Here is a 115,343-nt window from a genome sequence, read left to right as displayed (position 1 = left end):
ATAATTCAATAATTGTCTCTTTGATCTCCTCCATAGTTTCACAGGTAATACTTTTGTTTAAAAAATATAGAACATTCAAAATTTTTTGAATGTTTTAAATAATTAAAAGAATATTATATAAAGATTTCTATTATAAACATTAATATAAAAACTATAACACTTACAGAAAATACAAAATATATAAACTGTTAGAGGTTAGAATAGTTATAATACTCATTTAACCTTTCCTTCAACCTCTCCACACATCCATCGTACTTTATCATGTACTTACCAAGTTTTATACTCTCCTCCACAAGTTCCCTATTTAACTTATTCATCTCTCCAAGGGGAAAATCTGTATATATAATAACATCGGAGGATCTGATTTCCTCTAATGCCCTCTCATAACTCCTCTGGGATATAGGATTATAAGGCTCCTCCTCCACTATCTCCAGTCCCATAGTTTCAGCAACTGTATAGTCTATATCGTTTTTATGGAGTACTCCAACAGCCACCTTGTATCCATTTTTAACGAGGAACCTCATTACATTGGCACCTGTGCCCCCTCCACATATTAGAAATACCTTACAGTTCCTCCTCCCAGAGGATTTCAACTCGAAGTATCCCAACACCTCACTGTAGTTTGCACTCTTCAAATCGTAAAGATTATTTACAACCTCCCTCTTCATGACATCCTCTGGACATCCATAGGCGATAATTCTACCATCTTTAATAAGAGCCATCTTATCTGCTATCCTAAGGGCCAACTCTATATCATGTAGTGTAACCACTATCGCCAAGTTGTTCTCTATTGCAAGTTTTCTAAGTAGTATAGTTAGTTCTATCTTATGTTTTGCATCTAGAAAACTTGTAGGTTCATCTAATATGAGTACCTTAGGTTCCTGGGCGAGGGCTCTCGCTATCATTATCTTTTGCCTCTCTCCATCACTCATCTCAAAGAAGTTCTTACTTAACAGATGTGTTGCATTTACAGATTTCGCTGCGTACTCTATTACCTCCCTATCCCTCTCACTTAATCTTCCAAATATATCTGTATAGGGATGTCTACCTATAGCAACGATATCGTACCCAGTTAGATTACCTGGATTAACCCTCTCGGTTAGTACTACAGACATCTCCCTTGCAATTTCCTTGGGAGATAACCTGTGAATATTTCTACCGTTTAAATAGACAACTCCTCCCTTAGGTTCTAAATATGTGGCTATGGTCTTTAGAAGTGTAGATTTTCCCGCTCCATTAGGTCCTATTATACAGAGTATCTCCCTCTCCTTTATCTCTAAGTTTATGCCTTCTACTACAATGTAGTTACCATATCCAACAGAGAGGTTTTCAGTTTTTAGCATTTTATCCCTGTAATAGAATTGTTATTCAAATAATAAAAATAATGATTATAATAATATTTATAAAAATTAAGAAAAAATCTTTCTCCCATTTTATAAATATTAAAATAAAAATAATAAATTTAATATTCTCAGTACTTAGGTGATACCTTGGTATTTAAAGCCTATGATATAAGGGGCATATTTAGGGAACAACTAGATGAGAACTTTGCATACTCCTTAGGTAGAGTTCTAGGAGAGGGATACAAGAATATACTTGTCGCCAACGATGTAAGGATAGGTTCAAAGGAACTCCTGAAACCATTTATATTTGGTATAATGGAATCTGGAGGTAAGGTATCCTACGGAGGTACCATATCTACGCCCCTTATGTACTTCGGCACAAGGAATAGATATGACTTAGGAGTAATTATAACTGCCTCTCACAACCCTCCAGAGTATACAGGTTTTAAAATGTGTGATAGGAATGCACTCCCTATATCTCCAGTAGAGGAGATAAAGCCAATATTTAAAAAGGAGAAATTAGAAGATTCCCAAAGGAGGGAAGTTGAGGAGATAGATTTAGAGGAGTTAAAGGTTGATGTCTCATCGGAGTATAAGAGATTCTTTTTAAAGAGGTGTAATTCCTACGATATAAAGGTGGCAGTTGATTTTGCCAACGGCAGTACCTCCATTGTAGAGAAGGAGATACTGGAGGAGTTGTTGAAGGACCATATATTTATAAACGACTACCCAGATGGAACCTTTCCGGCACATCAACCTGATACCTTGAAGATCTCCTGTCTAAGGGATATTATAAAAACTGTAAGGGATAACAACTGTGATATTGGGATAATCTTCGATGGAGATGGGGACAGAATAGGTATAGTTGATGAGAGAGGTGATGTTCTCCAGGGGGATATGATCACTGCCATAATATCCAGGGAGATACTGAGGGAAAAGGAGGGGGTAAAGATAATATACGATCTAAGGTGTAGTAAGGTTGTTCCCGAGGTAATAGAGAGATACGGAGGAATTCCTGTAAAGAGTAGGGTGGGACACTACTTTATAAAGAAACTTATGCAGGAGATAGATGGGGAGTTTGCAGGGGAACTTTCAAATCACTTCTACTTCAAGGAGATAGGATACTTCGAAGGTCCCTTAATCGCCTTAAACTACATACTGTCCACTATGGAGGAGAGAGGGGAACCTCTCTCAAAGATATGGAGGGAGTATAAGAAGTACTACCACAGTGGCGAGATAAACTTCAAGGTAAAGGATCAGAGAAGGATACTGGAGGGACTGAAGGAGATATATAAGAACTGTGAAATAGAGGAATTAGATGGACTCTCTGTGTACTGTAAAGGTTGGTGGTTCAACATAAGGCCCTCCAACACTGAACCTCTCCTAAGGTTGAACTTGGAGGGAGATACTGAGGAGATCATGAAGGAGAAGGTAGAGGAGATTAAAGAGATTGTAAATAAGTTAGATGGAGGTTTGTAATTAAAAATTTTTATTTTTGGTTTTCACTATATTGAAATAACACGTCTAAAATCTCTATAAATGTTAAAATTGTTAAAAGGAGTAAATATTTGCCGGTTAAAAGATAATAATTTGTTATAACAGAATCTTTTACACTCTTTTGTTTTTTTTAATTTTTTACTATTTAAGTTCCCTATCAAAAATCTTAATAAAAAATAAGAATAAACCTCAGTTCCCATCAAGATTGTAATTAGAAGAATAATAAAAATAATAACCATAATAAAAATAATGGAGATAAAAAAGTAAATATAATAATTTCATCTAACTTTCTTTATTAACTTTTGATTAGAAAAGTTTTTAATTTTATATAATTATTTTTTATTTTTATTTAATTCTTTTAAACTATCATTCTGATTTTAATTATTCTTTTTATTATTTTTATTAGTTTAATGATACTTGATTATAGCATCCCTTAAAAAATAGATCAACCCCTACTAAAAACCCTATAACTTCCTAAATGTTTTATATATGCCACATGCCTCTTTAACGCCTCTATAAGATCCTCCTCATTGTCAGGAGTTATGTAGTCGATGTAGAATATATAGTTGCCCAACTCCTCCTTTGAGGGCCTTGACTCTATCCTCGTTAAATTGACCTTAAAATCGTTGAATACCTTTAATATCTCGTATAGAGCACCTGGCCTATCCTCTATCAGTTTTACTATAACTGTAGATTTTTTCGTCTCATCTCCCTTTAACTCCAACTTTGATCCTTTTCTTCCAATAAGTATAAACCTTGTGGTGTTGTTTCTGTAATCCTGTATTCCCTCCTCAAGGACCTTTAAATTGTAGAGTTTAGCAGCCTCCTTTGAGGCAATTGCTCCAACCTCTTCACTTCCTAGAGATCTAACCAACTTAACAGCCTTGGCGGTACTGGATACTGGCACAACTTCCCAACCATGCTTTTTTATATACTTTCTACACTGGGCAAGTGCCTGGGGATGGGAGTATACTCTCTTTATCTTTTCTTTGTTATATCCCACTAGACAGTGATTAATATTTATATCCAACTCTCCATATATTCTGATCTTGTCGTAGAACTCCAATAGTAGATCCTGGGTAAGAGATACAGATCCTTCTATGGAGTTCTCAGATGGTACAACACCATAAGCGTCATTTTCACTGTTTTCTAACGCCTGAAAAACATCGTATATAGAGTTGCAACATACTATAGTATTTTTTCCCAGGATTTTAGAGAATATTTTAGCAGCCATTTCAGAGTAACTTCCTTTAGGACCTAAACAGTAGATCATATTTTTTCACCATAATAAAAGAAAGGTATTTATTGGATTGTCAGTAATAATAAAGTAATCCTATAAAAATGGTAAACTTACTTCTAATTATATATAAAAGTTAAAAGTAAAAATTATTATTAAAAAAATAATAATTAATTAAAAATAAAAAATATGAAATGCTCAATTCTAGGAAAATTGTTTTTATCAGATTTTTACTATATGCAGTCTCTAAACAAAGTATTTATAAACTATTGTAATAGATAAAATATCAGTAATATTATTTCCAGTGAGGTTATATCATGAGTACTAAAGATAAAAAGGAGTTAAAAATCCTCTGTCCCATATGTGGTGGGGAGGAGTGTATAAACAAATCTACTGTAAATCTATATCTAAGTACAGTTGAATCTTTTTTTAGGTATAAGAAGGACAACAGCGATAGATCCTGTGAAAGGTATCCAACAGTTGGCGATATTGGAGAATGTGTGAAAACCTCCAAGAGGATATGGCTGTGTCCTAACTGTAAAAAACCCTTTGAGGCAAACTACAAATCTGGGGAAACTACAATTCAATGTCCCAACTGTAACAGTACCCTCAGTATCCCAGCATCCCATAGGACTCTATGTTAGTACTTATCAACTAGTTTGGCCTCTTTGACTATATAAACTCCAGATCTTCCATCCCAGAGGATCTCGTAATCTACTACAACTATCTTCTTTTTAAAGTAAGGTGCATCGAAGACAAAGGTCTCAGCCTCTCCACCCTCAAAGGCTTTATTTATCCCATACCTCTCCATAACTTCTATTAACTTTTGGAGATTGTTCTCATCGATAGTTTTTCCAAGATACTCCTTCCCTAACCCGTATGCAGACACACTGACGATCTTAAACTGGAAGAACTTGACAGCATCTCTAAGTATCAACTCCTGGTCCTTGTGCCAGAGTGGAGCGAAGGACCTTATACCTAACTCCTCACATATGTGGTCTATCCTCCTCCTCTGGTATTCACTTGCAATCGCCCCACTAACCACTCCATCAATATCCAACTTCTCTAAGGCTCTCTTTAGATCCAGTACCTCTTTCTCCTTCTCTCCCTTAGTATATACCCTTACAAGGGGGATACCTGTACTCTGGGAGACTAACTCTGTTAACTCTACATTGGGAACATGGAACATATAACTCTCTCTGTTTTCAGGTACTACATTTACTAAGTACTTAACGTCCCAGCCTTGATGTAGCGCCCACCACAGGGCATATGCAGAATCCTTTCCTCCAGAGTAGAGTGCAGCCACCTTCAACGTTTTCACCTTTAATAGAGAATTTTTACAATATTTGGATAAACAATTATCGAAATGATCTTAATAAAGTAATAAATGATTATTATAGATATTAAAACCTTAATTTTCATTAAAGTAATGATTTAAATAATAAAAATTATAATTAAAACCCTACTTCCCATCAAAAGAATAGTTTAAAAAATAATAAAAATAATTATAAAAAATAATAAGATAAAAAAATAAAGAAAATGTTTAAAATAAAAACTTCTATAACCCAGATATAACATTTTTAAAAAGAAGATTGGAGGAGAATGATCCTCTGAATACCTTCTAATTAGTGGATATCAGAATATGATTTTCTATCTTACCTAAAGGTTCGGAAAGATCTTTAAAAGAATAGGTTTTATATTGATTATTTTCATTATGATTTATAATTATATTGATTATCTTTTATTATTTTTTAATTACTCCTTGGTGGGAACTAAGGTTATAATTAAAATATAATACTTTTAACAAAATTAATAATAGCAACCTGCTAAGAAGGATCTACTCCACTTCCATAGTGTCTTAGAGCGTCCTAGGAGGTGATTATTTATCTCTTATTTTGATTTTAATATCTTCTTTTTATATTTTTATTATAATTAACTTTTTTATTATAATTATTGCTATTCTTATCAGGATTTTTTGATGGGAATTAGAGTTAAATATTAAAATAATATTAAAAACAAAGTTAAAAAATAAATAAAATCATAAAAATAAAAAATATCATTGTTATTTAAAGGAAGTTATATGAAAAAGTAATCCAGATTATTATTATTTATTAATCTCTTCAAGATACTCTTAAATACTAAATAGAGTAGGAAAGACTCGATACACTGTATATTTCTTATTAATAACAAAAAATTCCGAGGGTAAAGATGCCTAAGGTTAAAGAGATAATGAATAGAGATTTTATAACACTGTCTCCCGATATGGTGGGAGGGGAGGCTATTGAGTTGATGTATAGAAAGAACAAAACCTACGCTCCAGTAGTTGAAGATGGGAAACTTGAGGGATGGGTTAGAGCCCTGGATCTAATGGTGGGATGTAAACATTCAAAGGTGGAGGATCTCATGCTCTATATCGATGAGATAAAGGTGTTAGAGGAGGATGAAGAGATCTTTGAGGATTTAATAGAGGAGATGATAAAGAAGGAGGTTGTAGGCTATCCTGTGGTTAATGAAAATAGGGAGGTAGTAGGTACACTCTCAGTTTTTGATCTTTTGAAGTATTTCAGATCCCTTAAGTAATTAAAATGGAGTATTATAAACCCTAGTTCCCACCAACGTGATAATATAAAAAATAATAATAAAATAAAAAATAAGAATAAAAACTAAAAATTAAAAAGTAATCCTACTTGTTTTTCAGTGTGTCCAAAAAAGGTTATATTTTTACATCTATCAGAATTTTATTCCTTTTATATTATTCCTCTTAAAACTTTTATTATTTTTATCATAATAATAATTATTATATATTTTTAATCACTATCTTAATGGGAATTGGGGTAGTATTATAAACTTTATAATAGAACCTCTGTTAACGAGGGAATTATTAGTTTTTTCTCCAGACGTCCAGGTTATTTAGATCTTATTTTTTTATTTTTTATTTTCATTAATTTAGTAAAAGATATTATACAAAATTAATCCTTTAAGAAAACTATAAAAACTATCCCAACTAAAATATTTAACATAAATTAAAAAAATGATCCCTATGGATAATTTAGAGATATTCTACAAACTTTTAAGGGAGTACTACAGTAAGAAATTTAGGGAGTATATCACTCCAAAGGAAATGAATATAGTAGATAACAACTGTGAATACTTAGGCATTCCTAAGATACTTCTAATGGAAAATGCTGGAAAATCTGTTGCAGAGGGGGTTTCAAAGTATCTAAGGAGGGACTCTAAAAATAGAGTATACGTATTCTGTGGTCTTGGGAATAATGGGGGAGATGGGTTTGCAGCAGTCCGTCATCTAACAGATTACTGTAGTTTTGAGGATACTTTAACAGTTGTACTCCTTGGGAGAGAGGAGTTTATAAAAACCTACGAGGCAGGGGAGAACTTTAAGATACTGAAAAATATAGTTCAGTTAGATTTTAGACTTGATATTAGAGAGGCGCCATGTATAGAAGGGATATTGGAAGTAATAGGAGAGATTGAGAATAACAGAGAGGATAATATAATCGTTATAGACGCCCTCCTTGGAACTGGCATTAAGGGGGAACTTAGGGAGCCCTTTAAAACCTTAGTAGATAGCCTAAATAGATTAAGATGTAAAGGGAATGTTAAAATAGTATCTGTAGATGTTGAGACTAAGGGATTAAAAGGAGATTTAATAGTAACCTTCCACAGGAACAAGATGGAGAATGACGTTAATAAAACGGTAATTAAAAAGATCGGCATTCCTACAGTAGCCCACTATGTGGTAGGTTGGGGAGATATGTACGCCCTCTCTAAGAGGGATCCTAATTCCCATAAAGGTGAGAATGGGAAGGTCTTAGTAGTAGGAGGTTCTAAGAGGTACTTTGGTGCACCGATACTCTCTGCATTGGCATCCTCAAAGATCGTAGATCTAACAACAGTAGTTTCAGTTAAACCTACCATAGAGGCTCTGAGGAATTATCCTCATCTTATAGGTTATGAGGTTGAGGGAGATTATTTAGGTGGAGATTGTATAGATGAGGTTGTGGAACTCTCCAGAGGTTATGATGTAGTAATTCTGGGAAGTGGTTTAGGGACAAATGATGATACTAAAGAGTTTGTAAATGGATATCTGAATGAGATCGGAGATAAGAAGGTAGTGATAGATGCAGACGCTATAAAGGTTATAGACTACAGGGATTTTGAGTTTAAGGAGAACTTTATATTTACTCCTCACAGGAGGGAGTTTGAGTATATGGGAATAGATCTTGAAGATCCTACTTCGTTGGAGGATATAAAATCCACCATACTCTTAAAGGGTAGATACGACATAGTTTTTAACAGTGAAAAGATAAAGATAAACAAAACTGGTAATGTAGGGATGACTGTAGGAGGTACTGGAGATGTACTCTGTGGTATAGTGGGTGCTCTCTTCTCTAAGAATGATGGGTTTATCTCTGCATGTTGTGGAGTTTATATAAATGGATATGCAGGGGATATGCTGTTAAGTGAAAAGGGATACTACTACACACCTATGGATCTCATAGAGTGTATTCCCAAGGTACTAAGTATGTTTAAATAGGAGGGATACGATGGAGAAGGAGTATTCAAAGGGAGATCTACATATCCACACCAAATATTCAGGTATAATGAAGTATATGGGGTTGAAGTTTCCAGACTCTGTAGAGGAACCTAGGAACGTTATGAAGTACGCCAAGAAAAAGGGTCTCAGTGTTATAGCAGTTACAGATCACAATACAATAAGGGGAGGGCTGGAGACTCAGAAACTTGAGAGGGAGTTTGGGGTAGAGGTTGTTGTTGGAAGCGAGATAATGACTAAGGATGGGGAAGTTATAGGATTGTACTTAAATGAGGAGATTCCTAAGGGACTCTCTGCAGAGGAGACTATAGAGTTGATCCATGAACAGGGAGGTTTAGCAATAGCACCTCATCCCTACAGTCCTATCTGTCATGCCCTGGGAGATAAGATATTTCAGTTGGATCTAGACGGTGTAGAGGTATTTAACGCCTACCACAGAGACGGCATAATTAACAACATAGCCCTTGAAAAGGTTATGGAAAACTACCACAAGAAACCTGTTGCCTTCATAGGAAATAGTGATGCACATTTGGCAAAGATGGTAGGTAATGGACGTACCTACTTCGAGGGAACCTCTAAGGACGACCTCTATAAAGCAATTGTAAATAGAAAAACTACCTACGGCGGTAGTCCTACACCTCTCTGGGATATAATACTCTGGAGTTATAAGATAGTCTACGAATCTGAGAAGAAACTTCTTAAATCTCTGTTCTTTAGGAATGAGTTAGATATACCGTTTTATAAGAAGATCCTTGCAATGTTCAGTGGATTGCTGTATATCGGTACTCCTCTACCTTTTATCTCAGGGATCCTTGGTAACTACTACCTCAAGAGGAAGGCTAAGAGCAAGTTAAAGGAGGTGCATATTTAAATTTTTGATAGGAAATGTCATAAATCATGGACATATAAAAATAATAATAATTATAAAAAATTTAATTAAAAATCAGAAAATAGAAAAAATTTAACGTTAGTTCTTACCAAGTAGTGATTAAAAGAACTATGAAAAAATGAAAAATAATAATAATTGTTAAATAAAAACATGATTAAAATAATCAGTATAAAATCTATATAAAAACTCTTAAATATCCTTAGGATCTTCTGAACCCTTAGATAATATTATGAGATCTTATTCTGAATTCATGTATTAGAAGATATATGGGATCATTCTCCTCCAATCTTATTTTTAAAATTTCTGTATCCGGAATTAATAGAAGTTTTTATTTTTAATTTTTTCTTATTTTTTATCTTATTATTTTTATAATTCTTATTATTTTTTTAAACTATCCTTTTGATGGGAAGTAGGGTAGTTATTATTGTTTTATTTTTATAATTATTGTTATTCTTATTAGAATTTTTTGATGGGAATTAGGGTAGAAAAAATTTAAATTATTTGAATAGTTGGACAAATATAAGATTTGTTAATTTTTTCTATAAGGATTTTTTACTCTTAAATTATTTTTTTATTATTTTTAATTTTATTACTATCATTTTTCTAATCCATCCAATTATAAGTTGAAAGTATTGATGAACTTAACTAACCCTTTATCCTACTATCCTCTTCGTTGTATATTATCTCCTTCTCTGTAATGATCCCGGTGATCAACTCAAAGGGAGTTATATCAAATGCGTAGTTGTAGGCTCCCATACCTTCAGGTGCTATCCTCACTCCATCTATATAGAGTACCTCCCTCTCATCCCTCTCCTCGATTATCACATCCTCTATAGAACTCTTAGAGTCAAAGGTTGATGTTGGAGAGGCTACATAGAAGGGTATGTTATGATATTTGGCAAGTATAGCCAGGGAATAGGTACCTATCTTATTGAAAACTGTATAATCCCTTAAAACTCTATCTGCTCCAACTATAACCTTATCTATCATCCCTCTTTTCATCAAAAAACCTGCTGTATTATCAGTTATTATCTTCGCTGGGATTCCCTCATACTTTAATTCGAAACTTGTCAACTTTGCTCCCTGTAATCTTGGCCTCGTTTCATCAACTATAACCTTTATATTTTTTCCTCTATAGTGTGCAAACCTTATAACACTTAGGGCAGTTCCATAGGCAGAGGTTGCAAGGGCTCCAGCGTTACAGTGGGTTAGTACAGTATCTCCATCCTCAATAACCCTCTCCCCTATTTCACCTATCCTCCTACATACCTTTTTATCCTCTTCATGGATAAGTTTCGCCTCATCAAGGATGGATCTGTTGCTATTGTAAGCCTTCATACACCTATCCAAAGCCCAGAATAGATTTACAGCAGTAGGTCTCGTGTTTTTTAACCTATGATACGCTTTTTCAATATCCTCTCCCTTTATCTCTGCAAGTGCCATCCCGTAGGCTGCACTTATCCCTATTGCAGGGGCGCCCCTTACAACCATATCCTCGATGGCAAAGGCAACGTCCTCGTAGTTATTACATATGAAGTACTCCAACTTATGGGGCAGTTTTCTCTGATCTATGAGGATAAGTTGACTGTTTTTATCATCCCATATTATAGGTTTTAGAGTATCTTTTTCCATATTATCCCTTTTAAATGTTAATGATAAGACATGGATGGATCTTTTTCTAATTTAGGATAAAATATGTGTGTATAGATTTCGTTAAGTAGTGTTGTTACTTAATATTATAAAATTATATTTAACAGATAAAAACTATTCATATCACGTAAAAATTATAAAAATTAAAAATAAATAAATTTAAAAATTGTTAGATATATAATAAAGAATAAATTTCGTCGTCGTTCTTGAGATATTCTAAAATACCAGTAAAATATGTAAAATCTGTAGTCTTTTCTAGTTAAGAATCTATAGTACTTTTCAGAAGAATATGATACTATCCTTATTCTAAGTTATATTATATACTATTAGGATCTACTTAACTACTCTTATTATTTTTTCATCACAATGGTGAAAATTATGCTTTTGAAGAATCTGATACCTTATAAAAGAGCCAGAGACATAGTATTTAAAATGCTGGAAAAATTAATCGAAAAAAGGACCAAATTAACTCCTATATACGAAGTTTATAACAAAATATCCTCGGAAGATATAGCGTCTCCTGAAGATCTACCTATGTTCAACAGATCTGCCATGGATGGTTACGGAGTAATAGCAGAGGATACCTTTGGAGCCTCTGAAATAAATCCTGTAATACTAGATCTTCTAGAGGATTCCAATACACCTGTTAGAAATGGTCAATGTGTTAAGTTATCCACTGGGATGGCAACACCTGAGGGCGTAAATGCAGTGGTAATGAAAGAGTACTGTATAGAAGGAGATGGATTTGTAGAGATCAGAAAAGGAGTTCGTCCTTATGAGAATATATCCAAAGTAGGAGAAGATATTAAGAAGGGAGATCTGATAGTTAAAAAGGGAGAGGTTATTACTCCTTACCATATAGGAATGCTCTCCTCCTTAGGTATAAGACATATCAGAGTTTATGATTTAAGTATTGGGATAATATCCACAGGGGATGAATTAATAGATCTGGAGGATTTCACCAGTACAGAGGAGTTGAAGAGGAAAAAGTATATAATAAATTCTAACACTCCCATGTTTTACGCTCTAATAAAAGAGTTGGGATTCACTCCAAAGATGTATAAAAGTGTAGGAGATGATAAAGAAGAGATAAAAGAAGTTCTATTGAAGGCCATGAAAGAAAACGATATAGTAATTACCACTGGAGGCACGTCGGTGGGAGATAGGGATTATACTATTGAAGTTGTTAAAGATATTGGAGAGTTGATAATCCACGGAGTACAGATAAGACCAGGAAAACCTTTCGGATTTGGAAGTTGCTCCTTGGAGGATAAAGAGGTGCTTCTCTATATACTCTCAGGGTATCCAGTTGCTGCAGTGGTACAGTTTGAGCTGTTCTTCAGAAATTACTTCAAAAGTAGAAGATCTGTATATCTACCACTGAAGAGAGGTGTGCCCTCAACACCAGGAAGGACAGATATAGTTAGAGTAAAGTTAGTCAGTGAAAACTGTAGAACCTACGTTGAGCCTCTAAGGATCAGGGGGAGTGGAGTACTCTCCTCTCTTAAAGATGGGGATGGGTATATAATAGTGGATGAAAATATAGAGGGTTATGAAAAAGGAGATTATGTAAAGGTTTATCTATTTTAACTCTTTGATAAATAAAATAATAATTAAATTATAATTATAAAAATAAGAAATTCTAAAAAATTTCTTTTTTATTATATAGTTTAAAAGGACATAATAACTCCAATTCCCATCAAAAAATTCTAATAAGAATAACAAAAATTATAAAATAATATATAAAAATAAAAGTATAAAAGGAAGTATTAAAATCAAAATAAGAGGTAAATAATCTCTCCTAGGGTGCTTTAAAATACTATGGGAGTGGAGCAGATCTTTCTTAACAGTTGCTATTATTAATATTATTATTTTTATGTTATTTTTATTTATTTAAATCATCACTTTGATGAGAATTAAGGTTTATTTTATTATTCCTCTTAAGATTTTTATTACTTTTTTATTATTCTTCTAATCACAGTCTTGATGGGAACTAGGGTATTAACTTTAATTTTAAATTTTTATTTTCATTTTAATTTTTGTTATAATTTTTAATTTAAATATTTTTTATATTTCTGACTACCATAAAAGTTAATTAATGAATTATTATATTTTTTTACTTCAGTGCTCCCAAATATCTATCTAGAAGTTCCTTTTTCTTCAGATATCTAAGTAGTTGGTTAGGTTTATTATATTCCTTTATTAAATTTCCAAGGGAGGCATCTCCCCTAGATAGAACACACTGAACAACCATAGAGTTGAAATTCTCATAACTAACCTGGATACCGTATTTTTTCAAGGATTTCTCAATGTATTTAATAGTACTTTTAGATTCCATATTAAATGGTTCCCTCTCAAATTCTGTGCAAGGCTTTGGAATAAATGGATTCACACTTACAGATACTCTCCTAAACTTCTCTTTAACATCTTTAGAGAGGTTTATTATTTCCTGAATATCTTCCCTTTCCTCTGTAGGCAATCCTACCATAAAGTAAAGTTTTACTCCTTCAATCCCTCTCTTTTTCGCAATTTCCAAGGCTCTCTCTATATCTTCACTGGATATGTCCTTCCCTATATAGTCTCTTAACCTCTCGCTCCCTGCCTCTGGTGCAATAGTTAAGGTTTTAATATCAAGTACTTCCAAAAGTTCCTCACTTATAGTATCTGCCCTTAATGAGGAGGGAGATATTTGAATATTGTAATTGTTCCTTATATACTGGCATAGATCTATTATATACCTATAGTCCCCAACTGAGGGGGATATAAGTGCTACCTTCTCAGCATCTGTGTATTTTAATCCCTCATCTACAAGATAGGTGAGATCCTTTAATTTCCTAAATCTAGGAGGGTAGTATATACCTCTAGCCATACAGAACTTACATCTCCTTGGACAACCTCTCCCTATCTCTAAGAGATATGCCTTTCCATAGGCCCCTGAAGGGTGAGTAAACTGTTTTATCGGATAGTCTTCAATACCAAGTTTCTTGGGATACACCCTCTTTATACCCTTGAAGTCCTCCCTACTTCTACCATGATACTCTGGAAAATAGGCTCCCTCTACATCTGTCTCTCTGTTAATGAGACGGTACATAATATCTGTACCTTCGATCTCCCCTATTACAAATACATCGAAGAAATCACTTAGGGGTAGAGGATTGGCCATACTACAGGGACCTCCTCCAATAAAGATGGCTTCTGGATTTTTACTTTTAAGTTCCTCTACTATTCTTACTACGTTGAAGTAATCGTTCTCGTACTGTAGGGTAATGATTATAGCGTCTTTATTCTTTATCTGGGAGTAGTTCTCTAAGAAGTACATATCACAATGGATATCCCTATACCTATTAAGGTGATAATAGAGGACATGCATAGCTAAACAGGAGATGCCTCCTTTGAACTTATTTGGATATATAAGTGCCACATTTTTCATATTTGATACCTAAGGGGTTATAGGTATATCTAAAACCTTATTGAATAAATAATAACTCTATCGAAGATTTCAAATAATAATTATAAAAAATATAAAGAATTATATTAAAAACATTAAACAGGAAAAAAATAAATTAGTAAAAAAGAAATATGACTATATTCCATGAACTACATTGAACACTAGAGAAATAGGTTAGGATTTCTGTTAACTTCTTTATTTAATAGATTTTTACCACTTTTATTATTATATTTATGGTATATGTATACGGTCCTGTCCACATAAAACAAACATCATATATAACAATGTACATAAGATACTATTATGCTAAGAGTAAAAGATATTATAAAGGAATTAAAAATCTTTAAGAGGAACAAAATACCCATAGAAATTAAAACACTCGCCATTGCAACCTACATTCAGACATCTTCAGTAAGAAGGACTGCCAGAATTCTTTCAGAGATTTATCCAGTCTCAAAAACATCAGTTTGGAACTGGATAAATAAGTTTAAAGAAGAATTATCCATTACAACAGAGGAAAGAGAAAGAGATCTAATAGCGGTGGATGAAACTGTTGTTAAAGGTGGCGGGAAGCACTATTACGTTTATTCAGCTGTAGATGTTGAGAGGAATGAATTAATTTTAATGAGAGTCTATACAATAAGGAATCATCTAATTACGAGGTCCTTTGTAAAGAAAGTACTGAAGTACTGTAGGGGTGAGCCTAAATTCCTTATAGATAAAGCCCCATGGCTAATTAGTGCTCTAAAAAGTCTTAATTTAAACTTTGAACATCAGACTTTTGGGCGGGGGAGTTTGATAGAATCGGTGTTTTCTTCTCTGAAGCAGAGGGTAAAGATCTTTTTCTGCTCTATTAATGCTAAAAATCCTGTTAGAAACTGGAACTTCTTTTGTAGGTTATTTGTTCTGTATTATAATAAACTGAGGTGGTGTTTATGTTAAGTGGACAGGTCCAAATTTTTTATTAATATTCTATTTATAACTTTTATCGTTAACCTAGTTCTCATTATAAAAAATAATAATTTAACAATAAGAAAGATAAAAAATAATAAAAGAAACCTTCAAAAAATAAAACCATCTATCCCGAATAATAAATATAATATTTCTCTTCTATTTCTGAATATTGAAGGAGATTCTCCGAATATCTGCTAACTACAACGATAGGTATTTTATATTATGATAGAATTTTTCCATCCTATCCGGTGTTTAGAAACATCTTCAATATGATTTATAGCAATTTATAAGATTTCATTCCATTTTTAATTTTAATAAATTGTTTTTTTATTAATAATATTATTATAATTCCTTTTAAATTACTACTTTGATAGGAATTGAGGTTTATTATAATTATTTTTTATTATATCTTAAAAATAAAAACTAGAATAGGTTTAATACAGGTTAAGGATCTCACTACATACTTTCTAACTTAATTGAGCACTAAAGAAAGGAGTTGAAGTATCTATTAACTTTCTTCTTAGGTTTTTCCTTTTTATATTTTTTATTTTTTTAATTATCTTTATCTGTTATAATTATTAGTGAAAAATAAGATAACTACCTATAATCTACCTCTACACCTAAGATATTCCTCACACCCTTCAATATATCCTCTGCAATTAGAGCACCTCCAAGGGCACCACTCTCCCCCTCTAGTAAATAGAAGTTTCCGTCTATGTACTCCTTTAACCTCTCTGGGATGGCAAATTCCTTAATGTTGACAAGGGATCCTGTGAGTACTACATTTCTACTGGGATTTAGTATCATAAGGGCGTTTATCTCCATGGCTACACTAAGAATTAGGGACTCTACTGCAAGGATGCACCTCCCATCTTTTTTATAACACTTGAGAAGTTCCTCCAATGTATTCTCCACACCTCTATACCTGTCCCTTATTATCTTTATTATGCCTCCAGTTGAAAATGCTTCATTGGCGGTTATCCTCCCACTGTCGATCTCCCTTATCATCTCCAAATCTATAGGTCCATGTAGTAATCCCACTGCTCCAATACAGGCGTCAAAACCTCCAAATACCTTTCCATCCCTTACAATTAAGGTAACAGTATTGGATGATATATCCGATAGGATGAAATCCCGAAGTTGAAATATCTTGTAAGCACTATAGGCCATACAGAGTTTTTCAGGAGAGGCTATATGGGAGTAGAGAGCCCTGAATCTCCTATCTAGACATTTAACACCTCTATGGAGTCCAGGGATTACCACTGCAGGGATATTAGATTCCTTTATCTCATCAAATACCTTGGTCCCTCCTCCTATCTTCTCTCCAGCACCTTCTATACTAACTACACCCCTGTTTTTTACCTTCTCTATTGGAAGTATCCTGTCTATACCATCTCCCATGGAGTAGCACACGGAGATAAGATCTATTTTATTAGGATCTACGTACTTACTTAACTCCTCTATGAAAGATCTATTCTTTATCTCACTACGGGAGAGTACAAAAAAAGTATTTTTACCATTTTCCCTGATACATACCTTAATACCAGAAGTTCCATGGTCTATTCCCACTGTGATCATTGGAACACCTAGTGAAATTTTTCCCTAACCCTTTTCATAATCTTCATAAGCAACTCCCTGTTCTCAAAGACATTTAGGGCCTCTGTTGTATTTTTATCTTTTGTAACTTCTAAGATCTCCCTCAAAACTTCACAGGCAACATCAGGCCTATGTATCCAGGAGCACTTTACACAACTCCATATTTTTTTGCCATCTTTTCTTGTAACGAATTCCCCAAGTTCCTCGTCATAACAGGGATAGAAGGGACAGAAACACCAGAGACACACTTGATTATCAAAATGACAGGGATAGTATTTACAGTCTCTGTTTGCTCCACAGAGTTCTATGACCTTTTTAAAATGTTTTTTAGCCAGATCTATCATAATAATTACACCATAAATAAGTAATTAAAAAGATATTAATAATCTGTTTATTAATAATTAAATTTTAATATTTTTTAGAATATTTATAGTGACATATAAGATTATTTGATAACTTGGTTTATTAGTTAAAAATTATCCAAAGCATATTGATAAAATTAAACCTTAATTCCCATTGAAGTGGTATATAAATATTTAAGTAAAAAAGAGAGACTGTTAGAGTCATAACCAAATAGAAAATTCTCATATCCTCTAAAAGAGTAAAATTCTAATGTTGTCAGGCGAGGGAAATTTAAGATTACTACCCTTTCTACTAATATATTATACTAACTCATCTCAATTATTATTGATATAGTAAGGTACTCATTTACCTTTTTTACTTTTTTAATTATTTGTTATCGATCTCCATAGTTATTATAATTATTATTATAAAAGTAAAAAATTAAACTCTTCTTAAATATTTCTAAATTAAATATTCCTAAATTACTAAAAGAGATAGTCCTCTAACTGGAAATGAGGTTTTTTACATAGTCTAAAAGATCTTCAATACTGTGAAATAGTAGAGGATAGTCCAATTTAGGACGCTCTACAATTATCACCTTTGCACCAGCCTCTTTAGCACCTAGAACCTTCTCATTCAGTCCCCCACTATCACCGCTGTCCTTTGTAATAAGTACGTCGCAGTTGTAGTCTAAAAGGATATACTTGTTCAACTCCTTTGAAAATACCCCTTCCATACCTATTACATTCTTAGAAGGTAGCAACTTCAGAGCCTCAGGTACTGAGATTGGGAGTACCCTGGCAATTAATCTCTCCTTTCCTATCACCTTTACCACAGTTTTTAAGTTTTTAATCCCTCCAAGGTAGAGGATGTTTTTACTACTTAGTTTCACTGCCATTTTTGAGGCTTCTTCAAAGTCTCTCACATAAATAGCGTCTTTATATCTCCTCTGGGGACGTTCATACCTTATATAAGGAATATTACATTCCCTTGAGACATCTATGGCTCTCTTGGAGGCGTTAACTGCAAAGGGATGGGTGGCGTCAATTAAGATAGAGACGTTGTACTCCTTCACTATATCTTTGAGGGTTTTATCTGTACTCTCCCTGGAGATAACTGTATCTGAGTACTTCTCTGCCAACTTACTACCGTAATCTGTTTTTGTAGTTGTGATAGTATAGAATCCCATTTCCTTTAACCTTTTGGATATCTCGATACCATCCTTTGTACCTCCCATTATTAGGATCTTTACGTCTTTTTGAGATTTCATAGGATCACCAAAAAGAATAAAAGATATTGATGTAAAAAGTCTATTATTAATATAGTAATAAACAAAGTATTTAAATTAATAAACAACCAGTGAGAATATCACAAAAATAATAAAAGAAGAATAATTATAATAAAAAATAAAAGTTCTTAAATAATAAAGAATAAATAGCAGGTGGAAAAGTAGAATATAACTCTATTCCTTGCTACACTGAGCACAGGAGAAACAGGGGGATTTCTGTTAAATCTTCTCCTTAGGAGTTTCTGCCATTTTTATTTAATTGCCTTTTTTGTTTATAATTTTTTTTTGTTATTTTTACTCATTATTTTAATAATTATTATTTTTATTTATATTTAAAATGTTATGTTATAGGGTATAATAAAGGTGAGGTTATGAAAAAGAGAAATATTTTAGAGGTTATTTTTGAAGGAACTCTCTGGAAATGTAGGTTGATTGCTATCTTGGCTGTTATATTTGGATTGATTGGAAGTATCTCCCTATTCCTTATAGCCAGTTATGATATTGTTGTAATTAGTGAAAAAGTGTATATGTTCTTTTTTGGAGGTTATCGTCCTTTAAATTTTCACGAGTTATTGATTGAGAAGATCATCGGTGCAGTACATCTCTATCTAGTTGCAGTAGTTATGTTAATATTCTCCTTTGGTATCTATGAACTTTTTATCAGTGAGATAGACGATAGGAAAGATGAGGAAAGTAAGATCTTGGCAATTCACAGTTTAGATGAACTTAAGGATAAACTTGGTAAAGTTGTAATAATGGTTTTAATCATTGGGTTCTTTAAAAGGGTTATGGATATTGATTACTCCAGTCCCATGGAGATGATGTATCTCGCAGGAAGTATACTGATGCTTGCACTGGCACTTCACTTTATGCATAAACCATTTTTAAAGGGGCAGAGATGATCCTTATTTAGAAATTGTAAGGGATTAAAAATATGTTATTAATAATTTATAATAACACACTCTATTTTATTGAAAAGTATGGTGCAGTTTCCAAAAAATTATTGAATTGTAGAGGAGCGCTATCTATTTATTATATATTTATTATCAATATATATTATTTTTTAAGATTTTAAAAGATTTTTAATATTATGTCCATCAAAATTGGAAGTAAAAATATAATAACAAAATTTTCTATAAACTTTGGAAAATTAAATAAAATAGTATAAGTAAAGAATTTTATTTTCTCTTTTTTCTTATACTATGCTTCAGTAGGAACTGAAGTTAGTATTTAATAATAAATAGTTAAAAATTTAAATAAAAATTTAAATTAATGGCAATTTTAATCATATCTTTGTCCATCGATTGTGGAGTTTATAATTTTCACATGTCTTGAGTTTATTAAGTCAACACCACCACCAACTACTACATGATTTATAAAGGAATTTTTGATAATTAGTTTTGCACTACCACCAATTCCACCAATCTCCAATCTATCTATATCAGAGTTTTTAATAGTTAATTTTGCTTTACCATTAATTCCACCAATCCTTAACATATCTATATATACACTATCAAAAATTAAATTTGTATTTCCATTCATACCTCCTATATCCATAGTATTTATATTAGCGTTTAATGTTGTGAACTTCGTACTACCATTAATTCCATCAATTCTAATATTTTCTATTCGTTGTACATTTATTATACTCAAACTAGAATTTCCATTTAATGTCAGATTTAAAGTACCAATTTCAGACAAGTTTCCCAAATGCAACATCCTTTTTCCATTTATATTTATTTTTCCAGATATATTTCCTTTCACATTGAAGAATATCTTTTGAGCATTTGTAATGTTCTTATTATTGATTTCTACGTATCCCGATAATGATTTTGCATTTGGTATTACTCCAGATCCCATATTTACCCCACTAGTACCACTAAGTATTACAGTTAGACTTTCAGCTCTACCTCCAATGATAATGGCTGTATTATTATCATTATAATTATAATTGCTATCATTGTTACTGTTTTCACCGTTTTCTCTTATATTCCAGTTTACTGATAATTTATTATTATTTTCATTAGATTCATTTACTGTATTGGAATAATCTACAATGATTGTAAAAGTATAGTTAACTTCTCTATCGCAGTTTTTATTTTTACAGTTTTTCCAATTATGTTCACATCCTTTTCCACGTCCGTGACATTTCCCCCAACATTTATTAGTTGATACTTTTATACCATCAAATTTTATAGTCCAGGTGTTACTGTTAATGTCTGATTTGGTTTTTATCTGGTCGATTTTGTTATTTATCATCAGGGCTACATCAAATGGACTACTTATATTACCTCCCTGATTTTCAATAGTTGCTATAATTTTGACTATCTGATCATTGTTGTGGTGCCTATGTTTATGAGAACATTGACAGTGGTTCTTTCCTGTGTTTTGTTTGCCATTTTGTCCATGTCTATATCCACATCTACCACATCTTGTGATTTCACTACCATTCTCATACTGTACTATTAATTCTACTGGGATTAAATCTGGCAATACTACCGTAGAATTGTCTTCAGTATTAGAATCCTCTGTGCTATTGTTGTCTATTGTACCATTGTTTGAAGTATTGTGATCTACAATTGTTGTGGAATTGTCTACAGCATTAGAATTCCCTATCGTATCACTGTTTGAAGGGTTGTTACCTCCACTAAAAGATACAGGAGTACCTCCTCCTCTTATAAACCCCTCAAATACCACCTCTTTAGTATCCTCTACACTTGTTATATTAACTAAATTATTGGGTATAGTAACTCCTACCACAACTGCACCTAATAATGCTACAAGTATCAGCATTATTAACTCTAAAGATATCTGCCCCCTAATTTTGCACATTTTCATATAATCACCTCCAACATGATTAACACATTTATTTTAAACATTATAATTTTATATTATGTTTTTATCAATAATTATAATTTTTAGTATATATAAATATTTTGAATAACTATTATATAAAGATTATAGAAAAGAAAAAAAGATTGGAGTCATAACTAACTTTAACGTGTATACATTAATCACAATAATATATCCTAATTAAAATTTAAGAATAACATGAATATTCTTCAATTGGGATAACATGGATGTAGATAAAATCATTAAGGAGTTAAACTTAAAGTTTAGAAAGATAGATGGAAAGGATCTAATAATAGCAATAACTACCGATGAGAATAAAAATGTACTAATGACGGCATTTATGGACAGGGAAGCGTTGAAAAAGACTCTTGAAACTGGCTATATGCACTACTACTCTACAAGTAGAAAGAAACTCTGGAAGAAGGGAGAGGAAAGTGGTAATATACAGAAGGTAAAGGAGATCTACAGAGACTGTGATGGGGATGCACTTCTTTTCGTCGTTGAGCAGAAAGGGGTTGCATGTCATGAGGGATATTACTCTTGTTTTCACTACAAGGTGGATCTGAAAAATAGAGATGCGGGAGATAATGGAAAGGCCAGAGATCTGTGAAATAAAAGAGATAGTAGTTGAAACTCCAACTGTAAAAACCTTCATCTTAGATAGGAAGTTTAAATTTAGACCTGGGCAGTTTGCTATGTTGTGGCTTCCAGGTGTAGATGAAAAACCCTTTGGGTACTCCTCCGATAGAAGTTTTACAGTTGCTAAGGTTGGTAGATTTACAGAGGCTATGCACAACTTGAGGGAGGGAGATCTTATAGGAGTCAGAGGACCTTATGGATCATCTTTTGAACCTTTGGGAGATAAAATACTTGGAGTTGCTGGAGGCATTGGGGCTGTACCTGTTATAACTGCCATGGAGGAGTTCTCAAGAAAAGGTTTCGAGGTAACTACGATACTTGGGGCACGTAGTAAGGAGGAGTTGCTATTTATAGATAGGTTTAAGAGATGTGGTGAGGTGCTCCTATGTACAGATGATGGAAGTGTAGGCTATCGGGGATTTACAACTGGGAAGTTGAAAGAGTTGTTGAGGGAGGATAGTAAGTTTGATCTTATAATAACCTGTGGGCCGGAGTTGATGATGAAGAAGGTGGTGGAGATTGGAGAAAGATATAATATTCCTGTTCAGGTATCTTTAGAGAGGTATATGAAGTGTGGGATCGGTCTATGTGGCCAGTGTGCCTTAGATGATGAGGGTCTCTGTGTATGTAGGGATGGTCCTGTGTTCTGGGGAGATAGATTAAAGTATATAAGTGAGTTTGGAAAATATAAGAGAGATGAGAGTGGTAGTAAGGTATTGATTTAGTATTGAAAGAGGAAGTATATGCTCTCTCTGAATAGAAGTGTTTTACTGGTATTCATTCTCCTTTTAGTAATAGATGGAATATCCGCCTACAACTTTGGCTATATAAAGATAAATTACAAAGAGAATTGTAAGGCCTACAACTTCCAGATAGATAAGGTGGAGAATTATACTTACAACCTTACCTTTGAGCATTACGGGAATATAGATAAAGGTATGGGGGTTAAGATCTATCTAAATGGTAAGTTAATATGTACTATTGGAGGAGGAGGTAGAGGTTTTACATGGGATGTGAAGAGAGTAAAGATAGATGTTACAGATTGTATAAATAACGGGAGCAACACCTTGAGGATAGAGGGGATGAATTTAAGGGCTGATCCTGAAAGGAGGTATTATCCTTATTACGTTTTAGATGGCGTTAGGATAGATGAACCTTTTACCGTTAAGGTGCCTGTGTCTATTGTTCAGGTAGTAATATGTGTGATAGTAATGATGGTGGTTAGTGTGAGGTATTTTAAAAAGTATAGATTTGATTAAAGATAATCACTATTTTTATAATAATATTAGACTTATAATAATGATAATAATTAAAAAAGAACTTTCTAATTACCCCTCTCCTGATGAGATTCTTAATATAAAGGAGTTAAAATCATCGCTGTTAGGAACCCATAATCTTATACTAATAATTAAGGGAAATTATGACCATCAACCTTATCATCTTTCCAGGATATTATGTACCTCATGTAGGAGGATTGGAAACCCATGTTGATGAATTTGTTAAATACCTATCTGAAGATAAAGAGTTTAATATTTATATCTTCGCCCCAAATATTCCAAAATACGAGGAATTTGAAGTTAGATACAACAACGTTAAGGTATATAGGTATCCAGCCTTTGAGGTGATTTCAAATTATCCAGTTCCCAATATACTAAGTATTAAGTTCTGGAGGATGTTTTTCAGTCTGTATAAAATAAACTTCCATGTTGTAATGACGAGAACGAGATTTTTCTCAAATACATTGTTAGGATTTCTCTTTGCGAAACTTAGGTTATCCAGGGTAAAACTTGTACATGTAGAGCATGGTAGTGCCTTTGTTAATGTAAGCAGTAGATTAACGAACAAGATAGCCTATATATACGATAAAACTATAGGGAAGTTGATATTTCGAGAATCTGACTGTGTAATAGCTATATCGAAATCTGTTAAAAAATTTATTTTGGAGAATTTTTTAGATGATCTTGATATTCCAGTGATATATCGAGGTATAGAGATCCAAGAGATAGAGAACATACCTGAGGATAGGGAGATAAAAGAGAGATTTAAAGATAAGATAAAACTATGTTTTGTCGGTAGATTATATAAATGGAAGGGAGTGGATAACTTAATCGAAAGCTATAAAATTCTTCCTAAGGAGATAAGGGATAGAACTGTGTTAATAATAGTTGGATATGGGGAGGATCTAGAGTATCTTAAAGAGTTGTCAGGGGAGTATCTTAATAAAGGGATATACTTCACTGGAAGGAAGGATTTTAAGAAGGCTATAGGGATAGTTAAAAGTTGTGATATATACATCCATCCATCTTATAGGGGTGGGGGTCTCTCTACATCTCTACTTCAGGCTATGTGCTGTGGAAAACCTGTTGTTGCCAGTCCCTACGAGGGGGGAGATGAGGTAGTAGTTGATAGGAAAACTGGGATACTTTTAAAGGATAACAGTCCAGAGGAGATATGTAGGGGTGTAATGGAGTTTATTGAGAGTAGGGAGTTAATGGTTCAATGTGGTAGGAATGCCAGGAGGTTTATAGAGGAGAACTTTAACTGGAAGGTATCGGTGGAGAGATACAAGGAGATTTTAAGGGATTTAGTTAAGGGATAGGAATGATAGAGAAGTTGAAGGAGAGGGTGTATTTGTTGGCAAAGAGATACTCCACGAAGGTAGGGTTGGATCTGCCCTACTTTATAAAGGGGGGATTTTGGTTAGGGGTTAGTAGAATTTTTTTAATTATAAAGGGTTTTTTATTAAGTGTAATGTTGGCAAATATGTTATCTAAAGAATCCTTTGGAGAGTATAACTTTGTAATGACTATTTTAATCCTTGCAGGTATCTTCGCCCTACCTGGGATGGGAGTTGCAGTAGTGCAGGCTGTTACAAAGGGATATGAGGGTACTTACTTTAAGGCACTTAGGGAGGTTTTTAAATACAGTTGGATAGGTAGTTTGTTCCTTTTAGTAGTATCGGTTTATGAATACTACATAGGTAATTTTGATCTGTCTATTATTTTTGTAATTATTTCTTCTCTTTTTCCTTTTTATTCAATATCAGGATATTACAGTTATTTTTTTAACGGGAAAAAGAGATTTGATATACTGGCGAAAATAACCTCTCTTTTTGCAGTTTTATCCACCTTATTTGTAATTATTTTTCTTCTTATTACAAGATCTGTATTTTGGATAGTGTTGATAACGGTGTTATCTCAGATCTTAATTTGTGGATACTTTAGTATATTCTATGTAAAAAATTTTATTGAACGTAATAAGGTAGATCTTTCAAGTATAAAATTTGGAAAAAATATAAGTAAATCGATGGTTCTATCGGGAATATCTGCTAATTTTGATAGTTTAATTATAGCACATTTTTTAAATTTCTCTGATTTAGCGATATTTAGGGTTATTATGACATTACCTAGTCAATTTGAGTTGTTAGTTAATACCTTTAGTCCTCTGATACTACCAAAGATGGCGTCATCTAACCTAAGTAAAAGGGATGTGTTGATACATTTTAAAAAATTTTTACTTATGATAATAGGACTTATATGTGTCTATATAGTGGTTGCTCCAATAGTTTATTATATATTCTATCCGAAGTACTTCGAATATACCTGGCTCAGTTTGTTGTACAGTTTAACATTTATAAATTTTCTGTATCTGCTACCTTACAATTATCTAATAAAGGAAAAGAAGAGGGAGTTAATAAATAAGTTTAATACTTTCTCTGCATTATTACTTATAATGTTGAGTTTTATAGGGGTGTTTTATTACGGGTTGTTTGGGGCAGTTATGGCAAGGGTTATATATAGTATTGTTGTGATATTGTTTATTACTCTGTTGTTTTTAAGGGCTTAATAAATATTACTAGTACTTAGAAGAAAAAATTTATCTGACATATTTAGAATTTAGTTTTTCATTATGTTCCATTCAGGATCTAGTTTTTCAATTAAAGGATATTCTAGCCCTCTTATAAGATCAACTTCTAAACCTTTATATTGTACTACTAATTCAAGTTTTAATGCGAATATCTCTACAGTTTTTCCATTTTCTAAACATTTTTTAATCTCATCTGCAATACGTTTATTTGTTCCCCCTCCCTGCGAGTATTTGAACTTTATCATTCTATCTTCAAGAGTCCTTTTACTACTTTCACAAATTCCAATGTACTTAGTTTCACCATCTACTACAAAAGCATAAATTACTCTTTCTTCCTTAAAATCCATAAGTTCGAAATCTATTCCGCTTTTAATATTTTCATTTAACTTCCATCTTCCAACCTTTACAAATCCATAATTTCTTAGATCCATTTTATCTCCCAACTAATATTATCTGGTAAAAACCTATAGTATTAATACATTTAAACTTTTCTATTTTATTATTTATAAATTAAATTAAAGTTATTATAAATAGTATATCGTAATAAATGATATAGAAAATTATGTAGTAATAAATACTCTTTCCATTTATGGTAAAAAGAGAAAATTAAATGTGATAAAATGGAAACTACTAAAGTCTCTCTAAATAAAAAACTAAGAGATCATATTAATAGATTAAAAAAAGAATACGAGAATCATTTAATGTTGCATGATCCTAATTCTCCAGAAGCAGTTCACTGGAGAGGAAAGGAGAAAACATGGTTAAGATTTAAAATTTTGACAGAAATTGACGATCTAAATGGTAAAAGAGTATTAGATTTTGGTTGTGGTAACGCTCTTCTCTTCGATTACTTAAAGGAACAGGAAATTAACTGCGAATATCATGGATGGGATATCTCAGAAAAAATGATAAAAATTGCTAAAAAGAGACATTCTGATGGGAAATTTAAGGTTATTGATATTATGAAAGAAAATATTGATAAAAATTATTATAATTATTTCGATTATGTTCTTATTAGTGGAGTCTTTAATCTCAAACTTGATACTGACAAAGAGATACATGAAACTTGGATAAAAACAACGTTAACAAAACTTTGGGAACTCTGTAGAAAAGGTATTGCTGTCAATTTTATGACGGAATATGTGGATTGGGAAGATAAAGATCTATATTATTCTCCAATTGGAAATACTATATCATTTTGTGTTAAAAATTTGAGTAGATGGTTTGTAATAAGACATGACTATCAATTATATGAATACACTATATATATTTATAGAGATCCAAGGGTGTGTTTATGAGAGTAGTTATATTACAGCCGATGTATTTACCATGGATAGGATACTTTGGACTAATAGATATAGCAGATGTTTTTGTTTTTTATGATGATGTTCAATTTGTAGGGAGTTCATGGCAACAAAGAAATAGAATAAAAATATCAAATGGTAATTGGATCTGGCTGACAGTCCCTGTCATGAAAAAATTTGGACAAAAGATAAATGAAGTAAAAATAAATAACAATAAGAATTGGGCTAAAAAACATTGGAAATCCATATTTTATGCCTATACTAGAGCACCTTACTTTAAAGACTATTCTGATGTTTTTGAAAAATTCTATAAAAGAAGATGGGAATACATAGTGGATTTGAATGTTACAATAATTAAAGAAATATGTAAATTACTTGGACTTGATTCTACAAAATTTATATTCTCATCTCAATTAAATGTAGAAGGTAAAAAAACAGATCGATTGATAAATATATTAAACAAAATAGGTGCCGATGAATACATCTCTGGTCCTGGAGCCAAGGCATACATAGAACCTGAAAAGTTCAAAAAGGCTGGAATTAAATTATATTGGTTTGAATTTAACCATCCTGTTTATCCACAATTGTATGGGGAATTTATTCCCTATCTTTCAATTATTGACCTACTATTTAATATGGGAGATAGATCTTTGGAAGTAATAAGAGAAGGTGAGAAAAATGCACTTAAAAGAGATCCGAGAACTTAAATTTATATAATACAATATATTAATATTAATTTAACTTTATTATTAAGGAGGTGTTTAACAATGTCAGGATTTTTAGATAGTAAGGTAATTCTAATAACAGGAGGAACAGGATCTTTTGGAAAAAAGTTTACTGAAAGAATTTTTCAGAAATTTGAACCAGAAAAAGTGATAATCTTTAGCAGGGATGAATATAAACAATATTTAATGAGAAAAAAATTTCCACCTGAAAAATATCCAATTAGGTATTTTATTGGAGATGTTAGAGATAGGGATAGAATTTATAGGGCATTTGATGGAGTTGATTATGTAGTTCATGCAGCAGCCCTTAAACAGGTTCCAGTGGCAGAATATAACCCATTTGAAGCTGTAAAAACAAATATTATAGGAGCACAAAATATTATAGACGCTGCAATTGATATGGGAGTTAAAAAAGTTGTAGGACTCTCTACAGACAAGGCAGTAAATCCAATAAATTTATATGGGGCTACAAAGTTGGTACTTGAGAAAATATTTATAGCTGGAAATTCATACGTAGGTAAAAAAGATACTACTTTCTCTGTGGTAAGGTATGGAAACGTAGTTGGAAGTAGGGGAAGCGTAATACCTCTATTTTTGGAGTTAATTAAAAGAGGTGAAAAGAAGTTACCGATAACTGATATTAGAATGACAAGATTTTGGCTTACATTAGATGAGGCTGTTGACCTTGTATTATTTGCTTTAAAGGAGTCTGTAGGTGGAGAAGTCTTTGTTCCTAAGGTTCCCAGTATGAGAATTGTTGACTTAGCAAAAGCTATTTGTCCAAACTGTGAATTTGAAATAATTGGAATACGTCCCGGAGAAAAACTTCATGAAACTCTTATAAGTGAGGATGAAGCTAGAAACACTGTAATATTTGAAGATCTGGAAAATAACAGAACAATCTATATAATCCTTCCACAGTTCGAATTTGAAACGAAGGATTTAAACAGATGGAAAGGATTACCAAAGGTTCCAGAAGGTTTTGTATATCGAAGTGATAAAAATGATCGGTGGTTAACAGTTGAAGAGTTAAAGGAGATGATAAAATATGTGGAAGTTGAATAGATCTCTTCCCTATAGTAGACAACTGATAGAGGAAGATGATATTAACGAAGTTGTTAAAGTCCTTAAATCTGACTTTATAACCCAGGGACCCATGATTGAAAAATTTGAAAAAGCATTATCTAAATTTGTGGGGGCAAAATACTGCGTTGTTTTTTCATCTGGAACAGCAGCTTTACATGCAGCATACTTTGCTGCTGGATTATCTCATGGTGATGAATTTATAACAACTCCTAACACATTTGCTGCAACATCGAATGCAGGATTATATCTTGGAGCAAAACCGATCTTTGTCGATATTGAAAGTGACACTGGAAATATAGATCCGAATTTAATTGAACAGAAAATTACATCAAAAACAAAGTTAATATCTACAGTGGATTACAGTGGACATCCAGTTGATATTGATGTTATAAGAGATATCGCTAGAGACCATGATCTGATCTTTATTGAAGATGCTGCCCACGCCCTTGGTGCAAAATATAAAGGAAAAAATATTGGAGCGTTAGCGGATATGACAATATTCAGTTTTCATCCCGTGAAGATTATAACTACAGGGGAAGGAGGTGCTGTATGTACAAATAGAGAAGAATTTTATGAAAAACTTCTCATGTTTCGACAGCATGGGATAACAAAAGATAAAAGAAAGTTTTTAAATTCCTCTGAGGGAGATTGGTATTATGAAATGCATGAGCTTGGATATAACTACAGAATTACTGATATTCAATGTGCATTGGGGTTATCTCAACTTAGAAAGATCGAGAGATTTCTTAAAGAAAGAAGAGAAATAGCTAAAAAATATAAGAATGACTTCGCAGATGTAGAACTATTCGATCTACCCATTGAGAAGGAATACGCAAAATCAAGTTGGCATATTTTTCCAATTAAATTAAAAGATTATTCAAAAAAAGTAAATATTTTCGGGGAGTTAAGAGAAAAAGGAATAATTGTCCAAGTCCATTATATTCCTGTATATTGGCATCCTTACTATCAAAAACTAGGATACTCCAAAGGACTTTGTCCTAAAGCGGAGGAGTTCTACAGAAGGGAGTTAAGTATTCCAATATTTCCTGGACTTTCTGAAGAGGAAATTAATTACATTGAAAATACTCTTTTTGAAGTAATAAATAAATACTCTAAATCTTAAGGTGAAAAGTTGATTGGAATTATAATTCAGGCTAGAACTAGTTCAACTCGCCTACCGATGAAAGTACTACTTCCTCTTCCATACAACAGTAAAACAACAGTTTTGGAACAAGTTATTAAAAGATGTAAAGTCTCAAAACTTGCAGATGAGGTTATTGTGGCAACTACAACAAAACCAGAAGATGAGAGAATTGTAGATATTGCAACAAAAATGAATGTAGGAATTTTTAGAGGTAGTGAAAAAGATGTACTTTCCCGTTATTACCATACCGCAAAAGAATTTTCAGTTGATGTTATTGTTCGTATAACAAGTGATTGTCCATGTATAGATCCAAATGTAATTGATATGGTTATTAAAAAATATATCGATAATAATGTAGATTATGTTTCAAATACTTTGGAAAATACTTTCCCTAGAGGGCAGGACGTAGAAGTTTTTAGTTTTGAATGCCTTAAGGAAGCGTACTTTAATGCAACAAGAACATTTGAACGGGAACATGTTACTCCTTATATATATAAGAATCCAAATTCTAGATACAGACTCATGAATATCAGGGCTCCATCTCACTTGACAGATCCTACAATAAGAATAACCTTAGATACTGAGGAAGATTATGCTCTGTTATGTTCAGTTTATGACTATCTATATACTAAAAATGAATTATTTGGTTTAGAGGATATCATAAGACTCTTCAAGGAAAAACCCTGGCTTAAACTGATAAATAAAAAGATTCAACAGAAGAAAATCTATATTTCAGAGAAAGAGGAGGTAATAGATGCCATAAAAATATTGGAACTTCAGGATTTAAAAACTGCTGCTAATATTTTACGAAAATATCTGAATCAGGGTGAATAAATATATGATAAGTAAAAATAAAGTTATAATTTTAACAGAAGGAGGGTCTGAAATAGGTTTGGGACATATCACAAGATGTTTGGCGTTGTATGAGGCATTTAAAGAGTATGATCTAGAACCTGTTCTTATAGTTAATGGAGATAAAAAAGTGGATGAATTCCTGAAAAATCGAAATATCCAGTATAAAATTGAAAATTGGATTAAAAATGCAAAGTTAATGAAAGATTCGATTTTAATAATCGACTCGTATTTAGCTCCGGGGAAAGTATATTCAACTTTAAAAAAAAATAATAATATAGTAATAGTAATTGATGATTATAATAGATTACAGTATAATGCAGATATAATAGTATCTCCAACGATCTATGGTGAATTCTTAAATTATAAAAAACATTCAAATATGCTTTATCTCTTAGGTTCTAAATATATTATACTTAGGAAAGAGTTTTGGAATATTCCATCTAAAAAAATAGATAAAGATCTTAAAAACATCATGATAACCTTTGGTGGCGAAGATGTAAGAAATTTAACTCCGAAAATGTTAGGACTCCTAAAAGATATGCCATACAATTTTCATGTTGTAATAGGTAGGGCTTTTAAAGATATGACTTACATATCAAAATATAAAGGATCAAACATAAGCTTCTATTTTGATTTAGACACTAAGGATATGTTGAACTTAATGTTATTAAGTGATGTTGCAATTTCAAGTTGTGGTCTGACGTTATATGAATTAGCAAGAGTAGGTGTTCCAACAATAGGAATAGTAGTCGCTGAAAATCAAAGGTTAAATGCACAATATTTTCAAAAATTTGGATTTTTAGTGTACGCTGGAGAATATAAAAATAATAATTTAGAAAGAAATATTCTTGAAAGTTTAGAAATTTTAAATGATTATCATGAAAGAAAACTTCGTAGTGAAATCGGTAAAAAACTTATTGATGGATTAGGTGCAAAGAGAATTGTCGCAGAGGTTGTAAAGTATGAAAATAGCATTAGTAGGAGATAGATCATTTAAAACGCTTCTAAAAAAGAATCTTAATAAATTAAATTGTGAGTTTATATTTTTGGATGAACTCACATTCAATATACTAATGGAAAAATCTTTTGATATTCTTATAGTAATTAATTATTTCAAAAATATTCCTGGTAATATAATAGAGTATTTTAAGGGTGGAGTGTTTGCAATTTATATAATCTTAGATGTAGAAACAGTCTATTATTAACAAAACTTCTGAAATAATTAAAGCAATAATAGATACTATGGGGTATATTAGGGATAATTTTGAAAAATTTATATATTATAAAAACTCTAAATTTATAACTATAAATGATAATATTAACTATAAATATAAATTTAGTGAACTATTAACGTTGAATTTTGATTTTGGAAAATTAAAGTTTTTAAATATAATAAATTTAAATAGAGAAGAATTAGAAATTATACGAAACTGGAGAAATAAAGATAAAATTCGGAAATGGATGTATACCGATCACATAATAACTCTGGAAGAACATTTTAATTGGGTCCATAGACTTAGAACAAATAACGATGCTGTTTATTTTCTTGTTGAATACGATAATGATCCAGTTGGAGTAGTTGGTTTGTCTAATATTGGCATAAATGATAAAAGTGCATCAATTGGAATTTATATTGGAAATGAAAAATTTAAAGGAAAAGGATTTGGTAAAATAATGCTATATACTTTATTAAAATTTTCTTTTGATGTATTAAACTTAAATAGAGTCCAAGTTGAGGTATTTAGTGATAATATTGTAGCAATTCGTTTATACAGTAAGTTCTTTCAGAAAGAAGGAACTTTAAGGAAATTTAAGTTTAAAAACGGTGTTTTTAAGGATGTGATTATAATGAGTACATTAAAAGAAGAGTGGTTATCAAAAAAAGATAAATGGAGGGATCTTTATGAAAATACCTTATATAGAAATAAATGGTAGAAAAATAGGTCCTAAATATCCAGTATATATAGTAGCAGAACTTTCGGCAAATCATAACCAAGATTTTGAAACAGCAGTAAAACTCATAGAAGCAGCTAAAGATGCAGGTGCTGACGCTGTTAAAGTTCAGACATATACTCCAGATACAATAACCATAGATGTTGGTCGTCCCGAGTTTAAAATTAAAGGGGGAACTTTATGGGATGGAAAAACGTTATATGAGTTATACAAAGAAGCATACATGCCATGGGATTGGCATAAGGAATTAAAAAAAATTGCTAACAAACTAGGTCTTGATTTTTTTTCCACACCATTTGATCCTACAGCAGTTGATTTTCTTGAAGAATTGGGAGTTCCTGCATATAAGATAGCATCTCCCGAAATTGTTGATATTCCACTCATAGAAAAAGTTGCTGAAACTGGAAAACCGATAATAATCTCTACTGGAATGGCTACATTAGGAGAGATAGAAGAGGCTATTCAAGCTGTGAGGAGAAAAGGAAATAATCAAATAATTCTATTAAAATGCACAAGTGCATACCCAGCACCATATGAAAGTATGAATTTAAAGACAATACCTAATATGATGGAAACTTTTGGTGTTCCAGTGGGATTATCAGATCATACATTGGGAATAGAGATACCTATAGCAGCTGTAGCATTAGGGGCATCAATAGTTGAAAAACACTTTACATTATCTCGTTCAATTCAAACACCAGATTCAGCATTTTCATTAGAACCACAAGAATTCAAAACCATGGTTCAGGCGATTAGGAACGTTGAAAAGGCTTTGGGAGATGTTAGATATGGTACAGATAAGAGTGAAGAAGAGATAAAAAAATTTAGAAGATCTTTATATATAGTTGAAGATGTAAAGAAAGGAGAGCTGTTTACAGAAAAGAATGTAAAATCCATCCGACCAGGTTATGGATTGCCTCCCAAATATTTAAAAGACATTTTAGGTCGTAAAGCTAGATATGATATTCCTAAGGGAACACCCTTAAGGTGGGAATTTGTGGATTAGAATTTTAAGCATTAATGTAATGGTTGGTATCTAAAATTTCACAAAATACCTCTTTTAAATTTCGTCTATATATTTTTTTAAATAATTTATCATCTATTAAAAATATTTCTCTAGCTTTCTCATCTATAAAATAAACTTTACTTCCAGCATTTAAAAGTTCATAACCTAAGGTAGATGTCATAGTTACAGCGTACTCTGGAATAAAGTTAAGGTTGTCTATAACCTTTATACCTTTAAGATTTTTTAATTTTTCAATATAAGATTTGCTTATATAATACTCACCTGGATGAGGTTTAAAGAGCACTTTATACCCTAAATTATTTAAAACTCCTTCCTTAGATAATTCAAATACTTGTTCATAAAAGATAGGAGAACCTTGTGAGATTAACAAGATAGTTTTTTCCCTTTTAGGCATACCTCTCCAGTACAAGAACCTTGGATCTGGAAACACTAAAACCTTTTCAGGAGGATAGTTGTACCTCTGAATCAGTAGTTTTTTGATATTTTCGTTCCAAACCAATTTCAAATCCGGTATTAATCTATTTTTGTTAGATACTGGTATTACAGCATAGTTTTTGTTTATAAGTTCATGACTGAAAACTACAGTTTTTATCATACCTTCATTGATCTTGTAAAGGTTAAATATATGGGACATGAAACTCTTTTCAGAATCTCCTATGAACACTTTAATGTTAGTATTCTTTATGAATTCCTTAACAGATAGATAGATCCAGAGTATGAAAGGTAGTTTATGTTTAACGAAAATTTTAAACATTCTATATATAAAGTATTTATTAAAATCTTCTTTTTCTATATTAAAATCGATATTTTTCCTATATATCTTATTTATATTAAGTATTAAATTTAATCCTATTTTTAAATCTAAGATTTCCTCGATAAACAATTCTTCTTTTTCTTTCTTATAGAAGTTTAACAGATAGTCTTTAAGATTAAAGGGATTGTACTTGGTGTATAATATTTTGTAATTAAAATCCTCTATACCAAGATCTCTAACTAACTTTTTAAAAGGCTCGTAGTTAAAGAGATGAGTGCCGAAGAACCTTTTATTTAGGAAATATCTGTTGTAATCTGTACTGAATAAAACAGAAAAATTTTCGTTAATATTTTTATTCATTAACATTTTTCTAATTAAAAACATAAGATAGATAAGACTACCATGATAATGTTTAATAAAGTAATCTATTAAAATATTTTTGTTTTTTCTCTTTATTTTTATACTGTAAATTTCCTTTAAGTACTCTTCGAATATTTCAATGTTGAGGTATTTATAGTCTAAAAATACCTCTATACTTTCCCTATTTTTTAAAATATTATCTATACTATTTTTAAAGTTGTACCAATTGATGTAGGGAACTTGATTGGAGTGATAGATGTTATCCCAGTTTACTAGATAGTATAAAAAAGAGTAATAAAGTAGATTTTCAAATTCTTTTCTTCCTATTAAGTTATTGTTTTTATATACTCCTTTACATAGTTCTATAATAAGATCTAAGTATTTTTCAAGGTTTTTTAATGATGGATAAGGGTTATCAGTTAGATCTATTCTTTCGTTCTTATATTTAATTGAGACTATATCTACCTCTACATTCATCTTATCACTTCCTCCCATCTCCCAATAACCTCCTCAACATCAAAATCCCTCGCCCTCTCCAAACCATTAGAGTACCTTTCTCTTAACTCCTTATCCTCAATTATCCTGATCATCAAATCAGCCAACTGTCTCTCCTGCTCTATTAGAGGTTTCTCCTCTAAATCTTTAAAGATATACTTCCTAGGGAAGGGTTTTATAAGTATCTCATATTTTCCAAAGTAGGGGTAGTTAATCTTCTCCTCTATATCTAACTCTGGAGCGAGGATCTCCCTGGGTCCAGTTTCACAGTCTGTGGAGATGATGGGAAGGTTGAGGGTTAGGGCTTCAATTAGGGTGTTAGGTAAGCCCTCCCATAACGATGGAAAAACAAAACACTGGGAATTCCTTAAAAACTTAAATGGGTTCTTATGGACTCCTAAGAGAAAGACGTTATTCTCCAATTCGAGTTTTCTTATCAGATCTTCTAATTTTTCTCTTAACTCTCCTTCTCCGAGGATTATTAATTTAGCATTTGGATGTTTTTCAACAACTTTTTTAAATGCCCTGATTAGGAACCACTGTCCTTTAGCCTCTGTTAGTCTCCCTATGTTGATAAATACGAAGGAGTTTTTAAAAATTTCACTGTATTTTTCTTCTATCGGTTCCTCTGAGAGTTTTAGGTAGTTTTGGATATGATGAGGATTGTAGATAACCTCTATTTTTTCTTCTGGGATGTAATAATAATTTGATAAAATATTTTTTATTTTTTTGGATACTACTATGATTCTATCTGCTTTTGGATAGAGGAGTTTTATTAGAAAATTATGAATTTTTCCATAAATTGTATTCTTAGGGTACATTATTAAAGGATTTGTATGTATTGATACTATCACTTTCTTATTTAATAACACTTTCCCTACAAAAATATTTATAAAATTAGACAGTTCAAGAAAAGAGATAAGGATGTTCGGTTTGTTCTTTAACGTTTCTGTAAAATATTTAATAATTACAACTGGTAGATAAATAATCCTTATAATACTATATGTTTCTCCAGTAAAATTAGATAATGATTTATATAAAATATTTTTATCAGTGTCGTAGTGTTTATCTTTTTCTAAAGTATATAATAATATAGTATATCCTCTTTTAGATAATTCGTTCAACAGATTTACTGCTACCCTCTCCGCCCCTCCAGAAATTAAGGAGTTTATTAAAAATTGGATTTTCATAATACCACATTGGTTTTAATTAGCCCAATTTCTCAAGATCTACTTTTTCTAACTTTCCTTTCATTCCATCCTCAACTGCCATATTGAATACTTTATTACTTTTAAAACCATTAAAAATAAACAACAGAGTTTTAAATAAAATCATATTCAAAATATATAGAGGTTTATTTGTAACCCTATATTTTAAATCAAAATAAACCCTGTTTCTTACTGTATAATACACCCTCATTTTTGGACCCTTGTTATAATCATGAAATATAGTCGTTCCACCAGCCCAACTCTTTTCTAAATCTTCAACTATGCTATTTAATATTAAATAGATCTTTCCACCTTTCTCTGTAATTCTGTAGGTATATTCAAAATCATCCTGATACAAGAAAAATTCCTCCATAGGATATCCAATAACATCTATCAATTTTTTATGAAAAAACAAACCTCCGTATGGTGCTACAGGGACAATACCCCAATTTTTATCACTTATATATTTATCAATATTTTCCTTAAGTAATACTCTTTTTAAAAATCTAACAACAATATAAGGGAGATCTAATACATGAAATCCTATAAAACTATTTATCCTCCCCAATATAATCCTCTCATCATTTTTAATGGCAGTTTCTTTATAAAATGGACGTGATGGTCTATTGGATAGTAATGCAACATTTTTTTCTTTTTCTTTTACATTTAATTTTTTCCAAAAATCCTTTAGAATTTTTAAAGAACCCTTTTCAGGTTTGTTGTCATCATCTAACAGCCAGATAAATTCACACTCTTCATCATTATACGCCTTTTGTAATCCAATTTTATATCCTCCCCCCGATCCTTTATTTTCATCTAAATATATAACTTCCAAGTTAGGAATTTCTTTTTCTAATTTCTTAATATTTTCTCTACTTTCAGGGAGAGAGTTATTATCGACAACTATTATTTTATCTACCTTTTCCTCAAGACATCCTTCAATAACTTTCTTTAATAAATGAAATCTATTTCCATAGGTAACAATTACTGCACATGTTTTCATAAATCTCACACAAAAAATTATTTTTTAGGTTTCGAAATTGCGATAAAGACTATAGAAAACACGTTTTCATCTGGTAAGAATTTTTTTGAAAATTTTATAGATTTTTTCCAGGCGATGTATCTCTTGGTATATTCATATAACATTTTGAATTTTTCAAATAATGATTTATTATTTTTATTTATATTGCTACTACTATTATTTTCACTATTTAAATTTAATAAATTCCTTAAATAATTAATTTTTTTATCGACATCTTTAGAGAAATAATAACTTAGTAATTTAAATGGTGAAAGCATTTTCTCATCAATAAAGTATGTATCAAACCACTGTTTTGAAAATTCGTAATAGGAATTTGGAGTAAAGAGTATGTGGTGGGAAAAACTATTGTATCTCATATAACAACCATAAACTAAATTTTGAGCATTAGGTGTTGCATTTATTAATACTCCTTCTTTTGATAATATATTATAAGAATATCCAAAAAATTTGAAAATCTCATTATATAGTAGATGTTCTATTTAAATGTCTAGTAATAATAACATCAAATTCCATTTCACAATTTTTTAAATAACTAATCGCATCGTTATTTATAACGTTTATACTTTCTACATTTTTGTATTTTTCTCTCAGATATCTACAATTATCATGTTCTATATCCACTAAAGTTATATTTTTATAACCATTTGCTATTAACCAATCTGCAAAATGTCCATTCCCAGGACCAATTTCTAATATATTTATATCTCTACTATCAAAATTATCCAAAAATATCTTCTTATAATTATAATCATAAAGTGCATAAGTACTTTTGTCAATTATTCCTCTTATACCTATGTCTTCTGTATATTTAATAGATCTTAGTTTTTGATGATACTCTGAAATATCTATCTCTTTCATATATCCCTACCATTTTATTGTTTTTTATCCTTTATTCTTACCAACTCTTTAATTAAACCTTTCGGTACAATTATCAAAAAAATGTACATAGATATGTGAAAAAAGAAAACCTTCCAAAAATAAATATCTCTATAAAAATATTTTTTATACTTCCGAAGGATTAGAGTAGAATACTTGGAGTAATTTATCTGTTTCTTTATTCTTTTTTCAATATTTTCCCTTATTACTCTGTATTTCAACAAAAACTCTTCAACTACATCAAAGTTGTAGTTATTTAAAATACATCTGATCCAGAGATCATAATCCTGGGATCTAAGTAAATTTTCATTATATTTTAATTCTTTTAATATCTCTGTTTTTATCATCATACTAGGATGTACAAGTAAATGCTCCCTAAAAAAATATTTTTTTATATTTTTTATTTTATATCTCTCAGGTTTAAACCTCCCTATAATATTATCCCTTTCATCGATCCAATAAGCCCAGGTAAATAGAAGATCTACATCTTCATTTTCCTCTAAATAGTTAAATTGTTTTTCCAATCTTTCAGGTAGTGCGATGTCGTCTGCATCCATAATAGCAACATATTTTCCCTTAGCAATATCAATAGCCCTATTTCTACTGGCACCCCTACCTAAATTTCTCTCATTCTTTAAAAAAACTATTCTTTTATCTTTTTTAGCGTACTCTTCTATTAATTTTTCATTCTTTTCATTGTTTGGATCATCTAAAATTATAATAAATTCAAAATCTTGAAATGTTTGATTTAAAATTGACTCTATTGACTTTCTCAAATATTTTTCAGATTCCCTGTATGTTGCCATAACTACTGAAATTTTAGGATTTCTCATGAATATCACTTTAATCCCCTATCCATCTCTCCCACCATTTTATAAACAGGAACAACCTAATTAAATAAATCCTATAAAATCTCTCATTCTTATACTTAAAAACTTTTTCTTTATAAAACTCATAGAGATACTCATCGATCTCCTTCAAAATCTCAATCTTTTCAAATATCTCATTCAAATACCTTTCCTTCAATATCCAATCTTCAAGAGGCGGAGTAAATCCCTGCTTCCCCCTCTTAACAATTTTCTTAGGTAAAATGTCTTTAATTATCTCCCTCATCAACTTCTTAGTTCTAAATAGATCAACCTTCCACTCTGTAGGTATTCTCTGACTGAACTCTGCAAATCTATAATCTAAAAAGGGACTTCTTACCTCCAAGGCATGTGCCATAGACGCCCTATCAACTTTAACCAAAAAGTTATCTGCCAAAGAATTATAGAGTAAATCAAAGATTCTCAATGCCTCTCCCAATTTATTATTGCCTTTTTTTAAACAATATTTTAACTTTTCGGATGTCCATTTCTTATAGATTTCAGGCCTTATAGCAACATTTTCCAAAAATTTTGAATAAAAATTCTCTGGATCCTCTAAAGATAGTTTAAAGGCCTCTTTTAGTAAATATAGATTGGCATAACTGTTTAAATTCCTTTTTGCAGGTATTTTTGATCCTATAATCCTCAATATCTGTGGTAATTTCTTTATAAAATCTATCCTATATCCACTTAAATGGATTAAATAACCTCCAAAAACCTCATCTCCTCCATCTCCACTTAAAACAACAGTAACGTACTCCTTAGCCAACTCGCTAACTTTATACGTAGGGAAACCACTGTAATCCCCAAAGGGCTCATCGTAAACCCAAGAATATTTATCGATCAACTCTAAAAAATCCTCCTCTTTAAAGTAGTAATGATGATGGTTAGTTTTAAAAGTTTTCACAACTTCCTCTATATAGGGAGTTTCATCACACTCCCCCTCAAAACCTATGGAAAAGGTATGTAACTTACTTAGATCTGTAAACTCCCTCATAACTGCAACAACAGTAGAACTATCTAAACCTCCACTTAAGAAGGCACCAACTGGCACATCACTTCTCATCCTTATCCTCACAGCATCCTTCAATAACCACCTCCCCTCTTCGATCAACTTCTTTTTATCGTAGATAGGGTTGTACTCAGGTAATTCCCAATAATAATACTTCTCGATCTTAAAATTATCCAGATGTAAAATTAGATTCTGCCTCGGTTCTAACTTATAGATGTTTTTATATATGGAATAGGGAGAGGGTATAAATCCCAGGGCAAAGTAGAGTTGAACAGATTCTTTATTTATATTTTCCCTTTTATTTATCTCCTTCACAGCAAGTATGCCCTTCAACTCAGAGGAGAATATAAACTCCTCCCCATCCCAGTAGTAGTAGAGAGGTTTAACCCCCAGCCTATCCCTGGAGAAAAAAACAATATTTTTACCTCTATCGTAGATTGCAAATGCCCACATCCCATTGAATTCCTTAACACACTCTGTACCTAACATGTTGTAGAGTTTCAAAATAACCTCAGTATCTGCCCCAGTCTCAGTTTTTAAGTTGTACTTCTCCCTTAACTCTAAGTAGTTGTATATCTCTCCATTATAAACAATTATTAAATCAGTATTATCAAGTTCCTCATCCCTGTAGATAATTCTACCACTCTCAACATCGTAGCCCATAGGTTGATGTCCCCTCTCACTTAGATCCAAGATAGATAGCCTAACATGTCCTAAACCTATGGAACCCTTATTATCTATATATGCCCCCCTATCATCAGGACCTCTATGCTCTATCGCTCTATTCATTTTTTCAATCTCTTCTTTACTTACTTTATCTCTTAATCTTACAATGCCGTTGATACCACACATGTTTTTATCTCCTTATCTTTTGTATGTTATAATATCTCCTAAGTTTTAATTTATATCAAGAATTCCAATAAAAAAATAGTGATAATTCTATTACCCATTAATATTGTAATTAAGCAATAAACATTTTAAATTAATTTAAATAATTAAAATAAAAATAATAAGAATAATAAAAAAGTAAAAATCAGTAAAATTTATCTTTTTCCTAAGCATTTCCAAAATTTTAAAATTCCATTCTTATTACCTCCTAAGTTATTATTTTATAACCCTAATTCCCATCAAAAAAAATCCTAATAAGAATAACAATAATTATAAAAAATAAACTTATAAAAAGAAGATATTAAAATCAAATAAGAGATAAACAATCTCTCCTAGGATGCTCTAAGATGCTATGGAAGTGGAGTAGATCCTTCCTAACAGGTTGCTATTATTAATTTTATTATCCTTTTTATTATTTGAATCATTACTTTGATGGAAATTAAGGTTATTCTTTTTTATCTCTATACTTTCAGAATTATTTTATTATTGTTCTTAAGATTTTTATTATTCTTATTATAATAATCATTATTTTTATTATTCTTCTAATCACAATCTTGATGGGAACTAAGGTTATTTTTATAACAAATTTTATGTTATGATGCTCTCAATGATTATGTATAATACTTTTATTATAACGATAATTCTACTTAATTATTTTATTCCATCAAAATATTACAACCTCAAAACCCACTCCCTATTATCCAAAAACCAACTACAGAACCTCCTAAGCCCCTCCTCAATAGACACCTTTGGATCATACCCCAACAACTCCCTACTTTTACTTATATCGGCATAAGTTACTGGAACCTCTCCCTCCTGCATAGGTAAGAAGTTCTTCTTAGCGGTTCTACCGAGATACCTCTCCAACAACTCTATGAAGTACATCAACTTTACAGGTTTTGAATTCCCAAGGTTGAATATCTCATAACTGAAACTCCTCTCAATGGAAGAGATCATCCCATCTACAACATCAGATATGTAAGTAAAATCCCTCTCCATATTCCCATAATTATAAACATCTATAGGCTCTCCCAAAAGTATCCTCTTTGCAAATTTAAAGTACGCCATATCTGGCCTTCCCCACTCCCCATAAACTGTGAAGAATCTCAACCCCACCATTTCTATACCGTAGAGGTGATGGTAGGTATATGCCATAAGTTCGTTGGATCTCTTCGTTGCAGCGTAGAGGGATATAGGGCTATCTGTTCTGTCATCCTCACTGAAGGGAATTTTTTTATTACCACCATAAACTGAAGAGGAGGAGGCATAAACTACTTTATCTATATCGAATCTCCTGGCAAATTCAAAGATGTTCATAGTACCTAACACATTGGATCTTTCATAGGCCCAGGGATCCTTCAATGAATACCTTACCCCGGCCTGAGCCCCTAAATGGACTATTAGATCGATATCCTTATCTTTTAAACTCTCAACTAACTTAGGATAATCTGAAAAATCCAACCTTAGGAAGGTATAACCCTTATACTCTTTTAAAATATTGTTCCTCATATCTTTTAAAAAAGGATTGTAGTAGTTGTTCATGTTGTCAATACCTAAGATCTCCACGTCGTTATAACTTTCCAGTATCTCCCTACATAGGTGAAACCCTATAAACCCTGCACTTCCAGTGATTAAGATGTTATTGTATCTCATTTTCTCAACTTTTTAAATATTAATGATTATTGCAAATTATATATTAAATTATTAATTATTTTTATAACCCTAGTTCCCATCAAGATTGTGATTAGAAGAATAATAATTATTATAATAAGAATAATAAAAATCTTAAGAGGAATAATAAAATAAACCTTAATGCCCATTAAAGTAATGATTTAAATAATAAAAAAAATAATAAAATTAACAATAGCAGACTGTTAGGAAGGATCTACTCCACTTACATAGTATCCCAGGAGAGGTTATTTATCTCTTATTAATCTCTTCTTTTTATATTACTTTTATTATAATTATTGTTATTCTTATTAGAATTTTTTTGATGGGAATTAGGATTTTTATAACTTTATGTATTTATAAAATCATATATTTATAACTTTATATATTCATTATTTTATTTATTTAAACTAATAAAATAGAAAAGTTTATATAGTAGATACTGCACTACTATTTAACAGGAAATATATTTCCGTATTATCCATAACATATAGGAATTATATTTCCCAATATAAAACCTGAGGTGATAGAATGAATTTTGAGGAAATTGCTCCAGATGCTAAAAAGGTAGCAATCTATGGAAAGGGAGGTATAGGAAAATCAACTACAACCCAGAATACTGCAGCAGCACTTGCCCACTATTTCAATAAAAAGGTTATGATACACGGGTGCGATCCAAAGGCAGATTCTACAAGAATGATACTTCATGGGAAGCCACAGGAGACTGTCATGGATGTACTTAGGGAGGAGGGAGAAGAGGGAGTTACCCTTGAAAAAGTAAGAAAAGTAGGATATAAGGGCATACTATGTGTTGAAAGTGGTGGTCCAGAACCTGGTGTAGGTTGTGCAGGAAGAGGGGTTATTACAGCAGTTCAGTTGATGAGGGACTTGGGGGGATACCCTGACGACTTAGATAACCTGTTCTTTGATGTCCTTGGGGATGTTGTATGTGGTGGTTTTGCCATGCCCCTTAGAGATGGACTTGCAAAGGAAATATATATTGTTACCTCAGGGGAGATGATGGCACTGTATGCGGCAAACAACATTGCAAAGGGTATCTTAAAGTATGCTGAGCAGTCTGGAGTTAGACTTGGGGGCATAATTTGTAATGCAAGAAATGTTGATGGTGAAAGGGAGTTAATGGATGATTTCTGTGATAAACTTGGAACCAAATTAATCCACTATATACCAAGGGACAATATTGTCCAAAAAGCAGAATTCAATAAAATGACAGTTGTTGAGTTTGATCCAGAATGTAATCAGGCAAAGGAGTACAGAACCTTGGCAAAAAATATTGATAAAAATGATGAACTTGTGATACCAACTCCGATGACCATGGATGAGTTGGAGAATTTAGTTGTAAAGTATGGATTAATTGACTTATAATTATTATAATTATTATGAGAATAAATCAAATAAAAATAATAAATCCTCTATTTTTGCAATAGAATATAAATTTTAAAAATGGTGACAATATGAAGATGATAAAAGCGATTATTAGACCAGATAAAGTAGATGATGTTGTAGATGCATTGGAAGGTGCAGGATATCCTGCTTTTACAAAAATAAACGTTGTAGGTAGAGGAAAGCAGGGAGGTTTAAAGGTTGGAGAGGTATTCTATGAGGAGTTACCAAAAACTATGTTGTTAATTGCTGTAAATGATGATGAAGTGAATGAGGTTGTGGAATTGATAAAAACCTCTGCTAAAACAGGGAATTTTGGAGATGGTAAAATATTCATCCAGCCCATCCTAGAGGCCTACACCATTAGAACAGGAGAAAAAGGGATTTAACGTTGGTGAGGATATGAAAGAGGTTATAGCGATAATAAACCCGAACAAAGTTTCAAAAACTGCAAAGGCTCTTGATGCTGTGGGCTTTCCAGCAGTAACAATAATGGAATGTTTTGGAAGGGGAAAACAGAAGGGATACTTTTCAGTAAATATGCCTGAAGTTGTAGATATTCAAAAAATAATAGAGGAAGGAGAAAAAGAGGGGAGGTTTATTAAATACATCCCAAAGAGACTGCTTTCCATAGTTGTAGAGGATGAAGATGTTCCACTGGTTGTGGGAGTAATTTCAAAGGTAAATAGGACTGGGAATTTTGGAGATGGTAAAATATTTGTTTTACCTGTAGAGGAGGCCCTCAGGATAAGAACTGGAGAAAGGGGAAAGGATGCCATAGGAAATTAATGGAAAATATAATAATTTAAAATAGGTGATAATATGCCGTATATCCTACTAGATTGTGATAGATTTATTCCAGAAAGGATGAAGCATACCTATGTTTATGATCCTGAAGAAAATCTTCTTCCAGCATGTAATACTAACACAGTTCCAGGAGATATGACTGAAAGGGGCTGTGCATTTGCTGGATCAAGGGGAGTGGTAGGGGGACCTATAAAGGACGTAATCCATATGGTCCATGGGCCCATAGGCTGTGCCTACTATACCTGGGGAACAAGGAGGAATCTATCAGATAATGAACTCCATAGAAGATATTGCTTCTGTAGTGATATGCAGGAATCAGACATAGTATATGGTGGTGAGAGAACCTTAGAAAAAGCATGTCTTGAGGCAATGGAGGAGTTCCCAGAAGCAAAAGGTACCATTATATATACAACATGTCCTACGGCGTTAATTGGAGACAATGTAGAAGCTGTAGCAAGGAATGTTGAAAAAAATACAAAAAAACCGGCCCTTGCCATTAATAGCCCTGGTTTCTGTGGCGTTTCCCAATCTAAAGGCCACCACGTTTTCAATGTAACATTCTATAGATGGTTAAAGTCAAAAATAAATGAATACCCTGAAAAACGTATGTCTGAAGAGGAAAAAACTCCCTATGATGTGGCATTAATTGGAGAATACAACATGGATTGGGATGTTAGTGTAATAAAGCCCTTACTTGAAAAGATTGGATGTAGGCATGTAGCAACATTTACAGGAAATGCCTCCTTGGATGATCTATTTAAGTTATTGGATGTTAAGTTGAATATAGTGCATTGTCAAAGATCAGCCGAGTATATTGCCCACATGATAAAGGATGGATTCGATATACCATATGTAAGGGTTACATTCTTTGGATTGTCAGAGACATCTAAATCACTCTATGAGATTGCTGAAGCCCTGGATTTACCAAAGGAAAGAGTTGATCAAGTTATAAAGGAAGAAATGGAAATTATAAAACCTAAACTTGAGTATTATAGATCAAAATTAGAGGGAAAAACCTGTATGGTATACGTAGGGGGACCAAGAACCTGGCACTGGGTAAAGGCTATGAAGGATCTTGGAATTGAATATGTTGTAGCATGCTGTACCTTTTCCCATATAGATGATTATGAGAAGTTAAATAAAAACTTCAGAGAGATCGGTATAAAGGACATACTCGTTATAGATGCTCCAAATGAACCTGAACTTGAGGAGGCAGTAAAAACCTACAATCCAGATTTTATGCTCGTAGGATTGAAGGAGAGATATCTATTCAGGAAGTATGGTATTCCAACAATTAATTCACACTCCTATGAGGAGGGTCCCTATGCAGGTTATAGAGGATTTGTAAATTTTGCAAGGGACATTTACAAAGCTGTATGCCATCCAATATGGGATGTATTAAAGGAGGGCGAGGATAAATTCAAAAACTATAAGGGGGATTTAAATGAGTGAAGTTATAGCAGGAGAAATTTGCTATATTCAAAAACAGAGAAAGGGTACAATTAATCCCAATAAGATATGTCAGCCAATAGGTGCAATGTGGGCATCACTTGGGGTAAAGGGTACAATTCCCTTTGTTCAAGGTTCCCAGGGATGTACCACCTATGCTAGATATGCCTTTAATAGACACTTTAGGGAACCTGTATCCATAGCCACCGCATCCTTTCACGAACATGCTGCAGTATACGGTGGTATGAACAACCTTGTTGATGGTTTAACTAACTTGGTGGCAAGGTATGATCCCGATGCAATATCTGTAATTACAACATGCTCCTCTGAAACCATTGGAGATGACATAGAGGCATTTATAAGGGCTGCTAAAAAGAAGATCGCCAGGGAGTTAGGTGAGGAAAAGGCAAAACTGCCAATAATTCCAATTCACTGTCCATCCTATCAGGGGAGCCATGTTACTGGATATGACAATGCTGCAAAGGCCTTTATTAGCACTCTTGGAAAAAAGGACAATGAAAAGGAACCTGAGAAGATAAACATTATTCCAGGATTTGGTGTTAACCCTGGAGATATACTTGAGATAAAAAGAATACTTGAAATCTTTGGGTTAAAGGATAAAGAGGATTACTCAGTACTATTTGATATAAGTGAAACCCTTTATCAGCCCCTTAGGGAACCCATCGGTGAAATACCTCACTATCCAAGGTGTGGGACTGAACTAGAGGAGTTTGTAGATGCCCCAAATGCAAAGGCCACCTTTGCCCTATGTAGAGATGCAGGAGGGGGGGGAGCCGAGTTACTTAGAAGAAGGTACAAAGTGGATGCATACTATGGATTGCCCATTGGCCTAAAAAATACCGATGACTTTATAATAAATGTTGCAAAGGTTACAGGAAGAAGTATTCCAGATAAACTTTTGGATGAAAGGGGCAAACTCATAGATGCAATTGCCGATACCATACATTACACGATGGACAAAAAAGTAGGTATATTTGGCGATCCAGACTTCGTAGTTGCAGTGGCAAGGTTCTGCTGTGAGATTGGAATGAAACCTGTTGTAGTGAATACCCAGACACCTTCAAGGACCTACAAGAAGGAGATGGAGGCCATAGCCAAGGAGTACAATGTAGGTATTGAGGTACAGTTCTCAGACCTTTGGGACTTTGAGAAATCAGTGAAGGAAAAGGAAGTGGATCTACTCATAGGACATCCAAGGGGGGGAGTGCCTATAGCCAGAGATATGGGTATTGGACTCGTTAGAATGGGCTTCCCAATATACGATAGAGTTGGATACTTCAGATGGCCTATAGTGGGATACATGGGATCACTAAGGTTCTTCGATGAGATAGTAAATACAATACTGGATACAAAGGTTCCATGGGATCGAAAACAACAATAAGTAAAGGATGATATCATGTCAGATATGAAAATTAGATTAGTGAAGTTCTATGATAAAAAAGGAAAATGTGTAAATGACGGTGATGAATTTACATATGTCACATTTCAGATAGGGAAAGAAGAGAGGCCCGTTGAAGGGGATGTATTGGTACAGGTAACTAACCTGGAAGGAATTCCCATAATCGTGGCAAAATATCTTATTGAGAAGTACGGCACTGGGGGTTATGGAAGACCAGAGTTTGTAAATAGTTTAGAGGATATTAAAAAATATGGAGTTGCAGAGGAAATTGTGGAGGAAATAAGGAATATCTGTAAATCTAAGGGTATTAATTGGGTTTAATAAAAATTAGGGCTTAAAATTATTATTATAATAATATTATAATAATTTATCTATTCTATTATACAGGATTCTACATTATAAGAAAAATTAACTTTTAATTATTATAATTTAAAAAATTTTTATGGGATTAATATGCTATATAACACAGAAGAAAATTGCAATAAAAATATACTCGTTGAAAATAGGGATACTTCAAAGGCCAGGGAACAACATGAGATTGATACTTCATCCTACTGCAAATACACCCAACCTGGAAATTCCACTGAGAGACTATGTACCTTTCATGGATGTAGGGTGGTAATATGTAACCAGATAAAAAATGTTATACATTTAGTACATTCTCCCATAGGTTGTGCCTATTACTCCTGGGATTACCGATCCCAATCCTATGGATACGGATTTACAACGGATATTCAAGAAAGGGATATTATATTCGATAGTGAAGAGAAATTATACAAAGCCATATTAAAGGCCTCAGAGGAGTTCAATCCCGATGCAATTTTTGTATATGAAACCTGTATTCCAGGGCTAATAGGTAATGATTTACAGGGAATAACAAAGAAAGCCAGTGAGGAAATTGGAATACCTGTTATATACTTTGACTGTGCAGGTTTTAAAGGGGCTACTCAAAATGAGGGACACAAGATAGCAAATAGACAACTTTTTAAAATAATAGGTAGTAAAAAGGAGGAATTCCACAGTACTCCCTATGATGTAAATGTTATAGGAGGATTTTCCAGTGTAAAGGAGGCTAAGATTATAGAGGATATGCTATCCAAGATAGGTATTAGAGTTTTATGCTCATTTACAGATAATGCAACTATTGACAAAATAAGGGTAATGGATAGGGCAAAGATCAACATTGTACATTGTACTAAAAGTTCAATGTATTTGGCCAAAATGATGTACAAGGAATATGGAATTCCCTATATTAAGGGGAATTTCTTTGGTATTGAAAATTGCTCGATGACCCTGAGAAACATAGGTAAGGCCCTTAACATAGATAAGGATAAAGTTGAAAACTTCATAATAGAAAACTTGGAGAGAATAAAGGAAAAATTGGAATTCTATAGGGAAAACCTCAAGGGCAAAAGGGTATTTATATCCCATGGTGCTCAGAGGGTACTTAACTATATCGATCCCCTTAAAAATGATCTCAATATGGATATAGCAGGGGTAGCCACATACTTTGGGAATGAGAAAAATTACAAGGAAATACTTAAAAAGATCCCAAAGGGAACTGTTGTACTGGACAATCCCAACAGTTACGAACTGGAAAGGGCCATAGTTGAAAGTGATGCAGATGTGGTCATATCAGATAATCACATAAGGTATTTAGTACATAAACTTGGGGTGCCCTTTGTATATGGGAGGGGAGGCAAAAAGAGTTATGTTGGGTTTGATGGCTTTATAAATTTTGCAGATGAAGTTCATGGAGCAATTAATTCAAAGATCTGGAAACTTATAAATTAATTAAGGTGGGAATATTCCAATAGAGGTCATTAATAGGGAGGAAAGGTCATTAACTATAAACCCTCCAAAGATGAATCAGTTAATGGGAGGGGTCATGGCAGTACTTGGAATATACAGGGCATTTCCCCTTGTTCATGGCTCCCAGGGATGTGCCAATTATGTAAAGAATACCTTGGCAAAGCATTTTAAGGAACCTGTTGAAATTGCCACTACAGGTTTTTATGAGATCTCCGCAATATATGGAGCAAGTGATATTATAGAGTCCAGTATTAAAAATATACTGGAGAATAGAGATCCTGATTTAATTGTAACAATGACCACAGGATTAAGTGAAATAATTGGAGAGGATATTCAAAGGGAGTTAAAAAGAATTTCTGAGAATATTCATAAAGATAACAATGGAACCTACTTAGTAGGTGTTAGTACTCTCTCCTACAGGGGTACCCATATTGATGGATACAACAATACCTTAAAAGAGATAATAAAAACCATCACTGAAAAGAATAAAGAGAAGAATAAAAAATTAGAAGGGAATTCCTTAAAGTCAGATAAAATAAACATAATACCTGGATTTGTCAATCCAGGGGATGTTAAAGAGATAAAGAACATACTAAGAAAAATGAATATAGGTTATAGATTACTTACAGATATAACCACTTTGGATAGGCCATTGAGACTTCCTAAGGAGAGATTTCCAAAGTGTGAGGCAACAGTTAGAGATATAGAGGAATCTCCCAATTCAAAATCTACCTTATCCTTTGGAATGGAGGGTATTGATGGAGCAAAGTATCTTGAAACTCTTGGAGTGCCATCCTACAATTTAAAGTTCCCAATAGGAATTGAAAACACCAATAACTTTATAAAAACACTATCTAATATATCGGGCCAGGAAATTCCAGAGTCCCTATGGGAGGATAGGGGCTATGCAATAGATGCCATAGTGGATGGAAATGATGTATTAAGGAATAAGAGGGTGGCTATATTCGGAGATCCTGATAAGGTTATTGGATTAACAAATTTTGCCTTTGAAATGGGGATGGAGGTTGTTGCAGTTTTATCCAACACTGAAACCCCACACTTCATCTCTGAAATAAAAAAGATATCGATGGAAAACAATGGAAAAATAACTATATTTGAAGGTGGCGACCTATATCAACTTCATAATTACATAAAGAAGAGACCTGTTGATATTATCATTGGAGATTATAGGGGGAGGTATATAGCAAATGAAGAGAGAATACCTTTATTAAGGGTTGGATTCCCTGTTGTTGATAGGCATGGCTACCATAGAAAACCAATGTTAGGATACAATGGGGCATTGAGAATTGCTGAGGATATTATAAACCTTTTAATAGAATCGTCAGAGGATTATGAGGGTTTAAGTATTTTTAAAAATTATTATTAATTTTATAAAATTTATTATTAAAATTATTATTATGTTATTAATTATATTTTTATAACACCATACCGGAAATTAACTTCCTTATTATTTAACCAATACAGGATATTACATTCCTAATAGGTAGAGGGACAGTATGAAAAGAATATTGATAATATCCATTTCCATGTTGCTTATTACTACAGTACTCTCTGGATGTACCACCAGTAGAAACATAATAATAACAAAGTTTGAGGATTTAGGCAGGGAAGGGGTAACCATAGCCATAGGGAATCCAGAGCATGTTCCCGCTGGAAGATATGCCATGGAAGTTATAGATAATTTAAGAGAATCCAATCCAGAACTTGCAGAAAAGATAGAGAATAACATAGTATCAAAGGATGTTACTGTTAGGGCAGTCTTAGATAAGGTGATTACAAGGGAAGTGGATGCAGGATTTATCTATAAACCTGATGCAATTATGGAGGGAGATAAAGTAAAGATCATTGAAATCCCAAAGGAAATAAACGTTTTTCCTGAATACTCCATTGCAGTACTGAGGGATAGTGATAATAAAAAAGAAGGAGAGGAATTTATAAAATTTATTATTTCAAAGGAGGGACAGGAGATATTAAAAAAATACGGATACATTGGCACTGTTAGGGATCCAAAGCCCTACACTCCAAAACATCTCGATGGAAGTATAGTTGTTTATGGAGGTGCAGGAATGGCAAATATGCTCAAAGAGATGGGAAAAGAATTTGAAAGGAAAACTGGATGTAGGGTAAATTTCCTATTTGCAAGTTCTGGTACATTAACCCAGAGAATAAAGGGGGGAGCAGTGGGGGGTGAAAATGGAGCAGATGTCTTTGCTACTCCAAGTGTAAGGTATATGGAGATTCTTAAAAGGGATGGATTTGTTGAGGATTACAAAATATTTGCAAAGAGTGAATTGGTGGTAGTTATCTCTAAGTAATTATAATAATTGGGTGGATTATGAATAACATAGGTACATTACTAATGAAGGGTTTAATGGGGCTAAGTATTGGAGCATTTACACTACTGATAGTTATGCCCCTCTTGGCATTACTATACAATATAGGGTTAAATCTAAATGTCTCTATCGATTACCGGGATATACTGGGCCCTTTGATTTTAAGTGTAATTACATCCCTTATATCAACCATAATCTCATTTTTTATCGGGATTCCCTTGGCCTATCTATTAACCTATAAGGAGTTTCCATTTAAAGAGGTATTGGATATTATGATCAACCTTCCCTTGGTAATACCCCCCACCGTTGCAGGATACTTACTTCTAATAACCTTTGGAAGGTATGGGATAATTGGATATCCATTACACCTCTTAGGGATAACCATAATGTTCAGTACCTTTGCAATCATCCTTGCCCAAACCTTTGTGGCACTTCCCTTTATGGTAAGAAGTGTTAAAACCTCCTTTGAGGATATACCTCCCTCACTAATTGACGCCTCAAAGACCCTTGGAGCAGGGGAGTATGAGATATTTAAAGAGATAATCCTGCCCCTATCAAAACCTGGAATCATATCTGGAGTAATACTTACCTATGCCAGGGCAATGGGGGAATTTGGAGCCACTATGATGGTTAGCGGTCTTTTGAGTACCTTGCCTATAGCCATATTTAACAGTGCCCAGAGTGGAAATAGAGAGGTTGCAAATATTCTCTCCCTGATTCTAATATTGATATCCTTTGGAATCTTGGCACTATTTAAAAGAATAGGCTATGGAAAATTAAAAAAGAACTAAGTATTTTGGGGGGTAAAATGATGATTGTATTGGATAACATATCAAAGGAATTTAATGGGCAGATGGTTTTAAATGGAATAAATTTAAGTGTAAGGGATAGGGAGATAATGGTACTGTTGGGACCGAGTGGTTGTGGAAAGACTACCCTTTTAAAGATCATTGCAGGATTGATAAAGCAGGATAGGGGAAGTGTAATAATAAACGACGAGTTAATGGATAACTACCCCCCACAGGAGAGGAACGTAGGGTTTGTTTTTCAGGAGTATGCCCTATTCCCCCATAAAAACGTATATGAGAATATAGCCTTTGGATTGAAAATAAGAAAATTACAGGAATCTGAAATTAAAAGTAGGGTAAATGAAATAATGGAGATACTTGAAATCCAACATATAAAGGATAAAAAAATATCCCAAATAAGTGGAGGGCAGAAACAGAGGGTTGCCTTGGCAAGGGCTCTAGTAATAGATCCAAGTGTTTTATTGATGGATGAACCATTGAGTGCCTTGGATCCTGTTTTAAGGGAGAGATTAAGGGAGGAGTTAAGGGAGATTTTAAAGAAGTTGGGGATTACAGGCCTATATGTAACCCATGATTTAACAGAGGCCATGTTGTTAGGGGATAGTGTTGCAGTAATGAATAAGGGAATCCTACAACAGGTTGGAAAGCCAGAGGAGATATTTTACCATCCAAAAAATGAGTTTGTTGCAAAATTTGTTGGAGTAAAAAATATCTTAAAGGGTACTATATTAAAATTAGAAAAAGACGATGCAATAGTAGAAATAAATAACAATAATTCAAAATTCAATATAAAGGTTAAAAAATATCCCATATTTGAAAGGGTAAGGGAAATATCATTATGTATCCATCCTGAGGATGTTATATTGGAGAATATTAAAAACAGAAGGGAGATAGTTAAAAAATATCCAAAGGATTATAATATACTAAGGGGGAAGGTTATTGATATAATTCCCAACGGCTCTTTATTAAAGGTTACTGTAGATATCGGTCCTTTGGATCTATACTCCATTACCACAAGGAATTTATTGGATTATGAGATAGGGGATGAAGTAGTAGTGCTATTCTCTAAGGATGCTCCTCATCCCCTCTGTGGTAAAAAATGTGATTTAGATAAAAAAAGATCCTGTAAGTGTAGAGGATTTAAAAAATAAATAATTAAATAAAAAATAAAAAAATTTTAAAAAATAAATAACCTTAGTTCCCATCAGTAGTAATTAAAAGAACAATGAAAACAATCAATATAAAAACTATTAAGCATTCTAGGATCTTTCTAATCACTTAGTTAAGATAGAAAACCTTACTCTGATATCCATTATATTGGAAGGTATACAGAGGATCATTCTCCTTCAATATTATTTTTAAAATTTTATATCTGAGATGATAGAAGTTTTTATTTTAAAATCTTTTCTTTATTATTTTTATTATTTTTATAATTATTATCTTTATTAATCTTTTAAACTATTCTTTTGATGGGAACTAGGGTAAATAAATAATAATAAAATAATAGAATAAAGAATATAAATATCATAAATGAGGGCTAATATGCCTACAATAACAGTTAAAAAAGACATTGAGGAAATTAAAAGGAAATTGATAGAAAAAAACACTGAAACTCTAATGGTTATTGGTTGTGGAATATGTGCAAGGATTAGTAAAACAGGTGGCCCCAAAGAAACTGAGGAGATGAAGGATATATTAATTAAAAATGGGTTTAAAATATTAAAAAATAACAAATTACCTAATACTATAGAAGAGGGATTATGTAATTACAGTGCAGTTAAAAAATTGGCAGAGGATATTGATGATAACTCTTTTGATTCAATACTTGTTCTTGGATGTGGAGCAGGTTTGAAATGTATTGCAGATAATTTTAAAAATAAAAAAATAATCACTGGACTGAATACTGTGGGAGTAGGGGTAAAGGGCAGATTAACATGTGTTGCCTGTGGAGATTGCAATTTTGATAATGGATGTAAAGGATTAAAAGATTAAATGTATGGGAAAATATAATCAAGAACATAAAAAAATAAAATTAAAATAATCTAAAAAAATAATAAATTAATTTAAGTTTTAAGATAAAAGGGAAAAATAAAATACTTAAAGAATAGAAACTCTACGGTCATTATTCTCTTCCTCCTACACTCCTAAGCACTGGAAGTACAGGAGAGAATCCTTTAAATATTGGGATTACTTATTATAAAAAATAATAATAAAATACGAAATAAGGATAAAACTAAAAAAATTAAAAAGTAATTCTGCCTGTTTATCCAGTGTCTAGATATAGGGAAGAAAGAGTTATTTTATTTTTTACATCTATCAGAATTTTATTAATTTTATTATTCCTCTTAGAAACTTTTATTATTTTTTTATTTTATTATGATAATCATTATTTTTATTATTCTTCTAATTACAATCTTGATGGGAACTAGGGTTGTAATTATTTAATATAGTCAATATACAATATCCTAGATAACTATAAAATAATAAAAATAGAGTAATTTTCATATACGATCCTTAGGGAGAATTACTCATTCTTCAGTACTTGGGAAAACTAAGGAAAATTATGACATGATTTCTACTTTTATGCAATTCTTTTTTAAGTGTTTTAATATCTTAGATTTTTTAATTTGATTTTAGTTCTTCTTTATTTTATTTTTATGTTTTTAATTTTTTTATATTTATTTTAATTATTTTAATAATTATTTTTATAAATTGTTTTAATTTTGTTAAGAGGATTGTAATTAATTCCTTCCAACTCCAAAGTACTTAAACCCTAACTCCTTTATCCTCTCCTTATCTAAGATATTCCTACCATCAAACACAACCTTTTCCCTTACTAAATCACCTATCTTACTCCAATCCTCCTCCCTAAGTTGAGGATACTCTGTAGTTATTATAATCCCATCCACATCTTTCACAGTTTCATAGAGGTCGTCCAAAACATAAAGATTATATCCATAGTAAGCCCCTGAGGTATTCAACCTGTACCTCTCTATGGTGTTTTCCCTAGCTTTCTCTACGTAGTCATAACATTTAACTATGCTTCCCTCCCTCAGTAGTAGATCTATCAGTTTTATACCTCTACTCTCCCGTAAATCGTCGGTGTTAGGTTTAAAAGCCAATCCCAATATTCCAAAGGTTTTCCCATTTAGATCTCCATAATACCTCTTTATCTTGTTTAAAAACCAGTATATTTGTTCCTCATTCACCTCATCTGTAGCCTTTATTAACTTGGACTCAATATCCCTACTTTCAAACTGTCTTATAAGTGCCTTTACATCCTTTGGGAAACAACTACCCCCATACCCAATACCTGCATTTAGGAATTTATTTCCTATCCTCTCATCTAACCCCAACGCCCTACTAACAGTTTTAATATCTCCACCAACTGCATCTGTCAACTTAGCAATCTCGTTTATAAAGGATATCTTTGTTGCAAGGAAGGCGTTGGCAGCGTACTTTATTAACTCTGCACTCTCCCAATCTGTGATAATAAAGGGTACTCCTTTGTCTAAGAAGTACCTATATACCTCCTTCATAATATCTACGGGACGGGAGTTACTCACGTCCTCAAATCCTAAGACTATCCTATCAGGATTGAAGAAATCCCTAAGGGCAATTCCTTCCCTTAAAAACTCTGGATTTGAAACTATATCAACATTGTAATTTTTTAACATTTCCTTAATTTTTCTATTTGTACCTACTGGAACTGTAGATTTTACAACAATTATCCTGTATCTATCATCGAGGTGTCTCTTTATAGATTCCACTGCAGAGTAGATAAACCTTAAATCTGCATTTCCATCTTTATCTTGAGGAGTTCCGACACATAGGAATATAATATCCGAATTTTTTATTTCCTCGTAAGATGTAGTAAATTTTAGATTTTTTCCAACATGTCTCTTTAGTAATTCATCCAATCCTTCTTCATAGAGGGGAGATATACCCCTATTTAGAAGTTTTACCTTTCTTTCGTCTATATCTATACCAACAACCTTATAACCAAATTCAGCCAACCCTACACTTTGAATCAACCCCACATAGCCAGTTCCTACTACAGATACTTTCACACTATCACCATTTTTAGTTTTTTAAATTATAATTTTTTATTTTTTTATAGCCTTTCCAACTTAATAGTTAAAAATATTTTATAAGATCGAGAAAAAATTGACAATTTTAATTAGTTTATAAACTAGTTCTGTTAAGAAATCTTCTCCCTTTTTTAATATCCAGAAATTGATACTTTAAGCATTTTTTTGAGTACTAATTTGTTATATAGTATAATTATCTTAACTACAACAATTCATGATTTAACTTCCTTATTATAAGTTATCTATTCTAACTTTATATTCATGATTAACATGAAACCCTCTTCCAACATTTTCTTATTATATTTCATTATATGAGAAAAAATTCTTATATGGTTTTATATTTAATAATGTATATCTAAAACAGTTAGAGAAGAAATAGAAAATTAAATGATAATGGTTTAAATGTTTAATAAAAAAATAGAATGTGTAGAAAAACTGTTTGAAACCTTCAAAGAAAGTTTTGAAACTTGGAAAGGAAATAGACTATTTTCCTTTTGAAAAGAGAGTATATGTGGAATGAGATAATAGAAAACTACGAGAGTTATCTAGATGGTAGTTGTGGAAATTTTTTGTCAGATCTTGATATACATATCCATTCCCAATTTGAAGTGTCCCTTTTAGTCCTTGCTTTAAGTTTTATACTTAACAATAAAGACTTCAAAGCTGTAGAAAGATTTAATGATAAGGAAATTGGGATATATGAAAATATAAGTAAATATGACGTTTTTGAAATACTAATTATAGAGGATATTAAAAAGAAAATAATATCTAAGGACAAAGAAAATTCTTAAACTTTTCGAAGAATCTTGTTAAGACGGCTTTCTACAATGTTGCAGAGAAAAAGGGTTGGAAGATGAAATTTATTGAAGGGGTTGGGCTGGTGTTAATGAGATAAAATACATAATCTAAAAATTATTAAAAAATAGTTATTCAGTAATAATATATATTGTAAGTTCCATAGTATTCTACTATGATACTTCTTATAGATATAAACCACGGTGCACTGGATGTTGCAAAGGAGTACTACAACTTAGGATATAGAGACATTCATATCTGGGACATCTACGGAAAGTTAGAGAAAGATAGAGATATACTAAAAAAATATAACGATATAATTAAATATTTAAAAATAATACCGCACAGGGAGAAACCAGATATCTCCAAGTATGAAGAGGTAATAGCCCCCATACACTGCCCTATAAACTGTAGATTTACATCTTTTCATCATGCCATCTCAAAGATTATAAGGGAAAAGTATGGTAACATACATAGGAAATTTATAGAGATAACGGGAGTTAAGGGAAAAACTACTACAACGGAACTTATCTCCCACATACTAAGTAAAGAATATGAAATTTTTATAAACAACAGTAATAGAGGCTCTATTACACCAGTGTCAGTGTTGAAGAGTATAGATAAATTGTATGAGAATGATATCTTGGATAACTACGATCTCTTTATATTTGAGGTATCTTTGGGTATAACATCCTGTAGATACGGGGCTCTTATAAACGTCCTGGAAAACTATCCTATAGGGAGAGGTTTAAGGGATGCCCTTTTTGCAAAAATGTCCAGTATGAAATTAGGTGAGAGGGTATATATAAACAGAGAGGTTGTTGAGGAGTACTTCAGTAAGGTAGGAAGGAGAATAGAAGGCAATGTAGTTGAGATAGATAAGAAAGATGCGAAGATACTCTCCAAGTACCCTCTGAAATACAGATATAAAGATAAAATTGTAGAATTTAACAGAGATGTATTTGGGGTTCACTACGTAGAGAACTCCCTCTTTGCCATTGAGATCTGTAAAAACTTTTTAGACATGGAAGATATCCTTGATAGGATTTACTCTTTCAAAATCAGGAGTAGAATGAATATAAGATCCCACAATCCCATCGTTATTGAAAACATAAATCCGGGGCTTGATGTAAGATCTATAGATTATGCAATAAGAGATTTTAAAAGTATCTTCAATGAAGGGGTTGTTGTAATAGGTGGAGATTTTGGATGCACCTGTGAGGAGATAGATACTAAAAAATTAGGAAATATACTAAGTAATTATAGAAATTATTTTAAGTTTATACTTGTAGGTCCTCTGGGAAGGGAGTTAAGAGAATATATAAATGGGGAGTATTTGGAGAATTTAGAGGATATCTATCGGAGGAGCCCATCAGACAATATGTTGATTATATACAGAAAATCTATATCCCTTTAGGATATTAAATAATCAATTTTAATAAATGTAAACCGAAAAATATATATATTATTACACATATGTGTATTATTAGAAAAAAGAAATATGGTGATAATAATGTTTGGAAGAAGATTTTTCAGAGGAATATGCAGACATGTCTTAACTCCAGGAGCATTTAGTAGATTTAGATATGTAGGTCCCTGTAGATGTGGATCTGGTCCTCATGCATTCTATATAGATGAAATGGGAAGATTAATTCACGCCTGGGATCTATTCTCTAGAGATGTATCAGAAGAAGACATAGAGAAATACCTAGAGGAAAGAATTAAATATTTAAAAGAAGAGTTAAAAATATTAGAGGAAAAATTAAGAAATATCAAAAAGAAGAAAGAATACTTGGGATAAAATGGAAATGAAAAAATTTCTATGTAGCAACTGTCAAAGTATAATTGAGGTACCCTATGGTACTCCAAAACCTGAAACCTGCCCACACTGTGGCGCTCCTTCTAACTATATTCACAGGATAGACGGAGGAGGTAGAGGATTAGGTCCTGGAAGAGGAAGGAGATGTGGATGTGGTTTTATAGAGAGGGGATAAATTTTTCTTTAAGGAAGAATGTCATTAGAGATATTTATATAAAAGCAAAACTCTCTAATTGATTAGGATTACTCTCTTTCAGGAAGGTATTAACAGTAAGTATTTTTTTTAGTATTTTAGATATTCGTGATAAAAATAATAAATATTATTTTTATTTTTATCTAATATTTTTTATAAAGTAAAAAATCAGTTATTATCTCTTGAACCATTGTGTATACTGGAGGAGTAAAGTGATAACTTCTATTTACAGAATTCTTTTTTAGGTAATTTAATAATTTTTATTTTTTATAAATTTTTATAATTATATTTTTTATCAAGATTTTAGTGAGAATTAGATCTTAGAGTTTTATGTCAAAATATACTATAAGAATGATCATAAAAAAATAAAAATCCTAATAATTATTTAAGAGTTTATTCAAAAAAATGAATTGGATATAACAGTTTATCCACTAAAAATATTTTTTGAACATTAAAAGGAGATTGGATAAATCCCATTAATCTTTTTCTTAAAAATATTTTATTCTTTTTTACTAATAAGAGTTGTACGTGTTAATACTTTGATGAAATAATAATTTTTTAGTTGGAGTAAAATACTTTATATCCTATCACATACAGACTTTAAAGAATGTAGTACCTCTATATAATCCATCTCCCCCCTCTCTATCTTATCCATAACTTCCTCAAGTTCCCTAGTTTTCTCCTCAGATATAAGTTGTGGATAGTGAGTAATGAGATAGTTATAAACCTCTATTCCCAACTTCGTAGGTATCAACTTACCTTTATTCTTACTCTTTATTACATACCCTCTATCTAACAACTTCTTTATTATCTGGGCGTAGGTGGAGGGCCTTCCTATACCTCTCTCCTTCATAAGTTTTACAACCTCCCCCTCATCGTAAAGTGGCACCTTATTTACCTTCCTTATACTGTACTCTAAAACCTTTAACTTATCCTTCTCTATCTTTGGAAGTTTCCTTAACTTCAGGTTGTATATCCTACTCCAACCGTCAAACTCCACATCTACATAACCCTCTATCTTCTCATCTATATCTTTTATATACAACTCCTGGTAGAGTACTGTAGTTTCCTTCATCTGGGACGCAATAAACCTTCTAAATATTAAGTCGTACACCTTTATATGGTTCTTACTTAGGGTTATGTTGTTCTCCTTTATAAACTCTATAAGTTCTCCAGTATCCATCGGTTTCGTAGGCCTTATACACTCATGTGGCCCCTCCATGTAAAACTCCCTGTTCTTAAGGTAATCCTCCAAGTTGGACAACTTCAAGTACTCCCTTGCAACCCTCATACCATCTAAGGATACCCTTGTGGAGGAGGTTCTGTGGTAGGTGGTTAATCCAAGTTCGAAGAGATCCTGGGCTATTCTCATAACCTCCTCTGTACTTAGATAAAATTTCTTTGTGGCCTCCTCCAACAGGGTATCTGTGGTAAATGGTGGTAGTGGAGGGATATCTTTTTTATAGAGATCTACCTCAACCTCTACCTCATCTCCCCTAAATTCCCCCTCCCATACCTTTCCAACGTATATATCGTACTCCAACCTTAGGGAGAGATAAGGTACCTTCTTCTTATGTTCCTCGTACCTCTCTATTATCCAACCTAAAACTGGCGTCTGCACCCTACCTGCAGAGAGGTAATTCTTGTTGAAAACATCCCACAACTTCTGACTGAGTTTAAACCCTATCCATCTATCCTCTATCCTCCTAACTAACTGACTCCTAACCTTGTTCTCATCTAACTTTAACTCCTCACCTCTCCTGTAGGCATCTACAGATCTTAAAATTGCCCTCCTGGTTATCTCGTTGAACCCTATCCTGTAGATGTTTTTGTTAAATGGTAGTATATTCAGGGCTATATCGTAGCCTATCTTCTCCCCCTCTGTATCTATATCTGTCGCTATAAACACCCCATCTACCTCATCTGCGATCTCCCTTATCGTCTCTATATTCTCCTTACAGTTTATTACGTTGATCTTCTCCCCCTTCTCCATTAACCCCCTTATTATTTCCTCTATATCTTTCTGATCAGTTATCTGCTCCCCATTTATCTTCCTTATTGCCATATAGATAGGGATATAGATATTATCCTCTATCTTTACACCGTAGTACCCCTCCTTTGTAACTAAATCGAAGATATGGCCACCACTGGCAGTTATTATTAGGTTTATGTCCCCCATACAAACCTCGTAGATATTTACGCCGTTGATCTTTCTCCTCGAGGGCCTTCCAAAGAAACTTGCTATCGTCCTCGCCTTGTTTGGACTCTCTACAACCATAAGGATGGACTTCATTATATCAGGTACCTTACCTCTCCTCTTACCCACCTTAATTTTCTCCCTATCCTCATCGATTTTCCTTATTAACTCCTCAAAATTAACCTCCTTAACATCTTTAAATTCACTCTCGTAGTTGAACAACATATACTTTTTAACACTTTCAAATAACTTCCAGTCATCTACAAGTAGTATAGAGGCACCCTTTGTTAAACCGAACTCTGTCATCCTGGAGGTTCTACCTGAGGCCTGTATGTAGGTTTTTATATCTGGTATAAGGAGGTATATCTCATCCCCTTCAACCCTTAGGGAGAAGTTCTTTAACTTTAAATCTTTTTCTAAGATCTCTTCGATCTCCTCTAGGGATCTCCCCTCTATATCTACCTCTATCTTTTTACTCTCCCTTACCTTCTCCAAGTACTCCCTAAGTTTAAACTTCATCTTTGGAATACCGTAGAATATGGCGTACCTTACCCTCTCTGGTATATCGAGTCCCCTAACTAGAACCCCGTAGTAGGATGCCATCCCTATAAGTACATCTAACTTGCCCTCTTTAAAGTCCTCAAAGCCCTCCTTATCCTTCGAATGGATAACCTTAGCCTTTATGTTGTTCTCCTTTAAAAGATTCTCAATTTCCTCTGCTATCTCTAAACTGTAATCCTGGGATATGAATATCAAACCACCAGAGCCTAACGTTTTAACGTACTCCAAAACCTTATCCCTATCTATCTCGTCGTAGATATCAACAACATCCCTCAACTTGTTTATACCGTATCCAACTTCAAAGTCCAACAACTCCCTGTACAACTTCACCCTATCTCCATAACTCTTCCCAGTTGCAGATGCTATAACTATACAGCCATGTTTAATGTTCTCTATCTTCTTCTTTAAGTTCTCCCTAAGTTCCAACCCCTTATCGAAGTTCTTCCTCTTCATCAGTAGTATTATCCTGTAAGCCTCATCTATCAACTCTTTATTAAAGCCTAGAAGTAGTAAAGTCCTATCTATGTTCTTGGAGGATTTTAAAAGTGCATCTACGTCATCTACAAATATAAAGTCAAAGGTTGTACTGGGCATGTTCCTAGTTAGATAGTTAGATGTTGTAATCAACACCTGAAAGTCCCCCCCCTCTATCCTCTCCTTAACCTCCCTTTTCTCCCTCTCACTTAACTCTGAGTGATAACACACTACACCAACTCTATCTCCCATAAGGGACACTGCCCTCTCGTACGTCTGTTTAACTAAGAGAGTTGTAGGTAGGATTATATAGCATCTCTTCCCCTTACTTGCCAGATAGAGACTCATCAACACTCCAAAGAAACTCTTACCTACCCCAGTTGGGGCAACTATGGAGAAACTCTTATTCTTCAAAACCCTCTTAGCCCACATCTTCTGAATACTGAGGAGTTCATAGCCTAAATTTTTACAAAACTTTTCAAACTCCTTAAATTCATTCCAAATTCTACAGTAATCCTTTAATTTATCTAAATTCTTATTATTTCTCAACTTTCTACAGAGATCCAACTTAGAATACTCTCCCTCCTCCTCTAAACACCTCTCACACACTCCTAACTCCAACCTACTACTGTAGATCTCACCAAAACAGTTGGGACACATCTCCTTGTATATAATAGGTATCATGATCTAACACCATCACAACTTTTCTAAGATCTCTCCCAGTTTCTTTATAAACTCCTCCTTCTCCCTATCATCTACATCGTCCTTAACAGGTACAACTATAATTTCCTTAGAGGGAAGTCTTATAGATGCCCTAAATCTACCGTCCTCCCTGGCTACCTTTGTAATCCTCTCATTGTATATATATAATTTATCTAAAAGTTCCTCTGTTATCAGTGCCTCGTTATCACAGTACTGCAATGGACACCCCTCCCGCCAGAAACCCCATCTATCTCCAGCCTCGTACACCCTCCTAACGTCTATATTATAGTACTCTACAAGTTTCAGTATATCTTCATATCCACATCTTATAAGTGGCCTGAAGAATAGAAAGTTGTACTTCTTAGGTACTGGAGTTAACTCCATCTTTTCAAATCTTACCTCCCCGTATTTCTCCTTTAGATACTGCATAATAGGGCCTGATATCTTCTCCACAGAGGTATCCCCCGTCATTATCACCTCAGCCCCTTCCTCCTTTGCTATCTTTATAGTTCTACTCTTCATTATATTCTTACATATCCTGCATATACTCCTCCCCTTTGCCCCCTTTGTCCTCTTCTTCAGATCTTTGGTAATATCGTAGAACATTATAGGTACATCAAACCTATCTGCTATTCTCTTAGCCTCCTCCTTGGAGAGTTGCCAACTCCATCTATGGGTGAAATGGATAGCAAGGGATATATTGAGCCCTAGATCTTTGGCTAACGCCAAGGCTGTAGCACTGTCCTTACCTCCACTTAGCATACACACTATCTTTTTATCTATCACTCCCCACTCCTGGAAGTTATTTATAATATCCTCCTTCAATTGATTTAGATCATTTAACTTTCTGTAACTTCTCGTCCACTCTGAAAATAGTATATTTCCCATTTTCCCACATTGAAAAATATTTTATAAAAAATTTAAAATAAAAATAATAATCACTATAAAAAATTTCATTTTATCAAAAGCGATAGGAATTATATTATTAATTTATTACAAAATAATACTTATCTATTAAGGGAATCCTATTTAAGGGCTATACACTTAGAAGATTTTTTTTTTCTTTTAATTTTATTTATAGTTATCATATATCTTTTGAACCTTTGTATGTTTATTTGCCTCCCTATTAATTATTATCTTAGACAAAAAATATTTTTATATCAAAACCCTAATGTTTTAGTTTCCATCAAAAAAGATTTTTCATAATAAATAGAAAATCAAGAATATGGAAATTAAATTCAACGATTGTTAACATTTTTACTTACTCGAGCCTGTTCTAAGTACTGAAAGAAATATATGATGAATCTCTAAACCTTTCTTCTTTAAAAGTACCTTGGACCTACTCCAAACACAAGATCGAACTTCTGTCAATTGGAAACTATCTGTGTAAGTATTCAGACTGTATTCTGTAAAATAGAATAATTCTAAAAAAATATAAAACTTTCTGGTAGAAAATATGAAGGTGAAAATCAGACAACTTCCAGAGGATTTTATTGTGGAGGAGATACTAGACGAGAATGCCCTTGATGAGGGAGATGCCTTTAATCTCTATTTATTAAAAAAGATAAATATGGAAAATTTAAGGACGTTGTCCTATATATCCAAAAAATTCAAGATTCCTCTAAAGGAGATAGGTTACTGTGGTTTAAAGGATAGACACGCTATTACAATCCAACATATTACCATCCCTGCAAAATATGGAGTGTTATCTCTAAGGGAGAAGAATCTGGAGTTGAAATATCTAAGGAAAGTAGGAAATTCTCTAAAGTTAGGACAGTTGGCAGGAAATAAATTTAAGATTACCATCAGATATCTCAAAAAAGAATACCTTCCCGATATAGGGGAGAATCTGAAAAAACTACATTTGGGAGTACCTAACTATTATGACACTCAGAGATTTGGAAGTGTATATAGAAGCGGGGAATTCATAGCCAAGGAGTATATGATGGGGAACTACGAAGAGGCTCTTAAGATAATACTAACGAGGTATAAAAAGAGTGAAAACAAGTTGATAAAAGATCTAAAAAGATACATAAGGAGTCATTGGGGGGATTGGAGGTCTATTATCAGGTATATGGAGGATAGAGGAATAAGGGATCGAATGTTTCACAACATAATTAGGTATCTTGAAGGTGGAGGAGAGGAAGAGAGATTCAAGGAAGCCTTTAAGTACGTAGATATTAGGTTGAAGAAGTTGTTCGTCTCTGCTTATCAGAGTTATCTCTGGAATGAATCTGTAAAGAGTCTTTTAAAGAAATATATTCCTAAAGAGGATAGAACATACATGGATTATAACTGTGGAACCTTTTTATTCTATAAAGATATAGAAGAGGACGTTCTTAATACTTTGAAAGATGAAACCTTTCCCACTATAACCCATGATCTAGACACAAAGGATGTTAAGGAGGAGTACTGGAAGATCATAGAGGATATTTTAAAGAAAGAGGGATTAAGAATAGAGGACTTCAACAGACTTCTAGATCTCTCAAAACCCTCCTATACTGAAAGAAGGATACTCTCCATCCCTGAGGAGATAAGATACGGAGAATTTTTAGAGGATGAATTAAATAAAGGTAGATATAAGATCACCGTGGAGTTTCAACTGAAGAAGGGCTGTTATGCTACTATGATAGTAAAGAGAATAACATCCATTTAAGATGGAATTTTATAATAATTTCTGAAACTATGGGAAAATAGAAATTATTTCACGTTAATATTTAAAAATGATTCTACTTTACACCCCTCTTATTTTTTACAAACTGATAAGTACTCCTTTAAAATGAATGGGAAATCCTTTGCCTTAACAAACCTTAAACCTAGGCGTTGGGCCCACTTCTCAATACCTTCATCACTGGCTACAACTGCAGCATCTAACTCCTTTGCAAGGAGCAATACATCTAAATCAGGAGCACTGTCAAGGGTTCCAGTTCTAAGGGCATTTCTGTACTTATTTCTAAAGGTATTAACGGTCTTTGAGAGTACAGAGTTTATTAATTCTCTCTTTTCTCCCTCCCCCTTTGTTGTAAGATTGTACATTTCCTCTGCAGTTTCATACATGGCACTTTCGCTTAGTCTCATCCCCTTATTTATCCTCTCTCTCAGATCCCTTATATACTCGTAGAGTATCTCTGCAGGTAGTTTTATCTCGTATCTATTTGGAGTTTTCTTCACCAACCAGGTATCCACCTTTATTATAATCTCCTCTGGACACCCCTCCCTCTTTAAGAAACCTATCAACTCATTATACACACTTGGATAAGGTATGTGGCAGGATATATCCAAATATATTCTAGATTTTGCAATAAGATCTAATATCTTTTCGGCAGATTCTGTTATTGTAGAGGCATTTAGAGATTTCCTAACTTCACTGTCAGTGATAGCAGTAGTATCTAAACAGAACCTCTGTTTTTGCAAAGTATTCCCCTCCTAAAAAATTAATCTTTACTTTTTTGATATTTTTATAATAATTTTTATAATTAGGATTATTTAATAGAAATTTAAAGTTATTGTTATTTTTAAAATAATAATTTATTAGAGAGTTAAAAAATATATGGTAGAGTTAGGATAATATATCTTCATTTATAGATAAGATCTTTATCTTAGGAGGATAGTTTTTAATATATTCGGAGATAATATCCTTCTCTATTCTACACTCCAGTCTTGATATAATCCTTTCCTTAAAATGTTTAGAAAAACCTTGAGGTATAGTTTCTTTAATCTCTTCAATACTTTTATAGGGCCTATTTTTCTCCAACACTTCACCTATATTCTTTGGAATATACTTTTCAAGGGAGTATTCGTTGACAGTTTCCAATATTCTATCCTCAAATCTCTTTAGGATAATACTTTCTATATCTCCCTTCGAATATTCCTCTAGAACCTCCAAGGTAGTTTCAGGAATCATTCCCCTTATCTCCTCGAATCTACCTTTATATACACACTCCCTGATTTTGCTACCATTTATACCCTCTAATCTCTCTACAAATAAGAACTTTGGATTGAAGTTCAAGTTATACTTCTTGTTAAGTTTATAGATTGTATATGATAAAGATGCTATTACATAGTTGTCTATCTCAAGTTTCTCACAGATGTACTCTCCAGTTTCGATACAGGATACTCTATAGGGTTTTACACTGATGTGATATCCTCTATTTATGAGATCTATTATTTTCTCCATATTACTGTCTCTTATATACCCTCTAGGTATGATATCCACCCCTATAGTGTGGAACATTTTGACGATACACTCCATATACTGCCCAGAGCCCATAATACCCATAGGAGGTCCTTCGATAACAATATCTGCCCCTGCCCTTATAGCCATTTCCGCCCTTATGTATCTATCTACTAGATAGGGCACCCCTCTACCACTCCTCTCAAGAGGTCCAGGAAGTACACTTATAAAGAGCCCCTTCTCTTTACCTCTACTTAGGCAGTACTTATGCCCCAAATGGAGAGGATTGTACTCTGTGTAGTCTGCTACAATATTCACCTTCTTTTCTTCCTTTAATTCCATTAACATTTTTTTAAATTTCTCTATACTCCTTTCATCTCTCTTTGAAGAGTATTTTATTATCTCTTCCCTATCTTTTAAAAAATTTTTAAGTACCTTATCTTTCATGGTTTCCCTTAACACAGTAGTGCATGTATATACATTAAACCGTAATATTTATATAGTAAAATTGTAATTGTTATATTCGGGCCCATGGTCTAGCTGGCTATGACATCGCCCTTACAAGGCGAGGGTCGCCGGTTCGAATCCGGCTGGGCCCACCATTTTTTTTATGGAGGTTTATATTCATTTATTTAAAGATACTAATGTATATTAATAAAAACTAGTTTTTATTATTTATAATTTATCTTTATAACCAATTCCATTTCTTAATATTTCCATTAATCTCCACTCTATTTATTTCACATAATGCATTAATATATTTAAATATACGAATATAAACATAAGTAAAAAATATTGTTGGGAGGTTTTACATACCTCCCAAGTCATCTCCTCCAAAGTCCTCAGAGCCTCCTTTCTTGTCCTTACTGTCTAATTTCTCAGCAGCTATTATATCGTCTATTCTCAACAACATCTCAGCAGCCTCTGCTGCTGACTGGATAGCCTGTGTTTTGACTCTTAATGGTTCAACAACTCCATTCTCTACCATGTTCTCTATTTCTCCTGTGAAGACGTTCAACCCATATGCTGCATTACCCTCATTTGCATGTTTAGCTCTGAGGTTTACCATCATCTCTATTGCGTCTAGACCAGCGTTTTCAGCCAGTGTTCTTGGTATTACCTCTAGTGCGTCAGCAAATCCTCTTACTGCCAACTGCTCTCTACCACTTACTGTATCGGCGTAGTCTCTCAATCTCATTGCCAACTCTACCTCTGTTGCCCCACCACCAGCAACTATCTTACCGTCCTCTATTGTACAGGCAACTACTCCAATTGCATCCTCAATTGCCCTTGCTACCTCATCTACAATGTGCTCTGTTGTACCTCTTACCAAGATTGTTACAGCCTTTGGATCCTTACACTCTCTTACGAATATCATTGCGTCTCCAGCAATCTTCTCCTCAGATACAACTCCAGCCTCTCCAAGGTCCTCTGCTGTAAGGTCCTTTATGTTTGTTATTATGTTTGCACCTGTAGCCTTAGCAAGTTTCTCCATGTCAGACTTCTTGACTCTTCTTACAGCGAGTATTCCAGCCTTAGCCAAGTAGTGCTGAGCAAGGTCGTCTATACCCTTCTGACAGAATACTACGTTTGCACCAGATGCCTTTATCTGGTCTACCATGTCCTTTATCATCTTCTCTTCTTGCTCTATGAACTCGATCATCTTTGCAGGATCTGTTATGTTTATCTTAGCATCTGTCTCAGTTTCTTTTACCTCTATTGGACAGTTGAGTAGTGCTATCTTAGCATTTTCAACTTTCTTAGGCATCTGTGGGTTTACTCTCTCCTTGTCTATTACTACACCCTTAATTAACTCTGTCTCGTCTACTGAAGCACCTTCCTTCTTCTCGATCTTTATTAGATCCTTATCTACCTTACCGTTTTCATCTACAACGGTTGTAACAGCCTCAACTACTATCTCTCCTAACTTCTCTCTAGCCTTCTCAGCACCTTTTCCAGTTAGGGAGGTCATTGCTATTTTCTTCAACATGTCCTTATCTTCTGGGTTAACATCTATTGCTATTTCCTTCAATATCTCCTGAGCCTTCTCAAGTGCTAATTGGTATCCTTTTATGATTATTGTTGGGTGTACGTTCTGATCTAACAACTCCTCAGCCTTTCTTAACAACTCACCTGCTATAACAACTGCTGTTGTTGTACCGTCTCCAACTTCCTTCTCCTGGGTCTTAGCAACTTCAATTAACATCTTTGCAGCAGGGTGCTCTACACTCATCTCTTTCAATATTGTTACACCATCGTTTGTAACAACTATGTCTCCTAAATCATCAACTAACATTTTGTCCATTCCCTTTGGACCTAAGGTAGTTCTTACAGTTTCTGCTATAACTCTCCCTGCTAATATGTTCATTCTCTGTGCTTCTCTTCCTACAAATCTTTTTACATTCTCAGGTAGTATTACTATTGGTTGGGTTGCTGCCACCCTCCCACCTCCTCCTTTTATTTTTTTATTACTTTATATTCTACTCCTTCGGTATATATATGATTACAAACTTCTATATAAAGGTTATGGTTTTGTGTGTTTTGTAGCACAAATATAGGTAAAAGATCAACGCCCCTCCACCCTAGCATCTATCACTATATGCCATACCCCTGGAGCATATTTTTTTATCATATGTACGTGGTAGGATGTTAATCTATAATTGTAATTTTCAGCAGTTTTGATTATATTACAAACACCCTCTGAATATATCGCCTTCTCAGGTAAGGTATCGTGATAGTGTATAACTCCTCCTTCCTCTTTTAGAAGTTGAAAAGCCTTATCTAAGAAGAACCTAGTTTTAAGTATGTATCCCATTATTACCCTATCTGCAATATTCTCAAGGTCTAAATTCCTATTATCCTCCAAAATAGGTACAACATTCTTCAACTTATTTAACCTAATATTTTCCTCTAGATAGTAGTAGGCATCTGGATTTATCTCTACCCCGTAGATTCTCTTAGGCCTGGAGTACTTGGCCATAGGTATAGAGAAGTAACCTATTCCTGCAAACATATCTACTACTACTTCCCTTGGATGGGATATATGAGCCATCCTTTTCCTCTCCTCTATATTGCCCATACTCCACATAACCTTCGATACATCCAATTTAAATAGACAACCGTATTCCTTATGGATAGTTTCGGTCTCACTGCCATATATTATCTTGATCTTTGGTCTTCTAAGATCTCCTTTTATACCTTCGTATTTTACTATCGTTTTACACCTAGTTTTATTCACTATGTAATCTATCTCCTCCTGAGACAAATCTCTCTTTACTAGAACTATATCTCCAACTTTCTGATATTTCAGCATATTATCCTTTTGAAAATTATAAACTAGTTATTTGTTTAGTACAGATATTTTTAAAATTATAATAATTAAAATAAAAATTAATAAAATTATAAAATAATAAAATATATCCCTCCTTCCCAGTTAGAGAATAACAATAAGATTACTCTTTTTTGTCATATTTTTTAATAATAATTTTATTATTTTTATGAGAGTTTTATTTAATATAAGTAGTTTTCTTTTTATTAGAGTTTTAATAGTTAATATTGGAAATTATATTATTCCTGGTGATGGGATGAAAAAAAATAAAAGAGGTCTTGTGCTCTTTGATCTAGACAGTACTCTAATAGAGGAGGAGACAATAGATGAACTGGCTAAACTGGCAGGTGTAGAGGAAGATGTAAAGAGGATAACTAAGGATGCCATGAATGGAAAGATAGATTTTGAGGAATCTCTGAGGAAGAGGGTAGCACTCTTAAAGGGATTGCCCATAGATAGTGTAAAGGAATTGATTCCAAAGTTGAGATTGACAAAGGGTGCAAAGGAAACCATAGAGGAACTTAAAAATAGAGGGTATGTTGTAGGTGTAGTAAGTGGGGGATTTACAATCGTTACAGAAAAGATAAAGAAGGATCTAAATTTAGACTATGCATACTCTAACGAACTTGTGGTGAAGGATGGGAAGTTAACAGGTGAGGTAAGGGGAAGGGTGATGAGTTCCACTGCTAAGGGAGATATCCTTGAGGAGATTGCAAAGAGAGAAAACATAGATTTAAAGGATACTGTAGTTGTGGGAGACGGTGCAAACGATATAAGTATGTTTAAGAGGGCAGGTTTTGGTATAGCATTTTGTGCAAAGGAAATATTAAAGAAAAACGCCGATGTTTCTATAGAGAGGAGAGATCTAAGGGAGATACTAAAATACGTTAAATAAGAGGGATTTTTATTATATAAAAAATTTCTAAGTTCAAGGACATTTAATAAAAATGGAGAAGGGATATATTATGAGTATATTCCTTTTTGAGTACGCTGTGGGGAGCAATGAAGATATAGAGCCCAGCATACTCCAAGAGGGCAAATTAATGTTTGATAGACTGTTGGAAGACTTTCTAAATAGTAATTTTACAGTTATTACAGTAATAGGTGAAAAACATTTAGAATATTACAGAGATAGAGACAACCTGAAAGTGTATGTTCAGAGGAATACCGATGTAATAGAAACAATTAAAGAGGTGTTAAATAAAGAGGATATAGAGGGAGCCCTTTTAATTGCACCTGAGAGTGATAGGTTGCTCTATAGACTTACTAAGTTAATAGAGGAGAGAAATATCTTAAACTTAGGTTCTCACAGTGAAGGTGTTAAAATAGGTGGGAACAAATACCTAACCTACGAAAGGATAAAAGGTGTAGTTAAAACTCCTAAAACCTTACCTCCAAAGAGATACATAATAAAGGAGATAGAGGGTTGTGGAGGCTCCAATCAACTGATAATCTCTGAAAACTATATAGTCCAGGAGCATATAGAGGGAGAGCCCTACTCCGCAAGTTTCATAGTAGGGAAAAAACTATATCCCTTATCCCTGAATAGACAGTACTATAAGGATGGGAAATATATCGGAGGAGAGATCAACATAGATCATCCACTTAAAGATAGAATGATAGAGGAGTCAGTGAAGGCACTTAAGGAGATAGAGGGTTTAAATGGTTATGTAGGTGTAGATATTCTATTAAAAGGAGATGATATATACATCCTAGAGATAAACCCAAGGATAACTACATCTATTGTAGGTATATACACCACTCCCTCTATCTCCCAATTACTGGTGGATAACGCCAAGGGAAAGGATCTGAAGTATAGAGTGGAAGGTAGTAGAGAGATCACCATTCTATAAGGAGATTATCTATTCTGTAGGGGGATATCTATCTACTAAATACCTAATAACTATCGGGGCTATAATGGACGTTATAAGTATCATCACAACTACAGTTACAAATAAACTATGGGGAAATACTCCCAGATCTCTTCCAACGGAGGCTACAACAAGGGGGGCTGAAATTTGAGGGATAGTTAATAGACCTCCATAGAGACTTTTCAGTCTATCACAACCTATTATTTTAAAGGAGAGATAACCAGAGAGTGTTTTTAAAATCATCAAACCTCCAACTGTACTAACAAGTATCCCCAAGTTGTCCAAGTTCATCAGCATTCGAATATTTGTGTTCATACCTACAGTTAGGAAGAATATAGGTATAAAGAAACTGTAGCCTATAGCATTTAGATTATTATTAAGTAAGATATCATGCTCCTCCTTAGTAAGGGCCTCAGATACAGCCACGCCAGTAATAAATGCACATATCATAGGGTGTATTCCTACGTACTCTCCAATAAGTATGGAGATAAGTATTATTAGAAGTACAAAGTGTATCTTTCTACAGTGAAGTTTTTCAAATCTCTTAAATATCTTCTTTGTAATAAGTGGAATTAGTAGTAATAAACCTAAGATGTAGAGGAGTATCTGTATAATAAACAATACAGATCCCTCTAAACCCTGATTTAAACTGATTTTGGATACTGTAGCCAGGAGTATCATCCCTAGTACCTCGGATAGTACAACAGCTCCCAGGAGTATAGTTCCAAACTTTGATCTCATCATATCTAACTCATCTAAAAGGGCGTAAACTATACCTACAGAGTTAGAGGCGAACATAATACCATAAAGTAGGGCACCTAGATAGTCGAGACCTAAAAGACTTCCTATATAGTATCCTCCAATACCACATATTACTGCAGAAAATAGGGAGATAAATAGGGATCTTTTAAACCCTCTAATTAGAGTTTCATTATCCACCTCCATTCCCGCCAAGAACATGAGAAATATGGCTCCAAAGGTAGAAAAGGTTTTAAGAGCTTCATCAATATCTACAATACCAAGACCGTAAGGTCCTATGAGTATCCCTGCCAACATTATAGCAGTAATCCCTGGTATGTTGAACCTCTTTAAGATGATAGGTACTAGGAATATAGAGGTTATTATAATAAAGAATGTTATATACAGTTCCACAGTTCCACCGAGGTTGGAAAGATTTAATTAACTCCAACAGGTTAAATAGGTAAACCTCTTTTTATAAATTTACTATATAAATAAATTATTAATAATTATAAATAATATAATTAAAATTTAAAAGTAAGTTTTAAAAGTTGTTGAACATTAAAAAATAGTAAAATAAAATATTGAGATCTAAGAGTACTAAAATTATTTCCATTATTACTACATTATTTATATCTCTCTTCCTATTTTTGAAAGGAGAAAGGAAAAATTTACCATGATAAAAACTGTTCTGCCTTTACTGTTAACCTTAATTATTATCAGTTGATTTTATATTCTTTTAGGAAATAAGCAAATAAATTAGTAAAATCATTAAAAGAGGAAAAAAATGATACTGGAGTTAAAAGGGTTATACTTGGGATTAAGATTTTCATCTGCCCATATAGTATTTGGACATGAATCCTGTGGGGCTATACATGGCCATACATACTACGTAGATGTAAGATTAGGTGGAAGGCCCTCTGGAGAGTTTAACTTTGTCGTAGATTTTAAGGTGTTAAAAAAGATTGTTAAAGAGGTATGCCAAGGCTTAGATCATAAACTGTTGTTGCCTAGAGATCATCCACATATAAAGTACACTATTGAAGAGGACTATATCTACTTTGTATACTCCTATAGAAGATGTAAAAAGGAGTATAAACTCCCTCTAGAGGATGTTTTACTTTTACCGTTAAAGGGGATCACTGCGGAGGAACTCTCTATTTATATAACAGAGGCTATTAAAAAGGCCCTTCTTAAGTTAGATGTGGACAACATAGAGTGGATAGAGGTTACACTTTATGAGGGATTAGGTCAGGGGATAACAAATAGGGCGTATCTAAAATAAAAATTATAAATATTGGATAATAAATATAGATAAATTATAACGATTGTTAATTATAAATGGTGATAGTAATGGAATTTGATATTACTGTAAGTGAGGTTATGAGTACTCCTGTGGAGACTGTAAAGTTAAATGCCACTGCCTACGACGCTGCCAATATACTAAAAAATAAGAAGATAGGAGGTTTAGTAGTAGTAGATGATTCAATGGAACCAGTAGGGTTAATTACAGAGAAGGATCTCGTTCATAAAGTTGTTGCGAGAAATCTAAAATCAAAAGAGGTTTTGATTAAAGATATTGTGTCTCCAAAACTTATATCCATATCTCCAAAGGCCACAATTATAGAGGCTGCAAAGTTGATGGCTAAGAAGAATATCAAGAGGCTTCCAGTGGTTGAGAATGGAAAACTTTTAGGTATAATTACAGTTAGCGACATTGTCTCTGTCTCACCTAAGATCTTCGAGATAATGATAGAGGTATCTAAGATAAAGGATAGAGAGGATTATCCCAGGGAGCAAGAATCCATATACGGAGTATGTGAAGTATGTGGTAACCAGGGGCGTCTAAGATACATAAATGGAAAGTACGTCTGTGAGAACTGTATAGACAGCGACAGTATCTAAATATAATAAAATTTAAGGAGGGGAGATTTTGAGGGTGGGTGATGTAATAAAGGATAAAAAAGATGTTATAAAGGTATATCCCTCTACCACCATAAGGGATGCAGTTTCAAAGATGAACAACAGTGGTAGTAGAAGGGTACCTGTAGTAGATGCAGGTACAGATAGGATTGAAGGTATTGTAACTTCTATGGATATTCTGGACTTTATGGGAGGAGGAAATAAGTACAACCTTGTGAAGTTTAAACATGACCATAATCTCCTATCTGCAATAAATGAACCTGTAAAGGAGATAATGACCAGCAATCCAGTATGTGTAAGGGAATCTACACCCTTGGATGAGGTAATAGATATATTCGTTGAGAAGAATGTAGGAGGTACTCCTGTTATCGATAAAGAGGATATACTAATATCCATTATAACTGAGAGGGATGTTATACGCCATCTTATAGACAAGATAGAGGGTAAAACTGTCCAGGACTATATGACAGAGGATCCTATAGTTGCCACTCCAGGGATGAGGTTGAAGGACGTAGCAAGGGTTATGTTGAGAAATGGATTTAGAAGACTCCCAGTAGTATCTGAGGATAGATTGGTAGGTATGGTAACATCTACAGACTTTATAAGACTGTTAGGTAGCGACTGGGCCTTCAACCGTATGACTACTGGAAATGTAAGGGAAATAACAAACGTTAGAGTTGAGGAGGTAATGGCTAAGGATCCAGTGAAGGTAAGTAGGGAGGACTCCCTTAGAAGTGTTGCAGAGATCATGATCAATAAGGGTATAGGTGCTCTCCCAGTGGTAGAGGATAAAGATAACTTAGTAGGAGTAATAACAGAGAAGGATATTGTAGCGTTCCTCAGGGAGATTTATTCCTAGGTGGTACTGTGAAAAGTGAGGATATAGTGGAGGTAGTAGTGGAACTCTTCAAGGAGACAGGGACAACTGTACCTGAAGATGTAGAGAAGGCTCTCATATCTGCACTGGAGAGGGAGGAGAGTGAGATCTCAAGGAGTATCCTAAGGGCTATTCTTAAGAACATAGAGGTTGCCAGGGATAGATCTATACCTCTCTGCCAGGATACAGGGGTGCCTGTTGTATTTCTTAGGGTAGGAAAGAATATATCATCATCTGAGATTCTCCGTATCTTAGATGGGATAAGGGAAGGGGTAGTTAGGGCAACTGAGGAAATACCTCTAAGACCTAACGTAGTAGATCCCTTTACAAGGGAGAATCTTAAAACAAACGTTGGACTGGGATCCCCCTTTATAGATATAGAGGTGGATGAGAGGTTAGATAGGGAGGTAGAGATAAAGGTACTTCCCAAGGGTGCAGGTAGCGAAAACATGAGTGCCCTCAAGATGCTAACTCCTGCAGAGGGCATAGAAGGTATAAAGAGGTTTGTACTGGAAACTGTGGCTAATGCTGGTGGAAAACCCTGTCCACCTATAATCCTAGGTGTAGGTGTGGGAGGTACTGCAGATATAGCCCTAAAACTTGCAAAGAAGGCACTTCTAAGGAGGATTGGAGAGAGGCATCCTAACAGGGATATTGCTAAGTTGGAGAGGGAACTTTTAGAGGATATAAACAAGTTAGGTATTGGAACTATGGGACTTGGAGGAAGTATTACAGCGTTAGATGTATTTATTGAATATATGGGTTGTCATACTGCTTCTTTACCAGTTGGTATCTGTATCCAGTGCTGGGCACATAGGTGGGGCAGGAGGATTTTGAAGATTTAAAAATAAAAATTATTTCTATTAAAGAAAATAATTTTAGAAAGTTTTTTAATTTTTATATTCATAGATATAATTTTTAAAACTATAATAATGGCTAAAAAATAATAAAGAGTTAAAAATCGGTAAAAAATAATATAAAAAAGGCAAAAACTTTTAAGAAAGAGAATTTTATAGGGAACTCTATACTTTCTTTAGTATTTAATACAGTCTAGAGAATAAGGGTTATATATTTACTTTTTTACCTTGTAATTATTTTCTTTATTATTATTACCCTAATTCCCATCAAAAAATCCTGATAAGAATAGCAATAATTATAATAAAAAAGTTAATTATAATAAAAAAATATAAAAAGAAGATATTAAAATCAAAATAAGAGATAAATAGTCTCTCCTAGGGTACTTTAAAATACTATGGGAGTGGAGCAGATCCTTTCTAACAGGTTGCTATTATTAATTTTATTATTTTTTGTTATTTTTATTATTTAAATCATCACTTTGATGAGAATTAAGGTTTATTTTATTATTCCTCTTAAGATTTTTATTACTTTTTTATTATTCTTCTAATCACAGTCTTGATGGGAACTAGGGTCGGCAGTTTTAAATAATACTCCATTATTAATTATTTTAGTTTTATTTTTATTTATTTTTATTATCTTTTTAATATTATTAAAATTCTCAAGGGAGATATTATTTTGTATAAAATAGTTTTTTATATTATTATTTTTATAGTAGAAAACTCTTAGTTGGAGAATTTATTAATTTAATTTTGTCATCTTTTAATTATTTTAAACAAAAATTTAAATCTTCATATAGAACAGATGACTTCTGCAACCACAATCTGAGGATCCAAAACCTTCCACACTATCAAGGAAACTTAAATCTTTGGCCACTTCACACTCTACACCTTCCTCTGAGACGTATATCTCTTTTACAGTACCGTACTGTAATAAATAGTCTATATGCCAGTGAAGTTTCTTATCCTCTCTTAGGTGTCTCTCTATCCTTCTCTTCAGGTTGTTTCGATCTCCCATGGCAGATCCTACGTAGAAGTAATAACCTTTTTTAAACCTCTCTGTATTTTTTCCATATGTGATATTCTTAGGATTCTTTAACATTATCTTTAATATGTAGGTGCCCTTTTTATCTGGAATATTGTTTTTTGAAACCTTCCTAAACTTGTATTTTTTTAGCACCTCTTCTATACGTTTTACTTTATAGTAATAAGGACATAGTTCCCTTATCTCTTCAGCACATAGATTACATTTTGGAGTAGGAGAGCATACTTTCTTACCGTAGTTCACAAGTAATGTATTTATAATCTTCCAGTATCTCTTTGGAAGTTTCTTCCTCAACTCCATTTCACTCTCTTCAGGAGTTTCAGTGTCTATATACTCCCATCTGTTACATATCCTATGGACATGGGTATCTACACATATACCGTAGTCGTCGTATGCGAGAGTAATCACTAAGTTTCCAGTTTTTCTCCCAACACCAGGTAGTTTTATAAGATCTTCCAGTTTTCTTGGTACCTTACCCTGGAACTCCTCTATCAACATCTTTCCTAGTTTCTTTAGATACTTGGCCTTAGTTCTGTAGAAGCCCACTGGATATATAAGTCTTTCTAACTCTTCCTCCTCTATATCTACAAGATCCTGAGGAGTTTTTACCCTTTCAAATAATCTTTTTGAGACTTCTAATGTAACCTCGTCCTTTGTCCTAGCACTAAGTATGGTGGAGAGAAGTACTTTAAAGGCTCTTTCTTCTACCTCTTTATTCTCCATAGATACCTTTTCAACTGCTGGCATATCTTTTAAATCTCTACTTAGTATATCTAAAAAAGTATGGAACTTTTCTTCTAAGGTGTATCCTCTGGTGTCCATAAGGATCTCCCTAATTTATGAAAAAATATAAGTAAAAGAGATTAAGTTATTATTTAATATTTTTTACTCTTTTCGATCCTCCTTTATTAGTAAAAAGTTATAGAGATCTACAATGTAAAATAATCGTTGGTGAGAGTTATACACTAATTAAATAATTATTAAATTAAATAATATATTCAATATTGTTTGCTAACAAATTCACCTATAGGAATCTACCTTTATCCTATGGGTAATAACCTCAGCCTTCTTGATTAACTCTTCTGGAATGTCTTTTATTCCATTCTCCATTCTAAACTTCAACTGGTTACATAATTCTTGGATCTGTTCTTTCACTTCACCGTTAGCGTAATTGAGGAGATCTGAGGCATAGATATAGGCATTAACCATGTTGTTAACTTTCATATTCATCAGTAGGAGTTCAGAGCAGTAGTAGGCTGATCTTCCGAAGTCCTTTTTAGTTATACTTAGTTCTAAGGATTCTCTATACTTTATTCCCAAGTATTCTGCTAGATCCTTCTGTAGTTCCATTACAGATTGATAACGTTTCTCTCTGTCTTTTTCTAAGCACTTCATTATTATGTCCTCTACTTCTTTTGCCTTCGGGTTGATCTCCGAGGGCTTCCTAGGTTCCTTAGTTACTATAGATATTGCTATTTCCTCGAATTTATCCCCTTTAAATGGTAGTTCTCCAGTTACTAGTTCGTAGAATATCACTCCCAACTGCCATATATCTGTTCTCTCATCTTTATCTTCGCCTTTAACCTGCTCTGGAGAGGCGTAGAGAGGAGTATGGTATCTATCTGTAGTTGTAGAAGAAGATTCTGTTATTATCTTACTTAATCCCCAGTCTGATATCTTTGGAATACCGTTTTTAAGAAGGATGTTCTGTGGTTTTAGATCTTTATGGATGATCTTTTTAGAATGGGCGTATTTTAATCCCTCTGCTATGTTGAATATCATCCATCCTGCCCTCTCTGGATCTAAGGGCTTCTCTATATCTGCCAAGGATTGATCACATAACTCCATCTCTAAGTAAGGTATCGGCATGATGTTGTAGTCGTAGATCTTTACGATGTTCTTGTGTTTTAACCTAGTCCAGTTTGTAAGTTCCCTTAGGAATGATTTTCCTATGGATTCATCTATGGAGATAGGTACCTTAACTGCAACCTCCTTCCCATCTTTACGTTTTGCCTTGAATACCTTTGAAAATCCTCCCCTTCCTATGTACTTTATCTCTACGTATTTCTCCAGGAGTTGTGGATGGAGTGTTTTTAGAATTTTCTGGTTAGAGGAGGATCCCATAGGTGTTATATCCTCCTTACCTTCAATAACTTCAAGTGTTACAGTCTCCTTGAATCTGTATTCTTTGTTCAAGTGATCCTTACATCTTATTTCAACCTCAACAGGCACCTCTCCAAGGGCAATAGGTTTGAGGAAGAACTCTATAATCTCCTTACTGTTTGGCTCGATATCTATATTAGGTAGGTTTCTAACGGTGATCTCATCTGAGAATCGGAATGTTATCTCCCTCGCTACCACTTCTCCCCTATTAACTACCTCCATCTCAACCTTATCCCATCTGTTTATAATGAAGGAGGTATTTAGGAGATTAATCTTTAACTCTGGCCTCTTTAATTTTTCTTCAATCTCCTCCTTGATCTTTCTTACCTCAGGATCGTCCTTTATAAGTAAAGACCTGTTAAAACACTGTAGTGCCTCCCTGTATCTTCCAAGTTTATCGAGGGATAATCCCTTACTGTAGAGTGCATCTGTGTACTTAGGGTTGATCTCCAGTGCCTTGTCGAAGCACTTTATTGCCTCGTTGTGCACTCCCAGTTCACTAAATGCAAATCCCTTGTCGTACCATGCACGGGCATACTTAGGGTTGATCTCCAGTGCCTTATCGAAGCACTTTATTGCCTCTTCGTATCTTTCTAATCTGGAAAGGGCGTATCCTTTACTGTCCCATGCATGGACGTATTTTGGATTTATTTCTAATGCCTTATCGAAGCACTTTATTGCCTCTTCGTATCTTTCTAATCTGACGAGGGCAAACCCCTTGTTGTACCATGTGAAGGGATAATTTGGATCTACTTCTAACGCCTTATCGAAGTACTTTATAGATTCCTCGAATCTTCCTAATTTAAGAAGGGCAAATCCTTTACTGTACAGTGCATACTTATCCCTTGGATCTATCTCTAATACTTTATCAAAGCACTTTATAGATTCTTCGTATCTCCCTAATTTGAGGAGGATGTATCCTTTGTTGTACCATACATGGGCATGTTTTGGATCTATCTCCAACGCCTTATCGAAGCATTTTATAGCTTCATCGTATTTTTTTAACTTACTAAGGGCTAATCCTTTATTATACCATCCATCTACACAGTTGGGATCGATCTTCAACACCTTATCGAAACACTCCAGTGCCTCTTTATATTTACCTGCCTTACTAAGAGATATGCCTTCATCTAACCATTCTTCTTTTGTTTTACCGTCAATTTTCTTCTTGAAGATCCTGAGGATTTTAGAGAGCATGTTTATAACCTTTTGATGTTTTTTAATTTTATCTCAGTTCCCATTAAAAGGATAGTTAAAAAAATAATGATAAAGATTATAAAAATAAAAAATTAAAAGATAAAACATATTACACAATTTTTAGTATCCAGTATAATTTAGGAGAATGACACTTATTTTACTTTTTTACCTTTAGATTTTTTTATTATTTTTTATTATACTCTTCTTAACTTTTTGATTATAACCTCAACCTCTTTGATTAACTCCTCTGGGATCTCATTTATTCCGTACTCTATTCTGGTTTTCAACTGGTTACATAACTTCTGGATTATCTCTCTATCTTCTCCCTTGGTGTAATCTAAGAGATCTACAGCGTAGTTGTAGGCACCTACTATGTTGTTGATCTTCATATTCAGTAGGAGTAGTTCAGCACAGTAATAAGCCGACTTTCTGAAATCCCTTCTACTTACACTTAACCTTAGAGATTCTCTGTACTTTATTCCTAGGTATTCTGCCAGATCTTTCTGTAGTTCTTTGACAGATTGATAACGTTTTTCTTTATTTTTCTCTAGACATTTCATTATTATATCTTCAACTTCTTTTGCTTCTGGGTTGATCTCCGAGGGTTTTACAGGATCTTTCAGTATTATAGCTGAGGCTACCTCGATAGGATTTTCTCCCTTAAACGGTAGATCACCGGTAACTAACTCGTAGAATATCACTCCCAACTGCCATATATCTGTCCTGTTGTCTCTCTTTTCTCCGTTTATCTGCTCTGGAGAGGCGTAGAAGAGTGTATATCCTCCACCTGTTGTTGAGTAGGAGGTGGATTCTGTCATAACTTTACTTAATCCCCAGTCTGATATCTTTGGGATGTTGTTTTTAAGTAGTATATTCTGAGGTTTTAGATCCTGGTGGATGATCCTCTGGGAGTGGGCGTATTTTAATCCCTCTGCTACGTTGAATATTATCCTCCCTGCTTCCTCTGGATCTAAGGGTTTCTCTATATCTGCCAATGAGTGATCACACAACTCTACCTCGAAGTAGGGTATTGGTACGATGTTGTAGTCGTAAACCTTGACGATGTTTTCATGATCTAACTTTGTCCAGTTCTCTATCTCCCTTATGAAGGATTTCCCTGTGGATTCATCTATGGAGATAGGTATTTTAACTGCCACTAATTCTCCGTCTTTTTTACGTTTTGCCTTGAATACCCTTGCAAATCCTCCCTTTCCAATGTACTCTGTTTCTGTGTATCTATCTGAGAGTTCTGGTGGGAATACCTCCGGCGGTATTATCTGAGGTATGTCTATGTTTCTGGTTGTAGTTTCTTCTTCGACTTTGAGTACTATCAAATCTTCTAGTTTGTACTTTCTTTTTAAGTGATCTTGGTATTTTATTTTAACTTCGAGAGGTACGTCTCCGAAGGATACTGGTTTTATGTTTAGTTCTATTTTTTGTGTACTTCTTGGTTTAACTTCTATCTTTGGTATGTCTTTTACCACTATGTCATCTGAGAACTGGAGGGTTATCTCTCTTGCTATGGCGTCTCCCTCGTTTGTTAGTTCTATATTCGTTTTTGTCCATTTGTTTAAGGTGAAGGATGTGTTTGGGAATTTGATTTTTAGTTTTGGTTTGGATTTTTTGATTAGTTCTTCGCATTTGTTGAGGTATGATGAAGCGTTTTGGAGGCTTCCTTCTTTAAGTTCTTTTTTTGCACTTTCTAGTAATTTGTCTAAGTTGTAGATTATTTTTGTTTGTGGTTCTAGTTTTTTTATTTTTGATTCAATTTTTTCTGCTTGTTTACTTATTTCTATTGCTCTCTCTTTAGCCTTTAGAGCAAGTTCTTCTGCTTTGGAATACTCTCCTTCTTTAAATGCTAATTCTGCCTGGGAAAGTATATGCTCAGCCTCTTTAACACTGTATTTGGATTTTATTTGAGAAATTGTTGATTTAGCGTTTTTTATAGCATTTTCAGCTTTTTCAGCCTGTTTATTTATTTCTATTGCTTTTTCCTTAGCCTTTAGAGCAAGTTCTCTTGCTTTTAAATAATTTTCTTCCTTAAATGCTAATTCTGCCTGGGAAAGTAGGTGTTCAGCCTCTTTAACACTGTATTTGGATTTTATTTGAGAGATTGTTGATTTAGCGTTTTTTATTGTTTTTGATACTATATCTAATGAGATAAAGAGATAGACACTACCTCCTCCAGCAGTTATATATTTTCTATCAGGAGTTATGGAGACTGACCATACAATATAATCTGTCTTATACTCCCATAACAACTCTCCTCTTTTGTTGAAGAGGTAGACATGTTTATTCTCACTCCCAGCAACCACATACTCCCCATCAGGAGTTATGGAGACTGAGTAAACACTACCACCTGTCCAATACTTCCACAACAACTCTCCTCTTTTGTTGAAGAGGTAAACTTCCCATCCACTCCCAGCAACCACATACTCCCCATCAGGAGTTATGGAGATTGAGTTAACACTACCTGTCCAATACTCCCATAACAACTCTCCTCTTTTGTTGAAGAGGTAGACATGTTTATTCTCACTCCCAGCAACCACATACTCCCCATCAGGAGTTATGGAGACTGAGTATACTTTATCATATGTCTTATACTCCCATAACAACTCTCCTCTTTTGTTGAAGAGGTAGACATGTTTATTCTCACTCCCAGCAACCACATACTCCCCATCAGGAGTTATGGAGACTGAGTAAACCCAACCATCTGTCTTATACTTCCACAACACTTTTCCTCTTTTGTTGAAGAGATAGACATATATCCCACTCCCAGCAACCACATACTCCCCATCAGGAGTTATGGAGACTGAGTAAACCCAACCATCTGTCTTATACTTCCACAACACTTCTCCTCTTTTGTTGAAGAGGTAGACATGATCATCCCGACTCCCAGCAACCACATACTCCCCATCAGGAGTTATGGAGACTGAGTAAACCCAACCATCTGTCTTATACTTCCACAACACTTCTCCTCTTTTGTTGAAGAGGTAGACATGATCATCCCTACTCCCAGCAACCACATACTCCCCATCAGGAGTTATGGAGACTGATTTAACACTACCTATTCCATATTCCCACAACAACTCTCCTCTTTTGTTGAGGAGGTAGACATATATCCCACTCCCAGCAACCACATACTCCCCATCAGGAGTTATGGAGACTGAGTAAACATACCAACCTGTCTTATACTTCCACAACAACTCTCCTCTTTTGTTGAAGAGGTAGACATGTTTATCCCAACTCCCAGCAACCACATACTCCCCATCAGGAGTTATGGAGACTGAGTTAACTCCACCACCTGTCTCATACTTCCACAACAATTCTCCTCTTTTGTTGAAGAGGTAGACATGATCATCCCAACTCCCAGCAACCACATACTCCCCATCAGGAGTTATGGAGACTGAGTTAACTCCACCACCTGTCTCATACTTCCACAACAATTCTCCTCTTTTGTTGAAGAGGTAGACATGATCATCCCTACTCCCAGCAACCACATACTCCCCATCAGGAGTTATGGAGACTGAGTTAACTCCACCACCTGTCTCATACTTCCACAACAATTCTCCTCTTTTGTTGAAGAGGTAGACATGATCATCCCTACTCCCAGCAACCACATACTCCCCATCAGGAGTTATGGAGACTGATTTAACACTATCATATGTCTTATACTTCCACAACAATTCTCCTCTTTTGTTGAGGAGGTAGACATGTTTATCCCAACTCCCAGCAACCACATACTCCCCATCAGGAGTTATGGAGACTGAGTAAACACTATCATCTGTCTTATACTTCCACAACAATTCTCCTCTTTTGTTGAAGAGGTAGATATAATATCCACTCCTAGCAACCACATACTCCCCATCAGGAGTTATGGAGACTGAGTTAACACTCCTATCTGTCTTATACTTCCACAACAACTCCCCCTCTCTATTGAAGAGACTAACACCATACCCACTACCAACAGCAATATACTCTCCATCTGCAGACATAGATATTGATTCAATATAACCTATATCATACTCCCACAACAAACCATAATTTTTCTCTTTAAAACTCTCCACCTCTCTCACCTTATCATTTTAATTATAATTATTATAATTATCACAATAAAAATAAAAACCTTAATCCCCCTCAAACCCTATAGCATCACAGGGACATAGATACCCACAGTAACCACATAAGGTGCATCTCTCCATATCAAATTTAATACTCTCATCCTCCACATAAATAGCCCCAAAGGGACAGTTTTTCTTACAGACTAAACACATTATACATCTCTTAGGATTGTACACAAGTTTCTTATTTCTACCTACCCTGTATATCAAGAGATAATTCTTTACAACTTTTCCAACAAGATATACGATCTCTATTGCATCAACTGGACATGCCTCCACACAGTGGCCACAGAAAACACACCTTTCAACATCTATCTTTGGATGTGGAGTATCGGATTTGATAATTTTCAAGGGACAAGTTTCTACACAGATACCACAGGATATACACTTCTTAGGGTCTATCACTATATTCTTCCTGATTACCTTATCCTTTAAACTAATCTCTACAGAGTTTCCCTCAAAGTACTTACAGATAACATCCTTAACAGGTATCATCTCAAATGTCATTAGAATCATCCTACTTTATTTTTTATCCATCCTAGTTCCTATTAAAGTAATGATTAAAAGAATAATAAAAATAATAATTAAAAATACCATTAACTATATCCATATTCCAGAACTATTCACAGTTTTCTTAACTATTACTTTGATTGGAACTAGTTTTTTCATTCACCATCTTACTAAGAGATTTCTCAACTTCCTTCTGAGAGAACTCCAACAGATCACTTTTTAACTGTATATATCTCCTGGAGATCTCATATAAGTCCCTACTAACCATACACTCAAAGTAATCCCTCGTCTTCCTAACCCTATAGAGTTTCAAGGAGTTCTCCGTATCAGTTAAATATATAGCCTCAACTGGACACTCTCTATAGCACACTCCACATCTAACACACTTCTCTGGATTTATATAGGGCAATCTAGTATCACAGCAGATGTCTATTGCACCTACAGTACAGGCCCTGTAGCATATTCTACAACCTATACACTTATCTTCTCCTATAATGTAGCACTTATCTCTTATTTTAGATACTCTTGGGACTTCTCCTATCCTCATGGCGCCTGTAGGACACACCTCTATACAGTTACCACATTTTATACAATCTACAACTTTGTAATTCTCCAAATCTATACTCCCTGGACATACATCTACACAGTTTCCACAGTTAATACATAGACTCTTTACAATCCTTGGAACCTCGGAGATCACATCACCCTTTTCCTCCTCCTTCAACATCCTGTTAAATTTTATCTTAAAACATAGGTTGAACCTCTCTTTTAGTACTTTCTCATCGTAGGTTCTTATAGCGTCCACCACAGGACATGCCTCTATACATCTCTCGCATCCAATACATTTGTTAGTGTCTATTATGTGAGTGTTTTCATCGTAATCTATAGCATTCACTGGACATACTGTCCTACAGGAACCACAGTTTACACACAACTCCTCGTCTATTATGAAATATCTATATTTAGGAACGTTCCAAGGTAGACTTAAAGTCTCCTCCCTTAAGTTTCCAATCTCCAATACCTTAGTTGGACAGGATTCTACACAGTTTCCACAACCTATACAGGCTCCAATATCTATCTTAGGTAGTTTTTTGTTATGATCCTGGAAGAATACCATCTTTATAGCAAAGGGTGGACAGGAACCTTCACAGGCTCCACAACTTATACACCTCTCAGGATACTTTACAGTGGGAGGAACCTTCCTGAATCTCTTTGGAGGTATAGTATACTCCTTTTCCGTCTTCGCCGATAAAAACCTTTTAATAAATTTCTTCTTTGTAAGAATGTAGAGATACCACAGTGAAGAAGCCATACTTTCACATCCTTATTTGAAGTAAGGTTTTACCTTTTTAGTCTTCCTATCTACTAAGTATATAGTCCTCTCTGTACAGGAGATACAGGGATCTATTGAGACGTAGGTTGCAACAGCATCTGAAACTGTGGGACAGGTTTTCAACATATACTTGTATGCCGAGAGGTTCATCACTGTGGGAGATCTGATAAGAATCTTCTTTATAATCCCCCCGTCTGTTATAGAGATCTTGTAGGTAACCTCTCCCCTGTAGGCCTCGTTTCTCCACTCCCCAGATCCCCCCTTTATGTCTACCTTCTTCCTCACCATTCCAGTACTTTCCTCGTAAAGTTCAAGTGTCCTCCTTATTAACTCTATACTTGTAAATATCTCCTTCAACCTAACTAACGTCCTGGCGTAGTTGTCTCCATCTTCAGTCCACACTGGTTTAAAGTCCAATTCTTTATATGTGGGATGTCTTAGTCTCCAATCACTTTCAGGTAGTGCAGAGGCTCGAGCCACTGGTCCGACAGCCCTAGTTTTCATTATCTCCTTATAGCCTATAACACCTATCCCTTTGCTCCTTAAACTTATTAAAGGTCCCTTACTGAAGATCTCCATTATATTCTCTATATCCTCTTCCAAGGTATCCAATGTACTATAGATACTCTCTAACATTTCCCTGTTTATATCCTGTCTAACTCCACCAACTACGTTAAAACCCATATTTATCCTATTTCCAGTAATAGTTTCCAATAGATCCATCACTTTCTCTCTTATATTCAAACACCAGATACCTAGGGTTTCATGCTCAATAGCCATTCCAAACATACCTACAGCAATAAGATGACTATGAATTCTCTCAAGTTCTGTAACAATAATCCTAAGATACTTAGCCTTATCTGGCACCTCTATATTGGATATTTTTTCTATACACTCTACAAATGTCTGGGTATGAATATAAGAGCAGATACCACAAACCCTCTCAGCGAGATGAACTCCCTTCAGATAGTGTTTTCCCTCCATTATTCTCTCAATACCCCTATGAACATAACCCATTTCAATCTCTGCTCCAAGAACTACCTCTCCTTCTACAATAAGTTTTATACGAATAGGCTCTTTAAAAATAGGATTTATTGGACCTAGAGGTACTACATTCATACTATCCCTAATAATAATTATTAAAATAATAATTAAAATTATTAATTTTTAATCTTTAAGATTGCTGAGATGTATTCTCTATCTCTTTAACTATTCTTTCCCTCTCTGCTACAGAGGTTGGAACTACCTTCAATATAGTTTCTATTATCTGGGAAGGTCTTGGAGGACATCCTGGTATTACTCCATCAACTGGAATGATCTTACTCACAGGACCACATACATGTCCCTCTTTGAATATACCACAACTTAGGGCACAGGCTCCAAAAGCTATAACTATCTTAGGTTCTGGAGTTTTTTCATACAACTCTTTTAATCTGTTCTTCCAAGGAAGAGTGACAGGCCCAGTTACTATTAACACATCTGCCTCCCTTGGGTTGTTGTGGATGTATATACCGTACTGTTCAATATCATACCTCGATGCCAATAGAGATACCAACTCAATATCACATCCGTTACATCCTCCCGTATTCACCACACATACATGTATAGATCTCTTTCTAAAGAACTCTTTAATCATTCTATCTCCCAATCTTTACTTTTCCTTTAATAGTTTTACAAGTAACTCTCTTCCCCTCTTCAGAGCCTCATTATATGGAATATTGTTTAACAGTACATCCTCAACTACCTTCTTTCTTATTAGATCCCCCTCCTTCTTTGATAACAGTCCATAAAAGTCACATATCCAACATAACCCTAGATCTATATCCACCTTTCTCCCTAGACATGCCATCCTAGCCTGTTCTGCAAATGCATGGGTTTCATAGAGGTCAGCACCGTCGTACTCCCTTACAAACAACTCTATAACTTCATCTAGGGATAATCCTAGTACCTTAGCAATAGGTACGATAACCTCCTCCATAATGTATCTGTTTTTTATAATGTTGTACTTCTGTTCCCAGGTACCTTCACACTGTATCCTATCTATCTTCTCCATATCTAACTCCATACTATCTAACCTATTAAACTTTTAATTAGATAACCTAAGGTTGCAATGAATATACCAATAATCAATTCAACTCTGCCATACCCTGGCCTCATACCGAAGGGAATACCTAATAGAAACAGAGAGAGAGGGCAGTTTATACTGTAAGGTAGAGGTACTGAGAACAATATGCCTCCAAGTATGGCACATACTAACGCCAACCTATCTACACTTCCTTCTACGTAGGGTTTTACATACTTGTTATAACTGTAAGACAACCCTATAAATCCCCCTAAGGTTAGGGATAACACACACCAGAGTAGGTTATAGGGCACTTCCTCCATAGAGTACCACCTTAAAAGACTCCCGTAGAGTAAATACTGTACATCCTGTATCCTAAGTAGATTATACCTACAAGTACCAACATCATAAATAACAACTCCAAGGTTTCCATCAACTTCCCTAAGGATCTATACTTGTACCTAAGTAGAAGTACTGTAAGGAGTATCCCTGTCATAAGTACAACAAGGTGAAGTACGTTGATTTGCATAAGAGTTACAGACACTGCCATCATCAGGAGGACAAAGACGGAGATCAGGAGATAATCTATATATCTTATCTCTATCACGATTCCACCTAACTATCCCATAATAGCCCTACGTAGTAGATCTACAATAGCAAGGGCACTTATAAGTATCTGAATCATAACTGAGTGGTTTGGTGTTAGTAGAGGAGTTAGGGCACAGATAAGGGATATTATAAAGGTTAAAACTACCATCCCAAGGAGTGTTAGTAGTGGATCTGATATCAGTACAGGACCGATAAATACCCCTATAAATATCCAGAGGAGGACGAACCATGCTATCCCATCGGCTACCATTATCAGGGATTCCAAGATACCGAAGTGTTCTGTGATGTATCCACTTACTATACTCTTATCCTTCACTATTGCGAAGGGACTATTTGGAGCCTTTGAAAGGAGAAGTACAAAGAAGGCAAATGCTGCAAAAGGTAGTTGGAAGATTATGGGCCCATGTACCTCCTGATATCTTATAATATCCTCTATTATCAGGGATTTAGTTAGGAGATATATAGTACCGATTACTGCAAAGAGTGGCACCTCTGCAGCGGCGGAGAATACACTCCTTACACCTCCCAACTTTCCATAGGGAGATCCGCTACTGAGACCACAACCATGCTCCACTATCTTCTGGAGGACGTAGAGACCCATGAGTATTAGTAAAGAGGTATTAAACACCACTCCAAGGTAGAGTGCAGACATCCATACCATTATACTCATCAGGGCTATAAAGACGTATAGAGGATTTCCTGCAGTTATAGGAAAGGTTATTTCCTTAAAGTAGAATTTAAGGGTATGAAGGATATACTGAATAATAGGGGGACCGGGTCTTCCCTGGATCCTGGCTACTATCTTCCTATGTAGTCCCAACAGTAGTCCTCCCACTAAAAAGGCGTATAAACTGTAGGCCAGTGCATCTATTACATATTTTATATTGGATAACTCCATAATTACCACCCTCTAAATGGAAGGAGCCCCTCCTTTTTCCGCCTAGTTTTGGGAATAAACATCATCCCTACACCGTAGAGGATGAAGGGAGTAAATAAGGCAGTACCTAAGTAAATAACTAGTACATTCTTTGGATAGAGTATTATATAGAGAAACCCTAAGATCCCAACTATAAGGGATAATATTCCACTCTTTCTCTCAGGTGTCATAGGATCCCCTTTTAAATGGTTAGTAGTATCTCTGCAGTTCTTATTACTATAAGTAAGGAGGATAGATGTATCATCAGGATATAGGGTGCTCCAGGTGCTCTGAACATCTCGGCCTTTGCAGCGTAGAAGGGGGCAACTCCAGTCTCTCCAACCATACCTACTGCGTAGAGCATCTTCTGGAAGAGTAGATCGTAGTGTTCCCTTGCCAACTCCAGTATTGAAAGAGTTCCAGTTTTAGCCAGTATCAGGGCAGCACCTCCAAAGAGGGGGAGGGTAGATATCATGGCTATTATACCGTAGTAGTAAGCAGCATTTAATACCCACTCCTTTTTAACGGCCGAGACGATACCTATGTTGGCTATACCTATTACAGCGAGGAAGAGTGCATAGTTGAAGAGATCTCCAGTAAGCATGGCAAATGCAGTACAGATACCACAGATGATGGCCATCAATCTTCTTACCTTCAACTCCTCTAGAGAAACATAGTTAAGTCTATCAAAACCTCCTATTTGAGACTCCAACTGTTTCTCAGGCTTTGTAAGGTAGACTACTAAGGTAAAGAACATGGCGACTATAAAGGATATTGCAGAGAACTCTGTAATATAGAGTACAATATCTCCGAAGGGGATATATCCATAAAAACCCCCTGATATAGAAGTAATATTAAAGGGCATACATTACCACCTAAAATTTCAAATCTCCTATTAATCCAAGTTTAGAACCTACCTTAAGTGCTAAGGCACCCCCTGCTATAAGAAGAAAAGTTATATAGTGATCTGGAAAGAGGTAGAAACCTATGAATCCAAAGAGTATCCAGAATGCCCACATAACCCCTGAAAATCCTGAAATAGTTTCCCAAAAATTCCTTATATCCCCTGAAGATATCCCCCTATTAATTATCCCCTGGGAAAAGATATAGAACAGCAAACCAACAGACATCACGGCTCCACCTGTAAATCCAGTTAAAAATGCTCCGTAGATAACTAGTATGAGACTTATAAACTTCGAAGCACTGTAAAGCACCTCCATCTTAGAGTGATCTATTTTTCCAATTATTTCAGGTTCTTCTACAACTAAGAACTCCTCAAATAACTTTGACATCTTTTTACTTCTTTCCTTCTCCCTTAATTTGTTCCTATGTATCAAGATCTCAGAGACTGCTAAAAATTCCGCTAACCCTACAACTAAACCAGGAAGAATAAGGGCCTCAGCAAGATCGGTCCCAACAGCAGCAATAATAACCAACATAGCACACTCTACAACATCAGTTAAAATTAGAGTGTGTATATCAGATCTTTGATAACTTATAGCAATAAGGGAGAGCATCCCCACTACAAAACCTGCAAAGACAGAATAGTTAAACATATTTTGGACGATATCCATTATTCCACCCTCTCCCTATGAAGATATACCCAACTAAAGATCATAAAGGATACGAGGAGTGTTAAGGATTCTAATATAGTATCCAACCCCCTTGTATAGTAGAGTATTTCGTCCAATATTCCCCCTGGAGTTGATACTATAGTTGTTCCAAAGTAAGGAGTCTTCTCAGAGATCCATATAGCAGGAGGTGTAAGATAGGCAGTTATTCTACCTCTTAGGGGCTCAAACTGGGGGTATTGGGTTTTAATATCTGCAGGTGTCTTTAGAGGTTCTCCTCCCCTGTCGTAAGGGGCAAGAGATGATTTAAATATCTGACTCTGAGGAGGGTACTTTGGATACAACTGGTCCTCCTTGTAAGTTGTAGGTACGAAGAATTCCACAATCATTATTAAACATAAAAATATTGCAAACAACCTAGGTACAACCTCTGGACGTGAGATATAATTCCACAATCTCCCGATATCCATAACTATGCCTCCAACTCCTCCTTTCTAATTATAGTCCTTATAAACACTAAAGCAATTAGGGCGTTTATAGTAATGTAAGTCATAAGTGCCAAGGTTAAATTATACGCCAAGAATATCAACATTACGCCAACGGCAGGTATCTCCACATTTAAGAGTCTAACAAGGGGATCCTTGGTATTTGGACCTACTACAACACCGAGGGTTCCAAATATAAGTAAGAAGTACCCTAAGTAGAGAGTTGATAACACTATGTCCATCATATCCCTACTTTACAAGTATTGGCAATTTTGAACTGTACCTTCTCTTGGATCTTCGAATGTAGATGTACTTAAGAGATCCTAAGAGTAGTATGATAGTACTAACAGGTTCCATTATAGAGGTTAGAATTGCCACATCTAAGTAGTAGAAGGATACTATAAGACCAATTAAGCCCCCCGTCAAAAATTCCAACATAATTACCTTATCTAAGTAATCTGTATTTAGAATAACACCGATACCTCCCATAACAATACAGAAGATAGACACTAAAGGAAGTAGTTCCACATTACCACCATCATCTCTTACCTTCAATTCTCTGGATCTTTCCAATGGTATGGGCTATAGCGTTGCTGGATAGGGTAGATCCTACGAAGTAAACTACTGCCACAACACCTCCCATTGGACTCCCAACATAGAGTGCAATAAGTGCAGATATGGCGAAATTTAAACAACAGAGATATAGTAGTCTTTGTACCTTGTTCTTAGTTAAAAATATCCTTATCCCAACTACAAATGATATAACACCTATCATTAACATTACGATATCCATCTATATCCTCCCTAACTTCCTTCCTATATATCCTAAAACCTTCGAGGCTCCAACATGGTAGAACCCCTGGATAGTAAATATTGCGATTACCATCCCCCCGATAAAGTACTTGGGCTCGATAAAACCACTGAGTAGATGTATAATTACCGTTGCACTAAAGGTCCCAAAGGTACCTGCATAACCAGGATCGTTACACAGCCTATTACCTATGAATATTAGAAGTGCCGCAATAAGACCTCCCTTAAACCCCATGAGATAGTAGAATATACTTGCCATCAAGGTACCTGCAGAGGCATCTGGAGAACATACGATATTTCCCATAAAGTACCCTCCGTTGATGTCACCTCCCAACTTCTCTAAGGTTTTTCCAAATACCTCTGCCCCCGACACTCCAGGCTTCTTAGGTAGTCCAAAATAGGTATCTACCAGTACAAAGTTTACCCAACATACTACAGTACCTATCAACAGTTTTAACAACTCAACCCAACTAACCTCCATAATCTACACCTGGAAATATAACATCTACATACTTGGAAAATAGGGAAGATAGTATACCGATTAAAACACTAAAAACTAGATTTAACCCAAATAATGTATCAACAACTGCCATCAATCCTAAAGCAGTGAATATAGTAGGGAAAATGAGATTTCCCCTGAAAGAGTTAGTATCCATCTTTAAAGGTAATTTTATAACAAGCCCAACAACCAGGGAGATCACAACTGAGAGGATATAATAGAGTATCAACTCCACCACCTACCAACAGTTTATTACCATCCCATCCTTTTTAAGAGAGTATATAGGGGGCATTTCCTCCTTTGGAAATATCTGGATCACCACTTTTTTTCCAATAGTTTTAGATATCTTATCTTCCAATCTCCTTATATCCGAGCAGTCTAGGGATATAGTAACCTCCTGATCGTCAGAGTATAGGCCCTCTACCACTATCCTACCTCTGAAAAATTTCACATCCTTTATAGATATTACCTTAATATTTCTCTTTAAATGGTCTGCAAAGGAATCTCTATCTACGATATAAACAGGATAACCCTCAATATATCTTTTATAGGAACTGTTGCCTTCAGTTATTTCCTTCACAAATTTTACGATTGTAGATTCCAACTTTGTTAGAGAGAGAACGTCTAAGAGATAGTCTATAGGATCTTTCTTATCCCAGATGTCGCTACATTTTAAAAGTCCTAAGGTTATTGCAGCGGCGTGGGATTTAGTTGCCTTTCTCTTCCCCTTTTCCAACATACTTAGATGGGATTGACTAACTCCACTCTCCTCTGCCAACTTAGACTGGGTTATATTCAACTTATTACGAAATATCTTTATGTATTTAGGGTTTAGAAGGATAGCACGCTCTATCACGTCTAGTTTTTTATACATTCCTTTTCCCCTTTAAAGATATCTGGGACATTTTTATACAATATTACATAGGAATAATTTTATTCTAGAGGAAAGGTAGTATATATAATTTTTGATGTTAAAAGTACAATTATAACTATCAATAATTTTAAATAATCCTATCTTCTTTTACACAGTTATAAATTTGTATCATTTCCGTTAAAAAATAAAGATTAATAAAAAAATAATTATAATCATTATAATAATTATAAGAAGTTATTCTCCAATACTATCACTATCAACATTCATCAATTATTCAAAATTTTTTAAATAGTTTTTAAAAGTGTGAGAAATATGGAAAACATTAAACCAACTAATGTAATGGACTGTCCCATATGCGGAGGAAAAAATACATTTAAGATATTTAATAATCAGTTGGATATTCCCTACTTCGGTAGAGTGATGGAAACAACGATGATATGTGATAAATGTAAATATAGAAAAAGCGATATTATACCTCTAGAGGTTAAAGAGCCTAAGAGATATACTCTAAGGGTATCTAATGAGGAGGACCTAAACAAGAGGGTTGTTAGAAGCTCTACAGGTCATATAAAGATACCTGAGTTAGGATTTGAGGTCAAACCAGGACCTGCATCTGAGGGCTATATATCTAACGTAGAGGGGGTTTTAAATCGTCTTGAAGATGCTCTAAAAATGCTTATGAAGTGGGCAGATAATGAGGAAAAGAAGAGAGGAGAGGAGATTCTAAAGAAAATAGAAGATGTTAAAAAAGGGAAGGAAAATGTTACCCTCGTTATAGAGGACCCCTTGGGCCACAGTGCTATAATTGGGGATGGGGTAAAGGAGGAAAAACTAAGTGAAGAGGAAATTAAAAAACTAAGTGAGGGTAATATACTCATTATGGAAAAGAATAAAAATAAATAAATTAACTTTTATTATTTTTTAAATTATATCAATAAAGATCATTATGGAGGGAAAGGATGCAACTAGTTCCAGCAGCAGGATACGATAGAGCAATAACAGTATTCAGTCCAGAAGGTAGATTATACCAGGTAGAGTATGCAAGAGAGGCTGTTAGGCGAGGTACAACTGCCATAGGTATTAGATGTAAGGATGGAGTAATACTGGCAGTAGATAGAAGGGTTACAAGTAAGTTAATAGAGGTATGTTCTGTAGAGAAGATATTTCAGATAGATGATCATATAATGGCTGCAACCTCTGGACTTGTGGCAGATGCAAGGGTACTGATAGACAGGGCTAGGTTAGAGGCTCAGATAAATAGAGTAACCTACGGTGAGCCTATAACAGTTGAGGCTCTTGCTAAGAGGATCAGTGATATAAAGCAGGTTTATACACAACATGGAGGGGTTAGGCCCTTCGGAGTATCTCTACTAATTGCAGGTATAGATAGACACAGTTCCAGGTTGTTTGAAACAGATCCCAGTGGAGCCCTGATAGAATATAAGGCTTCAGCAATAGGTTCAGGTAGATCTTTAGCAATGGATATCCTCGAGGAGAAGTATAGAGAGGACATATCTGTAGATGAGGCTATGGAGTTAGCTATATATACATTATATAAAGTCTCTAAGGATGAGTTGAATCCAAAGAACGTAGATATGGCAGTAATCAGGGCAGATACTAAGATGATGGAAAAGATAGATTGTGAAAAGATTGAAAAACTTGTGAAAAAGGCTAAAGAACTTATTGAGGCTGAAGAGAAGGAAAAGGAGAAAGAGGAAAGTGATAAGGAAGATAAAGGAGATGAGAATAAGAATATAGAATAATTAGAATTTTTATATTAAATTTTTTATTTTATTGTTAATACTGTTAATCGAAAGGTATATAAATAAAAAGGGGATTAGTATGGTATCGTTGGATAAGGCGGTTATTGCCAGGTTTCAATCTCATGGGGAGAAGTTTGAAATACTGGTAGATCCTTACCTGGCGGCTAAATTAAAAGAAGGTCAATCTGTAGATATGTCGGAGGTACTTGCCTCTGAGGCTGTTTATAGGGATGCCAATAAGGGGGAGAAAACCTCGGAAGAACTTCTAAAAAAGGTTTTTGGAACTACAGATATATACGAAATTGCTAGGAAGATCATAACTAAAGGTACTGTTCAACTTACTGCCCAACAGAGAAGAGAGATTAAGGAAAAAAAGAAGAAACAGATAATTTCTATAATTGCTAGAAACACGATAAATCCACAAACTGGCACCCCTCATCCTCCAAAGAGAATTGAGAAGGCTTTAGAGGAGGCGAGGGTGAATATAGACATCTACAAGTCTGCCGAGGAGCAAATCCCCCATATTATGAAAGAACTTAAAAAGATAATACCTATAAAGTTTGAGAGAAGGGAGATAGCAGTTAAAGTTCCTCCTGAATATGCCTCCGCAGTGTACTACTCCCTCCGTGAGTTCGGTACTGTAAAGGAGGAGGAGTGGCAGGGGGACGGCTCCCTTATATTTATAATAGAGATCCCCAGTGGAATAGAGGGAGAGTTCTACTCTCATTTAAACAAACTTACAAAGGGTAACGTTCAAACAAAACTTTTAAGAAAGTTGTAAAAAGTAGAAAGTAGAAGGTGGGAGATATGGCAAGGTTCAGTCATACAAAGAAGGTAGGACCAGCAGGGAGATTTGGACCAAGATACGGTAGAAAAATTAGAGTAAGAGTAAGAGACGTAGAGATAAAACAGAAGAAAAGTTATAAATGTCCTGTTTGCGGATTCCAAAAGTTGAAGAGAGTAGGTACCTCAATATGGGTATGTAAGAAGTGTGGTGCCAAGATGGCAGGTGGAGCCTACACCCCAGAAACTGGTGCAGGTAGGATCGTAACCAAGGCTATTAGAAGGGTTATAGAAAAGAGAAGTAGGGAGATTTAATACTTCATCCTTTTTAAAGGGATACTATGACAGAGTACAGATGTCTGAACTGCGGTAAGATCGTTCCATCTAGTGAGTTAAATCTAAAGGCTAAATGTCCCTACTGTAGTAACAAGATCCTTATAAAGGTTAGACCGAAGGTTGTCAAAAAAGTTATTGCGAGATAGACGTGATGGGAGATGGAGGTGGTCATAACTACATCGAGGAAACCCTCCCAGCGAACTAGGAGTTTTGTAAAAGACTTGGCTAGAGTACTGGCAGGGAGATCTTTAACAAGAGGTAAAACTCCAATAAGGGAAATATTCAGTAGATATCCTAAGATTATTATAGTAGAAGAGTATAAGGGTAATCCAGGGAAATTAAAACTTTATGATTTAAAGGAGAAGAAGTTAATACTTCTTTTTATATCTGTGAAACTCCAGAGGGAAGTATGTAGTAAAAAGGTTGAAAATAAAGAGAAAAAGATAAAGATGGAGTTTTATGGAGACACCAAAGTTTACAAGGATCTCTTCTACAACTTCTTTAAAGATTTTAACATCATCTCTGAAAACTCCTCTTTCAGGATGTGTTTTGAGGAGAATCCAAGAGGTGACGAGCCCCTCTTTTATATTCAATTTTACAGAGAAGATAAAAAAATAGGTCCTCTCATCATTGTAAAGGACTTAAGAGTTTTAGATATAGAGGATCCTACATAGATTGGGATATTATGAAAAATTGCTATTTTTCCTTAGAGATAGATTTTGACTCCGAGGAGGAGGCAGGGATAATATATAGAAGCATTCTATTGGAACATTTAGATACACAGATAAAGTCTAGAAGTAATATGGAAGTTAAGGGAAACACACTAAAGGTGGAAACTTACGCCAAGGATCTAAGTATATTGAAGGCCTCTCTGTACTCCTATATAAGGTGGATAAGGGTAGCGGAAAGTATATATAAATTGATAAATAGAAAACAATAAGTGAATAGCAAATAAAATAAAAAGGTGAAATTTATGGAGTTACCAGCAAATGTACAAAATCAACTTGTACAATTTCAACAACTACAACAACAGTTACAGATAGTAGTTTTACAAAAACAGCAGGTAGAGTCCCAAATAAAGGATATAAAAAAGGCCTTGGAAGAGATGGAAAAATCTCCATCAGAAGAGGTCTATAAGATGGCTGGGACTATTCTTGTAAAGAGGAATAAGGAAGAGGTTGAAAAGGAGTTGAAGGAAAGGTTAGAAACCTTGGAGTTAAGGGTAAAAACCTTAGAGAAACAGGAGAAGAAGATGCAAGAAAGATTAAATGAATTACAGCAGACACTTCAGAGAATATTACAAGAGAACCCTAACGTCTCCTAAATGTTTATAAATATATAAAATAAAAATAATAATTACTATTTTTATTCTTTTAATTAATGATTAGTCTCTTTTTTAAAATCTTTTTTAACAAATACCTGGAGGTAACTAGATGAAGTATATATTTATTACAGGTGGGGTGGTTTCCTCCTTAGGTAAAGGTATTACAGCATCCTCCATAGGGAGACTTCTCAAGGCACGTAATTTCAACGTTAATATGGTTAAGATAGATCCCTACCTCCAGATAGATGCAGGTACCATGTCTCCTTATGAACATGGGGAGGTTTTTGTTACAGACGATGGAGGAGAAACTGACTTAGATATTGGGAACTACGAAAGGTTTATAGATGTATCCCTAAAGGCTGATAACAACATAACAGCGGGAAAGGTATATAAAACTGTCTTGGAGAAGGAGAGAAGGGGAGATTACTTAGGAAAAACTGTCCAGGTAATACCACATATTACAGATGAGATAAAGAGTAGAATAAAGAAGTTGGGAGAGAACTACGATATTACCATAGTGGAGATAGGAGGTACAGTTGGAGATATAGAGAGTCTGCCATTCTTGGAGGCTATAAGACAGTTTAAGAAGGATGTTGGAAAGGATAACGTGCTCTATATCCATGTCTCCCTACTTCCTTACCTAAAAACCTCTGGAGAGGTAAAGACAAAACCTACACAGCACAGTGTGAAGGAGTTAAGGAGTATAGGTATCCAACCTGATATCCTTGTATGTAGAACTGAGGTGCCTATTGGAGAGAAGATAAGGGAGAAGTTGGCACTCTTCTGTGATGTTGATAAGGAGGCTGTAATTGAGGCTAGAGACGCCAGGACTATCTACGAGGTACCTTTAAACCTTGAGAAGGAGGGGTTAGGTAATCTAATTGTAGAGAAACTTAAACTGGTGGAGGTGTATCGTAAAAAGTACGGTGAGGATGTTAGGAGGGTTTTTGAACCTGATCTATCCCAGTGGAGGGCAATAGTAGATAGGATAATAAATCCACTTCACGAGATCACAGTTGCCATAGTAGGTAAGTACGTTAAACTAAAGGATGCCTATATGAGTATAATAGAGGCTTTAGTTCATGCAGGGGCGAAGAACGATACAAGGGTAAATATCAAATGGGTGAATTCTGAGGAGTTGGCGACGAAAAATTATATTGATATCCTTGACAACTATAGAGAAAATGGGGAGTTGGGAGGTATATTAGTCCCAGGTGGATTTGGGGAAAGAGGTGTTAACGGTAAGATAAATGCAATAAGATATGCCAGGGAGAACAAGATACCCTTCTTAGGTATATGTTTAGGGATGCAGTGTGCAGTGATAGAGTACGCCAGGAATGTATGTAATTTAGAGGGGGCAAATTCTACAGAGTTCGACAAAGATACTCCACACCCTGTTGTGGATCTCCTACCTGAACAGGTTAATTTAAAGGAGAAAGGGGGCACTATGAGACTTGGCGCCTACCCTGCAGTGTTGAAGGAGAATACTTTAACATATTCCTTATATGGAAGTAAGGTAGTCTATGAGAGACATAGACACAGATACGAGGTAAATCCAGAGTATCACAACATCCTTGAGAAGAATGGTTTAATAATCTCTGGAACCTCTCCAGATGGAAAACTTGCAGAGTTTATAGAATTAAAGGATCATCCTTTCTTCATAGCAACCCAGGGACATCCAGAGTTTAAATCAAGGCCTAACAGGCCTCATCCTCTCTTCAACGGATTCGTTAGGACTATACTTCAAAACAAACTTAGGTGATTAGGTGTTTGATGCAAAGAGGTTTATAGAGGAGACTGTCTCCAAGTTGAAGGAAGAGTTAAAAGATAAGAGGGCAATTATAGCCCTCAGTGGAGGGGTAGATAGTTCTGTAGCGGCGGTACTTACTGCCAAGGCAATAGGAGATAGACTTTTGGCTGTATTTGTAGATACAGGACTTATGAGGAAGGGGGAGGCAGAGGAGATATACAAGATATTCAAGGAGGGTTTAGAGATAAATCTTAAAATTGTAGATAAAAAGGATCTCTTTTTAAATGCCTTAAAAGGAGTAAAGGATCCAGAGGAGAAGAGGAAGATCATAGGTAAGTTATTTATAGAGGTATTTGAGGAGGTTGCAAGAGAGAACGGGGAGGAGGTTCTAATCCAAGGTACCATAGCACCTGATTGGATAGAGAGTGAGGGGAAGATTAAAACCCACCACAACATAGCCCTACCAAGTGGTATGGTTTTAGAGGTTGTAGAACCACTTAGGGATCTCTACAAAGATGAGGTTAGGTTAGTTGCAAAGGAGTTAGGCCTACCAGATAAGATAGTGTATAGACAGCCCTTCCCAGGTCCAGGTCTTGCTGTAAGGGTGTTGGGGGAGGTTACCCCAGAGAAGTTGGAGATATGTAGGGAGGCAAACGCCATAGTTGAGGAGGAGGTGGAGAGGGAGGGGCTGAATAGAAAACTCTGGCAGTACTTTGCAGTGGTACTTGACAGTAAGGCTACAGGGGTTAAGGGAGATATAAGGGAGTACAACTGGATAGTTGCTATTAGGATGGTGGAGTCCTTAGATGCTATGACGGCAAGTGTTCCGGAGATACCTTTTAGTCTTCTAAAGAGGATAAGTAAGAGAATCACTTCAGAGGTTCCAAATGTTGCAAGGGTGGTATTCGATATTACAGATAAACCTCCTGCAACTATAGAGTTTGAGTAATCTCCTTACAATCTCTATAATGATGATCTACAATCTTATCTTCACTCAACAGTATCTCTGGTTTATTATCCGTTAATATTTTGGGGTTTTGAATTCTCTGTTATTATCCCAGTGCTATACATTTCTTAGAGGGAACTTGAGGAAGAGGAGATACTGGCTGAGATGAGGACAGAGGAAAGAATAATACTTAGTGTTTTTCAAGATTTTAAATTATAATAAAAATTATAAAAATAAATAAAGAATAAATAGCAAGCCTAAAAAAGTAGGATTATCAAATTTACCTAATACTTAGTGTAAGATAGAAAAAATTAACTTTTCTTCTTAATGTTTTATACTTTTTTGATTTTTTATTATTTTTTTAATTTTTTTATTATTATTTCTTATAATATAGTACTCTTGGGAAATTATGTTAAAAAACCTTCTTAAAAAATTGAAAAGGGATCATCTTGTTAGGGACAGTGTCTATATGGTAATTTCCAACATCTACTCCAAGGGTATGGCCTATCTATTTTACTTTATAACTGCAATTATTCTGGGTACAGAGGGTTTTGGTATCTTAAGGGGATTACTACCTCTAATGGATACTGTGATCATACTTTTCTGTTCAGGGATACCTCCTTCTATGGCGAGATATATCTCCCGTTATTCAGGAAAGGATTACACTTGGATCTTCTCTATACTGTTAGTGATGGTAGTACTTTCTACCCTTGGAGCCTTATTCATCTTTCTTCTAAGGTATATTCTAAGTGGAGGATATGAAGATATAGGTACAACACTCTATTTAGTAGTAGGTTTTACAGTGATATCTTCCTCCTTTATATCCTGGGGTAGAGGAGTACTTCAGGGACTTCTGAAGATAAAGGATCTCTCAGAAACTTGGATAGTGGAGTACCTGTTTAAAATACCTTTGGCAGTAGTATTCTCTCTATATCTAGGTGTCTTAGGTGCTATACTCTCTATATCCCTTTCCTACATCTTAGGAGGTTTCTTTGGATTTCACCTGTTAAGGAGGTATATAGAAATAGAAAAGTTAGATATTGTTAATACACTTAGAGAAAAAAGAGATTTAATTAAAGAGGTAATTTTCTACTCCATACCTATAGCCTTAGGGACTGCATCCTACCGTCTTTTGAACGACTTAGACAGTGTAGTTATAATGTCCCTCTTAGGAGCCCAGGATAACGGTATATATGGATACGCCTCTCTACTCTCCCGTGGGGTTTTTCTATTTGCCTCTGCAGTGGGAATACCTCTACTACCAAGGATAGCTAAGACTCGAGATTTTAATAGTATAAAAAAAGCACTTCTTATAAATCTAACCTTGATAACTCCAGTACTTCTAATTATGTTTCTTTTTCCAGAAGAGATTTTGAGGATCTTCTTTGGAGTAGAGGATGAGAGGGCTGTTATCTCTCTAAAGGTACTGTCAATTTCAGCAGGTTTTATGAGTTCATATACTGTATGCGCCTCTGCACTTCAAGGTCTAGGTTATGGAAAGATACCTCTCTATATTCTTTTAATTGGGATTACACTAAATGGTATCTTAAACTATCTATTCGTTAAAAAAATAGGTATTGTAGGGGGTGCTTATGGAACTCTAATATCCTCTATTCTCATCTTTATCTTAATAACACTATATCTAAAAAGAGTATATAAAAAGTGCGGGGGAGGGGATTTGAACCCCTGAACCCCTACGGGACTAGGCCCTCAACCTAGCGCCTTTGGCCAGGCTCGGCAACCCCCGCTTAAAATAGGTACTATCTAGTACTAAATAGTAGTATATAAACATTTCGCCGAAAACTATATATAGAAGATTAGAATATTTAGGGATGTGTATAGGATGTGCCGAGGTGGCTTAGTCTGGTTATAGCGCTCGGCTCATACGGATAGTCCCAAGGTCTTTCCTTGGGTCCTGGGAAACCGAGAGGTCGAGGGTTCAAATCCCTCCCTCGGCACCACTTAAACAGCAATCCTTGGATCTATCTCCAGTGCTTTATCTAAATTCTAAATTAATATTTAGACGCTTCTTCGTATCTTCCTAACTTATAGAGGGCATTTCCCTTCATTGAGCCATTCTTCTACTGTCTTACCATATAATATTCTTTTTTATATTCATTGTTAATTTTTTAGTATGGTTAAAAATAGTATAGTATGTAAAATAAAACGTTGTTAACGTTGTTACTATTTTCTGGAGATGAATACTGAAAGGAGAAAATCTACTGATTTCTAAAAAAAGATGTTTAAGACGTGTTTTGTAGAGATTATTATTTAATTCTTAAACTCTATTTTATATACAATTTTATCGGAAATCCTTACTAAAATCAGAATACATCCCTGATCAATAAGAAATTATTCTTTTCTAAAAACTCTAAATATGGGGGTTCTCTACTTTTTTATTTTTTTATTTTTAATTTTTATAGAGTTTAAAAAACTTAGAGATATTTATTTAATAAGTTTTGTATTGTTAGGTAGAATTTATCATTATAGGCAATAACAACAGTGTTATTTTAATAGCACAAAAAATATTTTTTATAAAATTTTTTATTTATTGATAAAAATTAAAATGTTATGTAATATCAGTATTGTATTTTTTATCAATAAAATGAGATAGGAGTTAACTATGATAGTCTCAATAATCGGTGGAACTGATGGGCTGGGAAAGTGGTTTGCAAGATTCTTAAAGAGTAGGGGATTTGACATAGTTGTTACTGGAAGGGATGTAAACAAAGGTAAAAATGTAGAGAAAGAGTTGGGAGTAATGTTTACAACAGATAATATAGAGGCGGCAAAAAAAGGAGATGTGGTGGTTGTAGCAGTACCTATAAACGTCACTGAAAGGGTAATAAGGGAGGTTGCGCCCCATGTTAGAGAAGGTTCTCTTCTTATGGATATCACATCTATAAAGGAGATACCAGCCAAAGCCATGGAGGAATGTGTAAAGGAAGGTGTATGTGTTATACCTACCCACCCTATGTTCGGACCTTCCACTCCCTCCTTGAAGAGGCAAGTTGTAATACTCACACCCTCTGAGAAATATATGTCAAATCCTTGGTTTAGGAAGGTGAAGGAATTCTTAGAAAGAGAGGGGGCAAGAGTAGTTATAATGACTCCTAAGGAACATGATAGAATAATGGGCATTATTCAGGGTTTAACCCATTACGCCTATATATCCCTTGGAACAACATTGAAGGAGTTGAATGTAAATATAAAAGAGTCTAGAAAGTACGCCTCACCAATATATGAACTTATGATAAACATTATAGGGAGGATTATAGGACAGAATCCTTATCTCTACGCAGATATCCAGATGTACAACCCTCAGATAGAACACATCCATGAAACCTTCATTAAGGAATGTATTAAGATAAAAGACATAGTTGCCAAAAAGGATAGGGAATCTTTCGTTAATATAATGAAGGAGGCTGCTAAGCACTTTGGAAGTGAGACTATAAGGGGGATGAGGTATTCAAACAAGGCTGTTGGGGCAATTATCGAGGAGATGGAAAAGTTAGAGAGATCCATAGGCAAGGAGGTAGCGTTAAAGCATATATATACTGGACATATTCACTATGGAACTTTAAAAGATATTGTAGACGATACTGTAGTTTTAAGTAAAAATGGTAGAGAGATAAGGGTAAATATTGCTAATATATCTTTAATGGAGGAGAAAGAGTTAGAGGAGTGGAAAAGAGAGAACTTAAAGAGATACTTTAATGATATATCTGTGCTCTTTAAGGAGAATGTAGATGAGAAAATTATACTGAAACTTTTGAGAGGAATGTTTGATGTTGATATTTTAGATGTCTATCAGGGAGAGGGGATTGAGAGAGGATTTAAAAGTATTACATTTAGAATTTACAGTTATAAGAGGGAGGAATTACCTAAATTAAAGGAGCGTTTCTTAGAGGTTATCAAAAATATAGGTGGAAGAGAGAGGTATGGGGATAAAAATCTCCAATGTAAGGAGGTTGTAAGGGAACATAATTAATAAATAATAACCCTAGTTCCCGTCAAAAGAATAGTTAAAAAAATAATAAGAACAATTATAAAAATAATAAAAAAATGTTTAAAAAATAGAAAACTTCTATTATCTCCGATATAAAATATTTTAAAAATAAGATTGGAGGGGAATGATCCTCTATATACCTTCCAATATAATTGGATATCAGAGTAAGGTTTTCTATCTTACCTAGGTGATTAGAAAGATCCTAGAGTGTTTAATAGTTTTATTTTAATCATGATTTTTATTAATAATGATTATTATTATTTTCATTATTCTTTTAATCACCACTTGGTAGGAACTAAGGTAAATAATAACATTATTTAATAAAAATTATAATAATTATTTTATTATTTCAAAGATCAAATATCACCGAAAAATAAAAATAAAACTAGGCCAAAAACTATTCTATATATTCCAAAGGGAACAAAGGTATATCTTTTCACATACTTCAAAAATAGTCTAACTGTAATTAGGGTTGTAAAAAAGGTAATTACGAATCCCAGTATTAAGGCATACATATCTCCAATATTTAACTTTTCAAGATTTTTGTATATGCTAAAGAGTGTAGCGGCCAATATTACAGGTATTGCACATAGGAAGGAGAATTCTGTGGCAGTTTTCCTATCTAAGTTAGATAGCAAACCTCCTATAATGGTAGCACCTGAGCGAGAAGTACCTGGGATAAAGGAGAACACCTGAGCAATACCTATCATTAATGACTGTCTGTAGGTTATATCCTCTAAACTCTTGGTAGTATTTTTATCTTCTCTGTAGAACCTCTCAATGATTAAGAATATTATGCCTCCAAAGATAAAACTTAAGGCCACGGTGGTAACGGAGAATAGTGTTATTATCTCCTTATAAAAAAGTAGTCCTACTACACCAGTTGGTATAAAGGATACAATTATCTTTTTCCACAGGTTTAAACTCCTTCTAAGTTTTTCGGAGTACTGGTAGCATATTGCAAGTATCGCCGATAACTGTATAGTTATCTCAAAGTTTATATGGACACTACTCTGGGGAATATCTAATAGATGGGATACTACTATCATATGTCCTGTGGAGGATATGGGTAAGAACTCTGTAACTCCCTCTACTATACTTAGAATCATTATCTGGATTATATCCATAGATGTCTCCTTGATACGTTTATAAAATGTTAACCAAAAAACCAAAAAATATGAATCTTAACAAAAAGTTATTTTAATTATAAAAATCTTAATAAACTCTTTTGATTCTTAACAGAAAATGTTATATATTAAATATTATGAAGATAGGAAGCAACGATTGATAACTATTTTTCAGAAAAATATCCTAAAATAGACGGTGAAAGAGGATGGATTTAGAAAAAAAACTAGAAAAAACTATATTGCCTCCCTCAATAAAGAAGGAATTAATAAATAGGATAACTAAAGAAAATATTACCGATGAGGAAATTGTAGATGAGATAATTTCTGAAACTGTAGAGGCGTATAAAAAGACACTTGTAGAACCTAACGAGGCTGTAGGTATTGTAGCCGCCCAATCTATCGGGGAGCCAAGTACTCAGATGACCATGAGAACTTTCCACTACGCAGGGGTTGCAGAACTTAACGTTACCTTAGGTCTTCCAAGGATGGTTGAGATCGTAGATGCTAGGAAGGAACCTTCAACTCCTATAATGACTATCTATTTAACTGAGGAATACAGGTACAGTAGGGAAAAGGCTGAAGAGGTTGCCAGGAATATTGAGAGTATAACAGTTGAGGATATAGCAGATGATATAAACATCGACTTAGTTAACAACTGTATAAATGTAATTTTAAACAGCGAAAAAATGGCTAAAAGGGATATTACAGTAGATGATGTGGTTAACGCTATTAAAAAGAAGATGAAGTTAAAGATAGAAGTAGATGGAAACATACTCCGATTAATAATTAAATCTCCTTCTCTAAGGGCGTTGAGTAAGAGGATTCCTAAGGTTAAATCTATACATCTCAAGGGAGTGCCAAATATCTCAAGGATAATTATAAGGAGAGACGATACTACAGGAGAGTACGTTTTATACAGTCAAGGTTCTAACCTAAGGGAAGTATTTAAAGTGGAAGGTGTAGATACAACTAGGACTATTACAAATAATATAATCGAGATCCAGGAGGTTCTAGGTATAGAGGCTGCAAGGAATGCTATTATTAACGAGATGAGTGATACCTTAAGTCAGCAGGGTCTTACAGTGGATATCAGGCATCTTATGTTGGTTGCTGACATTATGACTGTGGACGGTATGGTGAAACCTATAGGTAGACATGGTATCAGTGGAGAGAAGGCATCAGTTCTTGCAAGGGCGGCATTCGAGGAGACTGTAAAACACCTCTACACTGCAGCCCAGCGGGGAGAGGTGGATAAGTTAAATGGTGTCATAGAAAACATTATTGTTGGAAAACCTGTGTCCGTTGGAACTGGATGTGTAGATGTTTATATAGATAGGGAGTATGAGGAAGGTAAGGTGGAACTGGAGAAGGAGGAGAGGCAAAAAGTATAAATATTTAAATGGGAAATAGGAATACAGGTTATTTTTCCCATTATTATATCTTTTTTGTTCTTACTGTTTTTTATCTATAAAACTCTTTTATAAATATCAATCAAGATGGGAGGAGGTAATAGAGTATGGACATAAACAAGGCTATAAGAACTGCTGTAGATACTGGAAATGTAATATTAGGTTCAAGAGAGAGTATAAAGTCAATAAAACATGGGGAAGGTAAGTTAGTAATCATAGCAGAAAACTGCAAAGAAGATATTATGGAGGATGTCAAGTACTACGCCAAATTATCCAATATTCCAGTTTATATCCACAATGTGAACTCTCTGGAGTTGGGGGCCATCTGTGGAAAACCATTTCCTGTTTCTGTAATGGTAATATTAGATCCTGGAAACTCGGATATTTTAAACATGGTTAAAAGTTAGAGATAAGGTGATAGTTAATGAAAGTTAGACTGACGACAGATGACATAATGAAGATCAACTACTTTGAAAAATTAACAGGGGCGGAAGTAATTGACTGTGTGTCTGACGATGAGAGGATCGTTTTCGTTGTCAAAGAGGGTAACATGGGTGCAGCAATTGGAAGAGGAGGGGAGAATGTTAAAACTGCCATGGAGAAGTTTAACAAGAAGGTGGATATTGTAGAGTACTCAAAGGATTTAAAGAAGTTCGTTAGAAATATATTTGAACCTCTTAAATTGGAGGATGTATGGATAAAGAAACAGAACGGCAAGTTAGTAGTATATATCAGAGTAGACCCAAAACTTAAAAGGGCTATTATAGGAGAAAGGGGAAAAAATATAAATAGAGCAATAACTATAATGAGTAGACTTTCTGACGCAAAGAATATAAGGGTAATTTCAGGGTTTAGAAGGCCAAAGGTAGGGTATAGAAAGTTTAGAAGAGGAAGATTTACAAAGAATGTAATGAAAAAACCTAGAGTAAAGGAAGAAACACCTGATAAAACCAAAAAAGAGGAAAATCAGTAAAAGGAGGTGGTGGAATGCCAGGAAGTAAATCTCCAAGGGGAGAGTTTGCTGGAAGAAAGTTAGTATTAAAGAGAAAAAAGTGTAGATGGCACGATTATAAGTATGTGAGAAGAGTTCTAAAGTTGAAGGAGAAGTACGATCCTCTTGAAGGGGCTCCTATGGCAAGGGGTATCGTAATTGAGAAGGTAGGGCTGGAGGCAAAACAGCCAAACTCTGCTATTAGAAAGTGTGTTAAAGTACAGTTAATTAAGAACGGTAGAGTAGTTACAGCCTTTGCCCCAGGAAACCATGCTATAAACTTCATAGATGAACACGATGAGGTAATTATTGAAGGTATTGGAGGTCCAAAGGGGCAGGCTAAGGGAGATATCCCAGGAGTTAGGTATAAAGTTGTTATGGTAGGTAAGAACTCTCTAAGGGAACTTGTTAGAGGAAGACAGGAGAAGGTTAAGAGATAATTAAGAAGTAATAAAATTTAAAAGGTGATAGTGTGGAGATCAAGATATTCAACAGGTGGGATACCACCGAAGTTGTTGTTAGAGATCCAAGTTTAAGAAGTTATATAAATATAAGGCCTATAATTGTACCTCATACTGCAGGAAGAAACACGAAGAAGATGTTCGACAAAGTTAAGATGAATATTGTAGAGAGACTTGCCAACAACCTTATGAGAAGGGAGCAGAATACAGGTAAGAAACACAAGGCCCTAAAAACAATAGAAGAGGCCTTTGAGATCATAGAGAAGAGAACAAAGAAGAATCCAGTACAGGTACTAGTTGACGCCTTAGAAAATGCAGGTCCAAGGGAGGAGACAACTAGAATATCCTACGGAGGTATTACATTCCTACAATCAGTAGATGTTTCACCTTCTAGAAGGTTAGATATAGCACTGAGAAATATAGCCTTAGGTGCACAGTACGCTGCACGTAGAAATAAGAAATCCTTTGCTGAGTGTCTTGCTGACGAGATAATATTCGCTGCAAGAGGAGATATACAGAGGAGTTATGCTGTTAGAAAGAAGGAAGAGAAGGAAAGAGTAGCAGAATCTGCTAGATAATTTAATCATAATATTTTATATATTATTAATGAATGTTACATAAATCTGTACTTCATAAAAAATGATATTTTAATCGTAAAAATAGTAAATATTAAAAACTCCTGAAGGAGGAGATCATGGGAAGAAGAGCAAAGATGGTTGAAAAGGTCAAAAAGTTAATGGAGATGCATGATAGAATCAGAAATATTGGTATTTGTGCTCACATAGATCATGGTAAAACTACACTATCTGACAACCTACTTGCTGGAGCAGGGATGATCTCTAAGGAACTTGCTGGAGAGCAGTTGGCATTGGACTTCGACGAGGAGGAGGCTGCAAGGGGTATTACTATCTACGCAGCAAACGTCTCCATGGTCCACGAGTACGAGGGTAAGGAGTACCTTATTAACTTAATAGACACTCCAGGACACGTAGACTTTGGAGGGGACGTTACAAGGGCAATGAGGGCTATAGATGGTACTATCGTCGTTGTATGTGCTGTAGAGGGAGTAATGCCTCAGACAGAGACTGTACTAAGACAGGCACTTAAGGAGAAGGTAAAACCTGTTCTATTTATAAACAAAGTAGATAGACTGATAAACGAGTTGAAGTTAACACCTGAGGAGTTGATGAACAGGTTTACAAAGATCATCAACGACGTCAACAAGTTGATACTTAAGATGGCTCCTGAGGAGTTTAAGGATAAATGGATCGTAAATGTAACTGACGGTAGTGTAGCATTTGGTTCTGCTTACTACAATTGGGCAATATCTGTACCTTTTATGAAGAAAAGAGGGGTATCCTTCAAAGATATTATCAAGTACTGTGAAGAGGATAGACAGAGAGAACTTGCTGAGAAGGCTCCACTTCATGAGGTAATCCTGGATATGGTAATTAAACACCTACCAGATCCACCAACTGCCCAGAAGTACAGGATTCCAAATATCTGGAAGGGTGACTTGAACTCAGAGATAGGTAAGGCAATGATAAACTGTGATCCTAACGGTCCTTTGGCAGGTGTTGTAACGAAGATTATAATGGATAAACACGCCGGTGCAGTGGCTGCCTGTAGACTGTTTAGTGGTAGGGTAAAACAGGGAGATGAGTTATACCTAGTTGGTACAAAACAGAAGGCAAGGGCTCAGCAGGTTGCAATATTCATGGGTGCAGAGAGGATACAGGTTCAAAGTGTTTCAGCAGGGAACATCTGTGCAATATCTGGATTGAAGGAGGCTAGTGCAGGAGAGACTATCTGTAAACCTGATTGTATCATAGATCCACCATTCGAGTCTATAACCCACGTAAGTGAACCTGTTATTACAGTAGCAATAGAGGCAAAGAATACCAAGGATCTTCCAAAGTTAATTGAGGTTCTTAGGCAGATAGCAAGAGAGGACAACACTGTCAAAGTGGAGATCAACGAGGAGACAGGGGAACACCTCATCAGTGGTATGGGAGAACTCCACATAGAGATCATAACAAAAACCAAGATAGGAAGGGATGCTGGTATCGAGGTAGAGGTTGGAGAGCCTATAGTTGTATACAGGGAAACTGTAACTGGTAAATCTCCAGTAATAGAGAGTAAGTCTCCTAACAAACATAACAAGTTGTACTTCGTAGTAGAGCCTTTAGAGGAAGGTGTACTCCAAGCATACAAAGAGGGTAAGATAAAAGACGAGGACTTCAAGAAGAGGACAACACCTGAGGTAGAGAAGGTACTGGTAGAGGCTGGAATGGATAAGGAGGAGGCTAAGAGGGTAATGTCCATATACGGAGGAAACATGTTCATCAACATGACTAGGGGTATTATCCAGTTGGATGAAGCTAGGGAGTTGCTAATTGAAGGTTTCAAGGAGGCTATGAGAAGTGGTCCTTTGGCTGGTGAGAAGTGTCTTGGAGTGAAGGTTAAACTTGTTGATGCAGTATTCCACGAGGACGCTATACACAGAGGTCCATCCCAGTTAATACCTGCTGTAAGGTGGGGTATAAGGGAGGCAATGATGCAGGCAAAACCTGTACTCTTGGAGCCTATGCAGAAGATATTCATCAACACACCACAGGACTACATGGGAGATGCAATGAGGGAGATAAGCAACAGAAGGGGTCAGATATTGGATATAGAACAGGAAGGAGACATGACTCTTATAAAGGCGAAGGCACCAGTTGCAGAGATGTTTGGATTTGCCGGTGCAATTAGAGGTGCTACCCAGGGTAGGTGTCTCTGGAGTATGGAGTTTGCAGGTTTTGAAAAGGTACCTAACGAATTACAGGATAAGGTTATAAGGGAGATAAGGGAGAGGAAAGGATTGAAGGTAGAGTAATAATCACCACAAAATATATATATCCCTTTATAATAATAGGTATAGCAATCTTTTCCAAATCTTTATAATCTTTTATTGATCAGATTTAAAACAAAAAAATAGAATGAGGTAAGAGTATGGCAAAGAAGAAGCCAGTACTAAATGTAGCATTTATAGGACACGTAGATGCAGGTAAATCTACAACAGTAGGTAGATTACTATTGGATAGTGGAGCTATAGACCCACAGGAGTTGGAGAGGTTAAGAAGAGAGGCTGAAGAGAAGGGTAAAGCAGGGTTCGAGTTCGCATATGTAATGGACAAGTTGAAGGAGGAAAGGGAAAGAGGAGTTACCATAGACGTTGCTCACAAGAAGTTCGAAACTAAGAAGTACGAGGTAACAATCGTAGACTGTCCAGGACACAGGGACTTCATTAAAAACATGATTACAGGAGCATCCCAGGCAGATGCTGCAATACTGGTAGTTGATGTAAACGACGCTAAAACAGGACTCCAGCCACAGACAAGAGAACACATGTTCCTAATTAGAACCCTTGGAGTAAATCAGTTGGCAGTTGCAATAAACAAGATGGACACTGTCAACTACAGTGAAGAGGAGTACAGGAAGATGAAGGAGATGCTCTCTAACCAGTTGTTGAGAATATTGGGATACAACCCAGACAACATCCACTTCGTACCTACAGCAGCCTACCATGGAGACAATGTTGTTAAGAAGTCAGAAAACATGCCATGGTACAAAGGTCCTACATTGGTAGAGGTTATAGACTCCTTCAACCCACCAGAGAAACCAGTTGACAAGCCATTAAGACTCCCAATTCAGGATGTATACTCCATTACTGGAGTAGGTACAGTTCCAGTTGGAAGAGTAGAAACAGGAGTTATGAGACCAGGAGATAAGATAGTATTTGAGCCTGCTGGAGTTACAGGAGAGGTTAAGTCTATAGAGATGCACCATGAACCAATACCACAAGCAGAGCCTGGAGACAACATAGGGTTCAACGTAAGAGGTGTCAGTAAGAAGGATATTAAGAGAGGAGACGTAGTAGGGCACCCAGACAACCCACCAACAGTAGCCTCAGAGTTCACAGCACAGATAGTAGTCCTACAGCACCCAACTGTAATTACAGCAGGATATACACCAGTATTCCATGCACACACAGCCCAGGTAGCCTGTACCTTCACAGAACTCCTCAAGAAGTTAAACCCTGCAACTGGTGAGGTTGTAGAGGAGAACCCAGACTATCTAAAAACAGGAGATGCTGCAATAGTTAAGATTGTACCT

General features: G+C 34.5%; 113 protein-coding genes and 3 tRNA genes (2 of these 116 only partly in view). 66 read left to right on the top strand and 50 right to left on the bottom strand.

Annotated elements, in window-relative coordinates; genetic code table 11:
- Positions 1–34 carry the 5' portion of a GbsR/MarR family transcriptional regulator gene (locus CFE53_RS01900; protein ID WP_148120215.1) on the bottom strand. Its footprint begins 434 nt before the window's first position, so only the first 34 of its 468 coding nucleotides appear in the window; it begins with the start codon at positions 32–34; its stop codon lies off the left edge, out of view.
- 154 nt (positions 35–188) lie between these two features.
- On the bottom strand, positions 189–1,343 hold the full coding sequence (locus CFE53_RS01895; RefSeq protein ID WP_148120214.1) for an ABC transporter ATP-binding protein: 1,155 nt from the start codon (positions 1,341–1,343) through the stop codon (positions 189–191).
- A 147-nt stretch (positions 1,344–1,490) separates the two neighbouring features.
- Here CFE53_RS01895 and CFE53_RS01890 point away from each other — a divergent pair, with 147 nt between their 5' ends.
- The gene (locus tag CFE53_RS01890) at positions 1,491–2,822 is read left to right on the top strand and encodes a phosphomannomutase/phosphoglucomutase (protein ID WP_148120213.1); all 1,332 of its coding nucleotides are present in this window, start codon (positions 1,491–1,493) and stop codon (positions 2,820–2,822) included.
- A 463-nt stretch (positions 2,823–3,285) separates the two neighbouring features.
- On the opposite strand, the gene pheA is transcribed toward CFE53_RS01890, so the two are convergent.
- Positions 3,286–4,113, bottom strand: a complete 828-nt coding sequence (gene pheA / locus CFE53_RS01885) for a prephenate dehydratase (RefSeq protein ID WP_148120212.1) — start codon at positions 4,111–4,113, stop codon at positions 3,286–3,288.
- Positions 4,114–4,394: 281 nt separating this feature from the next.
- Between pheA and CFE53_RS01880 the strand changes: the two genes are divergently transcribed.
- Positions 4,395–4,721, top strand: coding sequence for a hypothetical protein (locus CFE53_RS01880; RefSeq protein WP_253254765.1), 327 nt, complete (start codon positions 4,395–4,397; stop codon positions 4,719–4,721).
- Here the strand turns inward: CFE53_RS01880 and CFE53_RS01875 are convergent.
- Positions 4,718–5,389 carry a TIGR00289 family protein gene (locus tag CFE53_RS01875; RefSeq protein WP_148120211.1) on the bottom strand — a complete coding sequence of 224 codons (672 nt, stop codon included), beginning with the start codon at positions 5,387–5,389 and terminating at the stop codon, positions 4,718–4,720. The genes CFE53_RS01880 and CFE53_RS01875 overlap by 4 nt on opposite strands.
- A gap of 896 nt (positions 5,390–6,285) precedes the next feature.
- On the opposite strand from CFE53_RS01875, the gene CFE53_RS01870 reads away from it, so the two are divergent.
- The 3 genes from CFE53_RS01870 to CFE53_RS01860 all read left to right on the top strand — a co-directional run bounded on the left by CFE53_RS01870 (position 6,286) and on the right by CFE53_RS01860 (position 9,521).
- Entirely contained in the window at positions 6,286–6,657 is a 372-nt protein-coding gene (locus tag CFE53_RS01870; RefSeq protein WP_148120210.1) for a CBS domain-containing protein, read from the top strand.
- Between the two features lie 460 nt (positions 6,658–7,117).
- Positions 7,118–8,632 (top strand): NAD(P)H-hydrate dehydratase, encoded by a 1,515-nt coding sequence (locus tag CFE53_RS01865; RefSeq protein WP_148120209.1) that lies wholly within the window; start codon positions 7,118–7,120, stop codon positions 8,630–8,632.
- 10 nt (positions 8,633–8,642) lie between these two features.
- Positions 8,643–9,521, top strand: coding sequence for a PHP domain-containing protein (locus CFE53_RS01860; RefSeq protein ID WP_148120208.1), 879 nt, complete (start codon positions 8,643–8,645; stop codon positions 9,519–9,521).
- A 663-nt stretch (positions 9,522–10,184) separates the two neighbouring features.
- Here the strand turns inward: CFE53_RS01860 and mtnA are convergent.
- Entirely contained in the window at positions 10,185–11,171 is a 987-nt protein-coding gene (gene mtnA / locus CFE53_RS01855) for an S-methyl-5-thioribose-1-phosphate isomerase (RefSeq protein WP_148120207.1), read from the bottom strand.
- 393 nt (positions 11,172–11,564) lie between these two features.
- Here mtnA and CFE53_RS01850 point away from each other — a divergent pair, with 393 nt between their 5' ends.
- Positions 11,565–12,779: a molybdopterin molybdotransferase MoeA gene (locus CFE53_RS01850; RefSeq protein WP_371678269.1), complete on the top strand. Its 1,215-nt coding sequence runs from the start codon at positions 11,565–11,567 to the stop codon at positions 12,777–12,779.
- Between the two features lie 526 nt (positions 12,780–13,305).
- Here the strand turns inward: CFE53_RS01850 and CFE53_RS01845 are convergent.
- Positions 13,306–14,619: a radical SAM protein gene (locus CFE53_RS01845; protein ID WP_148120205.1), complete on the bottom strand. Its 1,314-nt coding sequence runs from the start codon at positions 14,617–14,619 to the stop codon at positions 13,306–13,308.
- A gap of 321 nt (positions 14,620–14,940) precedes the next feature.
- Here CFE53_RS01845 and CFE53_RS01840 point away from each other — a divergent pair, with 321 nt between their 5' ends.
- Positions 14,941–15,579, top strand: coding sequence for a DDE-type integrase/transposase/recombinase (locus CFE53_RS01840; protein ID WP_148119920.1), 639 nt, complete (start codon positions 14,941–14,943; stop codon positions 15,577–15,579).
- Positions 15,580–16,188: 609 nt separating this feature from the next.
- Here CFE53_RS01840 and CFE53_RS01830 read toward each other — a convergent pair.
- From CFE53_RS01830 to cobK, 3 genes are all read right to left on the bottom strand, one after another.
- Entirely contained in the window at positions 16,189–17,169 is a 981-nt protein-coding gene (locus CFE53_RS01830; RefSeq protein ID WP_148120203.1) for a methanogenesis marker 12 protein, read from the bottom strand.
- A gap of 8 nt (positions 17,170–17,177) precedes the next feature.
- Positions 17,178–17,531, bottom strand: coding sequence for a cysteine-rich small domain-containing protein (locus CFE53_RS01825; RefSeq protein ID WP_148120202.1), 354 nt, complete (start codon positions 17,529–17,531; stop codon positions 17,178–17,180).
- A gap of 500 nt (positions 17,532–18,031) precedes the next feature.
- On the bottom strand, positions 18,032–18,799 hold the full coding sequence (gene cobK, locus CFE53_RS01820) for a precorrin-6A reductase (RefSeq protein WP_253254763.1): 768 nt from the start codon (positions 18,797–18,799) through the stop codon (positions 18,032–18,034).
- A 404-nt stretch (positions 18,800–19,203) separates the two neighbouring features.
- Here cobK and CFE53_RS01815 point away from each other — a divergent pair, with 404 nt between their 5' ends.
- Positions 19,204–19,719, top strand: coding sequence for a YqhA family protein (locus CFE53_RS01815; RefSeq protein ID WP_172456379.1), 516 nt, complete (start codon positions 19,204–19,206; stop codon positions 19,717–19,719).
- Positions 19,720–20,098: 379 nt separating this feature from the next.
- On the opposite strand, the gene CFE53_RS01810 is transcribed toward CFE53_RS01815, so the two are convergent.
- Complete coding sequence (locus CFE53_RS01810) at positions 20,099–21,655, bottom strand: class III signal peptide-containing protein (RefSeq protein WP_148120200.1); 1,557 nt, start codon at positions 21,653–21,655, stop codon at positions 20,099–20,101.
- A 238-nt stretch (positions 21,656–21,893) separates the two neighbouring features.
- On the opposite strand from CFE53_RS01810, the gene hisI reads away from it, so the two are divergent.
- The 5 genes from hisI to CFE53_RS01785 all read left to right on the top strand — a co-directional run bounded on the left by hisI (position 21,894) and on the right by CFE53_RS01785 (position 26,155).
- Positions 21,894–22,280: a phosphoribosyl-AMP cyclohydrolase gene (gene hisI, locus CFE53_RS01805; RefSeq protein WP_148120199.1), complete on the top strand. Its 387-nt coding sequence runs from the start codon at positions 21,894–21,896 to the stop codon at positions 22,278–22,280.
- Positions 22,258–23,034: a dihydroorotate dehydrogenase electron transfer subunit gene (locus CFE53_RS01800; RefSeq protein WP_148120198.1), complete on the top strand. Its 777-nt coding sequence runs from the start codon at positions 22,258–22,260 to the stop codon at positions 23,032–23,034. Before hisI ends, CFE53_RS01800 begins: the two co-directional genes overlap by 23 nt.
- A gap of 18 nt (positions 23,035–23,052) precedes the next feature.
- Positions 23,053–23,568 (top strand): hypothetical protein, encoded by a 516-nt coding sequence (locus CFE53_RS01795; protein WP_148120197.1) that lies wholly within the window; start codon positions 23,053–23,055, stop codon positions 23,566–23,568.
- Between the two features lie 158 nt (positions 23,569–23,726).
- Positions 23,727–24,908 carry a glycosyltransferase family 4 protein gene (locus tag CFE53_RS01790; protein WP_148120196.1) on the top strand — a complete coding sequence of 394 codons (1,182 nt, stop codon included), beginning with the start codon at positions 23,727–23,729 and terminating at the stop codon, positions 24,906–24,908.
- Positions 24,909–24,910: 2 nt separating this feature from the next.
- Complete coding sequence (locus CFE53_RS01785) at positions 24,911–26,155, top strand: oligosaccharide flippase family protein (RefSeq protein ID WP_148120195.1); 1,245 nt, start codon at positions 24,911–24,913, stop codon at positions 26,153–26,155.
- Between the two features lie 50 nt (positions 26,156–26,205).
- On the opposite strand, the gene CFE53_RS01780 is transcribed toward CFE53_RS01785, so the two are convergent.
- Positions 26,206–26,607, bottom strand: a complete 402-nt coding sequence (locus CFE53_RS01780; protein ID WP_148120194.1) for a hypothetical protein — start codon at positions 26,605–26,607, stop codon at positions 26,206–26,208.
- 189 nt (positions 26,608–26,796) lie between these two features.
- Here CFE53_RS01780 and CFE53_RS01775 point away from each other — a divergent pair, with 189 nt between their 5' ends.
- From CFE53_RS01775 to pseI, 9 genes are read left to right on the top strand one after another with little or no spacing between them, the layout of a single operon-like run.
- Positions 26,797–27,474 carry a class I SAM-dependent methyltransferase gene (locus tag CFE53_RS01775; protein ID WP_148120193.1) on the top strand — a complete coding sequence of 226 codons (678 nt, stop codon included), beginning with the start codon at positions 26,797–26,799 and terminating at the stop codon, positions 27,472–27,474.
- Positions 27,471–28,187, top strand: a complete 717-nt coding sequence (locus CFE53_RS01770) for a WbqC family protein (RefSeq protein ID WP_148120192.1) — start codon at positions 27,471–27,473, stop codon at positions 28,185–28,187. The genes CFE53_RS01775 and CFE53_RS01770 overlap by 4 nt, the downstream gene beginning before the upstream one ends.
- Before the next feature lie 60 nt (positions 28,188–28,247).
- Positions 28,248–29,270 (top strand): UDP-N-acetylglucosamine 4,6-dehydratase (inverting), encoded by a 1,023-nt coding sequence (pseB, locus tag CFE53_RS01765; protein ID WP_148120191.1) that lies wholly within the window; start codon positions 28,248–28,250, stop codon positions 29,268–29,270.
- Entirely contained in the window at positions 29,254–30,414 is a 1,161-nt protein-coding gene (gene pseC, locus CFE53_RS01760; RefSeq protein WP_148120190.1) for a UDP-4-amino-4,6-dideoxy-N-acetyl-beta-L-altrosamine transaminase, read from the top strand. The genes pseB and pseC overlap by 17 nt, the downstream gene beginning before the upstream one ends.
- Before the next feature lie 9 nt (positions 30,415–30,423).
- Positions 30,424–31,269, top strand: a complete 846-nt coding sequence (locus CFE53_RS01755) for a cytidylyltransferase domain-containing protein (RefSeq protein WP_216360700.1) — start codon at positions 30,424–30,426, stop codon at positions 31,267–31,269.
- A gap of 4 nt (positions 31,270–31,273) precedes the next feature.
- Positions 31,274–32,278 (top strand): PseG/SpsG family protein, encoded by a 1,005-nt coding sequence (locus tag CFE53_RS01750; protein ID WP_148120189.1) that lies wholly within the window; start codon positions 31,274–31,276, stop codon positions 32,276–32,278.
- Positions 32,253–32,495 (top strand): hypothetical protein, encoded by a 243-nt coding sequence (locus CFE53_RS01745; protein ID WP_148120188.1) that lies wholly within the window; start codon positions 32,253–32,255, stop codon positions 32,493–32,495. The genes CFE53_RS01750 and CFE53_RS01745 overlap by 26 nt, the downstream gene beginning before the upstream one ends.
- 37 nt (positions 32,496–32,532) lie before the next feature.
- Complete coding sequence (gene pseH / locus CFE53_RS01740; RefSeq protein ID WP_148120187.1) at positions 32,533–33,225, top strand: UDP-4-amino-4,6-dideoxy-N-acetyl-beta-L-altrosamine N-acetyltransferase; 693 nt, start codon at positions 32,533–32,535, stop codon at positions 33,223–33,225.
- Positions 33,194–34,249 (top strand): pseudaminic acid synthase, encoded by a 1,056-nt coding sequence (gene pseI, locus CFE53_RS01735; RefSeq protein WP_172456341.1) that lies wholly within the window; start codon positions 33,194–33,196, stop codon positions 34,247–34,249. Before pseH ends, pseI begins: the two co-directional genes overlap by 32 nt.
- Positions 34,250–34,253: 4 nt before the next feature.
- Here the strand turns inward: pseI and CFE53_RS01730 are convergent, their stop codons facing one another.
- The 8 genes from CFE53_RS01730 to CFE53_RS01695 form a co-directional block, all read right to left on the bottom strand.
- Positions 34,254–35,879, bottom strand: a complete 1,626-nt coding sequence (locus CFE53_RS01730; RefSeq protein WP_150131692.1) for a hypothetical protein — start codon at positions 35,877–35,879, stop codon at positions 34,254–34,256.
- Complete coding sequence (locus CFE53_RS01725) at positions 35,858–37,069, bottom strand: glycosyltransferase (RefSeq protein ID WP_148120185.1); 1,212 nt, start codon at positions 37,067–37,069, stop codon at positions 35,858–35,860. Before CFE53_RS01725 ends, CFE53_RS01730 begins: the two co-directional genes overlap by 22 nt.
- A gap of 19 nt (positions 37,070–37,088) precedes the next feature.
- The gene (locus CFE53_RS01720; RefSeq protein WP_148120184.1) at positions 37,089–38,090 is read right to left on the bottom strand and encodes a glycosyltransferase; all 1,002 of its coding nucleotides are present in this window, start codon (positions 38,088–38,090) and stop codon (positions 37,089–37,091) included.
- Positions 38,091–38,107: 17 nt separating this feature from the next.
- Positions 38,108–38,485: a hypothetical protein gene (locus CFE53_RS01715; RefSeq protein WP_148120183.1), complete on the bottom strand. Its 378-nt coding sequence runs from the start codon at positions 38,483–38,485 to the stop codon at positions 38,108–38,110.
- 103 nt (positions 38,486–38,588) lie between these two features.
- On the bottom strand, positions 38,589–38,987 hold the full coding sequence (locus tag CFE53_RS01710; RefSeq protein WP_148120182.1) for a bifunctional 2-polyprenyl-6-hydroxyphenol methylase/3-demethylubiquinol 3-O-methyltransferase UbiG: 399 nt from the start codon (positions 38,985–38,987) through the stop codon (positions 38,589–38,591).
- Between the two features lie 14 nt (positions 38,988–39,001).
- Positions 39,002–39,838, bottom strand: coding sequence for a glycosyltransferase (locus CFE53_RS01705; RefSeq protein ID WP_253254780.1), 837 nt, complete (start codon positions 39,836–39,838; stop codon positions 39,002–39,004).
- Positions 39,839–39,848: 10 nt separating this feature from the next.
- Positions 39,849–41,735, bottom strand: a complete 1,887-nt coding sequence (gene asnB, locus CFE53_RS01700) for an asparagine synthase (glutamine-hydrolyzing) (RefSeq protein WP_148120180.1) — start codon at positions 41,733–41,735, stop codon at positions 39,849–39,851.
- 708 nt (positions 41,736–42,443) lie between these two features.
- Positions 42,444–43,424, bottom strand: a complete 981-nt coding sequence (locus CFE53_RS01695) for an NAD-dependent epimerase/dehydratase family protein (protein WP_148120179.1) — start codon at positions 43,422–43,424, stop codon at positions 42,444–42,446.
- Positions 43,425–43,970: 546 nt separating this feature from the next.
- On the opposite strand from CFE53_RS01695, the gene nifH reads away from it, so the two are divergent.
- The 12 genes from nifH to CFE53_RS01635 all read left to right on the top strand — a co-directional run bounded on the left by nifH (position 43,971) and on the right by CFE53_RS01635 (position 55,486).
- Positions 43,971–44,825 carry a nitrogenase iron protein gene (gene nifH, locus CFE53_RS01690; protein WP_148120178.1) on the top strand — a complete coding sequence of 285 codons (855 nt, stop codon included), beginning with the start codon at positions 43,971–43,973 and terminating at the stop codon, positions 44,823–44,825.
- A gap of 89 nt (positions 44,826–44,914) precedes the next feature.
- Positions 44,915–45,232: a P-II family nitrogen regulator gene (locus CFE53_RS01685; protein ID WP_148120177.1), complete on the top strand. Its 318-nt coding sequence runs from the start codon at positions 44,915–44,917 to the stop codon at positions 45,230–45,232.
- Positions 45,233–45,245: 13 nt separating this feature from the next.
- The gene (locus tag CFE53_RS01680; protein ID WP_148120176.1) at positions 45,246–45,632 is read left to right on the top strand and encodes a P-II family nitrogen regulator; all 387 of its coding nucleotides are present in this window, start codon (positions 45,246–45,248) and stop codon (positions 45,630–45,632) included.
- Positions 45,633–45,665: 33 nt separating this feature from the next.
- Positions 45,666–47,102, top strand: a complete 1,437-nt coding sequence (locus tag CFE53_RS01675; RefSeq protein WP_148120175.1) for a nitrogenase component I subunit alpha — start codon at positions 45,666–45,668, stop codon at positions 47,100–47,102.
- Entirely contained in the window at positions 47,095–48,501 is a 1,407-nt protein-coding gene (locus CFE53_RS01670) for a nitrogenase component 1 (protein ID WP_148120174.1), read from the top strand. Before CFE53_RS01675 ends, CFE53_RS01670 begins: the two co-directional genes overlap by 8 nt.
- Before the next feature lie 15 nt (positions 48,502–48,516).
- Positions 48,517–48,840 carry a hypothetical protein gene (locus CFE53_RS01665; RefSeq protein ID WP_148120173.1) on the top strand — a complete coding sequence of 108 codons (324 nt, stop codon included), beginning with the start codon at positions 48,517–48,519 and terminating at the stop codon, positions 48,838–48,840.
- Positions 48,841–48,972: 132 nt separating this feature from the next.
- A complete protein-coding gene (locus tag CFE53_RS01660) occupies positions 48,973–50,313 on the top strand; it encodes a nitrogenase component 1 (RefSeq protein WP_148120172.1) in 1,341 nt (446 codons plus the stop codon).
- Positions 50,314–50,383: 70 nt separating this feature from the next.
- Positions 50,384–51,718 carry a nitrogenase component 1 gene (locus CFE53_RS01655; RefSeq protein ID WP_148120171.1) on the top strand — a complete coding sequence of 445 codons (1,335 nt, stop codon included), beginning with the start codon at positions 50,384–50,386 and terminating at the stop codon, positions 51,716–51,718.
- A 130-nt stretch (positions 51,719–51,848) separates the two neighbouring features.
- Positions 51,849–52,667 carry a molybdate ABC transporter substrate-binding protein gene (gene modA / locus CFE53_RS01650; protein ID WP_148120170.1) on the top strand — a complete coding sequence of 273 codons (819 nt, stop codon included), beginning with the start codon at positions 51,849–51,851 and terminating at the stop codon, positions 52,665–52,667.
- A gap of 20 nt (positions 52,668–52,687) precedes the next feature.
- The gene (locus CFE53_RS01645) at positions 52,688–53,476 is read left to right on the top strand and encodes an ABC transporter permease (protein WP_253254761.1); all 789 of its coding nucleotides are present in this window, start codon (positions 52,688–52,690) and stop codon (positions 53,474–53,476) included.
- A gap of 17 nt (positions 53,477–53,493) precedes the next feature.
- On the top strand, positions 53,494–54,645 hold the full coding sequence (locus CFE53_RS01640) for an ABC transporter ATP-binding protein (protein WP_253254760.1): 1,152 nt from the start codon (positions 53,494–53,496) through the stop codon (positions 54,643–54,645).
- 391 nt (positions 54,646–55,036) lie between these two features.
- Positions 55,037–55,486: a hypothetical protein gene (locus CFE53_RS01635; protein WP_253254759.1), complete on the top strand. Its 450-nt coding sequence runs from the start codon at positions 55,037–55,039 to the stop codon at positions 55,484–55,486.
- A 749-nt stretch (positions 55,487–56,235) separates the two neighbouring features.
- On the opposite strand, the gene CFE53_RS01630 is transcribed toward CFE53_RS01635, so the two are convergent.
- A complete protein-coding gene (locus CFE53_RS01630) occupies positions 56,236–57,564 on the bottom strand; it encodes a UDP-glucose/GDP-mannose dehydrogenase family protein (protein WP_148120169.1) in 1,329 nt (442 codons plus the stop codon).
- 530 nt (positions 57,565–58,094) lie between these two features.
- Between CFE53_RS01630 and CFE53_RS01625 the strand changes: the two genes are divergently transcribed.
- The 4 genes from CFE53_RS01625 (at position 58,095) to CFE53_RS01610 (ending at position 60,374) form a co-directional block, all read left to right on the top strand.
- Positions 58,095–58,376: a hypothetical protein gene (locus tag CFE53_RS01625; RefSeq protein ID WP_148120168.1), complete on the top strand. Its 282-nt coding sequence runs from the start codon at positions 58,095–58,097 to the stop codon at positions 58,374–58,376.
- Between the two features lie 179 nt (positions 58,377–58,555).
- The gene (cfbE, locus tag CFE53_RS01620) at positions 58,556–59,797 is read left to right on the top strand and encodes a coenzyme F430 synthase (RefSeq protein ID WP_253254758.1); all 1,242 of its coding nucleotides are present in this window, start codon (positions 58,556–58,558) and stop codon (positions 59,795–59,797) included.
- 96 nt (positions 59,798–59,893) lie between these two features.
- The gene (locus tag CFE53_RS01615; RefSeq protein WP_253254757.1) at positions 59,894–60,181 is read left to right on the top strand and encodes a med21 domain-containing protein; all 288 of its coding nucleotides are present in this window, start codon (positions 59,894–59,896) and stop codon (positions 60,179–60,181) included.
- Position 60,182: 1 nt separating this feature from the next.
- The gene (locus tag CFE53_RS01610; RefSeq protein ID WP_148120166.1) at positions 60,183–60,374 is read left to right on the top strand and encodes a hypothetical protein; all 192 of its coding nucleotides are present in this window, start codon (positions 60,183–60,185) and stop codon (positions 60,372–60,374) included.
- A gap of 595 nt (positions 60,375–60,969) precedes the next feature.
- On the opposite strand, the gene rgy is transcribed toward CFE53_RS01610, so the two are convergent.
- Complete coding sequence (rgy, locus tag CFE53_RS01605) at positions 60,970–64,308, bottom strand: reverse gyrase (RefSeq protein WP_148120165.1); 3,339 nt, start codon at positions 64,306–64,308, stop codon at positions 60,970–60,972.
- Positions 64,309–64,320: 12 nt separating this feature from the next.
- Positions 64,321–65,214: a 7-cyano-7-deazaguanine synthase gene (locus CFE53_RS01600; RefSeq protein WP_148120163.1), complete on the bottom strand. Its 894-nt coding sequence runs from the start codon at positions 65,212–65,214 to the stop codon at positions 64,321–64,323.
- 574 nt (positions 65,215–65,788) lie between these two features.
- Between CFE53_RS01600 and truD the strand changes: the two genes are divergently transcribed.
- Positions 65,789–66,982, top strand: coding sequence for a tRNA pseudouridine(13) synthase TruD (gene truD, locus CFE53_RS01595; protein ID WP_148121117.1), 1,194 nt, complete (start codon positions 65,789–65,791; stop codon positions 66,980–66,982).
- Between the two features lie 89 nt (positions 66,983–67,071).
- Here truD and CFE53_RS01590 read toward each other — a convergent pair whose 3' ends face one another.
- Both CFE53_RS01590 and CFE53_RS01585 read right to left on the bottom strand, forming a co-directional pair.
- Positions 67,072–67,740 carry an RNA ligase partner protein gene (locus tag CFE53_RS01590; protein WP_148120162.1) on the bottom strand — a complete coding sequence of 223 codons (669 nt, stop codon included), beginning with the start codon at positions 67,738–67,740 and terminating at the stop codon, positions 67,072–67,074.
- A 145-nt stretch (positions 67,741–67,885) separates the two neighbouring features.
- Entirely contained in the window at positions 67,886–68,947 is a 1,062-nt protein-coding gene (locus CFE53_RS01585) for a nucleotidyltransferase family protein (RefSeq protein ID WP_148120160.1), read from the bottom strand.
- A gap of 78 nt (positions 68,948–69,025) precedes the next feature.
- Between CFE53_RS01585 and CFE53_RS01580 the strand changes: the two genes are divergently transcribed.
- Positions 69,026–69,102, top strand: a tRNA-Val gene (locus tag CFE53_RS01580).
- A gap of 206 nt (positions 69,103–69,308) precedes the next feature.
- Here the strand turns inward: CFE53_RS01580 and thsA are convergent.
- Positions 69,309–70,940 carry a thermosome subunit alpha gene (gene thsA / locus CFE53_RS01575; protein ID WP_148120159.1) on the bottom strand — a complete coding sequence of 544 codons (1,632 nt, stop codon included), beginning with the start codon at positions 70,938–70,940 and terminating at the stop codon, positions 69,309–69,311.
- Between the two features lie 126 nt (positions 70,941–71,066).
- Positions 71,067–71,813, bottom strand: coding sequence for a class I SAM-dependent methyltransferase family protein (locus CFE53_RS01570; protein WP_172456340.1), 747 nt, complete (start codon positions 71,811–71,813; stop codon positions 71,067–71,069).
- 271 nt (positions 71,814–72,084) lie between these two features.
- Between CFE53_RS01570 and serB the strand changes: the two genes are divergently transcribed.
- Entirely contained in the window at positions 72,085–72,723 is a 639-nt protein-coding gene (gene serB, locus CFE53_RS01565; RefSeq protein WP_148120157.1) for a phosphoserine phosphatase SerB, read from the top strand.
- A gap of 70 nt (positions 72,724–72,793) precedes the next feature.
- Positions 72,794–73,681 (top strand): tyramine--L-glutamate ligase, encoded by an 888-nt coding sequence (gene mfnD / locus CFE53_RS01560; protein ID WP_148120155.1) that lies wholly within the window; start codon positions 72,794–72,796, stop codon positions 73,679–73,681.
- A gap of 9 nt (positions 73,682–73,690) precedes the next feature.
- Here mfnD and CFE53_RS01555 read toward each other — a convergent pair whose 3' ends face one another.
- Positions 73,691–74,851, bottom strand: a complete 1,161-nt coding sequence (locus CFE53_RS01555) for a cation:proton antiporter (RefSeq protein WP_148120153.1) — start codon at positions 74,849–74,851, stop codon at positions 73,691–73,693.
- Between the two features lie 373 nt (positions 74,852–75,224).
- Between CFE53_RS01555 and CFE53_RS01550 the strand changes: the two genes are divergently transcribed.
- The 4 genes from CFE53_RS01550 (at position 75,225) to CFE53_RS01535 (ending at position 78,082) form a co-directional block, all read left to right on the top strand.
- A complete protein-coding gene (locus tag CFE53_RS01550; protein WP_148120152.1) occupies positions 75,225–75,722 on the top strand; it encodes a 6-carboxytetrahydropterin synthase in 498 nt (165 codons plus the stop codon).
- Between the two features lie 68 nt (positions 75,723–75,790).
- The gene (locus CFE53_RS01545; protein WP_172456339.1) at positions 75,791–76,342 is read left to right on the top strand and encodes a CBS domain-containing protein; all 552 of its coding nucleotides are present in this window, start codon (positions 75,791–75,793) and stop codon (positions 76,340–76,342) included.
- A gap of 28 nt (positions 76,343–76,370) precedes the next feature.
- Entirely contained in the window at positions 76,371–77,219 is an 849-nt protein-coding gene (locus CFE53_RS01540; RefSeq protein WP_148120150.1) for a CBS domain-containing protein, read from the top strand.
- A gap of 8 nt (positions 77,220–77,227) precedes the next feature.
- Positions 77,228–78,082: a fumarate hydratase gene (locus CFE53_RS01535; RefSeq protein ID WP_148120148.1), complete on the top strand. Its 855-nt coding sequence runs from the start codon at positions 77,228–77,230 to the stop codon at positions 78,080–78,082.
- Between the two features lie 793 nt (positions 78,083–78,875).
- On the opposite strand, the gene CFE53_RS01530 is transcribed toward CFE53_RS01535, so the two are convergent.
- The 21 genes from CFE53_RS01530 to CFE53_RS01430 form a co-directional block, all read right to left on the bottom strand.
- Positions 78,876–79,958 (bottom strand): DUF123 domain-containing protein, encoded by a 1,083-nt coding sequence (locus CFE53_RS01530; RefSeq protein WP_371678123.1) that lies wholly within the window; start codon positions 79,956–79,958, stop codon positions 78,876–78,878.
- Positions 79,959–80,156: 198 nt separating this feature from the next.
- On the bottom strand, positions 80,157–82,496 hold the full coding sequence (locus tag CFE53_RS01525; RefSeq protein ID WP_148120147.1) for a tetratricopeptide repeat protein: 2,340 nt from the start codon (positions 82,494–82,496) through the stop codon (positions 80,157–80,159).
- Between the two features lie 194 nt (positions 82,497–82,690).
- Positions 82,691–86,563 (bottom strand): DUF5711 family protein, encoded by a 3,873-nt coding sequence (locus CFE53_RS01520; RefSeq protein WP_172456338.1) that lies wholly within the window; start codon positions 86,561–86,563, stop codon positions 82,691–82,693.
- Between the two features lie 60 nt (positions 86,564–86,623).
- A complete protein-coding gene (locus tag CFE53_RS01515; protein ID WP_148120143.1) occupies positions 86,624–87,124 on the bottom strand; it encodes a 4Fe-4S binding protein in 501 nt (166 codons plus the stop codon).
- 127 nt (positions 87,125–87,251) lie between these two features.
- Positions 87,252–88,439, bottom strand: coding sequence for a 4Fe-4S binding protein (locus CFE53_RS01510; protein ID WP_148120141.1), 1,188 nt, complete (start codon positions 88,437–88,439; stop codon positions 87,252–87,254).
- Positions 88,440–88,451: 12 nt separating this feature from the next.
- The gene (locus CFE53_RS01505) at positions 88,452–89,579 is read right to left on the bottom strand and encodes a nickel-dependent hydrogenase large subunit (RefSeq protein ID WP_148120139.1); all 1,128 of its coding nucleotides are present in this window, start codon (positions 89,577–89,579) and stop codon (positions 88,452–88,454) included.
- A 55-nt stretch (positions 89,580–89,634) separates the two neighbouring features.
- On the bottom strand, positions 89,635–90,096 hold the full coding sequence (locus tag CFE53_RS01500; RefSeq protein ID WP_148120138.1) for an NADH-quinone oxidoreductase subunit B family protein: 462 nt from the start codon (positions 90,094–90,096) through the stop codon (positions 89,635–89,637).
- Positions 90,097–90,111: 15 nt separating this feature from the next.
- Positions 90,112–90,525, bottom strand: a complete 414-nt coding sequence (locus CFE53_RS01495; RefSeq protein WP_253254756.1) for a DUF1959 domain-containing protein — start codon at positions 90,523–90,525, stop codon at positions 90,112–90,114.
- A gap of 5 nt (positions 90,526–90,530) precedes the next feature.
- Entirely contained in the window at positions 90,531–90,845 is a 315-nt protein-coding gene (locus CFE53_RS01490) for a DUF2104 domain-containing protein (protein WP_148120136.1), read from the bottom strand.
- Between the two features lie 11 nt (positions 90,846–90,856).
- Positions 90,857–91,129, bottom strand: a complete 273-nt coding sequence (locus CFE53_RS01485; protein ID WP_148120134.1) for a hypothetical protein — start codon at positions 91,127–91,129, stop codon at positions 90,857–90,859.
- A 12-nt stretch (positions 91,130–91,141) separates the two neighbouring features.
- A complete protein-coding gene (locus CFE53_RS01480) occupies positions 91,142–92,029 on the bottom strand; it encodes a respiratory chain complex I subunit 1 family protein (protein ID WP_148120132.1) in 888 nt (295 codons plus the stop codon).
- Positions 92,030–92,031: 2 nt separating this feature from the next.
- A complete protein-coding gene (locus CFE53_RS01475) occupies positions 92,032–92,238 on the bottom strand; it encodes a hypothetical protein (protein ID WP_148120130.1) in 207 nt (68 codons plus the stop codon).
- Between the two features lie 11 nt (positions 92,239–92,249).
- Positions 92,250–92,912 (bottom strand): hypothetical protein, encoded by a 663-nt coding sequence (locus CFE53_RS01470; RefSeq protein WP_148120129.1) that lies wholly within the window; start codon positions 92,910–92,912, stop codon positions 92,250–92,252.
- A 10-nt stretch (positions 92,913–92,922) separates the two neighbouring features.
- Positions 92,923–93,621, bottom strand: a complete 699-nt coding sequence (locus CFE53_RS01465) for an EhaG family protein (RefSeq protein WP_148120127.1) — start codon at positions 93,619–93,621, stop codon at positions 92,923–92,925.
- On the bottom strand, positions 93,621–94,088 hold the full coding sequence (locus tag CFE53_RS01460) for an EhaF family protein (RefSeq protein WP_148120125.1): 468 nt from the start codon (positions 94,086–94,088) through the stop codon (positions 93,621–93,623). Before CFE53_RS01460 ends, CFE53_RS01465 begins: the two co-directional genes overlap by 1 nt.
- Positions 94,089–94,090: 2 nt before the next feature.
- Positions 94,091–94,345, bottom strand: coding sequence for a DUF2107 family protein (locus CFE53_RS01455; protein WP_148120124.1), 255 nt, complete (start codon positions 94,343–94,345; stop codon positions 94,091–94,093).
- Between the two features lie 7 nt (positions 94,346–94,352).
- A complete protein-coding gene (locus tag CFE53_RS01450; RefSeq protein ID WP_148120122.1) occupies positions 94,353–94,631 on the bottom strand; it encodes a DUF2108 domain-containing protein in 279 nt (92 codons plus the stop codon).
- A 10-nt stretch (positions 94,632–94,641) separates the two neighbouring features.
- Positions 94,642–94,896 carry a DUF2109 domain-containing protein gene (locus CFE53_RS01445; RefSeq protein WP_148120121.1) on the bottom strand — a complete coding sequence of 85 codons (255 nt, stop codon included), beginning with the start codon at positions 94,894–94,896 and terminating at the stop codon, positions 94,642–94,644.
- A complete protein-coding gene (locus CFE53_RS01440) occupies positions 94,897–95,394 on the bottom strand; it encodes a hypothetical protein (protein WP_148120119.1) in 498 nt (165 codons plus the stop codon). It abuts the gene before it with no gap.
- Complete coding sequence (ehaA, locus tag CFE53_RS01435; protein WP_371678115.1) at positions 95,384–95,641, bottom strand: energy-converting NiFe hydrogenase A subunit EhaA; 258 nt, start codon at positions 95,639–95,641, stop codon at positions 95,384–95,386. The genes CFE53_RS01440 and ehaA overlap by 11 nt, the downstream gene beginning before the upstream one ends.
- Positions 95,642–95,650: 9 nt before the next feature.
- The gene (locus CFE53_RS01430; RefSeq protein ID WP_148120115.1) at positions 95,651–96,286 is read right to left on the bottom strand and encodes a helix-turn-helix domain-containing protein; all 636 of its coding nucleotides are present in this window, start codon (positions 96,284–96,286) and stop codon (positions 95,651–95,653) included.
- 312 nt (positions 96,287–96,598) lie between these two features.
- On the opposite strand from CFE53_RS01430, the gene CFE53_RS01425 reads away from it, so the two are divergent.
- From CFE53_RS01425 to CFE53_RS01375, 11 genes are all read left to right on the top strand, one after another.
- On the top strand, positions 96,599–97,189 hold the full coding sequence (locus tag CFE53_RS01425; protein WP_148120113.1) for a ZPR1 zinc finger domain-containing protein: 591 nt from the start codon (positions 96,599–96,601) through the stop codon (positions 97,187–97,189).
- Between the two features lie 56 nt (positions 97,190–97,245).
- A complete protein-coding gene (gene psmA, locus CFE53_RS01420; RefSeq protein ID WP_148120111.1) occupies positions 97,246–98,049 on the top strand; it encodes an archaeal proteasome endopeptidase complex subunit alpha in 804 nt (267 codons plus the stop codon).
- 79 nt (positions 98,050–98,128) lie between these two features.
- Positions 98,129–98,830: a ribosome assembly factor SBDS gene (locus CFE53_RS01415; protein WP_148120109.1), complete on the top strand. Its 702-nt coding sequence runs from the start codon at positions 98,129–98,131 to the stop codon at positions 98,828–98,830.
- A gap of 26 nt (positions 98,831–98,856) precedes the next feature.
- The gene (rpl37A, locus tag CFE53_RS01410; RefSeq protein ID WP_148120108.1) at positions 98,857–99,147 is read left to right on the top strand and encodes a 50S ribosomal protein L37Ae; all 291 of its coding nucleotides are present in this window, start codon (positions 98,857–98,859) and stop codon (positions 99,145–99,147) included.
- A gap of 26 nt (positions 99,148–99,173) precedes the next feature.
- Complete coding sequence (locus CFE53_RS01405) at positions 99,174–99,314, top strand: DNA-directed RNA polymerase subunit P (protein WP_148120107.1); 141 nt, start codon at positions 99,174–99,176, stop codon at positions 99,312–99,314.
- A gap of 12 nt (positions 99,315–99,326) precedes the next feature.
- Entirely contained in the window at positions 99,327–99,842 is a 516-nt protein-coding gene (locus CFE53_RS01400) for a ribosomal biogenesis protein (protein ID WP_148120106.1), read from the top strand.
- Between the two features lie 11 nt (positions 99,843–99,853).
- Positions 99,854–100,108, top strand: coding sequence for a KEOPS complex subunit Pcc1 (locus tag CFE53_RS01395; RefSeq protein ID WP_148120105.1), 255 nt, complete (start codon positions 99,854–99,856; stop codon positions 100,106–100,108).
- Between the two features lie 33 nt (positions 100,109–100,141).
- The gene (locus CFE53_RS01390) at positions 100,142–100,492 is read left to right on the top strand and encodes a prefoldin subunit beta (RefSeq protein ID WP_148120104.1); all 351 of its coding nucleotides are present in this window, start codon (positions 100,142–100,144) and stop codon (positions 100,490–100,492) included.
- Positions 100,493–100,601: 109 nt separating this feature from the next.
- The gene (pyrG, locus tag CFE53_RS01385; RefSeq protein ID WP_148120103.1) at positions 100,602–102,254 is read left to right on the top strand and encodes a glutamine hydrolyzing CTP synthase; all 1,653 of its coding nucleotides are present in this window, start codon (positions 100,602–100,604) and stop codon (positions 102,252–102,254) included.
- Between the two features lie 4 nt (positions 102,255–102,258).
- Positions 102,259–103,191 (top strand): glutamine-hydrolyzing GMP synthase, encoded by a 933-nt coding sequence (gene guaA / locus CFE53_RS01380; protein WP_148120102.1) that lies wholly within the window; start codon positions 102,259–102,261, stop codon positions 103,189–103,191.
- A 406-nt stretch (positions 103,192–103,597) separates the two neighbouring features.
- Positions 103,598–104,878: a flippase gene (locus CFE53_RS01375; protein WP_148120101.1), complete on the top strand. Its 1,281-nt coding sequence runs from the start codon at positions 103,598–103,600 to the stop codon at positions 104,876–104,878.
- Here the strand turns inward: CFE53_RS01375 and CFE53_RS01370 are convergent.
- Positions 104,852–104,936 (bottom strand) — tRNA-Leu (locus CFE53_RS01370). The two genes, CFE53_RS01375 and CFE53_RS01370, sit on opposite strands and share 27 nt — an antisense overlap.
- A gap of 99 nt (positions 104,937–105,035) precedes the next feature.
- Between CFE53_RS01370 and CFE53_RS01365 the strand changes: the two genes are divergently transcribed.
- Positions 105,036–105,149: transfer RNA gene (locus CFE53_RS01365), tRNA-Met, on the top strand.
- A gap of 662 nt (positions 105,150–105,811) precedes the next feature.
- The gene (locus CFE53_RS01360) at positions 105,812–107,179 is read left to right on the top strand and encodes a prephenate dehydrogenase (RefSeq protein ID WP_148120100.1); all 1,368 of its coding nucleotides are present in this window, start codon (positions 105,812–105,814) and stop codon (positions 107,177–107,179) included.
- A 374-nt stretch (positions 107,180–107,553) separates the two neighbouring features.
- Here the strand turns inward: CFE53_RS01360 and CFE53_RS01355 are convergent, their stop codons facing one another.
- Positions 107,554–108,324 (bottom strand): undecaprenyl-diphosphate phosphatase, encoded by a 771-nt coding sequence (locus CFE53_RS01355; protein ID WP_148120099.1) that lies wholly within the window; start codon positions 108,322–108,324, stop codon positions 107,554–107,556.
- A 206-nt stretch (positions 108,325–108,530) separates the two neighbouring features.
- Here CFE53_RS01355 and rpoA2 point away from each other — a divergent pair, with 206 nt between their 5' ends.
- The 7 genes from rpoA2 to tuf form a co-directional block, all read left to right on the top strand.
- A complete protein-coding gene (gene rpoA2, locus CFE53_RS01350) occupies positions 108,531–109,715 on the top strand; it encodes a DNA-directed RNA polymerase subunit A'' (RefSeq protein WP_148120098.1) in 1,185 nt (394 codons plus the stop codon).
- A 125-nt stretch (positions 109,716–109,840) separates the two neighbouring features.
- A complete protein-coding gene (locus CFE53_RS01345; RefSeq protein WP_148120097.1) occupies positions 109,841–110,140 on the top strand; it encodes a 50S ribosomal protein L30e in 300 nt (99 codons plus the stop codon).
- Between the two features lie 17 nt (positions 110,141–110,157).
- The gene (locus tag CFE53_RS01340) at positions 110,158–110,706 is read left to right on the top strand and encodes a NusA-like transcription termination signal-binding factor (RefSeq protein WP_148120096.1); all 549 of its coding nucleotides are present in this window, start codon (positions 110,158–110,160) and stop codon (positions 110,704–110,706) included.
- A 14-nt stretch (positions 110,707–110,720) separates the two neighbouring features.
- On the top strand, positions 110,721–111,164 hold the full coding sequence (locus CFE53_RS01335; RefSeq protein WP_148120095.1) for a 30S ribosomal protein S12: 444 nt from the start codon (positions 110,721–110,723) through the stop codon (positions 111,162–111,164).
- 32 nt (positions 111,165–111,196) lie between these two features.
- Positions 111,197–111,763 carry a 30S ribosomal protein S7 gene (locus tag CFE53_RS01330; RefSeq protein WP_148120094.1) on the top strand — a complete coding sequence of 189 codons (567 nt, stop codon included), beginning with the start codon at positions 111,197–111,199 and terminating at the stop codon, positions 111,761–111,763.
- A gap of 116 nt (positions 111,764–111,879) precedes the next feature.
- Complete coding sequence (locus CFE53_RS01325; RefSeq protein ID WP_148120093.1) at positions 111,880–114,063, top strand: elongation factor EF-2; 2,184 nt, start codon at positions 111,880–111,882, stop codon at positions 114,061–114,063.
- A 116-nt stretch (positions 114,064–114,179) separates the two neighbouring features.
- Positions 114,180–115,343 carry the 5' portion of a translation elongation factor EF-1 subunit alpha gene (tuf, locus tag CFE53_RS01320; RefSeq protein ID WP_148120092.1) on the top strand. 123 nt of this gene lie beyond the right edge of the window, so 1,164 of the gene's 1,287 nt are visible here — the first part of the coding sequence; it begins with the start codon at positions 114,180–114,182; the stop codon falls past the right edge of the window.

The sequence above is a fragment of the Methanofervidicoccus sp. A16 genome, from assembly GCF_003351865.1.
Classification (GTDB): domain Archaea; phylum AGJL01; class Methanococci; order Methanococcales; family Methanococcaceae; genus Methanofervidicoccus.
Note: the sequence above shows the minus strand (reverse complement) of the source record. Positions and strands in the feature narration are given on the sequence as shown.

Excerpts from the sequence above, each read along its gene's own strand:
- CFE53_RS01895 (WP_148120214.1), bottom strand. The coding sequence starts at position 1,343 with ATGCTAAAAACTGAAAACCTCTCTGTTGGATATGGTAACTACATTGTA.
- pheA (WP_148120212.1), bottom strand. The coding sequence starts at position 4,113 with ATGATCTACTGTTTAGGTCCTAAAGGAAGTTACTCTGAAATGGCTGCT.
- CFE53_RS01880 (WP_253254765.1), top strand. The coding sequence starts at position 4,395 with ATGAGTACTAAAGATAAAAAGGAGTTAAAAATCCTCTGTCCCATATGT.
- CFE53_RS01870 (WP_148120210.1), top strand. The coding sequence starts at position 6,286 with ATGCCTAAGGTTAAAGAGATAATGAATAGAGATTTTATAACACTGTCT.
- CFE53_RS01865 (WP_148120209.1), top strand. The coding sequence starts at position 7,118 with ATGGATAATTTAGAGATATTCTACAAACTTTTAAGGGAGTACTACAGT.
- CFE53_RS01860 (WP_148120208.1), top strand. The coding sequence starts at position 8,643 with ATGGAGAAGGAGTATTCAAAGGGAGATCTACATATCCACACCAAATAT.
- mtnA (WP_148120207.1), bottom strand. The coding sequence starts at position 11,171 with ATGGAAAAAGATACTCTAAAACCTATAATATGGGATGATAAAAACAGT.
- CFE53_RS01845 (WP_148120205.1), bottom strand. The coding sequence starts at position 14,619 with ATGAAAAATGTGGCACTTATATATCCAAATAAGTTCAAAGGAGGCATC.
- CFE53_RS01840 (WP_148119920.1), top strand. The coding sequence starts at position 14,941 with ATGCTAAGAGTAAAAGATATTATAAAGGAATTAAAAATCTTTAAGAGG.
- CFE53_RS01830 (WP_148120203.1), bottom strand. The coding sequence starts at position 17,169 with ATGATCACAGTGGGAATAGACCATGGAACTTCTGGTATTAAGGTATGT.
- CFE53_RS01825 (WP_148120202.1), bottom strand. The coding sequence starts at position 17,531 with ATGATAGATCTGGCTAAAAAACATTTTAAAAAGGTCATAGAACTCTGT.
- cobK (WP_253254763.1), bottom strand. The coding sequence starts at position 18,799 with ATGAAATCTCAAAAAGACGTAAAGATCCTAATAATGGGAGGTACAAAG.
- CFE53_RS01810 (WP_148120200.1), bottom strand. The coding sequence starts at position 21,655 with ATGAAAATGTGCAAAATTAGGGGGCAGATATCTTTAGAGTTAATAATG.
- hisI (WP_148120199.1), top strand. The coding sequence starts at position 21,894 with ATGGATGTAGATAAAATCATTAAGGAGTTAAACTTAAAGTTTAGAAAG.
- CFE53_RS01800 (WP_148120198.1), top strand. The coding sequence starts at position 22,258 with ATGGAAAGGCCAGAGATCTGTGAAATAAAAGAGATAGTAGTTGAAACT.
- CFE53_RS01795 (WP_148120197.1), top strand. The coding sequence starts at position 23,053 with ATGCTCTCTCTGAATAGAAGTGTTTTACTGGTATTCATTCTCCTTTTA.
- CFE53_RS01785 (WP_148120195.1), top strand. The coding sequence starts at position 24,911 with ATGATAGAGAAGTTGAAGGAGAGGGTGTATTTGTTGGCAAAGAGATAC.
- CFE53_RS01780 (WP_148120194.1), bottom strand. The coding sequence starts at position 26,607 with ATGGATCTAAGAAATTATGGATTTGTAAAGGTTGGAAGATGGAAGTTA.
- CFE53_RS01775 (WP_148120193.1), top strand. The coding sequence starts at position 26,797 with ATGGAAACTACTAAAGTCTCTCTAAATAAAAAACTAAGAGATCATATT.
- CFE53_RS01770 (WP_148120192.1), top strand. The coding sequence starts at position 27,471 with ATGAGAGTAGTTATATTACAGCCGATGTATTTACCATGGATAGGATAC.
- pseB (WP_148120191.1), top strand. The coding sequence starts at position 28,248 with ATGTCAGGATTTTTAGATAGTAAGGTAATTCTAATAACAGGAGGAACA.
- pseC (WP_148120190.1), top strand. The coding sequence starts at position 29,254 with ATGTGGAAGTTGAATAGATCTCTTCCCTATAGTAGACAACTGATAGAG.
- CFE53_RS01750 (WP_148120189.1), top strand. The coding sequence starts at position 31,274 with ATGATAAGTAAAAATAAAGTTATAATTTTAACAGAAGGAGGGTCTGAA.
- CFE53_RS01745 (WP_148120188.1), top strand. The coding sequence starts at position 32,253 with ATGAAAATAGCATTAGTAGGAGATAGATCATTTAAAACGCTTCTAAAA.
- pseH (WP_148120187.1), top strand. The coding sequence starts at position 32,533 with ATGGGGTATATTAGGGATAATTTTGAAAAATTTATATATTATAAAAAC.
- pseI (WP_172456341.1), top strand. The coding sequence starts at position 33,194 with ATGAAAATACCTTATATAGAAATAAATGGTAGAAAAATAGGTCCTAAA.
- CFE53_RS01730 (WP_150131692.1), bottom strand. The coding sequence starts at position 35,879 with ATGGGAGGAAGTGATAAGATGAATGTAGAGGTAGATATAGTCTCAATT.
- CFE53_RS01725 (WP_148120185.1), bottom strand. The coding sequence starts at position 37,069 with ATGAAAATCCAATTTTTAATAAACTCCTTAATTTCTGGAGGGGCGGAG.
- CFE53_RS01720 (WP_148120184.1), bottom strand. The coding sequence starts at position 38,090 with ATGAAAACATGTGCAGTAATTGTTACCTATGGAAATAGATTTCATTTA.
- CFE53_RS01715 (WP_148120183.1), bottom strand. The coding sequence starts at position 38,485 with ATGAGATACAATAGTTTTTCCCACCACATACTCTTTACTCCAAATTCC.
- CFE53_RS01710 (WP_148120182.1), bottom strand. The coding sequence starts at position 38,987 with ATGAAAGAGATAGATATTTCAGAGTATCATCAAAAACTAAGATCTATT.
- CFE53_RS01705 (WP_253254780.1), bottom strand. The coding sequence starts at position 39,838 with ATGAGAAATCCTAAAATTTCAGTAGTTATGGCAACATACAGGGAATCT.
- asnB (WP_148120180.1), bottom strand. The coding sequence starts at position 41,735 with ATGTGTGGTATCAACGGCATTGTAAGATTAAGAGATAAAGTAAGTAAA.
- CFE53_RS01695 (WP_148120179.1), bottom strand. The coding sequence starts at position 43,424 with ATGAGATACAATAACATCTTAATCACTGGAAGTGCAGGGTTTATAGGG.
- nifH (WP_148120178.1), top strand. The coding sequence starts at position 43,971 with ATGAATTTTGAGGAAATTGCTCCAGATGCTAAAAAGGTAGCAATCTAT.
- CFE53_RS01685 (WP_148120177.1), top strand. The coding sequence starts at position 44,915 with ATGAAGATGATAAAAGCGATTATTAGACCAGATAAAGTAGATGATGTT.
- CFE53_RS01680 (WP_148120176.1), top strand. The coding sequence starts at position 45,246 with ATGAAAGAGGTTATAGCGATAATAAACCCGAACAAAGTTTCAAAAACT.
- CFE53_RS01675 (WP_148120175.1), top strand. The coding sequence starts at position 45,666 with ATGCCGTATATCCTACTAGATTGTGATAGATTTATTCCAGAAAGGATG.
- CFE53_RS01670 (WP_148120174.1), top strand. The coding sequence starts at position 47,095 with ATGAGTGAAGTTATAGCAGGAGAAATTTGCTATATTCAAAAACAGAGA.
- CFE53_RS01665 (WP_148120173.1), top strand. The coding sequence starts at position 48,517 with ATGTCAGATATGAAAATTAGATTAGTGAAGTTCTATGATAAAAAAGGA.
- CFE53_RS01660 (WP_148120172.1), top strand. The coding sequence starts at position 48,973 with ATGCTATATAACACAGAAGAAAATTGCAATAAAAATATACTCGTTGAA.
- CFE53_RS01655 (WP_148120171.1), top strand. The coding sequence starts at position 50,384 with ATGAATCAGTTAATGGGAGGGGTCATGGCAGTACTTGGAATATACAGG.
- modA (WP_148120170.1), top strand. The coding sequence starts at position 51,849 with ATGAAAAGAATATTGATAATATCCATTTCCATGTTGCTTATTACTACA.
- CFE53_RS01645 (WP_253254761.1), top strand. The coding sequence starts at position 52,688 with ATGAATAACATAGGTACATTACTAATGAAGGGTTTAATGGGGCTAAGT.
- CFE53_RS01640 (WP_253254760.1), top strand. The coding sequence starts at position 53,494 with ATGATGATTGTATTGGATAACATATCAAAGGAATTTAATGGGCAGATG.
- CFE53_RS01635 (WP_253254759.1), top strand. The coding sequence starts at position 55,037 with ATGCCTACAATAACAGTTAAAAAAGACATTGAGGAAATTAAAAGGAAA.
- CFE53_RS01625 (WP_148120168.1), top strand. The coding sequence starts at position 58,095 with ATGTGGAATGAGATAATAGAAAACTACGAGAGTTATCTAGATGGTAGT.
- cfbE (WP_253254758.1), top strand. The coding sequence starts at position 58,556 with ATGATACTTCTTATAGATATAAACCACGGTGCACTGGATGTTGCAAAG.
- CFE53_RS01615 (WP_253254757.1), top strand. The coding sequence starts at position 59,894 with ATGTTTGGAAGAAGATTTTTCAGAGGAATATGCAGACATGTCTTAACT.
- CFE53_RS01610 (WP_148120166.1), top strand. The coding sequence starts at position 60,183 with ATGGAAATGAAAAAATTTCTATGTAGCAACTGTCAAAGTATAATTGAG.
- rgy (WP_148120165.1), bottom strand. The coding sequence starts at position 64,308 with ATGATACCTATTATATACAAGGAGATGTGTCCCAACTGTTTTGGTGAG.
- CFE53_RS01600 (WP_148120163.1), bottom strand. The coding sequence starts at position 65,214 with ATGGGAAATATACTATTTTCAGAGTGGACGAGAAGTTACAGAAAGTTA.
- CFE53_RS01585 (WP_148120160.1), bottom strand. The coding sequence starts at position 68,947 with ATGAAAGATAAGGTACTTAAAAATTTTTTAAAAGATAGGGAAGAGATA.
- CFE53_RS01570 (WP_172456340.1), bottom strand. The coding sequence starts at position 71,813 with ATGCTGAAATATCAGAAAGTTGGAGATATAGTTCTAGTAAAGAGAGAT.
- serB (WP_148120157.1), top strand. The coding sequence starts at position 72,085 with ATGAAAAAAAATAAAAGAGGTCTTGTGCTCTTTGATCTAGACAGTACT.
- mfnD (WP_148120155.1), top strand. The coding sequence starts at position 72,794 with ATGAGTATATTCCTTTTTGAGTACGCTGTGGGGAGCAATGAAGATATA.
- CFE53_RS01550 (WP_148120152.1), top strand. The coding sequence starts at position 75,225 with ATGATACTGGAGTTAAAAGGGTTATACTTGGGATTAAGATTTTCATCT.
- CFE53_RS01545 (WP_172456339.1), top strand. The coding sequence starts at position 75,791 with ATGGAATTTGATATTACTGTAAGTGAGGTTATGAGTACTCCTGTGGAG.
- CFE53_RS01530 (WP_371678123.1), bottom strand. The coding sequence starts at position 79,958 with ATGGACACCAGAGGATACACCTTAGAAGAAAAGTTCCATACTTTTTTA.
- CFE53_RS01525 (WP_148120147.1), bottom strand. The coding sequence starts at position 82,496 with ATGCTCTCTAAAATCCTCAGGATCTTCAAGAAGAAAATTGACGGTAAA.
- CFE53_RS01515 (WP_148120143.1), bottom strand. The coding sequence starts at position 87,124 with ATGACATTTGAGATGATACCTGTTAAGGATGTTATCTGTAAGTACTTT.
- CFE53_RS01510 (WP_148120141.1), bottom strand. The coding sequence starts at position 88,439 with ATGGCTTCTTCACTGTGGTATCTCTACATTCTTACAAAGAAGAAATTT.
- CFE53_RS01505 (WP_148120139.1), bottom strand. The coding sequence starts at position 89,579 with ATGAATGTAGTACCTCTAGGTCCAATAAATCCTATTTTTAAAGAGCCT.
- CFE53_RS01500 (WP_148120138.1), bottom strand. The coding sequence starts at position 90,096 with ATGATTAAAGAGTTCTTTAGAAAGAGATCTATACATGTATGTGTGGTG.
- CFE53_RS01495 (WP_253254756.1), bottom strand. The coding sequence starts at position 90,525 with ATGGAGTTAGATATGGAGAAGATAGATAGGATACAGTGTGAAGGTACC.
- CFE53_RS01490 (WP_148120136.1), bottom strand. The coding sequence starts at position 90,845 with ATGGAGGAAGTGCCCTATAACCTACTCTGGTGTGTGTTATCCCTAACC.
- CFE53_RS01480 (WP_148120132.1), bottom strand. The coding sequence starts at position 92,029 with ATGGAGTTATCCAATATAAAATATGTAATAGATGCACTGGCCTACAGT.
- CFE53_RS01475 (WP_148120130.1), bottom strand. The coding sequence starts at position 92,238 with ATGACACCTGAGAGAAAGAGTGGAATATTATCCCTTATAGTTGGGATC.
- CFE53_RS01470 (WP_148120129.1), bottom strand. The coding sequence starts at position 92,912 with ATGCCCTTTAATATTACTTCTATATCAGGGGGTTTTTATGGATATATC.
- CFE53_RS01465 (WP_148120127.1), bottom strand. The coding sequence starts at position 93,621 with ATGGATATCGTCCAAAATATGTTTAACTATTCTGTCTTTGCAGGTTTT.
- CFE53_RS01460 (WP_148120125.1), bottom strand. The coding sequence starts at position 94,088 with ATGGATATCGGGAGATTGTGGAATTATATCTCACGTCCAGAGGTTGTA.
- CFE53_RS01455 (WP_148120124.1), bottom strand. The coding sequence starts at position 94,345 with ATGGACATAGTGTTATCAACTCTCTACTTAGGGTACTTCTTACTTATA.
- CFE53_RS01445 (WP_148120121.1), bottom strand. The coding sequence starts at position 94,896 with ATGGATATCGTAATGTTAATGATAGGTGTTATATCATTTGTAGTTGGG.
- CFE53_RS01440 (WP_148120119.1), bottom strand. The coding sequence starts at position 95,394 with ATGGAGGTTAGTTGGGTTGAGTTGTTAAAACTGTTGATAGGTACTGTA.
- CFE53_RS01430 (WP_148120115.1), bottom strand. The coding sequence starts at position 96,286 with ATGTATAAAAAACTAGACGTGATAGAGCGTGCTATCCTTCTAAACCCT.
- CFE53_RS01425 (WP_148120113.1), top strand. The coding sequence starts at position 96,599 with ATGGAAAACATTAAACCAACTAATGTAATGGACTGTCCCATATGCGGA.
- psmA (WP_148120111.1), top strand. The coding sequence starts at position 97,246 with ATGCAACTAGTTCCAGCAGCAGGATACGATAGAGCAATAACAGTATTC.
- CFE53_RS01415 (WP_148120109.1), top strand. The coding sequence starts at position 98,129 with ATGGTATCGTTGGATAAGGCGGTTATTGCCAGGTTTCAATCTCATGGG.
- rpl37A (WP_148120108.1), top strand. The coding sequence starts at position 98,857 with ATGGCAAGGTTCAGTCATACAAAGAAGGTAGGACCAGCAGGGAGATTT.
- CFE53_RS01405 (WP_148120107.1), top strand. The coding sequence starts at position 99,174 with ATGACAGAGTACAGATGTCTGAACTGCGGTAAGATCGTTCCATCTAGT.
- CFE53_RS01400 (WP_148120106.1), top strand. The coding sequence starts at position 99,327 with ATGGAGGTGGTCATAACTACATCGAGGAAACCCTCCCAGCGAACTAGG.
- CFE53_RS01395 (WP_148120105.1), top strand. The coding sequence starts at position 99,854 with ATGAAAAATTGCTATTTTTCCTTAGAGATAGATTTTGACTCCGAGGAG.
- CFE53_RS01390 (WP_148120104.1), top strand. The coding sequence starts at position 100,142 with ATGGAGTTACCAGCAAATGTACAAAATCAACTTGTACAATTTCAACAA.
- pyrG (WP_148120103.1), top strand. The coding sequence starts at position 100,602 with ATGAAGTATATATTTATTACAGGTGGGGTGGTTTCCTCCTTAGGTAAA.
- CFE53_RS01375 (WP_148120101.1), top strand. The coding sequence starts at position 103,598 with ATGTTAAAAAACCTTCTTAAAAAATTGAAAAGGGATCATCTTGTTAGG.
- CFE53_RS01360 (WP_148120100.1), top strand. The coding sequence starts at position 105,812 with ATGATAGTCTCAATAATCGGTGGAACTGATGGGCTGGGAAAGTGGTTT.
- CFE53_RS01355 (WP_148120099.1), bottom strand. The coding sequence starts at position 108,324 with ATGGATATAATCCAGATAATGATTCTAAGTATAGTAGAGGGAGTTACA.
- rpoA2 (WP_148120098.1), top strand. The coding sequence starts at position 108,531 with ATGGATTTAGAAAAAAAACTAGAAAAAACTATATTGCCTCCCTCAATA.
- CFE53_RS01345 (WP_148120097.1), top strand. The coding sequence starts at position 109,841 with ATGGACATAAACAAGGCTATAAGAACTGCTGTAGATACTGGAAATGTA.
- CFE53_RS01340 (WP_148120096.1), top strand. The coding sequence starts at position 110,158 with ATGAAAGTTAGACTGACGACAGATGACATAATGAAGATCAACTACTTT.
- CFE53_RS01335 (WP_148120095.1), top strand. The coding sequence starts at position 110,721 with ATGCCAGGAAGTAAATCTCCAAGGGGAGAGTTTGCTGGAAGAAAGTTA.
- CFE53_RS01325 (WP_148120093.1), top strand. The coding sequence starts at position 111,880 with ATGGGAAGAAGAGCAAAGATGGTTGAAAAGGTCAAAAAGTTAATGGAG.